The sequence below is a fragment of the Streptococcus oralis genome (assembly GCF_021497885.1).
GTDB lineage: Bacteria > Bacillota > Bacilli > Lactobacillales > Streptococcaceae > Streptococcus > Streptococcus oralis_BQ.
In genome coordinates this window covers 1142676-1256586 of sequence record NZ_CP046523.1, presented here as the reverse complement: position 1 = coordinate 1256586, position 113911 = coordinate 1142676, and the positions used below count along the sequence as shown (strand labels likewise).

At 41.4% G+C, this 113911-nt stretch carries 119 protein-coding genes, 1 tRNA gene, 6 pseudogenes and 3 other annotated features (1 of these 129 running past the window's edge); of the genes and pseudogenes, 109 read left to right on the top strand and 17 right to left on the bottom strand.

All coding sequences use genetic code 11. The annotated features are described in order from the left end of the window. Nucleotides 1-21 precede the first annotated feature (21 nt). Nucleotides 22-93: transfer RNA gene (locus GOM48_RS06405), tRNA-Arg, on the top strand. 86 nt (nt 94-179) lie between these two features. Here the strand turns inward: GOM48_RS06405 and GOM48_RS06400 are convergent. Genes GOM48_RS06400 through GOM48_RS09810 form a run of 4 tightly spaced genes read right to left on the bottom strand, consistent with a single transcriptional unit; the run spans nt 180 to nt 2726 of the window. Continuing rightward, nucleotides 180-1319, bottom strand: a complete 1140-nt coding sequence (locus GOM48_RS06400; RefSeq protein WP_002911106.1) for a site-specific integrase — start codon at nt 1317-1319, stop codon at nt 180-182. Between the two features lies 1 nt (nt 1320). Further along, nucleotides 1321-1509, bottom strand: coding sequence for a DUF3173 domain-containing protein (locus GOM48_RS06395; protein WP_000369785.1), 189 nt, complete (start codon nt 1507-1509; stop codon nt 1321-1323). 11 nt (nt 1510-1520) lie between these two features. Beyond that, nucleotides 1521-2498, bottom strand: coding sequence for a replication initiation factor domain-containing protein (locus GOM48_RS06390; RefSeq protein ID WP_235096486.1), 978 nt, complete (start codon nt 2496-2498; stop codon nt 1521-1523). Nucleotides 2499-2543: 45 nt separating this feature from the next. Beyond that, the gene (locus GOM48_RS09810; RefSeq protein WP_075202639.1) at nt 2544-2726 is read right to left on the bottom strand and encodes a hypothetical protein; all 183 of its coding nucleotides are present in this window, start codon (nt 2724-2726) and stop codon (nt 2544-2546) included. A gap of 206 nt (nt 2727-2932) precedes the next feature. On the opposite strand from GOM48_RS09810, the gene GOM48_RS06385 reads away from it, so the two are divergent. From GOM48_RS06385 to GOM48_RS06370, 4 genes are all read left to right on the top strand, one after another. Further along, nucleotides 2933-3445: a helix-turn-helix domain-containing protein gene (locus GOM48_RS06385; RefSeq protein ID WP_002919839.1), complete on the top strand. Its 513-nt coding sequence runs from the start codon at nt 2933-2935 to the stop codon at nt 3443-3445. A gap of 218 nt (nt 3446-3663) precedes the next feature. Next, entirely contained in the window at nt 3664-4179 is a 516-nt protein-coding gene (locus GOM48_RS06380; protein WP_235096485.1) for a DUF308 domain-containing protein, read from the top strand. A 573-nt stretch (nt 4180-4752) separates the two neighbouring features. After that, the gene (locus GOM48_RS06375; RefSeq protein ID WP_071788307.1) at nt 4753-5169 is read left to right on the top strand and encodes a helix-turn-helix domain-containing protein; all 417 of its coding nucleotides are present in this window, start codon (nt 4753-4755) and stop codon (nt 5167-5169) included. Nucleotides 5170-5383: 214 nt separating this feature from the next. After that, nucleotides 5384-6529, top strand: coding sequence for a low temperature requirement protein A (locus GOM48_RS06370; protein ID WP_235096484.1), 1146 nt, complete (start codon nt 5384-5386; stop codon nt 6527-6529). Between the two features lie 380 nt (nt 6530-6909). On the opposite strand, the gene yidA is transcribed toward GOM48_RS06370, so the two are convergent. Both yidA and GOM48_RS06360 read right to left on the bottom strand, forming a co-directional pair. Further along, the gene (gene yidA / locus GOM48_RS06365) at nt 6910-7716 is read right to left on the bottom strand and encodes a sugar-phosphatase (RefSeq protein WP_235096483.1); all 807 of its coding nucleotides are present in this window, start codon (nt 7714-7716) and stop codon (nt 6910-6912) included. A 9-nt stretch (nt 7717-7725) separates the two neighbouring features. After that, nucleotides 7726-9033, bottom strand: a complete 1308-nt coding sequence (locus tag GOM48_RS06360) for an HD domain-containing protein (RefSeq protein WP_235096482.1) — start codon at nt 9031-9033, stop codon at nt 7726-7728. Between the two features lie 71 nt (nt 9034-9104). Between GOM48_RS06360 and GOM48_RS06355 the strand changes: the two genes are divergently transcribed. Continuing rightward, entirely contained in the window at nt 9105-9482 is a 378-nt protein-coding gene (locus GOM48_RS06355) for a DUF1934 domain-containing protein (RefSeq protein ID WP_235096481.1), read from the top strand. Between the two features lie 24 nt (nt 9483-9506). On the opposite strand, the gene GOM48_RS06350 is transcribed toward GOM48_RS06355, so the two are convergent. Then, nucleotides 9507-10589 carry a DEAD/DEAH box helicase gene (locus GOM48_RS06350; RefSeq protein WP_235096480.1) on the bottom strand — a complete coding sequence of 361 codons (1083 nt, stop codon included), beginning with the start codon at nt 10587-10589 and terminating at the stop codon, nt 9507-9509. After that, on the bottom strand, nt 10586-11563 hold the full coding sequence (locus GOM48_RS06345; protein ID WP_235096479.1) for a Gfo/Idh/MocA family protein: 978 nt from the start codon (nt 11561-11563) through the stop codon (nt 10586-10588). The genes GOM48_RS06350 and GOM48_RS06345 overlap by 4 nt, the downstream gene beginning before the upstream one ends. A 155-nt stretch (nt 11564-11718) precedes the next feature. Between GOM48_RS06345 and GOM48_RS06340 the strand changes: the two genes are divergently transcribed. From GOM48_RS06340 to rpmA, 4 genes are all read left to right on the top strand, one after another. Continuing rightward, nucleotides 11719-12405 carry a YoaK family protein gene (locus tag GOM48_RS06340; protein ID WP_235096478.1) on the top strand — a complete coding sequence of 229 codons (687 nt, stop codon included), beginning with the start codon at nt 11719-11721 and terminating at the stop codon, nt 12403-12405. A 64-nt stretch (nt 12406-12469) separates the two neighbouring features. After that, nucleotides 12470-12557 (top strand) — a sequence feature (ribosomal protein L21 leader region). A 34-nt stretch (nt 12558-12591) separates the two neighbouring features. Further along, on the top strand, nt 12592-12906 hold the full coding sequence (gene rplU, locus GOM48_RS06335) for a 50S ribosomal protein L21 (RefSeq protein WP_000109137.1): 315 nt from the start codon (nt 12592-12594) through the stop codon (nt 12904-12906). A 15-nt stretch (nt 12907-12921) separates the two neighbouring features. Then, a complete protein-coding gene (locus GOM48_RS06330) occupies nt 12922-13266 on the top strand; it encodes a ribosomal-processing cysteine protease Prp (RefSeq protein WP_000613705.1) in 345 nt (114 codons plus the stop codon). A 16-nt stretch (nt 13267-13282) separates the two neighbouring features. Continuing rightward, nucleotides 13283-13576, top strand: coding sequence for a 50S ribosomal protein L27 (gene rpmA, locus GOM48_RS06325; RefSeq protein ID WP_000916509.1), 294 nt, complete (start codon nt 13283-13285; stop codon nt 13574-13576). A gap of 165 nt (nt 13577-13741) precedes the next feature. On the opposite strand, the pseudogene GOM48_RS06320 reads toward rpmA, so the two are convergent. After that, nucleotides 13742-13813, bottom strand: a pseudogene (locus GOM48_RS06320) (AraC family transcriptional regulator); the annotation flags it as partial. On the opposite strand from GOM48_RS06320, the gene GOM48_RS06315 reads away from it, so the two are divergent. The 17 genes from GOM48_RS06315 (at nt 13806) to GOM48_RS06235 (ending at nt 27943) form a co-directional block, all read left to right on the top strand. Further along, nucleotides 13806-14714 (top strand): LysR family transcriptional regulator, encoded by a 909-nt coding sequence (locus tag GOM48_RS06315; RefSeq protein WP_235096477.1) that lies wholly within the window; start codon nt 13806-13808, stop codon nt 14712-14714. The pseudogene GOM48_RS06320 and the gene GOM48_RS06315 sit on opposite strands and share 8 nt — an antisense overlap. Then, nucleotides 14711-15178 carry a signal peptidase II gene (gene lspA / locus GOM48_RS06310; protein WP_235096476.1) on the top strand — a complete coding sequence of 156 codons (468 nt, stop codon included), beginning with the start codon at nt 14711-14713 and terminating at the stop codon, nt 15176-15178. The genes GOM48_RS06315 and lspA overlap by 4 nt, the downstream gene beginning before the upstream one ends. Further along, the gene (locus GOM48_RS06305; protein ID WP_235096475.1) at nt 15162-16061 is read left to right on the top strand and encodes an RluA family pseudouridine synthase; all 900 of its coding nucleotides are present in this window, start codon (nt 15162-15164) and stop codon (nt 16059-16061) included. Before lspA ends, GOM48_RS06305 begins: the two co-directional genes overlap by 17 nt. Nucleotides 16062-16161: 100 nt before the next feature. Next, the gene (gene proB / locus GOM48_RS06300; protein WP_235096474.1) at nt 16162-17271 is read left to right on the top strand and encodes a glutamate 5-kinase; all 1110 of its coding nucleotides are present in this window, start codon (nt 16162-16164) and stop codon (nt 17269-17271) included. Nucleotides 17272-17280: 9 nt separating this feature from the next. Continuing rightward, on the top strand, nt 17281-18543 hold the full coding sequence (locus tag GOM48_RS06295) for a glutamate-5-semialdehyde dehydrogenase (RefSeq protein WP_235096473.1): 1263 nt from the start codon (nt 17281-17283) through the stop codon (nt 18541-18543). 3 nt (nt 18544-18546) lie between these two features. Further along, the gene (gene proC / locus GOM48_RS06290; RefSeq protein WP_235096472.1) at nt 18547-19344 is read left to right on the top strand and encodes a pyrroline-5-carboxylate reductase; all 798 of its coding nucleotides are present in this window, start codon (nt 18547-18549) and stop codon (nt 19342-19344) included. A 121-nt stretch (nt 19345-19465) separates the two neighbouring features. Then, nucleotides 19466-20104 carry a dTMP kinase gene (gene tmk, locus GOM48_RS06285; RefSeq protein ID WP_235096471.1) on the top strand — a complete coding sequence of 213 codons (639 nt, stop codon included), beginning with the start codon at nt 19466-19468 and terminating at the stop codon, nt 20102-20104. Further along, nucleotides 20101-20991, top strand: a complete 891-nt coding sequence (locus GOM48_RS06280; RefSeq protein ID WP_235096470.1) for a DNA polymerase III subunit delta' — start codon at nt 20101-20103, stop codon at nt 20989-20991. Before tmk ends, GOM48_RS06280 begins: the two co-directional genes overlap by 4 nt. Nucleotides 20992-21027: 36 nt before the next feature. Continuing rightward, the gene (gene yabA, locus GOM48_RS06275; protein WP_000358229.1) at nt 21028-21345 is read left to right on the top strand and encodes a DNA replication initiation control protein YabA; all 318 of its coding nucleotides are present in this window, start codon (nt 21028-21030) and stop codon (nt 21343-21345) included. Between the two features lie 2 nt (nt 21346-21347). Then, nucleotides 21348-22226, top strand: a complete 879-nt coding sequence (rsmI, locus tag GOM48_RS06270) for a 16S rRNA (cytidine(1402)-2'-O)-methyltransferase (protein WP_235096469.1) — start codon at nt 21348-21350, stop codon at nt 22224-22226. A 186-nt stretch (nt 22227-22412) separates the two neighbouring features. Beyond that, nucleotides 22413-23747 (top strand): methylenetetrahydrofolate--tRNA-(uracil(54)-C(5))-methyltransferase (FADH(2)-oxidizing) TrmFO, encoded by a 1335-nt coding sequence (gene trmFO, locus GOM48_RS06265; RefSeq protein WP_235096468.1) that lies wholly within the window; start codon nt 22413-22415, stop codon nt 23745-23747. Nucleotides 23748-23830: 83 nt separating this feature from the next. After that, entirely contained in the window at nt 23831-24568 is a 738-nt protein-coding gene (gene pyrH / locus GOM48_RS06260; protein WP_000002989.1) for a UMP kinase, read from the top strand. A gap of 7 nt (nt 24569-24575) precedes the next feature. Then, the gene (frr, locus tag GOM48_RS06255; RefSeq protein WP_001262236.1) at nt 24576-25133 is read left to right on the top strand and encodes a ribosome recycling factor; all 558 of its coding nucleotides are present in this window, start codon (nt 24576-24578) and stop codon (nt 25131-25133) included. Between the two features lie 59 nt (nt 25134-25192). Then, on the top strand, nt 25193-26047 hold the full coding sequence (gene cvfB / locus GOM48_RS06250) for an RNA-binding virulence regulatory protein CvfB (protein WP_125399164.1): 855 nt from the start codon (nt 25193-25195) through the stop codon (nt 26045-26047). Between the two features lie 11 nt (nt 26048-26058). After that, nucleotides 26059-26664, top strand: a complete 606-nt coding sequence (locus GOM48_RS06245) for a GrpB family protein (RefSeq protein WP_235096467.1) — start codon at nt 26059-26061, stop codon at nt 26662-26664. After that, a complete protein-coding gene (locus tag GOM48_RS06240; RefSeq protein WP_001232084.1) occupies nt 26661-26876 on the top strand; it encodes a YozE family protein in 216 nt (71 codons plus the stop codon). The genes GOM48_RS06245 and GOM48_RS06240 overlap by 4 nt, the downstream gene beginning before the upstream one ends. Nucleotides 26877-26956: 80 nt before the next feature. Next, nucleotides 26957-27943: a PhoH family protein gene (locus GOM48_RS06235; RefSeq protein ID WP_235096466.1), complete on the top strand. Its 987-nt coding sequence runs from the start codon at nt 26957-26959 to the stop codon at nt 27941-27943. 62 nt (nt 27944-28005) lie between these two features. On the opposite strand, the gene ald is transcribed toward GOM48_RS06235, so the two are convergent. Then, nucleotides 28006-29118: an alanine dehydrogenase gene (ald, locus tag GOM48_RS06230; protein ID WP_235096465.1), complete on the bottom strand. Its 1113-nt coding sequence runs from the start codon at nt 29116-29118 to the stop codon at nt 28006-28008. A 176-nt stretch (nt 29119-29294) separates the two neighbouring features. Here ald and GOM48_RS06225 point away from each other — a divergent pair, with 176 nt between their 5' ends. The 22 genes from GOM48_RS06225 (at nt 29295) to GOM48_RS06120 (ending at nt 49398) form a co-directional block, all read left to right on the top strand. After that, nucleotides 29295-29864: a GNAT family N-acetyltransferase gene (locus GOM48_RS06225; RefSeq protein ID WP_235096464.1), complete on the top strand. Its 570-nt coding sequence runs from the start codon at nt 29295-29297 to the stop codon at nt 29862-29864. A gap of 66 nt (nt 29865-29930) precedes the next feature. Next, a complete protein-coding gene (locus tag GOM48_RS06220) occupies nt 29931-30581 on the top strand; it encodes a helix-hairpin-helix domain-containing protein (RefSeq protein WP_235096463.1) in 651 nt (216 codons plus the stop codon). Beyond that, nucleotides 30565-32805: a DNA internalization-related competence protein ComEC/Rec2 gene (locus GOM48_RS06215; protein WP_235096462.1), complete on the top strand. Its 2241-nt coding sequence runs from the start codon at nt 30565-30567 to the stop codon at nt 32803-32805. Before GOM48_RS06220 ends, GOM48_RS06215 begins: the two co-directional genes overlap by 17 nt. Before the next feature lie 186 nt (nt 32806-32991). Then, nucleotides 32992-33180: a hypothetical protein gene (locus GOM48_RS06210; RefSeq protein WP_235098753.1), complete on the top strand. Its 189-nt coding sequence runs from the start codon at nt 32992-32994 to the stop codon at nt 33178-33180. Between the two features lie 32 nt (nt 33181-33212). Beyond that, nucleotides 33213-33806 (top strand): ATP-binding cassette domain-containing protein, encoded by a 594-nt coding sequence (locus GOM48_RS06205; RefSeq protein ID WP_235096461.1) that lies wholly within the window; start codon nt 33213-33215, stop codon nt 33804-33806. Beyond that, on the top strand, nt 33803-34987 hold the full coding sequence (locus GOM48_RS06200) for a hypothetical protein (protein ID WP_235096460.1): 1185 nt from the start codon (nt 33803-33805) through the stop codon (nt 34985-34987). The genes GOM48_RS06205 and GOM48_RS06200 overlap by 4 nt, the downstream gene beginning before the upstream one ends. 155 nt (nt 34988-35142) lie before the next feature. After that, nucleotides 35143-35274: a sequence feature (ribosomal protein L20 leader region), on the top strand. Nucleotides 35275-35289: 15 nt separating this feature from the next. Continuing rightward, nucleotides 35290-35820, top strand: a complete 531-nt coding sequence (infC, locus tag GOM48_RS06195) for a translation initiation factor IF-3 (RefSeq protein WP_000848184.1) — start codon at nt 35290-35292, stop codon at nt 35818-35820. Nucleotides 35821-35852: 32 nt separating this feature from the next. Further along, on the top strand, nt 35853-36053 hold the full coding sequence (gene rpmI, locus GOM48_RS06190; protein ID WP_001125942.1) for a 50S ribosomal protein L35: 201 nt from the start codon (nt 35853-35855) through the stop codon (nt 36051-36053). Nucleotides 36054-36104: 51 nt separating this feature from the next. Continuing rightward, complete coding sequence (rplT, locus tag GOM48_RS06185) at nt 36105-36464, top strand: 50S ribosomal protein L20 (RefSeq protein ID WP_000124830.1); 360 nt, start codon at nt 36105-36107, stop codon at nt 36462-36464. A 58-nt stretch (nt 36465-36522) separates the two neighbouring features. Beyond that, complete coding sequence (locus tag GOM48_RS06180; protein ID WP_235096459.1) at nt 36523-36903, top strand: VOC family protein; 381 nt, start codon at nt 36523-36525, stop codon at nt 36901-36903. 246 nt (nt 36904-37149) lie between these two features. Next, entirely contained in the window at nt 37150-37950 is an 801-nt protein-coding gene (locus tag GOM48_RS06175; RefSeq protein WP_235096458.1) for a dihydroorotate dehydrogenase electron transfer subunit, read from the top strand. After that, a complete protein-coding gene (locus tag GOM48_RS06170; protein WP_235098751.1) occupies nt 37913-38899 on the top strand; it encodes a dihydroorotate dehydrogenase in 987 nt (328 codons plus the stop codon). The genes GOM48_RS06175 and GOM48_RS06170 overlap by 38 nt, the downstream gene beginning before the upstream one ends. A 131-nt stretch (nt 38900-39030) precedes the next feature. Next, complete coding sequence (locus tag GOM48_RS06165; protein ID WP_235096457.1) at nt 39031-41055, top strand: glucosaminidase domain-containing protein; 2025 nt, start codon at nt 39031-39033, stop codon at nt 41053-41055. A gap of 84 nt (nt 41056-41139) precedes the next feature. Next, nucleotides 41140-41376 (top strand): DUF2829 domain-containing protein, encoded by a 237-nt coding sequence (locus tag GOM48_RS06160; protein WP_235096456.1) that lies wholly within the window; start codon nt 41140-41142, stop codon nt 41374-41376. Further along, nucleotides 41369-42067, top strand: a complete 699-nt coding sequence (locus tag GOM48_RS06155; protein ID WP_235096455.1) for a 3-oxoacyl-ACP reductase — start codon at nt 41369-41371, stop codon at nt 42065-42067. The genes GOM48_RS06160 and GOM48_RS06155 overlap by 8 nt, the downstream gene beginning before the upstream one ends. Nucleotides 42068-42077: 10 nt before the next feature. Further along, nucleotides 42078-42557, top strand: coding sequence for an NUDIX hydrolase (locus GOM48_RS06150; RefSeq protein ID WP_235096454.1), 480 nt, complete (start codon nt 42078-42080; stop codon nt 42555-42557). Between the two features lie 7 nt (nt 42558-42564). After that, nucleotides 42565-43293 (top strand): GNAT family N-acetyltransferase, encoded by a 729-nt coding sequence (locus GOM48_RS06145; protein ID WP_235096453.1) that lies wholly within the window; start codon nt 42565-42567, stop codon nt 43291-43293. Nucleotides 43294-43334: 41 nt separating this feature from the next. Next, complete coding sequence (locus GOM48_RS06140; protein WP_235096452.1) at nt 43335-44183, top strand: putative PEP-binding protein; 849 nt, start codon at nt 43335-43337, stop codon at nt 44181-44183. Further along, nucleotides 44180-44620 (top strand): ASCH domain-containing protein, encoded by a 441-nt coding sequence (locus GOM48_RS06135; protein WP_235096451.1) that lies wholly within the window; start codon nt 44180-44182, stop codon nt 44618-44620. Before GOM48_RS06140 ends, GOM48_RS06135 begins: the two co-directional genes overlap by 4 nt. Before the next feature lie 120 nt (nt 44621-44740). Next, nucleotides 44741-47287, top strand: coding sequence for a M1 family metallopeptidase (locus tag GOM48_RS06130; protein ID WP_235096450.1), 2547 nt, complete (start codon nt 44741-44743; stop codon nt 47285-47287). A gap of 109 nt (nt 47288-47396) precedes the next feature. Beyond that, nucleotides 47397-48071, top strand: a complete 675-nt coding sequence (ciaR, locus tag GOM48_RS06125) for a two-component system response regulator CiaR (protein WP_061416663.1) — start codon at nt 47397-47399, stop codon at nt 48069-48071. Continuing rightward, on the top strand, nt 48061-49398 hold the full coding sequence (locus GOM48_RS06120) for a sensor histidine kinase (RefSeq protein ID WP_235096449.1): 1338 nt from the start codon (nt 48061-48063) through the stop codon (nt 49396-49398). Before ciaR ends, GOM48_RS06120 begins: the two co-directional genes overlap by 11 nt. A gap of 64 nt (nt 49399-49462) precedes the next feature. Here GOM48_RS06120 and GOM48_RS06115 read toward each other — a convergent pair whose 3' ends face one another. Continuing rightward, nucleotides 49463-49747: a DUF3270 domain-containing protein gene (locus tag GOM48_RS06115; protein ID WP_235096448.1), complete on the bottom strand. Its 285-nt coding sequence runs from the start codon at nt 49745-49747 to the stop codon at nt 49463-49465. Nucleotides 49748-50127: 380 nt separating this feature from the next. On the opposite strand from GOM48_RS06115, the gene GOM48_RS06110 reads away from it, so the two are divergent. The 9 genes from GOM48_RS06110 (at nt 50128) to deoD (ending at nt 58106) form a co-directional block, all read left to right on the top strand. Continuing rightward, on the top strand, nt 50128-51183 hold the full coding sequence (locus GOM48_RS06110; protein ID WP_235096447.1) for an ABC transporter permease: 1056 nt from the start codon (nt 50128-50130) through the stop codon (nt 51181-51183). Between the two features lie 13 nt (nt 51184-51196). Continuing rightward, nucleotides 51197-51877: an ABC transporter ATP-binding protein gene (locus GOM48_RS06105; RefSeq protein ID WP_235096446.1), complete on the top strand. Its 681-nt coding sequence runs from the start codon at nt 51197-51199 to the stop codon at nt 51875-51877. Between the two features lie 124 nt (nt 51878-52001). Next, nucleotides 52002-52931 (top strand): peptidase U32 family protein, encoded by a 930-nt coding sequence (locus GOM48_RS06100; RefSeq protein ID WP_235096445.1) that lies wholly within the window; start codon nt 52002-52004, stop codon nt 52929-52931. A gap of 105 nt (nt 52932-53036) precedes the next feature. Further along, nucleotides 53037-53720: a ribose-5-phosphate isomerase RpiA gene (rpiA, locus tag GOM48_RS06095; protein ID WP_235096444.1), complete on the top strand. Its 684-nt coding sequence runs from the start codon at nt 53037-53039 to the stop codon at nt 53718-53720. 23 nt (nt 53721-53743) lie between these two features. Then, nucleotides 53744-54955: a phosphopentomutase gene (locus GOM48_RS06090; RefSeq protein ID WP_235096443.1), complete on the top strand. Its 1212-nt coding sequence runs from the start codon at nt 53744-53746 to the stop codon at nt 54953-54955. 1 nt (nt 54956) lies between these two features. Beyond that, nucleotides 54957-55514: a DUF1697 domain-containing protein gene (locus GOM48_RS06085; RefSeq protein ID WP_235096442.1), complete on the top strand. Its 558-nt coding sequence runs from the start codon at nt 54957-54959 to the stop codon at nt 55512-55514. Next, on the top strand, nt 55514-56323 hold the full coding sequence (locus tag GOM48_RS06080; RefSeq protein ID WP_235096441.1) for a purine-nucleoside phosphorylase: 810 nt from the start codon (nt 55514-55516) through the stop codon (nt 56321-56323). Before GOM48_RS06085 ends, GOM48_RS06080 begins: the two co-directional genes overlap by 1 nt. Before the next feature lie 4 nt (nt 56324-56327). Continuing rightward, entirely contained in the window at nt 56328-57038 is a 711-nt protein-coding gene (locus tag GOM48_RS06075; protein WP_235096440.1) for a type 1 glutamine amidotransferase, read from the top strand. 357 nt (nt 57039-57395) lie between these two features. Further along, nucleotides 57396-58106, top strand: coding sequence for a purine-nucleoside phosphorylase (deoD, locus tag GOM48_RS06070; RefSeq protein ID WP_235096439.1), 711 nt, complete (start codon nt 57396-57398; stop codon nt 58104-58106). 32 nt (nt 58107-58138) lie between these two features. Here the strand turns inward: deoD and pavA are convergent, their stop codons facing one another. Further along, on the bottom strand, nt 58139-59794 hold the full coding sequence (pavA, locus tag GOM48_RS06065) for an Rqc2 family fibronectin-binding protein PavA (protein WP_235096438.1): 1656 nt from the start codon (nt 59792-59794) through the stop codon (nt 58139-58141). Between the two features lie 104 nt (nt 59795-59898). Between pavA and ybeY the strand changes: the two genes are divergently transcribed. From ybeY to GOM48_RS05910, 31 genes are all read left to right on the top strand, one after another. Further along, complete coding sequence (gene ybeY / locus GOM48_RS06060) at nt 59899-60396, top strand: rRNA maturation RNase YbeY (RefSeq protein ID WP_000275165.1); 498 nt, start codon at nt 59899-59901, stop codon at nt 60394-60396. Beyond that, nucleotides 60377-60772: a diacylglycerol kinase family protein gene (locus GOM48_RS06055; RefSeq protein ID WP_235096437.1), complete on the top strand. Its 396-nt coding sequence runs from the start codon at nt 60377-60379 to the stop codon at nt 60770-60772. The genes ybeY and GOM48_RS06055 overlap by 20 nt, the downstream gene beginning before the upstream one ends. A gap of 16 nt (nt 60773-60788) precedes the next feature. Beyond that, complete coding sequence (gene era, locus GOM48_RS06050) at nt 60789-61688, top strand: GTPase Era (RefSeq protein WP_235096436.1); 900 nt, start codon at nt 60789-60791, stop codon at nt 61686-61688. A gap of 48 nt (nt 61689-61736) precedes the next feature. Continuing rightward, nucleotides 61737-62561, top strand: coding sequence for a DNA-formamidopyrimidine glycosylase (mutM, locus tag GOM48_RS06045; protein WP_235096435.1), 825 nt, complete (start codon nt 61737-61739; stop codon nt 62559-62561). Next, complete coding sequence (gene coaE, locus GOM48_RS06040) at nt 62561-63166, top strand: dephospho-CoA kinase (RefSeq protein ID WP_235096434.1); 606 nt, start codon at nt 62561-62563, stop codon at nt 63164-63166. The genes mutM and coaE overlap by 1 nt, the downstream gene beginning before the upstream one ends. After that, on the top strand, nt 63153-64352 hold the full coding sequence (locus GOM48_RS06035) for a multidrug efflux MFS transporter (protein WP_235096433.1): 1200 nt from the start codon (nt 63153-63155) through the stop codon (nt 64350-64352). Before coaE ends, GOM48_RS06035 begins: the two co-directional genes overlap by 14 nt. Next, nucleotides 64352-64501: a 50S ribosomal protein L33 gene (rpmG, locus tag GOM48_RS06030; protein WP_007519517.1), complete on the top strand. Its 150-nt coding sequence runs from the start codon at nt 64352-64354 to the stop codon at nt 64499-64501. Before GOM48_RS06035 ends, rpmG begins: the two co-directional genes overlap by 1 nt. Before the next feature lie 39 nt (nt 64502-64540). Beyond that, the gene (gene secG, locus GOM48_RS06025) at nt 64541-64774 is read left to right on the top strand and encodes a preprotein translocase subunit SecG (protein ID WP_000282517.1); all 234 of its coding nucleotides are present in this window, start codon (nt 64541-64543) and stop codon (nt 64772-64774) included. 94 nt (nt 64775-64868) lie between these two features. After that, nucleotides 64869-67223 (top strand): ribonuclease R, encoded by a 2355-nt coding sequence (rnr, locus tag GOM48_RS06020; protein WP_235096432.1) that lies wholly within the window; start codon nt 64869-64871, stop codon nt 67221-67223. Then, nucleotides 67186-67653, top strand: a complete 468-nt coding sequence (smpB, locus tag GOM48_RS06015; RefSeq protein ID WP_001051743.1) for an SsrA-binding protein SmpB — start codon at nt 67186-67188, stop codon at nt 67651-67653. Before rnr ends, smpB begins: the two co-directional genes overlap by 38 nt. Before the next feature lie 14 nt (nt 67654-67667). Next, complete coding sequence (gene tehB / locus GOM48_RS06010; protein ID WP_235096431.1) at nt 67668-68528, top strand: SAM-dependent methyltransferase TehB; 861 nt, start codon at nt 67668-67670, stop codon at nt 68526-68528. Nucleotides 68529-68704: 176 nt separating this feature from the next. Continuing rightward, entirely contained in the window at nt 68705-69853 is a 1149-nt protein-coding gene (locus GOM48_RS06005) for a Card1-like endonuclease domain-containing protein (protein WP_235098749.1), read from the top strand. A gap of 74 nt (nt 69854-69927) precedes the next feature. Beyond that, the gene (locus tag GOM48_RS06000) at nt 69928-70884 is read left to right on the top strand and encodes a competence protein CoiA (RefSeq protein WP_084947818.1); all 957 of its coding nucleotides are present in this window, start codon (nt 69928-69930) and stop codon (nt 70882-70884) included. A gap of 18 nt (nt 70885-70902) precedes the next feature. Further along, nucleotides 70903-72705: an oligoendopeptidase F gene (gene pepF / locus GOM48_RS05995; RefSeq protein ID WP_235096430.1), complete on the top strand. Its 1803-nt coding sequence runs from the start codon at nt 70903-70905 to the stop codon at nt 72703-72705. Nucleotide 72706: 1 nt separating this feature from the next. Further along, on the top strand, nt 72707-73420 hold the full coding sequence (locus GOM48_RS05990; protein WP_235096429.1) for an O-methyltransferase: 714 nt from the start codon (nt 72707-72709) through the stop codon (nt 73418-73420). 65 nt (nt 73421-73485) lie between these two features. Next, a complete protein-coding gene (gene prsA, locus GOM48_RS05985; RefSeq protein ID WP_235096428.1) occupies nt 73486-74427 on the top strand; it encodes a peptidylprolyl isomerase PrsA in 942 nt (313 codons plus the stop codon). 188 nt (nt 74428-74615) lie between these two features. Then, nucleotides 74616-75839, top strand: coding sequence for a cell division peptidoglycan polymerase FtsW (ftsW, locus tag GOM48_RS05980; protein ID WP_061416713.1), 1224 nt, complete (start codon nt 74616-74618; stop codon nt 75837-75839). 23 nt (nt 75840-75862) lie between these two features. Further along, entirely contained in the window at nt 75863-78559 is a 2697-nt protein-coding gene (ppc, locus tag GOM48_RS05975; RefSeq protein ID WP_235096427.1) for a phosphoenolpyruvate carboxylase, read from the top strand. 101 nt (nt 78560-78660) lie between these two features. Beyond that, nucleotides 78661-78877, top strand: a binding site (T-box leader). 118 nt (nt 78878-78995) lie between these two features. Beyond that, nucleotides 78996-79991: a tryptophan ABC transporter substrate-binding protein gene (gene trpX, locus GOM48_RS05970; RefSeq protein WP_173258517.1), complete on the top strand. Its 996-nt coding sequence runs from the start codon at nt 78996-78998 to the stop codon at nt 79989-79991. A 69-nt stretch (nt 79992-80060) separates the two neighbouring features. Then, on the top strand, nt 80061-80927 hold the full coding sequence (locus tag GOM48_RS05965) for an ABC transporter permease (protein WP_235096426.1): 867 nt from the start codon (nt 80061-80063) through the stop codon (nt 80925-80927). Further along, on the top strand, nt 80924-81682 hold the full coding sequence (locus GOM48_RS05960; protein WP_235096425.1) for an ABC transporter ATP-binding protein: 759 nt from the start codon (nt 80924-80926) through the stop codon (nt 81680-81682). Before GOM48_RS05965 ends, GOM48_RS05960 begins: the two co-directional genes overlap by 4 nt. Before the next feature lie 164 nt (nt 81683-81846). Beyond that, nucleotides 81847-82278: a hypothetical protein gene (locus tag GOM48_RS05955; protein WP_235096424.1), complete on the top strand. Its 432-nt coding sequence runs from the start codon at nt 81847-81849 to the stop codon at nt 82276-82278. A gap of 181 nt (nt 82279-82459) precedes the next feature. Then, a complete protein-coding gene (gene dnaG, locus GOM48_RS05950) occupies nt 82460-84220 on the top strand; it encodes a DNA primase (protein WP_235096423.1) in 1761 nt (586 codons plus the stop codon). A gap of 2 nt (nt 84221-84222) precedes the next feature. Continuing rightward, nucleotides 84223-85332, top strand: a complete 1110-nt coding sequence (gene rpoD, locus GOM48_RS05945) for an RNA polymerase sigma factor RpoD (RefSeq protein WP_000201892.1) — start codon at nt 84223-84225, stop codon at nt 85330-85332. Nucleotides 85333-85346: 14 nt separating this feature from the next. Beyond that, entirely contained in the window at nt 85347-85676 is a 330-nt protein-coding gene (locus GOM48_RS05940; RefSeq protein ID WP_033585983.1) for a metal-sulfur cluster assembly factor, read from the top strand. 113 nt (nt 85677-85789) lie between these two features. Then, on the top strand, nt 85790-86833 hold the full coding sequence (locus GOM48_RS05935) for a glycosyltransferase family 4 protein (RefSeq protein WP_235096422.1): 1044 nt from the start codon (nt 85790-85792) through the stop codon (nt 86831-86833). 8 nt (nt 86834-86841) lie between these two features. Further along, nucleotides 86842-88158, top strand: coding sequence for a glycosyltransferase family 4 protein (locus tag GOM48_RS05930; protein ID WP_235096421.1), 1317 nt, complete (start codon nt 86842-86844; stop codon nt 88156-88158). A 22-nt stretch (nt 88159-88180) separates the two neighbouring features. Continuing rightward, entirely contained in the window at nt 88181-88372 is a 192-nt protein-coding gene (locus GOM48_RS05925) for a PspC domain-containing protein (RefSeq protein ID WP_001074503.1), read from the top strand. Between the two features lie 43 nt (nt 88373-88415). After that, complete coding sequence (locus tag GOM48_RS05920) at nt 88416-88550, top strand: DUF4044 domain-containing protein (protein ID WP_000863854.1); 135 nt, start codon at nt 88416-88418, stop codon at nt 88548-88550. 70 nt (nt 88551-88620) lie between these two features. Next, nucleotides 88621-89931, top strand: a complete 1311-nt coding sequence (gene obgE, locus GOM48_RS05915) for a GTPase ObgE (protein WP_235096420.1) — start codon at nt 88621-88623, stop codon at nt 89929-89931. A gap of 9 nt (nt 89932-89940) precedes the next feature. Next, a complete protein-coding gene (locus GOM48_RS05910) occupies nt 89941-90114 on the top strand; it encodes a hypothetical protein (RefSeq protein ID WP_000502572.1) in 174 nt (57 codons plus the stop codon). Between the two features lie 55 nt (nt 90115-90169). Here GOM48_RS05910 and GOM48_RS05905 read toward each other — a convergent pair whose 3' ends face one another. Together GOM48_RS05905 and GOM48_RS05900 are read right to left on the bottom strand one after the other, a co-directional pair. Beyond that, entirely contained in the window at nt 90170-90640 is a 471-nt protein-coding gene (locus GOM48_RS05905) for an arginine repressor (RefSeq protein WP_235096419.1), read from the bottom strand. 16 nt (nt 90641-90656) lie between these two features. Beyond that, the gene (locus GOM48_RS05900; protein WP_235096418.1) at nt 90657-92930 is read right to left on the bottom strand and encodes a Xaa-Pro dipeptidyl-peptidase; all 2274 of its coding nucleotides are present in this window, start codon (nt 92928-92930) and stop codon (nt 90657-90659) included. 166 nt (nt 92931-93096) lie between these two features. On the opposite strand from GOM48_RS05900, the gene GOM48_RS05895 reads away from it, so the two are divergent. The 10 genes and pseudogenes from GOM48_RS05895 (at nt 93097) to GOM48_RS05845 (ending at nt 102993) form a co-directional block, all read left to right on the top strand. Next, nucleotides 93097-96198 (top strand): DNA polymerase III subunit alpha, encoded by a 3102-nt coding sequence (locus GOM48_RS05895; RefSeq protein WP_235096417.1) that lies wholly within the window; start codon nt 93097-93099, stop codon nt 96196-96198. Between the two features lie 80 nt (nt 96199-96278). Beyond that, complete coding sequence (pfkA, locus tag GOM48_RS05890) at nt 96279-97286, top strand: 6-phosphofructokinase (RefSeq protein ID WP_000820881.1); 1008 nt, start codon at nt 96279-96281, stop codon at nt 97284-97286. A gap of 66 nt (nt 97287-97352) precedes the next feature. Further along, nucleotides 97353-98859: pseudogene (pyk, locus tag GOM48_RS05885) on the top strand (pyruvate kinase). 161 nt (nt 98860-99020) lie between these two features. Next, on the top strand, nt 99021-99176 hold the full coding sequence (locus GOM48_RS05880) for a hypothetical protein (protein WP_235096416.1): 156 nt from the start codon (nt 99021-99023) through the stop codon (nt 99174-99176). Beyond that, nucleotides 99148-99660: a hypothetical protein gene (locus GOM48_RS05875; RefSeq protein WP_235096415.1), complete on the top strand. Its 513-nt coding sequence runs from the start codon at nt 99148-99150 to the stop codon at nt 99658-99660. The genes GOM48_RS05880 and GOM48_RS05875 overlap by 29 nt, the downstream gene beginning before the upstream one ends. Further along, nucleotides 99641-100119: pseudogene (locus GOM48_RS05870) on the top strand (hypothetical protein). The gene GOM48_RS05875 and the pseudogene GOM48_RS05870 overlap by 20 nt, the downstream one beginning before the upstream one ends. An 11-nt stretch (nt 100120-100130) precedes the next feature. Further along, nucleotides 100131-100280, top strand: coding sequence for a hypothetical protein (locus GOM48_RS05860; protein WP_235096413.1), 150 nt, complete (start codon nt 100131-100133; stop codon nt 100278-100280). A 15-nt stretch (nt 100281-100295) separates the two neighbouring features. Next, nucleotides 100296-100847: pseudogene (locus GOM48_RS05855) on the top strand (GNAT family N-acetyltransferase). After that, nucleotides 100840-102117 (top strand): CBS-HotDog domain-containing transcription factor SpxR, encoded by a 1278-nt coding sequence (gene spxR / locus GOM48_RS05850; RefSeq protein ID WP_084947851.1) that lies wholly within the window; start codon nt 100840-100842, stop codon nt 102115-102117. Before GOM48_RS05855 ends, spxR begins: the two are co-directional and overlap by 8 nt. Nucleotides 102118-102132: 15 nt before the next feature. Further along, nucleotides 102133-102993, top strand: a complete 861-nt coding sequence (locus GOM48_RS05845) for a methionyl aminopeptidase (protein ID WP_235096412.1) — start codon at nt 102133-102135, stop codon at nt 102991-102993. 80 nt (nt 102994-103073) lie between these two features. Here GOM48_RS05845 and GOM48_RS05840 read toward each other — a convergent pair. Further along, nucleotides 103074-103211: pseudogene (locus GOM48_RS05840) on the bottom strand (transposase); the annotation flags it as partial. Between the two features lie 143 nt (nt 103212-103354). Between GOM48_RS05840 and ccdA2 (GOM48_RS05835) the strand changes: the two are divergent. The 7 genes from ccdA2 (GOM48_RS05835) (at nt 103355) to GOM48_RS05805 (ending at nt 109517) form a co-directional block, all read left to right on the top strand. Continuing rightward, the gene (gene ccdA2, locus GOM48_RS05835; RefSeq protein ID WP_235096411.1) at nt 103355-104065 is read left to right on the top strand and encodes a thiol-disulfide oxidoreductase-associated membrane protein CcdA2; all 711 of its coding nucleotides are present in this window, start codon (nt 103355-103357) and stop codon (nt 104063-104065) included. Between the two features lie 13 nt (nt 104066-104078). Continuing rightward, nucleotides 104079-104642, top strand: a complete 564-nt coding sequence (locus GOM48_RS05830; RefSeq protein WP_235096410.1) for a redoxin family protein — start codon at nt 104079-104081, stop codon at nt 104640-104642. 9 nt (nt 104643-104651) lie between these two features. Then, on the top strand, nt 104652-105764 hold the full coding sequence (gene msrB / locus GOM48_RS05825; protein WP_235096409.1) for a peptide-methionine (R)-S-oxide reductase MsrB: 1113 nt from the start codon (nt 104652-104654) through the stop codon (nt 105762-105764). Nucleotides 105765-105834: 70 nt separating this feature from the next. Further along, complete coding sequence (locus tag GOM48_RS05820) at nt 105835-106572, top strand: response regulator transcription factor (protein WP_045616861.1); 738 nt, start codon at nt 105835-105837, stop codon at nt 106570-106572. After that, nucleotides 106569-108260, top strand: a complete 1692-nt coding sequence (locus GOM48_RS05815; protein ID WP_235096408.1) for a sensor histidine kinase — start codon at nt 106569-106571, stop codon at nt 108258-108260. The genes GOM48_RS05820 and GOM48_RS05815 overlap by 4 nt, the downstream gene beginning before the upstream one ends. Nucleotides 108261-108370: 110 nt before the next feature. Beyond that, nucleotides 108371-108934, top strand: coding sequence for a TIGR01440 family protein (locus GOM48_RS05810; RefSeq protein WP_235096407.1), 564 nt, complete (start codon nt 108371-108373; stop codon nt 108932-108934). 55 nt (nt 108935-108989) lie between these two features. Then, nucleotides 108990-109517, top strand: a complete 528-nt coding sequence (locus GOM48_RS05805; RefSeq protein WP_000426563.1) for an AAA family ATPase — start codon at nt 108990-108992, stop codon at nt 109515-109517. A 367-nt stretch (nt 109518-109884) separates the two neighbouring features. Here the strand turns inward: GOM48_RS05805 and GOM48_RS05800 are convergent. Then, a pseudogene (locus GOM48_RS05800) lies at nt 109885-110118 on the bottom strand (IS5/IS1182 family transposase); the annotation flags it as partial. Between the two features lie 220 nt (nt 110119-110338). Between GOM48_RS05800 and ccdA2 (GOM48_RS05795) the strand changes: the two are divergent. Together ccdA2 (GOM48_RS05795) and sdbB are read left to right on the top strand one after the other, a co-directional pair. Beyond that, complete coding sequence (ccdA2, locus tag GOM48_RS05795; RefSeq protein WP_235096406.1) at nt 110339-111046, top strand: thiol-disulfide oxidoreductase-associated membrane protein CcdA2; 708 nt, start codon at nt 110339-110341, stop codon at nt 111044-111046. Nucleotides 111047-111058: 12 nt separating this feature from the next. Then, nucleotides 111059-111604 carry a thiol-disulfide oxidoreductase-associated lipoprotein SdbB gene (sdbB, locus tag GOM48_RS05790; protein WP_084867144.1) on the top strand — a complete coding sequence of 182 codons (546 nt, stop codon included), beginning with the start codon at nt 111059-111061 and terminating at the stop codon, nt 111602-111604. 33 nt (nt 111605-111637) lie between these two features. On the opposite strand, the gene pbp3 is transcribed toward sdbB, so the two are convergent. Beyond that, nucleotides 111638-112882 carry a D-alanyl-D-alanine carboxypeptidase PBP3 gene (gene pbp3, locus GOM48_RS05785; RefSeq protein WP_235096405.1) on the bottom strand — a complete coding sequence of 415 codons (1245 nt, stop codon included), beginning with the start codon at nt 112880-112882 and terminating at the stop codon, nt 111638-111640. A gap of 104 nt (nt 112883-112986) precedes the next feature. On the opposite strand from pbp3, the gene GOM48_RS05780 reads away from it, so the two are divergent. Next, a protein-coding gene (locus GOM48_RS05780; RefSeq protein ID WP_235096404.1) for an AI-2E family transporter crosses the window boundary here: on the top strand, nt 112987-113911 show its 5' portion. 191 nt of this gene lie beyond the right edge of the window; only the first 925 of its 1116 coding nucleotides appear in the window; its start codon is at nt 112987-112989; its stop codon lies beyond the right edge, outside the window.

Here is a 113911-nt window from a genome sequence, read left to right as displayed (position 1 = left end):
ATCCAGCAGGGTTTTTCTCTAGCTCCCTTAGTTCAATGGATATAACAACTCCCTCCTAAGGAGTAGTTGCAGGTTCGATTCCTGCAGGGGGCATCTAAATCAACAGGAAAAAGCCTTGATTTATAAGGCTTTTTTGCTTGTCTATAACTGATTTGCCCCATCATTTGCCCCACATTTTTTTATGAGCAATCTTTCCAAACATCTCTAATTTGATTAAATTCTTCAAAAATTTTCTCTTCTAAAGTGTGTCCATATACTTCTACTAACATTGAAATATCTCTATGCCCTAGAATTTTTGCAATAACTCCAAGGTCAAATCCTTTGTGCCAGAGGTAGCTTCCATAGGTATGACGTGCTCCTTTTGTCGTGATAATTGGATAAATATCTAATTCATTTAAAAGAACACTCAAAGCTTTATTGACACTTGCAATATCTGGTACCAAGTGAATATATCCATAATGCTGAAAAATCATTTTATACCTATTCTTGATTCCTAGCTCTTTATTAGCCTTCTCCTGTTCAATTTTTAGGACTTGTAATATCTTAATACATTCTTCGTCTATCGGTACCATCCGAATAGACGTTTTATTTTTTGGAGGGACAAATTTATGAGAAAGGGTATTAAACCTCCTATATGTTTTTAGCAGTCCTCTGTCAAAGTCAACTTCATTCCAAGTTAACGCTATTAACTCTCCAAACCTCATGCCTGTTTTTAATAGAAAATAGACAATATAAGGAACAATTGAACGTTGGTAATCAAATTTTCTCTTTACTGCTAAAAGTAAATCCAGATAGTCCTTTTCTGTATGTAAATATTTCTCTTCTGTCATCTGTTGTTCTTTGGATGAAAATAACTCGACATGTTGTGTAAAATCATCTATTAGAACTTTGTCTGCAATTGCCATTTGGATGCTCTGATGAATCCCAGTATTCAATCTACCAAGAAAATTTCTACCAACTGTTTGTCCATACTTATTCATAATTCTTTGGTATTCACTCGCACGAATTTGAGTGACTTTTTTATTTCCAAATAATCTTTCAATTGTGTTTTTACGGAGAAGATATTTTTTCTTTGTCTCTTCCGACCTACTACTCGGTAGAATTTTTAGTTCAAGCCATTCTTGATACAGATCTACAAGAGAAATATCTCTAGAAATTCTTTTTCCTAAACGAAGTTCTTGCAGAATCGGTTCAGCTTCTGACTCTGCAAGTTTTTTTGTTTTAAAACCGCTATTATGAACAACAGTTTTCCCTTCGCTACGAATTTCATAGGTCCATAAATTACTATCTCCTCGCTTTCGATAACGAACACTTGCCATATTACGCCACCTCAGTTCCTAGAATCTCATTTACAACACTTTTTGGAACAACCATCAAACGTTTGCGATTATAAAATGTATAGCCTCGTGAGACAAGTAATTCTCTTGCCTGATGAATGATATCATTCGCCGTATGAGGGCGATAGCCCATTTCAATTAATTCTTTGTTACTAATTAAATTATTGTCCATAGTTATCCTCCTTATTTATTTTCTAAATTCAGAAACTCGCCTACAAGTAGTTGTAATTCTGCATTTAATTTAGGGAGATTCTGTATTAATACTTCTTTTAATTCTTCCGCAAATTGGTTCGTTTCTTCTCTCAATAGTTTGCGGACTCTTGTTTTTTTCTTTTTGATGCTGTCTGATTTTAAATTTGGAAAAGCCAATGATAACAGTTCAGGATTGTTGAGAAAGATAATTGTAAATGCTCTTTGCTCCACTCGAATATGTTCTAGCTTATAAAATCCGAAATTATCAAGTCGATTCATAACATCTTGGACCATCTCCTCACCAATCGCTTTGGTTCTAAGTTGGAATTCCAGTCTCCACCAAAACGGATTTACAGCCAAATCTAGCTTCTCATCGCGCTTGTGAGCAATGATTTCTTTATTCTTATCATATAACCTAACTTGTACATTACTACCGCTAGAACCCCAATATTTCGTCTCTAATTCACCCCCTCTACCATAGAAGACCTTATGGGTAACACCACCTTTAATATGTTGCAAATTAACGATTTCAGGCCTATTGAAAATGTCAAATGCCAAATCAAAACGAGACAAACGTACTGTCAATGAATTCAATCTAGCAAAGTACATTAATTGCCTCCATACTTTCATTCCATCAAATTCTTTTAAAGTATTAGGATTGAAATCAATTCGAATCAATTGTTCACCTCCATAAGTGGATAATTGAAAAAATATAATATTGATAGAATCATACTCATTAAAAACTTTAGCTAAAGTAAAGACATCATCTCGAACATTATCATATATTTCAAATGAATCAACTCTTGTACTTATTGCCTGTTTCAGATTTTTGAAAATCCGTCTTAGGGAATCAGTATCTGTATCCCAGATAACCGTTAGTCTATCAATACTGACATCTAACCTCTGTACTAATTCTCCTATTTCACATCGTTCTTGAATGCTTCTTAAATCTTGTATAGAAACCAACAAAATTGTCCCCCTTTCTTTTAGATTTTTTAGTCCTCAGAAACACCGTCAAATCAACGTTTGCTCGTTCCGTCGTTCTTTGGACGTTGTCCTAAGTGTCCCTTTTTGCTGGCTGTTAGAATAGCCAGCTTTTGCTTGGCTAGAAATTGTCTGGACGGCACTCTGCAGGACTTCGCCTGACTTCCCGTCAGGCTCGTCCCTTGTCCTTGTCCACACAATTTCTAGCTCCAAAGCTTCGAATAGTCATAAGTCATAGTCTCTTCCTCAACTTCCTCCTCACTCACTATCCTAAACTTACGAACCATTTTGTATCATTTATAACTTATAAATAAGTTATAAATATATTTTATAAAAAATATTTGGGGCAGTCAACTAAAAACTTGATTTGTAAGTTTATAGGTGATAAAATAAGTTAAAAATAAAAATAGGAGTTTCCCATGACCTTTATTATTCAAAATTTTGGACCCAATTTGGCACGCCTACGCATAGAAAAAGGAGTAAGTCAAACTCAACTAGCTGAAGATTTAGGAATTGGTAAACAGTCCATCTCTGATTATGAAAAACAAAAAAGCTATCCTACCTTTGCAAATTTGGATAAGATAGCAGAATATTTTAATGCAACTCCAACCCAACTATTTGGAACTAGTAAAGAGATTGAGTTAGAAAAGAGTGTTCTTGAATCTAATGAATACTCTGATAAAGTAAGTGAGATTTTAAAAGCTGTCAAATACATCGAAGATTTTCTAGAAACTGATGGACAGTACTTAGAGGATTTACTTTACTTAACAAGAGGCAACCAACTATACACAGAAGATGGAGATGAGTTGTATATTGATCCAACTTCTCAGAAAAGAACACTTCATAACCAATATGAACCTGGTTTTATTGTAGCAAGGGATAAATCTCCACTAGAACTCTTAATTGAAAATAAGGAATTGTTTGATAAATAGAAAAAGCGAGGATAACCTCGCTTCAGATTGAAGTTAAAATCTTTAGAAGACACTTTTATAAGGACTTTGTCTTCAATCTGTGAAAAGGAGCGAAAACACCTTTTCTTTTTGCGATCCAGACTGAAACTTCCAAGTTGTCTATTTATTTTATTGACATTTTTTATAAAAAGAGGTACAATAACTTTAATATCAAACTATACTATATCGGAGGTATTGAAATGAAATTTTCTAATCGTTTACTGCTATTCCTTGCAGGAGTTGTTTTTGCCCTTTTAGGACTTTTCCTATTTACAAACCCAGTAGCTAATCTTGTTGCTTACAGCTGGTGGATTGCATTTGGTTTACTGGTTTCTTCTATAGCAGCTATTTTAGGCTATTTCTCTGCACCAAAAGAGCTTCGCTCACCTGTTTATCTTTTCCAAGGGTTTGTTAGTCTTCTCTTAGCTCTTTACCTCGTTGCTTATGGCTTTGTGACCCTGCCGGTCGTCATTCCGACCATTGTAGGAATTTGGTTAATTGTAGAAGCCATTATTGCCTTCATTAAAGGCATTCGTCTAGGATTGATTTTCCCTATTATTGGTAGCAATATCACGTGGGTAGCCTTGCTTGCATTTTTACTAGGTCTAGTGATTCTGTTCAATCCAGTGGCTACAAGTGTCTTTGTCGTTTATGTCAATGCCTTTGCATTTTTAGTTACTGGCTTCACCTACATTATTGAGGCCTTTCGTAAATAGTCTAGTTGCTATTTCTATCGCATTCAAAAAAGCTGGGAAATCATATTCTCAGCTTTTTCGTCTCTTTAACTATCACTTTTTCGCATTCCATTCTGCGTAGAATTGCTCCAAGTATTCTTCCAAAAAGTGATGGCATAGTGCTCTAGCATTCGATAAGTTGCAATAATAACCGGTCGAGAACGGGGCATCGACTCAATCATACCGAAAATAAAAGAGCGAATGTTATCTGCAAAAAGAAAGCTTAGATTCTTTGCGATTTCAACAAAAAAAGCACTGTTTGTACTGACCCCAAAAAGTTAGACAAGTAATTTAAGTGAAGGATTTAGTTCTGTATTTCACAGGACTAATGTAAGTGGCTCATTTGGACTATCCTCCTGTTTTGTTTTGTCACTTACAGTATAGTCCTTTTAGGCTTTTCTTGTATTTTGAGTTTAACTAGCACCACGGGTATTATTTTTCCTTTTACTTACCAGATAGAAGTTAAAACTTAATTGAAAAGAACCATTTAATTTAACTAATGAGAGAAATTTTCGAAAAAAAATTAACAGACTGAAGAGACTGAGGTAATTAGGAATCGGTAAACAGTCCATCTCTGATTACGAAAAACAAAAAAGCTATCCTACCTTTGCAAATTTGGATAAGATAGCAGAATATTTTAATGCAACTCCAACCCAACTCTTTGGAACGAGTAAAGAGATTGAGTTAGAAAAGAGTGTTCTTGAATCTAATGAATACTCTGATAAAGTAAGTGAAATCTTAAAAGCTGTCAAATACATCGAGCATTTCCTACATACTGATGGACAGTACTTAGAGGATTTACTTTACCTAACAAGAGGCAACCAACTATACACAGAAGATGGAAAAGAGTTGTATATTGATCCAACTTCTCAGAAAAGAACACTTCATACCCAATATGAACCTGGTTTTATTGAAGCAAGAGATAAATCTCCACTAGAGCTCTTAATTGAAAATAAGGAGCTATTAGATTAAATAAAAAAAGCGAGGATATCCTCGCTTTTCTATTGTAAAATCTTATTCTTCATTATCAATCATCAAACACTCTGCCTGTGAGTTGGTACATGAGGTAAATGTGCTCCAAGGTTTTGACAATTCGCGTCACATGAAGTTATTTAAGCATCTCCTTTTCTCTCATTACCATTTTCTGTTATAATAAATTGTACTTCTAGAATAGAAAGGACTTAAGATGACAACTCTTATTAAACATAAACGTGTAGAATTTTCAGAACTTTTTTATGACCTAGTTTTTGTTTTTGCAATTTCAAAAGTAACTACTTTAATCGACCATCTTCATAACGGTATTTTGACTTGGAATTCTTTCCTTGATTTTTTCATTGCTATTTTCTTTCTCATCGATTCCTGGATGATTCAAACCGATTATACCAATCGCTATGGAAAGAACTCTTTATTTAACATAGTAATCATGTTTATCAAAATGGGACTTTTACTCTTTATAGCCAATATGATTGGACCTGATTGGCAACAATATTTTCATTATCTCTGTTGGGCTATTGGTACATTAACCCTTACCTTATTTTTTCAATATTTGGTTGAATTTTTTAGAAAATCAACCGATAATGTTCATAGGGAAAGTATCAAAGGTTTTCTATGGATAACAGGTCTACGAAGTTTAGAAATCTATCTAGCAGCTCTTCTTCCTATTTACATTGGAGTCTATATCCTTTATGCTAGTATTCTGCTAACATTTATTATGCCAAGTATCTTGCTTAATAAAGATAAGCATTACCAGGTAAATCTCCCCCATTTAATCGAGCGCATCTCCCTTCTTGTCATTATTACGTTTGGAGAGATGATTACGAATCTAGCTAACTTCTTTACAATCGAGAATTTCTCGATTTATTCGGTTCTTTATTTCATTATTATGATTTCTCTGTTCTTGTTTTATTTTGGTCAATTCGACCATGCTATTGATGAAAAATCTAATCAAAAGGGACTATTTCTAATTTACAGTCACTATCCTATTTTCATTGGACTTATGATGCTGACTGTATCGATGAGTTTTCTTCAGAATCCTGAAGCTAATCGTCTCTTTGCAACCAGCTTCTCTTATATCGGATTTGGCCTCTTTCAAGCTGCTGTCCTAGTAAATGGGCCCTATAACAAACACTATCTTCGCTATTCGAAAAGTTACTACTGTGTCCAAGCGACACTCTATCTGGCTGCCTTGATTCTCTCTTTAATCTTTGCTTCTAATCCTATAATAGTAGTGAGTATAACAACCATTTTAGCTCTAGCTATAGCCATTCATTTTATTTATTTTTATGTGACACAGAATAAAAAATATTCCAAATCTAACTGGGGGTTCTTTTAATGAGTTTATAACATAAAAAAGCTTTGGGAACCAAGGCTTTATATGATATCAATCACCGACCACGAAAATGTTTAGCTTACAGAACTGCTAGTGAAGCTCTAGAGGATGAGTTCGAGTAAATGTTGCACTTATTCTTGCAATTTATCATTTACTTGATGCACGAACTCGATATTTTTTTCGTTAATTTGTTTTTGCCCCACTTTTGCCCCATTTTTAAATCCTGACATTGAAAATACCTAAAAGTATTTCCCTAAAATCAGCTATATTTCAACATTTTTGTTTATTTTCAATATGAAAAGTTCTTACAAATTCATGCAGGGGGCAATATGAATAGTGTAAAAAACCGCTCTGCTGAGCGGTTTTCGTCTATTCTTGCCTTTTTACAGTACCCACGTACGGATAGCATGGGCTACGCCAGATTCATCATTTGTTTTGGTGATGTATTTGGCGATTTTTTTGAGTTCTGGATTTCCATTTTCCATAACAACGGGATTTCCAACGACTTCCAGCATGGCGCGGTCATTTTCTTCGTCCCCGATCGCCATGGTTTCGTCTTTGGTCAATCCGAGTTTTTCAGCTAGGTGAGTAATAGCTGAACCCTTGTCTACATTCTTTTTAAGGAGTTCGAGATAGAAAGGAGCAGATTTGTTGATGGAGTAGCATTCGTAAAATTCTGCTGGTATCTTTTCAATCGCAGCATCGAGAATCTCTGGTTCATCGATGAACATACATTTGACGATTTCCTTGTCAGCCATTTCTTCAGGAGTGCGGTAGAAGATGGGCATGCTGACGAGGGTTGATTCATGCACTGTGTATTTTCCGATATTGCGATTGGCAGTGTAGATACCATTTTTGGTAATAGCGTGCATGTGGACACCGAGCTTGCGACTGAGGAATTCCATATCTAGATAATCCTCATAGGTCAAGGATTCGCTGATAATCTCATGCCCAGTAGCAGTTTCTTGGACAAGGGCACCGTTGAAGGTCACGACATAGTCACCTTGGTCTCTCAACTGCAAGTCGTCCAGAAGTTTGGCAACACCTGCGATAGGGCGGCCCGTTGCAATCACGACTTTGACACCAGCTTTTTTGGCATCTTGGATGGCAGAAAAGACTTGAGGAGTGATTTCCTTTTTACTGTTAACCAGGGTACCATCGATATCAACGGCGATTAGTTTAATACTCATAAATTTCCTCTATTCGTTCTTATTTGGGGTAAAATGATCGTTCTCAATCAAGTGTAAAAATTGCTGGGTGATACTTGCGAAGATGCTGTTTTGGTCCAACATTTCTTTAGGGAAATAAAAACGATTATCTCCGTGGCGGCTGCCAGCAAGGGATTGGACGATAGGGGACAGGCTAGAGAGTTCTGCCAGTTCACCATTTTTTTGTAGAATCTCAATCTGTGTCCGTGGATTTTCAGATTCGGGACGATAGATATCATAAGGGAGGTCAAAGTTCTTATGAATAGCAGTATAGTAGTCTGGATCAAAACCGATTTCTTCAACTAGTTGTCTCATGGTTGCGAGTTGGTCTTGATCTTCTTCTGAAAAGGTAATGGATTTAAAGACCTTGCGGTTGACAAAACGTTGCGACAAGTCGGCTAGTATCTTGTCAGGACTGGTCATCCAGAGTTGGAAGTAGGTATTCATCACGCCATCATCAAGTGCTAGATAGTCAGACAAGGTCACATTTTTTTCAAAGAAGGGCAGGAGATGTGGAGAAGTTCGTGCAAAGAAGTCCTTGTCTTTAGGATAGAGTTCCTTAGCGCGCTTGAGGAGATTTTGTAGGAGAACTTCCATGGCCCGTGTTGCTGGGTGGAAATAAACCTGCATGTACATCTGATAGCGACTGAGCACGTAGTCTTCGATGGCATGCATGCCATTGCGCTGAAAGGCGATGCCATTTTCGACAGGACGAATGACTCGGAGGATGCGAGTCAAGTCAAATTCCCCATAAGATGCTCCTGTAAAATAGGAGTCGCGCAAGAGATAGTCCATACGATCCGCATCAATCTGACTGGAAATGAGCTGTACGACCTGCTTATTAGGGTAGGTATGGTCGATGACACTAGCCACCTTTTCAGGAAAGTCTGGCGCTACTTGTAGCAGGACTTGGTGAATCTCTGTTTCAGGACTTTGGATGATTTCCTGGGTGATGGCCTCATGATCTGTATCAAAGAGATGTTCAAAAGTATGGGAGTAGGCACCATGCCCAAGGTCATGAAGGAGCGCAGCGGTCATGGTCAAGAGAGACTCAGCAGGATCCCATTCTTCAGGATATTTTTCTTCAAAAATCTCCGTGATACGACGAGCAATCTCATAGACCCCCAAACAGTGAGAAAAGCGACTGTGCTCGCCACCATGGAAGGTATAGCTGGAAGTTCCTAGCTGTTTGATACGACGCAGACGTTGAAATTCTTTGGTATTGATCAAGTCATAGATGACTTGATTATTGACATGGATATAATTGTGAACTGGGTCACGGAATACTTTTTCGTTCATATGACCATTATAGCAAAAAGCTAGAGTTTTTGGTAAAATAGTAGGACAAGAGAGAAGAAAGAGGACTTGATGTGAAGATTCGGATGCGAAATACGATTCAGTTTGATGAACAGTTGGAAGTCATTGACCAGCTTTATGACGTGGAAGAGAGTGAAAAGGGCGATTATAGCTATCTGCTTTTCTACAATGAGGAAAAGGAAAAAGTGGTTCTCAAGTTTCATGGTCAAGAACTGGTGATGACCCGCTTCTCGAGTCCCAAAACCATCATGCGTTTTCTCAAGGATAGTGATAGTTTAGCCTACATTCCGACTCCAATGGGCATGCAGGAGTTTATCATCCAAACGAGTCGTTATCAAGTGGATGGGCAAAAGATCGAGCTCGCCTATCAACTGCAAAACCAAGAGGGACACCCCTTTGCCAGCTATCAATTAGAAATTACTTGGGGATAAGAAAAAGGTTGGCGGAAGCCAACCTTATTTGATATAGAGTTCTTGATTTTTTAGGATGATTTCACTAACACTTGCGAATTTCTTGAGTTTTTTAAGTTCTTCAGGATGGGTGACGAGAGTGATCACATAACCTTCTTTACCCATGCGACCTGTACGGCCAGCGCGGTGAGTGTAAGTTTCCATATCTCTAGGAACATCAAAGTTTACGACACATTCTAGGCTATCAATGTCAATCCCTCGAGCCAGAAGGTCAGTTGCAAGGAGCAGGGTTAGCTGCTTGTCTTTAAACTTTTCTAAAATAACTTTTCGAAATTTAACATTGACATCACTAGCGAGGGAGACAGCCAAGACATCCCGATACTGTAATTTTTCTTCTGCACTTCCAAGATCTGATAGGCTATTGAAGAAAACTAGTCCGCGGAAATCCTCTACATGAGCCAGTTTTCGTAGCATATCCACTCGGTGACGTTGGTCTACCTGCATGTAGAAATGTTGAATGTTGTCCAGCTTTTGATCAGAGAGATCAATAGTGCGCGTGTTTGGTGCAATCTTTTCTTGGTCAAACTTGGTCGTCGCACTCATGTAGATGAGTTGGTGGTCACGAGGTGCGTAGTGGGTGATTTTCTCAACAAAGTGAATCTGAGAATCATCTAGCAATTGGTCGAATTCATCCAGAATGATGGTTTCCACATTCATCATCTTGATTTTTTTCAATTTAATCAACTCAAAGATACGGCCAGGGGTTCCAATCAGAATTTCTGGTCCTTTTTTGAGGCGTTCAATCTGGCGTTTCTGACTTGAACCTGATAGGAAGAGCTGAGCAGTCAAGCCGATAGCTTCTGCCCATGTTTTACATACGTCAAAAATCTGTCCAGCTAGTTCTGTATTTGGTGCTAGGATCAAGAGTTGTTGGGCTTTTTTCTTTTTCAGTCTAAGTAGACTTGGGAGTAAGTAAGCGAGGGTCTTACCAGTTCCTGTTGGGCTTACTCCCAGGAGGTTTTCTCCTGCAAGAATGGGCTCAAATAGTTGAGTTTGAATGGGGGTGAATTCTTGGAAACCGAGCTGGTCACTCAATTCCTGCCATTCAGTGGGTAGTTTGGTTTTCATTTTTCTGCCTCAAATCTAATGCCAGCAGTCTGGCGCATAGTATATAGTAGCTCATGGATAGAGCTTGCATCATCCAGCCAAGTCTGGTAGAGCTTCTGGTCTGGTTGCTGGATCATGTGTGCAAATGCAGCAACTTCCTCAGTCATCGTATGAGGAACTTGTTGGATAGGGAGCTGAACTTGATTTCCTCGGTGATCGGTAAAAATAGCTGAGTGGATATGTTCAATTGTGTTGAGGGTCAAGGTTCCATCCACTGTGTAAATCTCGCAAGGGAGATTGGAAGTGATGTTTTTCCCAGCTTTGATATGAACTTGAAAGTTAGGGTAGAAGAGAATACCGTCTCCATTTAGGTCAATGCTATTGTTAAGCTGTTGAGCTTGATAGGTTGCGGTCTTAGCTTTTCCAAAGAGGCGAATAGCAGCATAGAGAGGATAAATCCCCAAATCCATAAGGGCTCCACCGGCAAAACGATCTGAAAAGACATTTGGCGTCTGCCCAGCCAACAAGTTCGGCATCTTGGAAGAATACTTGGCATAGTTGAAATCGGCTCCCAACACTTGCTTGTCTGCTAAAAAGTTTTTGATAGTAGTAAAAGCTTCCTCGTGGTAATTACGAGCAGCTTCAAAGATAAAACAGTAATTTTTCTCAGCTGTCTGTCTCAAATCCAGCCATTCTTTTGGTTGAGTGACAGCTGGCTTTTCAAGAATGACGTACTTACCAGCAGACAAGGCAGCCTTGGCTTGAACAAAATGCAAGGAGTTTGGACTGGCGATATAGACTACATCAAAGGAAGACTTAAAGAAGTCTTCTAATTGATCAAAGAGTTGGATATCCTGATACTGAGAAGCAAAGGTTGCAGCAGTTTCTAGTTTTCTAGAATAGACTGCAACCAGCTGGTATTCTCCACTAGCATGGGCTGCTTCTATGAAATGATGGGTAATAGCACCTGTTCCGATAACACCTAATTTAAGCATAAATACTCCTTTTCCGACTTCAAATCCTTCCTTCATTATAACATAGAAAAGAAGGACTATCCAACAGATGGTAAAAATTTTCAAATGGACTACGCATTTCTTGGAGAAAGTGGTACAATATTTAGATAAGTAGATGAAATGAGAAGGGGGAGAAAATGAGATTATTACCAATAAGAAAAATATCACGTCAGTCTAAGAGACTAGCGCTTTTTTTGACTTTTTGTGCAGGATATGTAGATGCCTATACCTTTATCGTGCGAGGAAATACCCTTGTTGCTGGACAAACTGGGAATGTCGTCTTTCTTTCTGTAGGACTCATTCAACAAAATGTATCGGATGCAAGTGCTAAAGTAATGACCCTGCTTTTCTTTATGATGGGTGTCTTTTTTCTGACATTGTATAAGGAAAAACTACGAATTGTTAAAAAGCCGATTTTGTCCTTGATTCCACTTGCAGCCCTGTCCCTAATTATAGGATTTGTGCCGCAAACGGTTGACAATATCTATCTCGTGCCGCCATTGGCCTTTTGTATGGGACTGGTGACAACTGCTTTTGGAGAAGTGTCAGGTATTGCCTATAATAATGCTTTTATGACAGGGAATATTAAACGTACCATGTTGGCTTTTGGAGATTATTTCCGGACCAAGCATACGCCTTTTCTAAGAGAAGGCTTGATTTTTGTTAGCTTACTTAGCAGTTTTGTCTTCGGAGTTGTTTTTTCAGCTTATTTGACGATTTACTATCAGGAGAAGACAATTTTAGGTGTTCCCCTGATGATGAGCATCTTTTACATCAGTATGCTTTTTGCTTCTTGGAGGAAAAAAGGGAAAGAAAAAGCTTAAATTTGATTGATTTTACTTGTAAGAAAAAAGAAGATATGCTATACTTGAAGAGTTGACTATGCACAATCCTGTGCAACCGCACGAACATCGTTGCTCACTCTGTGAGACAGAAGTGGTTCGTCCCACGATGCTAGGCGAGTCTTCACAAAAACACGGGGAAACCCTAAAAATCATAGGAGGTGCATAATGAGCACATACGCAATTATCAAAACTGGCGGAAAACAAGTTAAAGTTGAAGTTGGTCAAGCAATCTACGTTGAAAAATTGAACGTTGAAGCTGGTCAAGAAGTTACTTTTAACGAAGTTGTTCTTGTTGGTGGTGAAAACACTGTTGTCGGAACTCCACTTGTTGCTGGAGCTACTGTAGTTGGAACTGTTGAAAAACAAGGAAAACAAAAGAAAGTTGTTACTTACAAGTACAAACCTAAAAAAGGTAGCCACCGCAAACAAGGTCACCGTCAACCATATACAAAAGTTGTCATCAACGCGATCAACGCTTAATTTTAAGGAGAACACATGATACAAGCAGTCTTTGAGAGAGCCGAAGATGGCGAGCTGAGGAGTGCGGAAATTACTGGACACGCCGAGAGTGGCGAATACGGCTTAGATGTCGTGTGTGCATCGGTTTCTACGCTTGCCATTAACTTTGTCAATTCCATTGAGAAATTTGCAGGCTATGAACCAATCTTAGAATTAAACGAAGATGAAGGTGGCTATCTAAAGGTTGAAATACCAGCGGATCTTCCTTCGCACCAGAGAGAAATGACCCAGTTATTCTTTGAATCATTTTTCTTAGGTATGGCAAACTTATCGGAGAACTCTTCTGAGTTCGTCCAAACCAGAGTTATCACAGAAAACTAACACGGAGGAAAACATTATGTTAAAAATGACTCTTAACAACTTGCAACTTTTCGCCCACAAAAAAGGTGGAGGTTCTACATCAAACGGACGTGATTCACAAGCGAAACGTCTTGGAGCTAAAGCAGCTGACGGACAAACTGTAACAGGTGGATCAATCCTTTACCGTCAACGTGGTACGCACATCTATCCAGGTGTAAACGTTGGACGTGGTGGAGACGATACTTTGTTCGCTAAAGTTGAAGGCGTAGTACGCTTTGAACGTAAAGGTCGCGATAAAAAACAAGTTTCTGTTTACCCAATCGCAAAATAAAAAGGTTCAATGAATCTTTTTATCCCGAGCCTTAAAATGAAAAGGCGAGGGAGCTAGAAGTAGCATAAAATAAGGCTTTCCGAGTTTTCGGAGAGCCTATTTTTTTGTTATGATATCCATAATTCTTTGTTACTAGTGTAGATGAATTTTATGAGCGACATTATTTTTCCTAGGTGGAAAACTTCTAAAATATGGTATAATGAACAGATAGAGAAGTTGGGGGTAAAAGATGAACATTCAACAATTACGCTATGTTGTGGCTATTGCCAATAGTGGTACTTTCCGTGAAGCTGCAGAAAAGATGTATGTTAGTCAGCCAAGTCTATCTATTTCTGTGCGCGATTTGGAAAAAGAGTTAGGCTTTAAAATTTTCCGTCGGACGAGTTCGGGAACATTTTTGACCCGCCGTGGTATGGAATTTTATGAGAAGGCGCAAGAATTGGTCAAAGGCTTTGATGTTTTTCAAAATCAGTATGCCAATCCTGAGGAAGAAAAGGATGAATTTTCCATTGCCAGTCAGCACTATGACTTCTTGCCACCAACGATTACGGCCTTCTCAGAACGTTATCCTGACTACAAAAACTTCCGTATTTTTGAATCAACTACTGTTCAAATCTTAGACGAAGTAGCCCAAGGACATAGTGAGATTGGGATTATCTACCTCAACAACCAAAATAAAAAGGGCATCATGCAACGGGTTGAAAAGCTTGGTTTAGAAGTTATTGAACTAATTCCTTTCCAGACTCACATTTATCTTCGTGAAGGGCATCCTTTAGCACAGAAAGAGGAATTGGTCATGGAGGACCTAGCTGATTTACCAACAGTTCGTTTCACCCAGGAAAAGGATGAGTACCTTTACTATTCAGAAAACTTTGTCGACACCAGCGCGAGCTCCCAGATGTTCAATGTGACCGACCGTGCTACTTTGAATGGTATTTTGGAGCGAACGGATTCCTATGCGACAGGTTCAGGATTTTTAGATAGTGACAGTGTTAATGGAATCACAGTCATTCGTCTCAAGGACAATCTAGATAACCGCATGGTCTATGTCAAACGTGAGGAAGTGGAGCTTAGTCAAGCTGGGAATCTTTTCGTTGAGGTCATGCAAGAATATTTTGATCAAAAGAGGAAATCATGAAAAAAAGAGGAATAGTGGCAGTCATTATACTGCTTTTGATTGGGCTGGATCAGTGGGTTAAAGCCTATGTTGTCCAGCAGATTCCACTGGGTGAAGTGCGTTCGTGGATACCCAATCTCGTTAGCTTGACCTATCTGCAAAATAGAGGGGCAGCCTTCTCCATGTTGCAAGATCAGCAGTGGTTATTTGCTGTTATTACACTGGTCGTCATGGTAGGTGCCATTTGGTATCTACATAAACACATGGAGGATTCTCTCTGGATGGTTTTTGGACTGACTTTGATAATCGCGGGAGGTCTGGGCAACTTTATTGACAGAATGAGTCAAGGTTTTGTGGTGGATATGTTTCACCTAGACTTTATCAACTTTGCGATTTTCAATGTTGCCGACAGCTATTTAACAGTTGGTGTGATTGTTTTATTGATTGCAATGCTTAAAGAGGAAGTAAATGGAAATAAAAATTGAAACTGGTGGACAACGTCTAGACAAGACTCTATCGGATCTAACAGAATTGTCACGTAGTCTCGCGAATGAACAAATCAAGGCTGGACAAGTTTTGGTTAATGGGCAAGTAAAAAAAGCTAAATACACTGTCCAAGAGGGCGATATCGTCACCTACCATGTGCCAGAACCAGAGGTTTTAGAGTATGTGGCTGAGAATCTGCCACTCGAGATCATCTACCAAGATGAGGATGTAGCCGTTGTTAACAAACCTCAGGGAATGGTGGTGCATCCGAGTGCTGGTCATACTAGCGGAACCTTGGTCAATGCCCTCATGTACCATATCAAAGACTTGTCAGGTATCAATGGGGTTCTCCGACCGGGTATCGTTCACCGCATTGACAAGGACACATCTGGACTTCTCATGATTGCAAAAAATGATGAGGCCCACTTAGCACTTGCCCAAGAACTCAAGGATAAAAAGTCTCTCCGCAAATACTGGGCGATTGTTCATGGCAATCTTCCCAATGATCGTGGTGTCATTGAAGCGCCGATTGGTCGGAGCGAGAAAGACCGTAAGAAACAGGCTGTGACTGCTAAAGGAAAGCCTGCCGTAACACGTTTTCACGTCTTGGAACGTTTTGGTGATTATAGTTTAGTGGAGTTGCAACTGGAAACAGGGCGTACCCACCAAATCCGTGTTCATATGGCTTATATTGGCCATCCAGTCGCTGGGGATGAGGTCTATGGTCCTCGCAAGACCTTGAAAGGACATGGACAATTTCTCCATGCTAAAACCCTAGGATTTACCCATCCGAGAACAGGTGAAACCTTGGAATTCACAGCAGATATTCCAGAGATTTTTAAAGAAACGCTGGAAAGATTGCGTAAAACTGAGAATAGATAAAAGAGTTGAGATGCTTGTCTCAACCTTTTTTATTTCAAGTCTTTTCTATTTTAAAGCATTCATGTTATAATGGATAAATATGAAGAATCGGAGTGAGAATATGAAGTACAAACGAATCGTCTTTAAGGTAGGGACATCTTCCTTAACAAATGAAGACGGGAGTTTATCAAGAAGTAAAGTAAAGGCCATTACCCAACAATTAGCTATGTTGCATGAAGCTGGGCATGAGTTGATTTTGGTTTCTTCTGGGGCAGTAGCGGCTGGCTTTGGAGCTTTGGGTTTTAAAAAACGTCCGACCAAGATTGCAGATAAGCAGGCTTCGGCTGCAGTAGGACAAGGTTTGCTTCTAGAAGAATACACGACAAATCTCCTCATGCGCCAAATCGTCTCTGCGCAAATCTTGCTGACACAGGATGATTTTGTAGATAAACGTCGTTATAAGAACGCCCACCAGGCTTTGTCTGTATTGCTTCATCGTGGTGCCATTCCTATCATCAACGAGAATGACAGTGTCGTTATTGATGAGCTCAAGGTTGGGGACAATGATACTCTGAGTGCTCAGGTAGCGGCTATGGTGCAGGCAGATCTCTTAGTTCTCTTGACGGATGTAGACGGTCTCTATACTGGAAATCCCAACTCAGATCCAAGAGCCAAACGTCTTGAGAAAATCGAGACCATCAATCGTGAGATTATTGATATGGCTGGTGGAGCAGGTTCGTCTAATGGTACAGGTGGGATGTTGACTAAGATCAAAGCAGCTACGATCGCGACGGAGTCGGGTGTGCCAGTCTATATCTGCTCGTCCATGAAATCAGATGCCTTGATTGAGGCGGCGGACGAGACCAAGGATGGTTCCTTCTTTGTTGCGCAAGAAAAGGGCCTTCGTACTCAGAAACAGTGGCTAGCCTTCTATGCTCCAAGTCAAGGAACGATTTGGGTAGATGGTGGAGCTGCAGAAGCACTTTCAAAAAACGGAAAAAGTCTCCTTTTATCAGGTGTGGTAGAAGTGGAAGGGAACTTCTCTTATCATGATATTGTTACAGTAGCAGATAAAGAAACAGGTCAATCTCTTGGAAAGGGACGTGTCCAATTTGGTGTCTCAGCCCTAGAAGATATGCTCCGTTCTCAAAAAGCTAAGGGAGTCTTGATTCACCGTGATGACTGGATTTCCATCACTCCTGAAATCCAGCTGCTCTTTACAGAATTTTAGAGGTGAACGATGGTAAGTACACAAGAACAATTTGAACAAGTACAGGCTGTTAAGAAGTCAATCAACACTGCTAGTGAAACAGTGAAAAACCAAGCCTTGCTAGCTATGGCTGATCACTTATTGGCTGCAACTGAGGAGATTTTAGAGGCCAATGCCCTTGATATGGCAGCAGCCAAGGGGAAAATCTCAGATGTCATGCTGGATCGGCTTTATTTGGATGCAGGACGTATAGAAGCAATGGCAAGGGGGATTCGTGAAGTGGTTGCTTTACCAGATCCCATCGGTGAAGTCCTAGAGACAAGTCATCTTGAAAATGGCTTGCTTATTACCAAGAAACGTGTAGCTATGGGTGTTATTGGTATTATCTATGAAAGCCGTCCAAATGTGACGTCTGACGCGGCTGCCTTGGCTCTCAAGAGTGGAAATGCAGTTGTTCTTCGTAGTGGTAAGGATGCCTATCAAACAGCTCATGCCATTGTCACAGCCTTAAAGAAGGGCTTGGAGACGACTACCATTCATCCAGATGTGATTCAACTAGTAGAAGATACCAGCCGAGAAAGTAGCTATGCCATGATGAAGGCTAAGGGTTATCTAGACCTTCTCATACCTCGTGGAGGAGCTGGTTTGATCAATGCTGTTGTTGAAAATGCTATCGTGCCTGTTATTGAGACAGGAACTGGGATTGTCCATGTCTATGTGGACAAGGATGCCGATGAAGACAAGGCTCTGTCTATCATCAACAATGCTAAAACCAGTCGTCCTTCTGTCTGCAATGCTATGGAGGTTTTGCTGGTTCATGAAGACAAGGCAGCAGGTTTCCTTCCTCGCTTGGAGCATCTTCTGGTTGCAGATAGAAAAGAAGCTGGGTTGGAACCGATTCAATTCCGCCTAGATAGCAAAGCAAGTCAGTTTCTTTCAGGTCAAGCAGCCGAGGCCCAAGACTTTGACACCGAGTTTTTAGACTATATCTTAGCAGTTAAGGTTGTGAGCAGTTTAGAAGAAGCAGTCGCGCATATTGAAGCCCATAGTACCCATCATTCGGACGCCATTGTGACAGAAAATGCTGAAGCTGCGGCTTACTTTACAGACCAAGTGGACTCTGCAGCGGTCTATGTCAATGCCTCAACTCGTTTCACTGATGGTGGACAATTTGGTCTTGGATGTGAAATGGGGATTTCTACTCAGAAACTGCACGCGCGTGGGCCAATGGGTTTGAAAGAGTTGACCAGCTACAAGTATGTGGTTACTGGTGACGGACAGATAAGGGAGTAAGAGATGAAGATTGGATTTATCGGTTTGGGAAATATGGGTGCTAGTTTGGCCAAGGCTGTCTTGCAGGCCAAGACGGGCCAACAGATTCTCCTTGCCAATCGTAGTCAAGCAAAAGTAGATGCTTTCATCGCCAACTTCGGCGGCCAGGCCTCCAGTAATGAAGAAATTTTTGCAGAAGCAGATGTGATTTTCCTAGGAGTAAAGCCAACCCAGTTTTCTGAACTGCTGGCTCAATACCAGACTGTTCTTGAAAAAAGAGAAAGTCTTCTTTTGATTTCCATGGCAGCTGGATTGACCTTGGAAAAACTGGCTAGACTTCTTCCGAGTCAACACCGAATCATTCGTATCATGCCCAATACTCCGGTGGCTATCGGGCAAGGAGTGATTAGTTATGCCATGTCAGCAAACTGTCGTACTGAGGACAGTGAACTCTTTTGTCAATTATTAGCAAATGCGGGTCTCTTAGTTGAGCTGGGGGATGGCTTAATCGATGCAGCGACAGGTCTCGCAGGTTGTGGACCAGCTTTTGTCTATCTCTTTATCGAGGCTTTGGCAGATGCGGGTGTACAGACTGGATTGCCAAGAGAAAGGGCCTTGAAAATGGCAGCCCAAACAGTAGTCGGCGCAGGACAAATGGTTCTCGAAAGTCAGCAACATCCTGGAGTCTTGAAAGACCAAGTTTGTAGCCCAGGAGGTTCGACTATCGCTGGTGTAGCAAGTCTGGAAGAACATGCCTTTAGAGGCACAGTCATGGACGCAGTTCATCAAGCCTATAAACGAACACAAGAACTAGGTAAATGAGAGGTTGGATGACTCCCCAACCTCTTTTATGGTCGATTGAATGGAGAAGACACAAAAAGATTGTCACAAAAACCTATTTTTTTGATAGAATAGAAGGTAGAAAAAAAGAAATGAGTTAGACATGTCAAAAGGATTTTTAGTCTCTCTTGAGGGACCAGAGGGAGCAGGAAAGACCAGTGTTTTAGAGGCTTTACTCCCCATTTTAGAGGAAAAAGGAGTAGAGGTGCTGACGACCCGTGAACCTGGCGGAGTCTTGATTGGGGAGAAGATTCGTCAAGTGATTTTGGATCCAAGTCATACTCAGATGGATCCTAAAACAGAGCTCCTTCTCTATATCGCTAGTCGCAGACAGCACTTGGTGGAAAAAGTTCTGCCTGCTCTTGAAGCTGGTAAGTTGGTCATTATGGACCGCTTTATCGATAGTTCCGTTGCTTATCAGGGATTTGGTCGTGGCTTGGATATTGAAGCCATTGATTGGCTCAATCACTTTGCAACAGATGGTCTCAAACCCGATTTGACACTCTATTTTGACATCGAGGTGGAAGAAGGACTGGCTCGCATTGCTGCTAATAGCAATCGTGAGGTCAATCGTTTGGACTTGGAAGGTTTGGACTTGCACAAAAAAGTCCGTCAAGGCTACCTTTCTCTTCTGGAAAAAGAAGGAAATCGTATTGCCAAGATTGATGCCAGTCTCCCTTTGGAGGAGGTTGTGGAAACTACCAAGGCTATCTTGTTTGAGAGAATGGGATTGGCAAAATGAAACAAGATCAACTAAAGGCTTGGCAACCAGACCAGTTTGACCGCTTTGTCCGTATCCTAGAACAAGGGCAGCTCAATCACGCCTACCTTTTTTCAGGTTTCTTTGGAAGTTTGGAAATGGCGCAATTTTTAGCTAAGAGCCTCTTTTGTAGGGATAAGGTAGGTGTTTTACCGTGTGAGAAATGCCGAAACTGCAAGCTGATTGAGCAGGAAGAATTTCCCGATGTTACTTTAATCAAGCCAGTCAATCAGGTCATCAAGACAGAACGGATTCGGGAATTGGTGGGTCAGTTTTCCCAAGCAGGGATTGAAAGTCAGCAACAGGTTTTTATTATCGAGCAGGCGGAGAAAATGCATCCCAACGCGGCTAATTCTCTGCTCAAGGTCATCGAAGAACCTCAGAGTGAAGTTTACATTTTCTTCTTGACCAGCGATGAGGAAAAGATATTACCGACTATCCGTAGTCGGACACAGATTTTCCACTTTAAAAAGCAAGAAGAAAAACTCATCCATCAATTAGAACAAGCAGGTCTGGTCAAGAAAAAAGCAACTTTCTTAGCCCAGTTTTGTCAATCACGAGCTGAAGCTGAAAAGTTGGCAAATCAGGCAAGTTTTTGGACCTTGGTGGATGAGAGTGAACGCTTGCTGACTTGGTTATTAGCTAAGAAAAAAGAAAGTTATCTTCAAGTTGCTAAATTAGCCAACTTGGCAGATGACAAGGAAAAACAGGATCAGGTTTTGCGAATCCTCGAAGTGCTATGTGGACAGGATCTTCTCCAAGCAAGAATAAGAGTGGTTCTGCAAGATTTGCTAGAAGCTAGAAAAATGTGGCAAGCCAATGTCAGCTTTCAAAACGCCATGGAATATCTGGTCTTGAAAGAAATATAAACTCAAAGAAGGATTAAGAAAGGAAAGGGCTGGTTTATGGACAAAAAAGAATTATTTGACGCGCTAGACGATTTTTCCCAACAATTACTGGTGACCTTGGCCGATGTGGAAGCCATCAAGAAAAATCTCAAGAGCCTGGTAGAGGAAAATACAGCTCTTCGCTTGGAAAATAGTAAGTTGCGAGAACGCTTGGGCGAGGTGGAAGCAGATACACCCGTTAAGGCCAAGCATGTTCGTGAAAGCGTCCGTCGGATCTATAAAGATGGTTTTCACGTATGTAATGATTTTTACGGCCAACGCCGAGAACAGGACGAGGAATGTATGTTCTGTGACGAGTTGTTGTACAGGGAGTAGGCATGCAGATTCAAAAAAGTTTTAAGGGGCAGTCTCCCTATGGCAAGCTTTACCTAGTAGCAACACCGATTGGCAATCTAGATGATATGACTTTTCGTGCCATCCAGACCTTGAAAGAGGTGGATTGGATTGCTGCTGAGGACACGCGCAATACAGGGCTTTTGCTCAAGCATTTTGACATTTCGACCAAGCAGATTAGTTTTCATGAGCACAATGCCAAGGAAAAAATTCCTGATTTGATTGATTTTCTGAAGGCGGGACAAAGTATTGCTCAGGTCTCTGATGCGGGTCTGCCTAGTATTTCGGATCCTGGGCATGATTTGGTCAAGGCAGCCATCGAGGAAGAGATTGCAGTTGTCACAGTTCCAGGTGCCAGCGCAGGGATTTCTGCCTTGATTGCCAGCGGCCTAGCACCACAACCACATATCTTTTACGGTTTCTTACCGAGAAAATCAGGCCAGCAAAAGCATTTTTTTCAAGCCAAAAAAGACTATCCTGAAACTCAGATTTTCTATGAATCGCCCCATCGTGTAGCGGATACATTGGAAAACATTCTAGAAGTCTACGGTGACCGCTCGGTTGTCTTGGTTAGAGAATTGACCAAGATTTATGAAGAATACCAACGTGGAAAGATTTCAGAGCTAGTAGAAAGTATTGCTGAAACGCCACTCAAGGGCGAATGCCTTCTCATCGTCGAAGGTGCCAGTCAGGATGTGGAGGAAAAGGACGAGGAGGACTTGTTTTCAGAAATCCAATCTCGTATCCAAGAAGGCATGAAGAAAAATCAAGCTATCAAGGAAGTAGCGAAGATTTACCAGTGGAATAAAAGCCAGCTTTACGCTGCCTACCACGACTGGGAAGAAAATCAAGAAAATGACTAAACAGGGAAGTTTGCCTTCTTCCCTTTTTTTGTTATACTAGTAGAAGAAAATTTAGAAAGATTTGTGGGAGTGAAAAAGTCCGAGGGACTTTTTCAACCTGAGCCAAGAAATTCGAAAGCGAAGAAAGTTCGGGGAACTTTTTCAATGTGAATCTTATCTTCACACTCCCAAAGAGGTATTAGTGTCGTGTCTCAATCTTATATCAATGTTATCGGAGCAGGTTTAGCAGGTTCTGAAGCAGCCTACCAAATCGCAGAACGTGGTGTTCCAGTTAAACTCTATGAAATGCGTGGTGTAAAGCCTACACCCCAGCACAAAACAGACAATTTTGCAGAGTTGGTTTGTTCCAATTCCTTACGTGGGGATGCTTTGACCAATGCTGTCGGTCTTCTCAAGGAAGAAATGCGTCGCTTGGGTTCTGTCATATTGGAATCTGCTGAAGCTACACGTGTTCCTGCAGGCGGTGCCCTTGCGGTGGACCGTGATGGTTTCTCTCAAATGGTGACTGAAAAAGTGGCCAATCATCCCTTGATTGAAGTGGTTCGTGATGAAATTACAGAATTGCCGACGGATGTTATTACGGTTGTCGCTACTGGTCCTTTGACCAGCGATGCCCTAGCTGAGAAGATTCATGCCCTTAATGATGGGGATGGATTCTATTTCTATGACGCGGCGGCGCCTATTATCGATGTCAATACTATCGATATGAGCAAGGTCTATCTCAAGTCTCGTTATGACAAGGGAGAGGCGGCCTACCTCAATGCTCCAATGACCAAGCAAGAGTTTATGGATTTCCATGAGGCCTTGGTCAATGCGGAAGAAGCACCACTTAATTCTTTTGAAAAAGAAAAGTACTTTGAAGGATGTATGCCAATCGAAGTCATGGCTAAACGTGGCATTAAAACCATGCTTTATGGTCCGATGAAGCCAGTCGGTTTGGAGTATCCAGACGACTACACAGGACCTCGCGATGGGGAGTTCAAAACACCGTATGCTGTTGTCCAGCTTCGTCAGGATAATGCGGCTGGTAGCCTCTACAATATCGTCGGTTTCCAAACTCACCTCAAATGGGGAGAACAAAAGCGTGTCTTCCAAATGATTCCGGGTCTTGAAAATGCTGAGTTTGTTCGTTATGGTGTCATGCACCGCAATTCTTACATGGATTCACCAAATCTTCTTGAGCAAACCTATCGTTCTAAGAAACAGCCCAACCTCTTCTTTGCTGGTCAAATGACGGGTGTGGAAGGCTATGTTGAGTCAGCAGCTTCAGGCTTGGTTGCAGGTATTAACGCGGCTCGTCTTTTTAAGGGAGAAGGAGAAGCTATCTTCCCAGAGACAACAGCGATTGGAAGTCTGGCTCATTACATCACCCATGCTGACAGCAAGCATTTCCAACCGATGAACGTCAATTTCGGGATTATCAAGGAGTTAGAAGGCGAGCGTATCCGTGATAAGAAGGCTCGTTATGAAAAAATTGCAGAGCGTGCCCTTACCGACTTAGAGGAGTTTTTAACGGTCTAATTTTTTTGAAAGAATTGCTCATGGTACTATAAAAATCTAAGAAATTGTGATAAAATAGGTAGGATAAAAAAAGGAGAGTAAAAATGGCTAACCCCAAGTATAAACGTATTTTAATCAAGTTATCAGGTGAGGCTCTTGCAGGTGAACGTGGCGTAGGGATTGATATCCAAACAGTTCAAAAAATCGCAAAAGAGATTCAAGAAGTTCATAGCTTAGGTATCGAAATTGCCCTTGTAATTGGTGGAGGAAATCTCTGGCGTGGAGAACCTGCTGCAGAAGCAGGAATGGACCGCGTTCAGGCAGATTACACTGGAATGCTTGGGACCGTTATGAATGCTCTTGTAATGGCAGATTCATTGCAACAAGTCGGTGTCGATACGCGTGTACAAACAGCCATTGCTATGCAACAAGTGGCAGAACCTTACGTACGTGGACGTGCCCTTCGCCACCTTGAAAAAGGCCGTATTGTTATCTTTGGTGCTGGAATTGGTTCACCTTACTTCTCAACAGATACAACAGCAGCCCTTCGTGCAGCTGAAATCGAAGCGGATGCCATTCTTATGGCTAAAAATGGCGTAGACGGTGTTTACAATGCCGATCCTAAGAAAGACAAGACTGCCGTTAAGTTTGAAGAATTGACCCACCGTGACGTTATCAACAAAGGTCTTCGTATCATGGACTCAACAGCTTCAACCCTCTCTATGGACAACGACATTGACTTGGTGGTCTTCAACATGAACCAACCAGGCAACATCAAACGTGTCGTATTTGGTGAAAATATCGGAACAACAGTATCAAATAATATCGAAGAAAAGGAATAAGAAAATTATGGCTAATGCAATTGTAGAAAAAGCTAAAGAGAGAATGACCCAGTCTCACCAATCACTTGCTCGTGAATTTGGTGGTATCCGCGCCGGTCGTGCCAACGCAAGCTTACTAGACCGTATCCACGTAGAATACTATGGAGTAGAAACTCCTCTTAACCAAATTGCTTCTATCACTATTCCAGAAGCTCGTGTTTTGTTGGTAACGCCATTCGACAAGTCTTCATTGAAAGACATCGAACGTGCCTTGAACGCTTCTGATCTTGGTATCACACCAGCTAACGACGGTTCTGTGATCCGCTTGGTTATCCCAGCTCTTACAGAAGAAACTCGTCGTGACCTTGCCAAAGAAGTGAAGAAGGTCGGTGAAAATGCTAAAGTGGCTGTACGTAATATCCGTCGTGATGCTATGGATGAAGCTAAGAAACAAGAAAAAGCAAAAGAAATCACTGAAGACGAATTGAAGACTCTTGAAAAAGATATTCAAAAAGTAACAGACGATGCTGTCAAACACATCGACGATATGACTGCCAATAAAGAAAAAGAACTTTTGGAAGTCTAAAAATAAACAGAAAAACTCAGTTGGCATTGCTGGCTGAGTTTTATTCGAAAGAAGGAAATATGAATACAAATCTTGCAAGTTTTATCGTTGGACTCATCATCGATGAAAATGACCGTTTTTACTTTGTGCAAAAGGATGGTCAGACCTATGCTCTTGCTAAGGAAGAAGGTCAACATACAGTAGGGGATACGGTCAAAGGTTTTGCCTATACAGATATGAAGCAAAAACTACGTCTGACAACCTTAGAAGTGACTGCCACTCAGGACCAATTTGGTTGGGGAACCGTAACAGAAGTTCGTAAAGACCTAGGTGTCTTTGTGGATACAGGCTTGCCTGATAAGGAAGTTGTGGTATCGCTAGATATTCTCCCTGAACTTAAGGAACTCTGGCCTAAGAAGGGTGACAAACTCTACATCCGTCTTGAAGTGGATAAGAAAGACCGAATCTGGGGACTCTTGGCTTATCAGGAAGATTTCCAGCGTTTAGCTCGTCCTGCCTACAACAACATGCAGAACCAAAACTGGCCAGCCATTGTTTATCGTCTCAAGCTGTCAGGAACCTTTGTCTATCTGCCAGAGAATAACATGCTTGGTTTTATTCATCCTAGTGAGCGTTACGCAGAGCCGCGTTTGGGACAAGTATTAGATGCGCGTGTCATTGGTTTCCGCGAGGTTGACCGCACTCTGAACCTCTCTCTCAAACCTCGTTCATTTGAAATGTTGGAGAATGATGCCCAGATGATTTTGACTTACTTGGAAAGCAATGGCGGTTTCATGACCTTGAATGATAAGTCTTCTCCAGAGGACATCAAGGCAACCTTTGGCATTTCTAAAGGTCAGTTCAAGAAAGCACTCGGTGGCTTGATGAAGGCTGGCAAAATCAAGCAAGACCAGTTTGGGACAGAGTTGATTTAAACCTTATAGACATGATAAAGAAACTTGAAGAAATGAGTTTAGAGGAACTCTGGCAACTTTTTCCTATTTTTCTAGTAGAGCACAAGTCAGAGTGGAAAGACTGGTATGAATTTGAAAAAACAAGTCTGAAAAAAATATTGGGTGCCAATGTTATTCAAAGAATAGAGCATATCGGTAGCACTGCTATCCCTAATATTTGGGCCAAAAATATCGTCGATATTCTGCTAGAAGTAGGTAGAAAAGAGGATTTAGCAAGAGTTAGGGATTTATTGGTGAAGAATGGTTGGCTACTGATGTCGGAGAGTCCTAACAGGATTTCGCTAAATAAAGGATATACAGAGCAGGGATTTGCTGAGAAAGTTTATCATTTACATTTGCGAATGACGGGAGATCATGACGAGATTTATTTTAGAGATTATCTCTGCCAGCATCCAGATATTGCCCAAGCGTATCAGGAATTAAAACTAAGTTTATGGAAAAAATTTGAACACAATCGAGACGCCTATACAGATGCGAAAACGGATTTTATAAACCACTACGTTTCAGAGGCTAAGTCCAGTAATTTTCAAGAATCAGAAAAGTGTCATCAAAAAACTCTTGATAGGAGAAAGAATTGAGAAAATCATTTTACACTTGGCTCATGACTGAGCGCAATCCTAAAAGTAATAGTCCCAAAGCCATTTTGGCAGACCTCGCTTTTGAGGAGTCAGCCTTCCCAAAACACACGGATGATTTTGATGAGGTGAGTCGCTTTTTGGAGGAGCATGCCAGTTTCTCTTTTAACCTAGGAGATTTTGATGCCATCTGGCAAGAATACTTAGAACACTAGAGACAATGAGATGAGGCTAGTATTTTATTGTTCTCTTTGCTATAATAAAAAGAAATAAACGGATTAGAGAGGTTCTTTATTTGAAGGAACATTCAATAGACATTCAACTGAGTCATCCAGATGACCTGTTTCATCTTTTTGGATCCAATGAGCGCCATCTTCGTTTAATGGAAGAAGAGCTCGATGTGGTGATTCATGCCCGTACGGAGATTGTCCAGGTTTTGGGAGAAGAGACTGCCTGTGAGGAAGCCCGTCAGGTTATCCAAGCCTTGATGGTTTTGGTTAATCGAGGAATGACGGTTGGCACGCCAGATGTGGTGACTGCGATTAGCATGGTCAAAAACGATGAAATCGACAAGTTTGTCGCCCTTTACGAAGAAGAAATCATCAAGGACAATACTGGGAAACCGATTCGTGTCAAAACCTTGGGTCAAAAACTTTATGTGGACAGTGTCAAACAGCATGATGTGACCTTTGGAATCGGACCTGCAGGGACAGGGAAGACTTTTCTTGCAGTGACTTTGGCAGTGACTGCCCTCAAACGTGGGCAAGTCAAGCGGATTATCCTTACTCGTCCAGCAGTGGAAGCAGGCGAGAGTCTTGGATTTCTTCCAGGTGATCTCAAGGAGAAGGTAGATCCTTACCTTCGACCTGTTTACGATGCCTTGTATCAGATTCTCGGAAAAGACCAGACGACTCGTCTCATGGAGCGTGAAATTATCGAAATCGCGCCCCTTGCCTACATGCGTGGACGGACCTTGGATGATGCCTTTGTCATTCTCGATGAAGCACAAAATACGACCATCATGCAGATGAAGATGTTCTTGACTCGTTTAGGATTTAATTCTAAGATGATTGTCAATGGAGATATCAGTCAGATTGACCTGCCACGTAATGTTAAGTCCGGTTTGATTGATGCCCAAGAAAAGCTCAAGAACATTCACCAGATCGACTTTGTTCATTTTTCAGCCAAGGATGTGGTTCGCCATCCAGTTGTCGCTCAAATTATCCGAGCCTATGAACCAGCTCCAGTTAAAAATGAAAAGAAGGACCAAGAAACAGAATAGCAAAAAAGAGCAGTTCAATTTGAACTGCTCTTTATCGTATCTGTGTTAATTAGTTAATGTTTTTAGACAAGTTCATCAATCGAAGTGTGATCCTTATCTAGCCCTTGGGCAACTGGAAGACTGGTCAAGTAGCCTTGGTAAGTTGTCACTCCTTCGCGTAAGCCTTGATCTTCAGTGATTGCCTTCTTAAAACCTTTTCCTGCTAAGGCTTCAATGTAAGGAAGAGTGACGTTGGTTAGGGCAATGGTCGAAGTACGGGCAACCGCACCAGGGATATTGGCAACGGCATAGTGGAGAACACCGTGTTTTTCATAGACTGGTTCATCGTGCGTTGTCACACGGTCAGCTGTTTCGATAACACCACCTTGGTCAACAGCAACGTCAACGATGACAGAGCCTGGACGCATTTGTTTGACCATCTCATCTGTCACCAGTTTTGGTGCCTTGGCACCAGGGATGAGAACTGCACCAATCACCACATCAGCATCTCTCACACTTGCTTCGATGTTGAAAGAATTTGACATAAGAGTTTGAATTTGGTTTCCAAAGACTTCTTCTAGAACTGAGAGACGCTTCGCACTGATATCTAAAATAGTCACTTGAGCACCGAGTCCCAAGGCGATGCGAGCAGCATGTGTACCAACGACACCGCCACCGATGATGGTTACTTTTCCTTTTGGAACACCCGGTACACCACCAAGTAGGACACCAGAGCCGCCAGCTTGTTTGGTGAGGAAGTGAGCACCGATTTGAACTGCCATACGACCGGCAACCTCACTCATTGGAACGAGGAGTGGTAGGTGACCTAGGGAGTCACGGACAGTCTCATAGGCAATTCCTGTTGTTTTTGCTGCTAGCATGGCATCTGCTAACTCTGGAGCAGCAGCCATGTGCAAGTAGGTGAAGAGGAGCAAATCGTCGCGCAAGTAACCATATTCAGAAGCTAATGGCTCTTTCACTTTCACGACCAACTCAGCTGCCCAAGCTTCAGCAGCAGTAGCGACAATCTCAGCACCTTGCTTTTGATAGTCAGCATCAGTAAAGCCTGAACCAAGACCAGCATTTGTTTCGATGAGGACGCGGTGACCACGGCTAACTAAGCTATAAACACCAGCAGGTGTGAGGGCAACACGGTTTTCATTGTTCTTAATTTCTTTTGGGATTCCGATTAACATAGAGATAACCTACCTTTCAATTGACGGTCTTGTTTTGGTTGTCACATTCCAGTTCATAAATCAAAAATGTGATGGTTTTATTGTATATGAAACCGCTTCAAAAATCAAGAAAAACTTGTCATCCAAATTTATTTATGCTAGACTAGTGAGAATCAAGCTCTAATGGAGGAAAAAGTATGGAATCAATATTTGTGAAATTTGCCCAGTATCCATCTATAGAAACGGAACGTTTATTGCTCCGACCTGTAACCTTGGATGATGCGAAAGCTATGTTTGAGTATGCCTCAGATAGAGAAAATACACGCTACACTTTTCCAACAAATCAAAGCTTAGAAGAAACCAAGAACAACATCGCTCAGTTTTACTTGGCCAGTCCCTTGGGACGGTGGGGAATCGAACTAAAAGATAACGGCCAGTTTATCGGAACCATTGATTTGCACAAGATTGACCCCATTCTCAAAAAAGCAGCTATTGGTTACATTATCAACCAAAAGTATTGGAATCAAGGATTGACGACAGAAGCCAATCGTGCCGTGATTGAGCTGGCTTTTGAGAAGATTGGAATGAATAAGTTGACCGCTCTTCATGATAAGGACAATCCTGCATCTGGAAGAGTCATGGAGAAATCAGGTATGCGTTTTTCACATGAAGAACCCTATGCTAGAATGGATAATAAAGAACCAGGGAGAATTGTCACAAGAGTTCATTATGTCTTGACCAAGGAAGACTATTTTGCAAATAAGTGAGCAGTTGAAAAGATTTTTCAGCTGTTTTTTTCTTCCTCTTACGAATAATTTAAGAGAGGAGAAAAAATGGAAGCAATTATCGAGAAAATCAAAGAGTATAAAATCATTGTTATCTGTGCTGGTTTGGGTTTGGCCCTCGGCGGATTTTTCCTACTAAAGCCAACTTCACAAACACCCGTCAAAGAAACAAATTTGCAGACTGAAGTCGCAGCTGTTTCAAAGGATTCATCGTCTGAAAAGGAAGTCAAGAAGGAAGAAAAGGAAGAATCTCCTGAGCAAGATTTAATCACAGTAGATGTCAAAGGTGCTGTCAAATCACCAGGGATTTATGACTTGCCTCTTGGCAGTCGAGTTCACGATGCCGTTCAGAAGGCAGGTGGATTGACAGAGGAGGCAGATAGCAAGTCGCTCAATCTAGCTCAGAAAGTCAGTGACGAGGCTCTTGTCTATGTTCCAACTAAGGGAGAAGAAGCAGCTAGTCAGCAGGCCGCCTCTGGAACGTCTTCTTCTACAAGTAAAGATAAGAAAGTCAACCTCAATAAGGCCAGTCTGGAAGAACTCAAACAGGTCAAAGGATTGGGCAGAAAAAGAGCTCAGGATATTATTGACCATCGTGAGGCAAATGGCAAGTTCAAGTCAGTAGATGAACTCAAGAAAGTATCTGGCATTGGCACAAAGACCATAGAAAAGCTAAAAGATTATGTCACAGTGGACTAAAAACTTCCCTATTCCTCTAATCTATCTGAGCTTTCTGTTGCTCTGGCTTTACTATGCCATTTTTGGAGCGTCCTATCTCGCACTGCTAGGTTTTGTTTTTTTACTTGTCTGTCTCTTTTTACAATTTCCTTGGAAATCTGCTGGAAAAGTTCTAGCGATTTGTGGAGTTTTTGGATTTTGGTTTCTGTTTCAAACTTGGCAACAGACACAAGCGAGTCAAGACTTGGTTGGCTATGTTGAAAAGGTGAGGATTTTACCAGATACCATCAAAGTCAATGGAGATAGTCTGTCCTTTCGTGGCAAGGCTGACGGCCGTACATTCCAAGTTTACTATAAACTTCAGTCCGAAGAAGAGAAAGAGCAATTTCAAGCCTTAACAGCCCTTCATGACTTGGAACTAGAAGGGAAGCTTTCAGAGCCAGAAGGTCAGAGGAATTTTGGTGGATTTGACTACCAAGCCTATCTGAAAACTCAAGGGATTTACCAGACACTGACTATCAAGAGCATCCAGTCACTTAAAAAGGTTAGCAGTTGGGATATAGGTGAAAATTTATCAAGTTTACGTCGAAAGGCTGTAGTTTGGATCAAGACGCACTTTCCAGACCCTATGCGCAACTATATGACAGGTCTTCTGTTAGGACATCTGGATACGGACTTTGAGGAGATGAATGAACTTTATTCTAGTCTAGGAATTATCCATCTCTTTGCCTTGTCGGGTATGCAGGTGGGCTTCTTTATGGATGCCTTTAAGAAACTTCTCTTACGATTGGGCTTGACCCAAGAAAAGTTGAAGTGGCTGACCTATCCTTTTTCCCTTATCTATGCAGGTCTGACAGGATTTTCAGCTTCGGTCATTCGCAGTCTCTTGCAAAAGTTACTGGCCCAACATGGTCTTAAGGGTTTGGATAATTTTGCCTTGACGGTCCTTGTCCTCTTTATCATCATGCCTAACTTTTTCTTGACAGCTGGAGGGGTCTTGTCCTGCGCCTACGCTTTTATCTTGACCATGACTAGCAAAGAAGGGGAGGGGCTCAAGGCTGTTGCAAGAGAAAGTCTGGTCATTTCCTTGGGAATATTGCCTATTCTATCCTTCTATTTTGCAGAATTTCAGCCTTGGTCTATCCTTTTGACCTTTGTCTTTTCCTTTCTGTTTGATGTGGTCTTCTTGCCGCTTTTGTCCATCTTATTCATTCTGTCTTTTGTTTACCCAGTCACTCAGTTTAACATTGTCTTTGAGTGGTTGGAGAACATCATTCGCTTGGTATCGCAGCTGGCAAGCAGGCCTCTGGTCTTTGGTCAACCCAATGCATGGCTTTTGATTCTTCTCTTAGTTTCATTAGCCTTGGTATATGACATGAGAAAAAACATCAAAAGACTAGCAGGATTCAGTCTCTTTATTGTGGGTCTCTTTTTCTTGACCAAGTATCCACTGGAAAATGAAATTACCATGCTGGATGTAGGGCAAGGGGAAAGTATTTTCCTACGGGATGTAACAGGTAAAACCATTCTCATAGATGTGGGAGGCAAGGCAGAATCTGATAAGAAAATCGAAAAATGGCAAGAAAAGGCGACGACCAGCAATGCCCAGCGAACCGTGATTCCTTATCTTAAAAGTCGTGGGGTAGCCAAGATTGATCAGTTGATTTTGACCAACACAGACAAGGAACATGTTGGTGATTTGCTAGAGGTGACCAATGCTTTCCATGTCGGGGAAATTTTAGTATCAAAAGGAAGTCTGACACAGAAGGAATTTGTAGCAGAACTAGAAGCAAGCCAAACCAAGGTGCGCAGTGTGACAGCAGGGGAGAACTTGCCAATTTTTGGAAGTCAGTTAGAAGTCCTATCTCCAAGGCAGATTGGAGATGGAAGTCATAGTGATTCCCTCCTTCTTTATGGGAAACTCTTGGATAAGCACTTTCTCTTCAGTGGAAACTTGAAAGAGAAGGGAGAGAAGGATCTTTTAAAGCAATATCCTGACTTAGAGGTGGATGTCTTGAAAGTCGGTCAACATGGTTCTAAAACCTCATCAAATCCAGCTTTTCTAGAAAAACTCAACCCAGAGATTTCTCTCATATCAGTTGGAAAGAACAATCGTGCGAAACTCCCCCATCAGGAAACCTTGACTCGACTAGAGACCATCAAGAGTAAGATTTACCGCACTGACCAGAACGGAGCTATTCGCTTTAAAGGATGGAATAGTTGGCAAATCGAAAGTGTTCGTTAGGAAGAAAAATGTTATATATTAGTAAAATAAACTAAAAATCTGTTGCATAATACTGAGAAAAACGATATAATGAAAGTGCTTTCAATAGTAATGATATAAATGCAATGTAAACATGAAAAATCAGCAAAAGTCGTTTTATTAGCTAGTTTGTTATCTATTGGTCTTTTTCAGTCCAGTGTATCTGCTGTGACAGTCACTAAGAGTTATCGGTATGATTGGAATACTGTTTGGAAGTATAGTACCAACTATCACAACCATCAATATATTTGGATTCCGTCATGGTCTCGTTATGACAGCTACGATGAATATAAAGTTGGTACTGGCTGGAATTACGATCGTTATGAGGTCATAAACTACTATACTTACGGATATTAATAGTTAAACGTTTAGAAGAAGGAGGGCTGGATATGATAACTCTTACTCATGTTACCTTAAAAACGCGACAAGTCATCTTGCAAGATGTGGATTTCATCTTTAAAAAGGGTAGGATTTATGGCCTTCTTGCTATCAATGGCTCGGGAAAGACGACACTATTCCGAGCTATGAGCAAGCTGCTTCCCCTTAGTAGTGGACATATCGCAGCTCCTCCTTCTTTGTTTTATTATGAGAGCGTTGAATGGCTGGATGGAAACTTAAGTGGGATGGACTACCTTCGTCTTATCAAAAACATCTGGAAGTCAGAACTGAACTTGATGGATGAAATTAATTACTGGGAAATGTCTGACTATATCAGCCTTCCTATCCGAAAGTATTCCTTAGGGATGAAGCAACGCTTGGTGATTGCCATGTATTTCCTCAGTCAGGCGAAATGCTGGCTCATGGATGAGATTACAAATGGTTTAGACGAGTACTATCGACAGAAGTTTTTTGATAGGCTGGCACAAATCGATAGAAAAGAACAGCTGGTTCTTTTGAGTTCCCACTACAAAGAGGAGTTAATGGAGATTTGCGATAGCATCGTAACCATTCATCAGGGGCAGATAGAAGAGGTTCCGTTATGAAAGATATTAGCCTATTTTTGTTAAAGAAAGTTTTCAAAAGTCGTTTAAACTGGATTATCTTACTTTTATTTGCATCTGTACTCGGTGTTACCTTTTATTTAAATAGTCAGACTGCAAACTCACACAGCTTGGAGAGCGAGTTGGAAACCCGTCTTGTAAAACAAGAGAGAATCATCAATGAAAATGAAGTGAAACTCTCCCAAATCTCTGACACCAGCTCGGAGGAATACCAGAGTGTTAAAAGAAATTTAGACATACAAAAAAATCTTTTGACTCAAAAGAAAGAAATTCTGGCTTTGTTAAAAGAAGGACGCTGGAAAGAAGCCTACTATTTGCAGTGGCAAGATGAGGAAAAGAGTTATGAAATTGTATCGAAGGAATCGACTTCTGGCTCTGACTTTAAAATGGCGGTTGACCTCCAACGAAAGATTTACCAAGCCCTGTATCCCTTAAACATAAAAGCACATACTTTGGAGTTTCCAACCCACGGGATTGATCAGATTGTCTGGATTTTAGAGGCTATCATCCCAACCTTGTTTGTGATTGGTATTATTTTTATGCTAACACAACTGTTCGCAGAAAGATATCAAAATAATCTGGACACAGCTCAGTTATACCCTTTTTCAAAAGTGACATTTTCCATGTCCTCTCTGGGAGTTGGGGTGAGCTATGTAACCGTGCTGTTTATCGGAATTTGTGGCTTTTCTTTTCTAGTGGGAAGTCTGATAAGTGGTTTTGGACGGTTAGATTATCCATACCCGATTTATAGCTTAACGAATCAAGAGGTAACTATTGGAAAAATACAAGATGTGTTATTTCCTAGCTTGCTCTTAACTTTCTTAGCCTTTATCGTCATTGTGGAAGTCGTCTACTTGATTGCTTACTTTTTCAAGCAAAAAATGCCTGTCCTCTTTCTTTCCCTCATTGGGATTGTTGGCTTATTGTTTGGTATTCAAACGATCCAGCCTCTTCAGAGTATTGCACATCTGATTCCCTTTACTTACTTGCGTTCAGTGGAGATTTTGTCTGGAAGATTACCTAAACAAATTGATAATATCAATCTGAATTGGAGCATGGGGATGATCTTACTTCCTCGCCTGATTATTCTTTTGTTAGTGGGGATTCTATTTATCGAAAGATGGGGAAGTTCACAGAAAAAAGAATTTTTTAATAGATCCTAGCTTTCCTATAGGGAAAATAAGTAAAAACTAACATAGAGAGGGAACCAACTAGGTTCTCTCTTTTTGATGCGGACATCAAGAAGAAAACAGAAAGTTTTTGAAAAAATGACTTTTTATCTTGACAAGGGATAGAAAACTTGGTATCATATAAAAGTTGAGAAAAGCAGAAGTGAGAGCTTCTCGCCTTGTGACATCAAGTTGCCTGGCCCTACGGATGAAAAGTTTCTAAGAAACGCTATCATAACGTGCGGGCTTGTATCATTACGAGTCCGCTCTTGTTTTTCTCTAATAATAAAAAAGAGGTGAAAACCATAGCAAAGCAAGACTTATTCATCAATGATGAAATTCGTGTACGTGAAGTTCGCTTGATCGGTCTTGAGGGAGAACAGCTAGGCATCAAGCCACTCAGCGAAGCGCAAGCATTGGCTGATAGTGCAAATGTTGACTTAGTATTGATTCAACCCCAAGCAAAACCACCTGTTGCTAAAATTATGGACTACGGTAAGTTCAAATTTGAGTATCAGAAAAAGCAAAAAGAACAACGTAAAAAACAAAGTGTTGTTACTGTGAAAGAAGTTCGTCTGAGTCCAACTATTGACAAGGGAGACTTTGACACAAAACTTCGCAATGCACGTAAATTCCTTGAAAAAGGAAATAAAGTTAAGGTATCTATCCGCTTTAAGGGTCGTATGATTACCCATAAAGAGATTGGTGCAAAAGTTTTAGCCGAGTTTGCTGAAGCAACACAAGATATTGCGATCATCGAACAACGAGCTAAGATGGATGGACGCCAAATGTTCATGCAGTTGGCGCCAGCAACTGACAAAAAATAATTGTCAGAAAGTTAAATAAAGGAGAAAAAATCATGCCAAAACAAAAAACACACCGCGCATCAGCTAAACGTTTCAAACGTACAGGTTCTGGTGGACTTAAACGTTTCCGTGCTTACACTTCTCACCGTTTCCACGGAAAAACTAAGAAACAACGTCGTCATCTTCGTAAAGCATCTATGGTGCATTCAGGAGATTTCAAACGTATCAAAGCAATGCTTACTCGCTTGAAATAATAGCCTAACAGTAAGTAAACAATTCTAGGAAATATTTGGAGGAAATAAAACATGGCACGTGTTAAAGGTGGCGTTGTATCACGCAAACGTCGTAAACGTATTCTTAAATTAGCAAAAGGTTACTATGGAGCTAAACACATCTTGTTCCGTACTGCAAAAGAACAAGTAATGAACTCTTACTACTATGCATACCGTGACCGTCGTCAGAAAAAACGTGACTTCCGTAAATTGTGGATCACTCGTATCAATGCGGCAGCTCGTTTGAACGGACTTTCATACTCACAATTGATGCATGGCTTGAAATTGGCTGAAATCGAAGTTAACCGTAAAATGCTTGCTGACTTGGCTGTTAACGATGCAGCAGCTTTCACAGCTCTTGCAGATGCAGCTAAAGCAAAACTTGGTAAATAATAATTGATAAGACTGGAACAGAATTGTCCCAGTCTTTTTAGAAATAAAGGAGAAAGCTATGGCTTCAAAAATGCTACACACCTGCTTGCGAGTAGAAAACCTTGAAAAATCAATCGCCTTTTATCAAGACGCTTTTGGTTTTAAAGAATTGCGTCGCAAGGATTTTCCAGATTATGCCTTCACCATTGTCTATCTAGGACTTGATGGTGATGACTACGAGTTGGAGTTGACCTATAACTATGATCACGGTCCTTACGTGGTAGGAGATGGTTTTGCCCATATCGCCCTTAGCACACCTGACCTTGAGGCACTTCATCAAGAACATAGCGTCAAAGGCTATGAAGTTACAGAGCCCAAAGGTCTACCAGGAAACCCACCAAACTATTACTTTGTCAAGGATCCTGATGGCTACAAGGTTGAAGTGATTCGTGAAAAATAACCCAGTAAGGTCAAGTAGAATGTTCGTTTTCTACTTGACTTTTTTTCTTTGAAAGAGTATACTAATACAAATTTAACCTTTAAGGGGAGTCCAGAGAGACTCACAAGGTGTCAGATAAAAGGGATAGGCGACTCTCTGTGGCGACTTTTTAAGTGTGCGCATGAGTTCTGTCCATACTCAACTGAGGCCTTGCATTAGCAAGGTCTTTTCTTTATCTGGTCCCCTTAAATTTAAGGAGGAAAAGTCATGAATCCCACATGTAAGAAACGTTTGGGTGCCATTCGTTTGGAAACCATGAAGGTGGTCGCACAAGAGGAAATTGCGCCAGCAATCTTTGAATTAGTCCTAGAAGGGGATATGGTTGAAGCCATGCGAGCAGGCCAATTTCTCCATCTGCGCGTGCCTGATGATGCCCATCTCTTGCGCCGTCCTATTTCAATTTCGTCTATTGACAAGGCAAACAAGCAGTGTCATCTCATTTATCGGATTGAGGGGGCTGGGACAGCTATTTTTTCAACATTAAGTCAGGGAGATACTCTTGATGTGATGGGGCCTCAGGGAAATGGATTTGACTTGTCTGCTTTAGACAATCAGAGCCAAGTTCTCCTCGTTGGTGGTGGGATTGGTGTTCCACCCTTGCTCGAGGTAGCCAAGGAATTGCATGCGCGTGGGGTGAAAGTAGTAACTGTTCTCGGTTTTGCTAATAAGGATGCTGTTATCCTAGAAAAGGAATTGTCCCAATATGGTCAGGTCTTTGTAACGACAGATGATGGTTCGTATGGTATTAAGGGAAATGTTTCTGTTGTTATCAATGATTTAGATAGTCAATTTGATGCTGTTTACTCATGTGGGGCGCTTGGAATGATGAAGTATATCAATCAAAGATTTTATGACCACCCAAGAGCTTATCTATCTCTAGAATCTCGTATGGCTTGTGGGATGGGAGCTTGCTATGCCTGCGTCCTAAAAGTGCCAGATAGTGAGACCGTCAGCCAACGCGTCTGTGAAGATGGCCCTGTTTTCCGCACAGGAACAGTTGTATTATAAGGAGAAAGTCATGACTACAAATCGTTTACAAGTTTCTCTACCAGGCTTGGATTTGAAGAATCCCATCATACCAGCATCTGGCTGTTTTGGTTTTGGTCAGGAGTATGCCAAGTACTATGATTTAGACCTTTTAGGCTCTATTATGATCAAGGCGACGACACTTGAACCCCGTTTTGGCAATCCTACTCCCAGGGTTGCAGAGACCCCTGCTGGTATGCTCAATGCAATCGGCTTGCAAAATCCAGGTTTAGAAGCTGTTTTAGCTGAAAAGTTGCCTTGGCTGGAAAGAGAGTATCCTACGCTTCCTATCATCGCAAATGTTGCAGGCTTTTCAAAACAAGAGTATGCTTCCGTTTCTCAGGGAATTTCCAAGGCAACTAATGTAAAAGCTATTGAGCTCAATATCTCTTGTCCTAATGTGGATCACGGCAATCATGGACTTTTGATTGGGCAAGATCCTGATCTAGCTTATGAAGTGGTAAAAGCGGCTGTGGAAGCTTCCCATGTGCCAGTTTATGTTAAGTTAACCCCTAGTGTGACGGATGTTGTCACCATAGCCAAAGCCGCAGAAGATGCAGGAGCAAGTGGCTTAACCATGATCAATACCCTTGTCGGTATGCGATTTGACCTCAAAACCAGAAAACCAATCCTAGTCAATGGAACAGGTGGAATGTCTGGACCAGCAGTCTTTCCAGTAGCCCTCAAACTCATTCGCCAAGTCGCCCAAACAACCGACCTTCCCATCATTGGAATGGGAGGAGTGGATTCTGCTGAAGCAGCGATAGAAATGTATCTAGCTGGTGCCTCTGCCATCGGAGTTGGAACAGCCAATTTTACCAACCCTTATGCTTGTCCTGATATCATCGAACATCTGCCAAAAGTCATGGACAAATATGGCATTAGCAGTTTGGAAAATCTCCGTCGAGAAGTTAAAGACAATCTGAGATAAACTAGACCTTCCTTATCGTCAACAAGACATAGAATCTTCATCAATTTGTAATATTTCCTTTAGTTAACTATGTTACAATAGGGTTTATAAAATAGTAATAGTGTAGATAGTTTTCTACTGAGGAGAATAAAATGAAGAAGATACTACTTGCAAGTACTGTCGTTCTTTCTATGGCAGGATTTGCAAAGACATCTGTACATGCTGAAGAATCTCAGGTTACGAAAAAAACTCAGACTACAGATGTAGTCGAGAAAAAAGAGGAAGCTGCTCCCAAGAAAGAAGTTCCTAAAGTCGAGGCGAAGAAAGAGCCGGTTGTAAAAGGGGAAAATTCTTCTAAAGATGACTCATCCAAAAAGGAAAAAAAAGAGGAAGTTATCAAGGAAGGTTGGAAAAAAGAGCAAGAAAACTGGCGTTTTTATGAAAATAACCAGCCTGTCGTAAACTGGAAAAAAATTAGTGGCACTTGGTATTACTTTGATAAAAATGGCATTATGCTCAGTAATACTATAGTTGATGATTACCTTGTCAAAGGTAATGGCGCAATGGCAGAAAACGCTTGGGTGAAAATATCTGACAAGTGGTACTATGCCACAGCTTCAGGCAAGATTTCTCGTAATAAGTGGGAGAAGATTGAAGGCAGCTGGTATTACTTTGATCAAGATGGTGTCATGCTTAGCCGTACTATCTACAATGACTACCTCTTCCAAGGCAGTGGTGCCATGGCGGAAAACGCTTGGGTAAAAATATCTGACAAGTGGTACTATGCCACAGCTTCAGGCAAGATTTCTCGCAACAAATGGGAAAAGATTGAGGGCGTCTGGTATTACTTTGATAAAGAAGGTGTCATGCTTAGTCGCACCATCTATAATGACTATCTCTTCCAAGGTAGTGGTGCCATGGCAGAAAACGATTGGGTGAAAATATCTGACAAGTGGTACTATGCAACAGCTTCAGGCAAGATTTCCCGCAATAAATGGGAAAAAATCAAAGGAATATGGTACTATTTTAATAGCGATGGTGTGATGGCAAGTAGCCAGTGGAAAAGTGACTACTATCTGAAAGATAGTGGCGCTATGGCGGAAAAAGAGTGGATTTTTGATAAATCCTACAATAGCTGGTTCTACTTGAAATCAGGTGGGGCCTACGCTTCCCGTGAATGGATTGGATCATACTACCTTAAATCTGGTGGCTATATGGCCAAAAATGAATGGATTTTTGACAAAGATTACGATGCTTGGTACTATCTAAAAGATGATGGTCGATATGTAACAGGTACTTTTACGATCAAAGGTAAAGAGTATTCCTTCCAAAATAATGGGAAGTGGATCTCAGAGGCAAAATATTACAAAGTGAAACCGATTACTGCTTATGTTTATAGCGCTTCTGGTGAAAGATTGAGTTATGTATCACAGGGAACTATCGTCTCACTTGGAGATGCACAATCTAAAAAAGATAGTCAAATACCAGTCAATATTTCTGGTTTATCCGGCTTCATGAATAAAAGTGATTTAGTAGCTATTGATAAGGACAGTGAATTTGTCCCTCATTATACAAGTGATGGCAAGTATTTTTACCATGAGTTGTCACCTTATGTGAGTCTCCGTGTTGCGCCACATAGCTCAGCTATGACTATTGGTAAGAAATATTATTCAACTGATGGAATTCATTTTGATGGCTTTACCATTGAAAACCCCTTCCTCTTTAGAAATTTGACTAAACCAAGTAATTACAGCGCAGCTGAATTGGATAAAGTTTATTCTTTGATGAATATTCGGGATAGTCGTCTCGCTGGTAAGGGTGCTATTTTTAAGGAAGCTGAGAAACGCTATGGTGTGAATGCTCTTTACTTAATGGCTCATAGTGCACTTGAGAGTGCTTGGGGACGGAGCCAGATTGCCAAGGATAAGAATAACTTCTTTGGAATTGCAGCTTATGATTCGAGCCCATATACCTCGGCCAAAAAATTTGATGATGTGGATAAGGGGATCCTCGGCGCGGCTAAGTGGATTCGTGAAAATTACATTGACTATGGACGGGACCATCTTGGAAACAAGGCTTCTGGTATGAATGTACGCTATGCTTCTGACCCATACTGGGGAGAGAAAATTGCCAGTATCATGATGACTATCAATAGCAAACTTGGTGGGAAAGACTAGGGAAGAACAAAATCGGGAACCATGATAGATTGGTTGTCGATTTTTTGTTATAATAAAATCAAACAGACAACAAAGGAGAGCATCATGACATTTGAAGAAATCCTGCCTGGGTTAAAGGTTAAGAAAAAATATGTACGAACTGGTTGGGGAGGGGCTGAAAACTATGTGCAACTTTTTGACACCATCGAGCAGAATGGAGTTGCACTTGAAGTGACGCCTTATTTCCTAATCAACGTGTCTGGAGAAGGGGAAGGTTTTTCCATGTGGAGTCCGACACCTTGTGATGTTTTGGCGACGGATTGGGTAGAAGTGCATGACTAGACGTGTATTGATTACGGGAGTGAGTTCAGGGATTGGTCTGGCTCAAGCTCGACTCTTTTTAGAGAATGGCTATCAAGTTTATGGAGTTGACCAAGGCGAAAATCCACTTTTACAGGGTGATTTCCACTTTTTACAGAGAGATTTGACTTTGGACTTGGAGCCGATTTTTGACTGGTGCCCTCAGGTGGATGTTTTGTGTAATACGGCCGGTGTATTGGATGATTACAAACCACTTTTGGAGCAAACAGCTCAGGAAATTCAAGAGATTTTTGAAATCAACTACATAATTCCTGTTGAGTTAACTCGACATTATTTGACACAAATGCTGGAAAGTAAAAAAGGGATCATCATCAATATGTGTTCGATTGCTTCGAGTCTGGCTGGCGGAGGTGGACACGCTTATACTTCTTCCAAACATGCCTTGGCTGGCTTCACCAAGCAGTTGGCTCTAGACTATGCTGAAGCTGGGATTCAGGTATTTGGCATCGCACCTGGCGCTGTCAAGACTGGAATGACTGCTGCGGACTTTGAGCCAGGTGGGTTGGCTGACTGGGTGGCTAGTGAAACGCCAATCAAGCGCTGGATTGAGCCAGAGGAAGTAGCAGAGATTAGTCTTTTCTTAGCAAGTGGAAAAGCGAGCGCCATGCAAGGGCAAATCCTCACGATTGATGGTGGTTGGTCTTTGAAGTAGGAGGAGTTGGATGGAAATCAAAAATCACTTTGGAGTCTATGGTATTTGCTTTGAAAATGAGAAGCTTCTCTGCATTGAAAAAACGAGAGGCCCTTATCAACATCGTTATGATCTACCGGGTGGTAGTCAGCAACTTGGTGAAGGACTGACGAAAACTCTGATTAGAGAAGTTTTGGAAGAGACAGGATATAAGCTTAAGGATTACGCTAATCCTAGGATTTATGATGTGCTGGTTCAAGAAGATGGGCAAGACTTTGCAGTACATCATATCATGGCCTTTTATGATATAGTCCTCGATTTTGAACACTCTCAAAATTCAATTCCTAATGAAGTTCTTGATGGAAGTAATGATTCAGCAAATGCACTTTGGGTGAATTTGGAAGAAATTACTACAGAAAATGCATCGCCATTAGTTTTGAAGGTTAAGTCTGAATTATCAGGATTTCCAGAATTAGATATGACAAGCTATAGAAATTGGAAGGTGAAGTAGGGGGATAATGGAACTATTTAAAACATGGAAGAAAAATATGGTTCTATATGGTCTTAAATCTCAAATCGGATCTGTCTACCGAAATAGTGATAGGACAACGAGCTTTTATGATGTTGGGAATTTTCTATACCTAGCAGGGGAGTTGGATTCCAGATTTTGGGAAGATTTTGTTAGGAAATACGGTTTAGATTATAAGATTATTATTTCAGAAAATACTAATTGGCAAGATTTTCTGCATCGGAAAGTGGGGCTAAATTCTTTTACTCGCTATTCTTTTAAAGATAAGGCAAATTTTCAAGTTGAATTTCTAAATGATCTAGTTACTCATTTAGAGGAAGGTTACAATATTGTGCCCATTGATAATCATGTTTATAACTGCTTTTCTGAGGAAGAATGGTCACAAGATTTACAGGGGGATTTTGAGTCCTACCAGGATTTTGCTTTAAAAGGTGGATTTGGCTTTGTGATTCTTAAAAATAATGAACTGATTGCTGGGATTTCCTCAGGCTTAGTTTACCGTGGAGCAGTTGAAGTGGAAGTTGCAACTAGACCAAACGAACAAGGAAATGGATTTGCTAAAAAGCTTGGTGCTGCAATGATTCTAGAGAGTTTAAATAGAGATATGTTTCCACTTTGGGATGCTCATAACAAGGCTTCCAAAAAAGTAGCAGAATTTTTAGGATATGAGTTAGTTGAACCTTATGAAGCTTTTGAACTAGAGGAAAGTTTCATATAATGATATTTGATATTGTATCTTTTAAGACGAGGTGAATGGCTATGAAAAAACAGCTAGCCCTTAGTGGCGAGAAAATCGCTGAAAAAGTTTACCCACAACTATTTCACCATGTTGGTATGATTCGTGGGGAATACTTGTTGAGAGAGCTCAATCAAAACATCCTGTTACCAAGTTGTCAGCAATTTATAAAAGATTATCTAGACACCGTTTGCTCCTTGTACTCTGGTGAAGAGGTGTGGTATCGTTTTTCAGAATTAACGAATACAGAAGCTAATTGTCTAAAGGGGACTAAAGAGTATTTTGATGAAAATCATCCCTTGTTTGGATATAGAGGAACTAGGCGTTTATTGGCGTGTCCGGATGAATTTCAGGCTGAGGCACATGTCGTTACAGAAGTTTATCAAACAAATCCCAATCTGTCTGTTATTTTTCCTTTTGTCAATGATGCCGACCAGTTAAAACAAGCTATTACAGCATTGCGTCAGCATGGTTTTACTGGGAAAATCGGCACAATGATTGAATTACCGTCAGCTTATTTTGACTTGGACAGAATAATAGAAACGGGTATTTCAAAGATTATAGTTGGAATGAATGATTTGACTTCTTTTGTTTTTGCGACTGTGAGAAATAGTCAATGGCATGATATGGAAAGTCCAATTATGTTAGATATGCTAAGACAGATGCAGGATAAAGCAATGATAAAAAAGATTGACTTTGCTGTAGCAGGCTATCTGAATGCTTCTTTCATACAAAAAATGAATCAGATGGGTATCAAGTGTATTATCCACTACAGTTCTATTCCAGAGATTTTTAATTTAGAGATTGACCATCCAGACCACCTCAAACGTGTAAAAGAAGTAAGTAAAAAATTACAAAGGAGCAAACTATGACACCGCAAGAAATGTGGAATATTTACAAGAAAATCAATCCCTCTATCGGAGATGAGATAGATGCCTGGGCTTTTGGAGTGGAAGCCGATACCTTGGCAGATTTGGTTTTAAAAGGCGAAAAGACAGCAACCGCCTCAGCCTACGATCTCTACGCACTAGAAGACGAACCTCTTCCACAAGAAGGGACCTTCGATGTCATTTTAGATAGTCAAAATCAGGCTATCTGCATTGTCGAAATTACCAAGGTTTCCGTTCAGCCCTTTCATCAAGTTTCTGCTGACCATGCCTACAAGGAAGGGGAGGGGGATAAATCTTTAGCCTATTGGCGCCAGGTTCATGAGGACTTTTTCACCGAGTGGATGAGGGAAGCCGGACTGACTTTTACCCCTGACAGCAAGGTTGTTTTGGAAGAATTTCGCAAGGTCTACCCACTCTAGACTGCAGAAGGAAGAAAGTTTTGGAAATTACCGTCCAATCCTTTTTTCTAAAGCAAAACATGATATAATAAGTTTGTTTGAAGAAGAGTAAAACTCTTAAACTTAGAATAGGAGAAAACTATGCAAGCAGTTGAACATTTTATTACGCAATTTGTTCCTGAACATTATGATTTATTTTTAGACTTGAGTCGTGAGACCAAGACCTTTTCTGGGAAGGTGACCATTACTGGTCAAGCACAGAGTGACCGTATTTCCCTTCACCAAAAAGACTTGGAAATCACTTCTGTAGAAGTTGCGGGTCAAGCTCGTCCATTTACAGTTGACCATGACAATGAAGCCCTTCATATCGAATTGGCTGAGGCTGGTCAAGTTGAATTGGTCATTGCTTTTTCAGGAAAAATTACAGACAACATGACAGGGATTTACCCTTCTTACTACACAGTTGATGGTATCAAGAAGGAAGTCTTGTCTACTCAGTTTGAAAGCCATTTTGCGCGTGAAGCCTTCCCATGTGTGGACGAGCCTGAAGCCAAGGCTACTTTTGACCTCGCTCTTCGTTTTGATCAAGCAGAAGGTGAAGTGGCCTTGTCAAACATGCCAGAAATTGATGTGGAAAACCGTAAGGAAACAGGCATCTGGAAGTTTGAAACAACACCTCGCATGTCTTCTTACTTGTTGGCCTTTGTAGCAGGTGATTTGCAAGGTGTGACCGCTAAAACTAAAAATGGTACCCTCGTAGGTGTCTACTCAACCAAAGCCCACCCACTATCTAACCTTGATTTCTCATTAGACATCGCTGTTCGCTCAATCGAGTTTTACGAAGATTACTACGGAGTTAAGTATCCAATCCCTCAATCACTTCACATCGCCCTTCCTGACTTCTCAGCTGGTGCCATGGAAAACTGGGGTCTTGTGACCTACCGTGAAGTTTACTTGGTTGTGGATGAGAACTCAACCTTTGCTAGCCGTCAACAAGTAGCTCTTGTGGTGGCGCATGAGTTGGCTCACCAATGGTTTGGAAACCTCGTGACTATGAAATGGTGGGATGACCTCTGGCTCAATGAAAGCTTCGCTAACATGATGGAATACGTCTGTGTGGATGCCATCGAGCCAAGTTGGAATATCTTTGAAGACTTCCAAACAGGTGGTGTTCCAGCGGCGCTTAAACGTGACGCGACGGATGGCGTGCAGTCTGTTCACGTCGAAGTCAAACACCCAGATGAAATCAATACCCTCTTTGATGGCGCTATCGTCTATGCCAAAGGAAGCCGTCTCATGCACATGCTTCGTCGTTGGCTAGGTGATGCGGATTTCGCTAAAGGATTGCATGCCTACTTTGAAAAACACCAGTACAGCAATACCATCGGTCGTGACCTTTGGAATGCCCTTGGTCAAGCATCAGGACGTGATGTTGCAGCCTTCATGGATTCTTGGTTGGAACAGCCTGGTTATCCAGTTCTCACTGTCAAAGTTGAAAATGATGTCTTGAAGATTTCACAAAAACAATTCTTCATCGGTGAACACGAAGACAAGAACCGTCTCTGGGTGGTGCCACTCAACAGCAACTGGAAAGGCCTACCAGATACTCTTGAAACTGAAAGCATCGAAATCCCTGGCTATGCCGCTCTTCTTGCTGAAAATAAAACAGCTCTTCGTCTTAACACCGAAAATACTGCCCACTACATCACAGACTATCAAGGAGACTTGTTAGAAGCTGTTCTTGCTGAGCTAGAGTCACTTGATAACACAAGTAAACTGCAAATCGTTCAAGAACGTCGTCTGCTTGCTGAAGCAGGGCACATTTCTTATGCAGACTTGCTCCCAGTCCTTGATAAACTTGCTAAGGAAGAGTCTTACCTTGTGGTTTCAGCTATTTCTCAAGTGATTGCTGCCCTTGAACGCTTTATCGATGAAGGTACAGAAGCTGAGAAAGCCTTTAATAGTCTGGTTGCTAAATTGGCTCGTCATAACTATGACCGTCTTGGTTTTGAAGCTAAAGAAGGGGAATCAGATGAGGATGAATTGGTTCGTCAGTTGGCCGTTTCTATGATGATTCGCTCAAATGATGCAGAAGCTAGTCAAGTCGCTAGCCAAATCTTTGTAGCTCACAAGGAAAATCTTGTAGGACTTCCAGCAGCCATCCGTGCTCAAGTTCTCATCAATGAAATGAAACACCATGAGACCAAGGACTTGGTCGCAACTTATCTTGACCTCTACACTCATGCCACAGATGCTGTCTTCAAACGTCAGTTGGCAGGAGCTCTTGCATACAGTACAGATGCTGACAATATCCAAACCTTGATTAGCTCATGGAAAGATAAATTTGTGGTGAAACCACAAGACTTGTCTGCTTGGTATTACCAGTTCCTAGATCATCAAACAACTCAAGAAACTGTTTGGGTATGGGCGCGTGAAAACTGGGCTTGGATCAAGGCAGCACTCGGTGGGGATATGAGCTTTGATAGCTTTGTTATCCTTCCTGCTCATGTATTTAAGACAGAGCAACGCTTGGCAGAGTACAAGGAATTCTTTGAGCCACAACTCTCTGACCTTGCGCTTAGTCGTAACATCCGTATGGGAATTAAGGAAATCGCAGCGCGTGTCGACTTGATTAAGCGAGAGAAAGCAGCAGTAGAAGCTGTTGTAGCCCAATATGCTAAAGCTTAATTCGTTCAAAATGTAAACAAAAACTCAACTTTCTATCTGAAAACAAGAGAGAGTTGAGTTTTTTTTAAGGCAATTTTGGTATAATAATCATAACAAGGAGGAGTTTTTGATGATAAAAATCTTATTAGTAGAAGATGACCTGGGCCTGTCAAACTCAGTATTTGACTTTTTAGATGATTTTGCAGATGTCATGCAGGTTTTTGATGGAGAAGAAGGTCTCTACGAAGCTGAAAGTGGCGTTTATGACTTGATTTTGCTTGACCTGATGTTGCCTGAAAAAAATGGTTTTCAAGTCTTGAAAGAGTTGCGAGAAAAAGGGATCTCAACACCAGTCCTTATCATGACTGCTAAGGAAAGTTTGGATGACAAGGGACATGGTTTTGAGTTGGGAGCGGATGACTACCTCACCAAGCCTTTCTACCTAGAAGAACTCAAAATGCGGATTCAAGCCCTTCTCAAACGTTCAGGCAAGTTTAACGAAAACACCTTGACCTATGGGGATATTGTCGTCAACCTTTCAACGAATGAAGTGAAAGTGGAAGATACTCCTGTGGAACTGCTCGGAAAAGAGTTTGAGTTATTGGTTTACTTCCTTCAAAATCAAAATGTTATTCTTCCCAAGACACAAATTTTTGACCGTCTATGGGGATTTGATAGCGATACGACTATTTCCGTTGTAGAAGTATATGTCTCAAAAGTTCGTAAGAAATTGAAGGGGACAGCCTTTGCTGAAAACCTTCAAACCTTGCGTAGTGTCGGGTATATTTTAAAAGATGTTCAATAAACTAAAAAAAACATGGTATGCGGATGATTTCAGTTATTTTATTCGAAACTTTGGAGTGTTCACCCTGATCTTCTCTGCTATGACCTTGATTATCCTTCAGGTCATGCACTCGAGTCTCTACACTTCTGTAGATGAAAAACTCCAAGCCCTTAGTAGTAGTCCCCAAGCGGTTATCCAGTTAGCCCTGAATAGGGCAACTGAAGAGGTCAAGGACATCCAACCCGCAACCGCGGATGCCAGCAAGGCTGAAATCAAACCCAATGTCAGTTCCAATACGGAAGTCTTGCTCTTTGACAAGGATTTTAACCAACTCTTACTGGGCAATCGTTTTTTAGGCTTGGATAAGATCAAACTGGACAAGAAAGAGTTGAATCACATTCGGCAAATCCAAGTTGTCAATAGCTACGGTCAGGAAGAAACCTACCGGATGATCTTGATGGAAACCAATTCTTCCTCCGTATCAAGCAATGTCAAATATGCGGCAGTCTTGATCAATACCAGCCAGCTTGAGCAAATCAGCCAAAACCACGAGCATTTAATTGTTGTAGTGATGGCTAGTTTCTGGCTTCTGTCTTTAATTGCCAGTGTTTACCTAGCACGTGTCAGTGTCAAACCCTTGCTGGAAAGCATGCAAAAGCAGAAGTCCTTTGTTGAAAATGCGAGTCACGAACTGAGAACACCTTTGGCCGTTTTACAAAATCGTTTAGAGAATCTCTTTCGAAAACCAGAGGCAACGATTATGGAATCCAGCGAAAGCATCGCTTCGAGTCTTGAAGAAGTTCGCAACATGCGCTTCCTTACAACTAATCTTCTCAACCTTGCACGTCGAGATGATGGAATCAAGCCAGAAATAGCAGAAGTATCACCACAGTTCTTTAAGACGACCTTTGCTAACTATGAGTTGATTGCTTCTGAAAATGATCGAGTTTTTGACTATGAAAATCGGATTTATCGTCCCTTCATGACCGATCAGTTGCTCCTAAAACAGCTCATGACCATCTTATTTGATAATGCTATCAAGTATACCGAAGAAGATGGGAAAATTGAGTTTGTGGTTTATGCTACAGATCGCCACCTCTATCTAACAGTAACAGATAATGGTATTGGAATCTCAGCTCCTGACAAGAAGAAAATTTTTGACCGCTTTTACCGTGTAGACAAGGCGAGAACCCGTCAGAAGGGTGGCTTTGGTCTAGGACTATCTTTGGCTAAGCAGATCGTAGATGCCTTACGAGGAACGATTAGCGTCAAAGATAACAAACCTAGAGGAACAATTTTTGAAGTTAAGATCGCTATTCAATCTCCTCCAAAACGTAAGAATAAATAAAAAAGACAGTTTTATAACTGTCTTTTTCGATAACTAGAAAAAAGGCTGGTAGTAGTACCAACCTTTATTTTAAAATTTTTTGTTTAATAATCTTTCTTTGGAGTTGTAAAAGTGCGAAGCTTGTCCCCATAGCAGCGATAAATGATAAAGCTGTATTCAATTTTAAGGCTAAAAAGATAAAGCTAAAAAGCACCATAAAAATACAAAAACAAGCAATATTTACAAAAAATAAAATCTCTTTTAGGTTAGAGCCGATAGGGGCTTCTGGTGTATAATCTTGATAAAGCGGAGTTTGTTTTGATTCGGGGGCTTGTTCAAACTCATAAGCTTCTAGTTTTCTTGCGGGCATGATTCTCTCCTTAACAGTACCTAACTATTTTATCATTTTTTATGCAGAGAATTGTTACAGAATGGTTACAAAAGTGCTAAAGTCTCTTATCAACTTCAAAGTCGCTCTTCTTGACACTTACTAGGGAAAGTGATAGCATGGATGTTACACTTGAAACAGATGGCCTAACCTTCTCTATTATAAATATACTGAGTAAGGAAGGGATAACTTATATAAATTGATAGCAAGCAAGTGCTTTTCCTAAGATAATTTGTTGAGTTGCTACCGTGATTCTTTGTAAAAGAGGTAGGAGTTGTTTTGAATGGATGATAAGACAGAGATGCTGTCTATTGGACTGGGTGGCCTTTTGCTACCTCTGGGAAACGTTAAAGGAGATAAGCATGTATCTTGCTATCAAAGAAATATTACGAAACAAACTTCGATATAGTTTGATTCTCACTACCATTTTTCTTATCGCTTTCATGGTCTTTTTTATGACCAGTTTGGCTCTTGGTCTTGTACGTAACAACCGAGCCGCTATTGATAACTGGCAAGCGACGGGTGTGGTTTTATCTGACTACGCAAATGATAATTTGACAGCATCTTTTATTCCTGAAAAGGACTACAAGGAGAAGAGTTCTGAAGATGCGGCTCCCCTGGGCTATATGTTCGCTGTGACCAATCTAGTCGATGGTAGTGAAAAGGTCAATGTTTCCATTTTTGCTCAAGACTGGGATTCTTTTATCTCTCCTAGTTTGACGGAGGGTCGTTACCCTGACGGGGATGATGAGGTTGTCGTAGATCAGTCTTTTGAGAACTATGGGATGAAGCTAGGTGATGCCATTCAGCTCAATGGAAGCGAGGCAAGCTACAAGATTGTAGGCCTGACTCAAGGAAATAAGTTTTTCACAGAGCCTGTTGTCTTTACGAGTCTGACAACTTATTGGACCTTACAAGGAACCTTGAAAGCCAATCGTTCCATCTCTGCTTTGGTATTGAAAAATGATATAGAAGTGGCTGGCGATGGACTGAAACAGATTTCTATTCCAAAAATGATATCGAAAATTCCTGGTTACACACCTCAGGTTAATGTATTTTCAGGGATGATTCTCGCTATGATTGTCATCTCAGGCTTGATTGTAGGTATTTTTGTTTATATCATTACCATCCAAAAACTAGGACTTTATGGAATAATGCGGGCTCAGGGTATACAGATCAAAACCATTATTTGGTCTCTTTTCTGTCAAATCTTCCTCCTAGCTGGTATGGGGATTGCTTTAGCCTTACTGGCAATCGGAGGAGTGATTTTAGTCTTACCAGCTACCTTCTTTTTCTATCCAAGTTGGATAGCCTACTCTGTCCTAAGTTTGGTAATTTCCTTGATGGCCCTTCTAGGTGGTGTCATTTCACTTCCACGCTTGCTAAAGGTGGACCCGATTACTGCGATTGCAGAATGATAAGGAGAATAGTATGACAACATTGATAGAAATGAATCAAGTGACAAAAACTTACGGGGAAGGAAAGATGAAAGTCGTAGCCCTGCATGAGACGAATTTTCAGCTAAATGCGGGAGAGTTCGTAGCTATCGTTGGGCCCTCTGGCTCTGGAAAGACGACCTTTCTAACAACTCTAGGACAACTACAGGAAGCATCGAGTGGAAAGATTCTAGTCAAAGGGAAGGAAACAGGCAGTTTGACGGAGAAGGAAAAAACAGACCTCCGTTTTAGAGAGTTTGGCTTCATTCTTCAGGCTTCAAACTTAATTCCATTTCTAACGGTCAAGGAACAGCTGGATTTGATTGACAGACTAGATAAGGGAAAAAATAGTAAAAGTGACCGAAAAGAGCTGTTTGACTTGTTGGATTTGGAAAAAGTACAAGATCAGTATCCCAATGCTCTATCGGGTGGCGAACGTCAGCGTGCCGCGATTGCTAGAGCGCTCTATAACAATCCGAGCATCGTTCTTGCAGATGAGCCGACAGCTAGTCTGGATACCCAGCGTGCCTACCAAGTAACGGAGATGCTGGCTGCCATTGCCCATGAACAAGGAAGAGGAGTTGTTATGATTACGCATGATACCCGTCTTCTTGATAAGGTTGACCGTATTTATGTCATGAATGATGGCCATCTAGTTGAAGAAACACATGCATAAAATAGAGTGAATGGTACAAGTTACTGTTCACTTTTTGATTGAAAGCTTTAAAAATGGCTTTGACTTTTTATAAAACTCCTAGTATTCATAGCTGATTTTTGAGAAATGTGGTATAATTTTTCTTATGGAAAAGATTATCATTACAGCAACTGCTGAAAGTATTGAACAAGTTGAACAGTTACTCGAAGCTGGCGTAGATCGTATCTATGTTGGTGAGAAAGATTTTGGCCTTCGTCTGCCAACAACCTTTAGTTATGAAGACTTACGCACCATCGCTAATATTGTTCATGAGGCTGGTAAAGAGTTGATTGTCGCGGTTAATGCCCTCATGCACCAAGATATGATGGATCGTATCAAGCCTTTCCTAGACTTCTTGGAAGAAATCAAGACAGACTATATTACTGTTGGGGACGCAGGTGTCTTTTACGTGGTCAACCGTGATGGCTACTCCTTTAAAACCATCTACGATGCTTCAACTATGGTGACAAGTAGCCGTCAGATTAACTTCTGGGGTCAAAAGGCTGGCGCATCTGAGGCTGTCTTGGCCCGTGAAATTCCATCTGCTGAACTTTTCAAGATGCCCGAGATTTTGGAAATTCCTGCTGAAGTGTTGGTTTACGGAGCTAGTGTCATTCACCATTCTAAACGTCCGCTCTTACAAAACTACTATAACTTTACGCATATTGATGATGAAAAGACGCGTAAACGTGACCTCTTCTTGGCAGAGCCGAGTGACCCAGAAAGCCATTATTCCATCTTTGAAGACAATCATGGTACCCACATCTTTGCCAACAACGACCTTGATTTGATGACCAAATTGACAGAACTGGTCGAGCATGGTTTTACTCATTGGAAGCTAGAAGGTCTCTACACCCCAGGTCAAAATTTTGTAGAAATTGCTAAACTCTTTATTCAAGCGCGTGGCTTGATCCAAGAGGGGAATTTCAGCCATGACCAAGCCTTCTTGTTAGATGAGGAAGTGCGCAAGTTACACCCTAAAAACCGTTTCCTCGACACAGGATTCTATGATTACGATCCTGATATGGTTAAATAGGACACCAAAACCCGAAATAAAAATGTTCGGGTTTTTCAAGTGTATTCATGAAATAAAAACGGATACATGTTATAATAAAAGTAGCTCTTTATTGGAGGTATTTAAGTGGAGAATCTGAAAAAGATGGCAGGTATCAAGGCTGCTGAGTTTGTCAAGGATGGTATGGTAGTCGGACTTGGAACTGGCTCTACTGCCTATTATTTCGTAGAGGAAGTAGGTCGTCGTATAAAGGAAGAAGGTTTGCAAATTACTGCTGTAACGACTTCTAGTGTGACCAGTAAACAGGCTGAAGGTCTTAACATCCCGCTCAAGTCGATTGATCAAGTAGACTTTGTTGATGTGACAGTTGACGGGGCGGATGAAGTAGATAGCCAGTTTAATGGGATCAAAGGTGGTGGGGGTGCCCTTCTCATGGAGAAGGTTGTAGCGACACCATCGAAAGAATATATTTGGGTGGTGGATGAAAGCAAACTGGTAGAAAAACTAGGTGCTTTTAAATTGCCTGTAGAAGTGGTTCAGTATGGTGCAGAACAGGTCTTTCGTCGGTTTGAACGAGTTGGCTACAAACCAAGTTTCCGTGAAAAAGACGGTCAACGTTTTGTGACCGATATGCAGAACTTTATCATTGACCTAGCCTTGGATGTCATTGAAGATCCAATTGCCTTCGGACAAGAATTGGACCATGTCGTCGGTGTCGTAGAGCATGGCTTGTTCAACCAAATGGTGGATAAGGTCATCGTAGCGGGACGAGATGGTGTTCAGATTTTAACTTCAAGAAAAGCAAGATAACTAAAATAATAAGGAGACAGACTATGTCAAAATTTAATCGGATTCACTTGGTGGTACTGGATTCTGTGGGAATCGGTGCTGCACCAGATGCCAATAACTTTGTCAATGCAGGGGTTCCAGATGGAGCTTCTGACACACTGGGACACATTTCAAAAACAGTTGGTTTGAATGTGCCAAACATGGCTAAAATTGGTTTAGGAAATATTCCTCGCGAAACGCCTCTAAAGACTGTACCAGCTGAAAGCAATCCAACAGGATATGCAACAAAATTGGAAGAAGTATCTCTTGGTAAGGATACCATGACTGGGCACTGGGAAATCATGGGACTCAACATTACCGAGCCTTTCGATACTTTTTGGAACGGATTCCCAGAAGAAATCCTGACAAAAATCGAAGAATTTTCAGGGCGCAAGGTCATTCGTGAAGCCAACAAACCTTACTCAGGAACTGCTGTTATCGATGATTTTGGACCACGTCAGATGGAAACTGGAGAGTTGATTATCTATACTTCAGCTGACCCTGTTTTACAAATTGCTGCCCACGAAGACATCATTCCTTTGGATGAATTGTACCGTATCTGTGAATACGCTCGTTCGATTACCCTTGAGCGCCCTGCCCTTCTAGGTCGTATCATTGCCCGTCCTTATGTGGGTGAGCCAGGCAACTTCACTCGTACAGCCAACCGTCGTGACTTGGCCGTTTCTCCATTTGCCCCAACTGTTTTGGATAAATTGAATGAGGCTGGCATCGATACGTACGCTGTTGGTAAAATCAACGATATCTTTAACGGCGCTGGTATCAACCATGACATGGGCCACAACAAGTCAAACAGCCATGGAATTGATACACTATTGAAGACCATGGGACTTGCTGAGTTTGAAAAAGGATTCTCCTTCACAAACTTGGTGGACTTTGATGCCCTTTATGGACACCGCCGCAATGCTCATGGTTACCGTGATTGCTTGCATGAGTTTGATGAACGCTTGCCTGAAATTATCGCAGCTATGAGAGAGGATGACCTTCTCTTGATTACTGCTGACCATGGAAATGACCCAACCTATGCAGGAACAGACCACACTCGTGAATACATTCCACTTTTGGCCTACAGCCCTGCCTTTAAAGGAAATGGTGTCATTCCAGTTGGGCATTTTGCAGATATCTCAGCAACAGTTGCGGATAACTTTGGTGTTGAAACTGCCATGATTGGGGAAAGTTTCTTAGATAAATTGGTATAAGATGACACGCTATGCTTTACTGGTTAGGGGCATAAATGTCGGTGGGAAGAATAAGGTTGTTATGGCGCAACTTCGTCAAGAATTGACAGAGTTGGGACTGGAAAAAGTTGATACCTACATCAACAGTGGCAATATTTTCTTTACTTCGACAGATGCCAAAGCCCAATTGGTGGAAAAGTTAGAGGCTTTCTTTGAAGTCCATTATCCATTTATTCAGAGCTTTTCTTTACTGAGTCTTGAGGACTTTGAAGCAGAACTTGAAAATCTGCCTGAATGGTGGACCAAAGATTTGGCTCGAAAAGATGTCCTCTTTTATACAGAAGGCTTGGATGTGGATCAAGTCATTGAGAAAGTTGAAAGTTTGGAACTGAAAGATGAAGTGGTTCATTTTGGAAGACTTGGGATTTTCTGGGGGAAATTCTCTGAAAAATCCTACTATGCAACTGCCTATCACAAGTACTTGCTCAAGATGCCTTTCTATCGCAACATCACCATTCGCAACGCAAAAACCTTTGACAAAATCGGTCAAATGCTAAAAAATAATAAAGGAGACACATAATGACATTTTTAGATAAGATCAAGGAAACAGCTGCTTTCCTGAAAGACAAGGGAATACTAGCGCCTGAGTTCGGTCTAATCCTTGGATCAGGACTTGGAGAATTGGCAGAGGAAATCGAAAGTCCAGTTGTAGTAGACTATGCAGACATTCCAAACTGGGGCCGCTCAACAGTAGTCGGACACGCTGGGAAATTGGTATATGGTGAACTTTCAGGCCGTAAGGTCTTGGCTCTTCAAGGTCGTTTTCATTTCTACGAAGGCAATCCTCTTGAGGTCGTGACTTTCCCAGTTCGTGTGATGAAAGTCCTCGGTTGTGAAGGTGTCATTGTAACCAATGCGGCTGGTGGTATTGGATATGGTCCTGGTACCTTGATGGCTATCTCAGACCATATCAACATGACGGGGCAAAACCCATTGATGGGTGAAAACTTGGATGACTTTGGTCCACGTTTCCCAGATATGTCTAAAGCCTACACACCAGAATACCGTGCAACTGCCCATGAAGTGGCTAAAAAACTTGGTATCAAGCTTGATGAAGGTGTCTATATCGGTGTAACCGGTCCGACTTATGAAACACCTGCAGAGATTCGAGCCTATAAGACATTGGGAGCAGATGCAGTTGGTATGTCCACTGTTCCTGAAGTTATTGTGGCCGCTCACTCAGGCTTGAAAGTTCTCGGTATTTCATGTATTACTAACCATGCTGCAGGTTTCCAAGAAGAACTCAACCACGAAGAAGTTGTGGAAGTGACTGAACGTGTCAAAGACGACTTTAAAGGCTTGCTTAAAGCTATTATTGCTGAATTGTAATGTCATGAGAGTTCACTTTATTTTACATGAGACATTTGAGGTTCCAGGCGCATATCTAAAATGGGCTATAGAACGAGGTCATCAAATTACATCAACAAAGGTTTATGAAAAAGAATCTCTTCCTGAAACAATTGACGGAATTGATTTTCTGATTGTCATGGGTGGTCCTCAATCACCTGATGAGGATAGAGAAAACTTCCCATACTATGACCCTAAGGCTGAGCTTGCTTTTATGAAAGAAGCGATTGCTGCAGATATTTATATTGTTGGTGTCTGTCTTGGTGCGCAGCTCCTATCTGTTGCCTATGGTGCGAAGTATGAACATAGTCCAGAGCGCGAGATCGGCGTTTATCCTGTGACATTGACGATGCAAGGTCTAACAGATCCTCATGTCAGCTTGTTCGGAAAAACTTTAGAAACCGGCCACTGGCATGGTGATATGCCAGGGCTGACAGAGGATGCTGTTGTTCTTGCGACGAGTCAAGGTTGTCCACGTCAGATTATTCGCTTCAGTCCGAAACATTATGCCTTTCAGGCTCATTTGGAATTTGATCCAGACGCAATAGAATTATTGATTGCTGCGGATGGTGAGGAGAAATTAAGAGAGCAAAGTGAAAAGTTGCCTTTTGTTCAAACGCCAGAAGAATTACGTGGAAACAATTATTCTGAAATGAATGCAAAACTGTACGCATTTTTAGATTCATTGGTAAACTAGGAATTACAGAAAGGCAGAGTATCTGAGTTATAGTCAAACTCGGGCTAACTGTTCTGCGAAATATTTAAATTTAAAATCAAGAAAGGATGGGTAAACCGTATTTACTGAACTGAATACGGGCGGAGAACTGTGTAAAAAAGATAAACTGTCTAGCATCTGCGATGCTTCGTCAGTTTCCCATTTTTACTTTGTTCTCTGTCGCTATCCTAAATATAAAAAAAGAAAGGTAGAGTAAGGTGTTCTGATTTGAACACGAGCGGAAAACTCGGAAAATAGATAATCTGACTGAGAAATCAGGATTTCTCGTCAGATTCCTAATTTTCAGTCGTTTTCTTGTCGCTCTTTGTATCATAAATTATGTCTATCCATATTGCTGCTCAGCAGGGTGAAATTGCTGATAAAATTCTTCTTCCTGGGGATCCTCTTCGTGCGAAATTTATTGCGGAGAATTTCCTTGAAGATGCTGTTTGTTTTAATGAAGTGCGTAACATGTTTGGTTACACTGGTACTTACAAGGGTCACCGTGTATCTGTTATGGGAACTGGGATGGGAATGCCATCTATTTCGATTTATGCGCGTGAGTTGATTGTGGACTACGGTGTGAAGAAATTAATCCGAGTGGGAACTGCTGGTTCTTTGAATGATGATGTCCATGTCCGTGAATTGGTTTTGGCGCAAGCAGCTGCAACCAACTCAAACATCATCCGCAACGACTGGCCACAGTATGATTTTCCACAAATCGCTAGTTTTGATTTGCTAGACAAGGCCTACCATATCGCCAAAGAACTTGGTATGACCACCCACGTTGGGAACGTCTTGTCATCTGATGTCTTTTACTCAAACTACTTTGAAAAGAACATCGAGCTTGGTAAATGGGGGGTTAAGGCTGTGGAAATGGAAGCAGCAGCTCTTTACTACTTGGCTGCCCAACACCACGTTGATGCACTTGCTATCATGACCATTTCTGATAGTTTGGTCAATCCAGATGAAGACACCACTGCAGAAGAACGTCAAAACACCTTCACTGATATGATGAAGGTTGGTTTGGAAACCTTGATTGCAGAGTAAAATGTAAAAGAAAATCCTGATTTCAATTAAAATCAGGATTTTTTCATAGATGCGATTTTTTCTGGGTCTGGTGTAACGCGGAGGGTCTTTTGTCCTGTGTAGGTTACAAAGCCAGGTTTGCCACCAGTTGGTTTATTGAGTTTTTTAACTTCAATCATATCCACTTGTACGAGATTTGACAAGCGCCCTTTGGAGAAATAGGCAGCCAGTTCCGCCGCATCTGTCTTGACTTCGTCAGAAGGATTGAGATTTCCTGAGATGACGACATGACTTCCAGGAATGTCCTTGGCATGGAACCAAAGTTCCTCCTTGCGGGCCATTTTAAAGGTCAATTCCTCATTTTGCAGGTTGTTTCGTCCGACATAGATAATGGTTTTGCCATCGCTCGCCAGATACTGTTCTGGTTTTTTGCGTTTCTGGATTTTTTCACGTTGGCGTCTTCTAATGAAGCCTGTTTGGATCAATTCTTCACGGATTTCAGCAATTTCCTCCAGTCCAGCTTGGTTGAGAACCGTTTCGACGCTTTCTAGATAAAGAATGGTTGCCTTGGTTTCTTCGATCAGCTCAGTCAAGTATTTGACAGCTTCTTTGAGTTTCTGGTAACGTTTAAAATAGCGTTGAGCATTCTGGCTGGGTGTTAGGGCCTTATCAAGCGCAATGGTGATAGGTTGATTGGTGTAGTAGTTGTCCAAGGTAACCTGATCTTGGTCATTAGGCACTTGGTGGAGGAAGGTTGTCAATAATTCCCCTTTTTGGCGAAATTCCTCAGCATTGTCTGTTGCCAGTAACTCTTTTTCTTGTTTTTTAAGCTTATGTCGATTTTTCTGAAGTTCATTTTCAACACGTCGAATCAGTTCACTGGCTTGCTGTTTGACGCGGTCCCGTTCAGCCTTGTCCTTATAGTAGGTGTCCAGCAAATCAGAAAGACTGGTAAAAGGCTCTCCCACCTGATTTACAAAAGGAACTGGACTGAAAGAAGTCTCTGTCAGGAAAGGCTTGGTTTCTTGACAGAAAAAGTTACGGAAAGTGGACAGTTTATCATGAACCAATAGACTTTCCAGTTCGTTTGCCGTATCACGACCTAAACCTTGAAAGAGGCTTTGAAGATTTTTTGCTGTTAGTTCTTGTGTCTGCAGGATTTCAAAGAGCTTTTCATCCTTGACAGTAAAAGGATTGAGAGACTCGGTGGTTGGTGGAGCGATATAGGTCGATCCTGGAAGTAAGGTGCGGTAGCTATTTTGCGAAAAGCCGACGTGTTTGATGACTTCGAGGATTTTATGGCTACTTTTATCGACGAGGAGAATATTGCTGTGTTTCCCCATGATTTCGATAATCAAGGTAGCCTGGATATGATCTCCAATTTCGTTTTTATTGGAAACCGTGATTTCCACAATACGGTCATTTTCGATTTGCTCAATTGACTCAATCAGAGCACCCTGCAAATACTTTCTCAAAACCATGATAAAAGTCGAAGGTTGGGCTGGATTTTCAAAAGTCGTTTGGGTCAGCTGGATGCGTCCAAAAACGGGATGAGCAGAAAGGAGCAGGCGATGGCTTTGGCGATTGCTGCGGATTTGCAAGATCAACTCTTGTTCAAAAGGTTGATTGATTTTCTGGATGCGACCATTGACTAACTCGCTTCTCAATTCCTCAACCATGTGATGTAAAAAAAATCCGTCAAATGACATCGTTCTCTCCTTGTGATTGTATTCCATAGTATTATATCAAAAAGGTAGAATAAAATCATGGAAATGTGGTATAATAAAGCCAAGTAAAGAGAATCGAGAAGTACATGTATATTGAAATGGTAGATGAAACTGGTCAAGTTTCACAAGAAATCTTGCACCAAACCCAAGAAATTTTGGAATTTGCAGCCCAAAAAATAGGAAAAGAAGACAAGGAGATGGCAGTCACTTTTGTGACCAATGAGCGTAGCCACGAACTCAACCTCGAGTACCGTGATACGGATCGTCCGACAGATGTCATCAGCCTTGAGTATAAGCCAGAGTTGGACATTGCCTTTGACGAAGAGGATTTGCTTGAAAATCCTGAATTGGCAGAGATGATGTCTGAGTTTGATGCTTATATTGGGGAACTGTTCATCTCTATCGATAAAGCGCATGAGCAGGCTGAGGAATACGGTCACAGCTTTGAGCGTGAAATGGGCTTCTTGGCAGTACACGGCTTTTTACACATTAACGGCTACGATCACTACACTCCGGAAGAAGAAGCGGAGATGTTCGGTTTACAAGAAGAAATTTTGACAGCCTATGGACTCACAAGACAATAAACGAAAATGGAAAAATCGTGACCTGGTATCTAGTTTAGAATTTGCTCTTACAGGAATTCTGACTGCTTTCAAGGAAGAACGCAATATGCGAAAACATGCAGTGACGGCTCTAGTAGTTATCTTTGCAGGTTTTGTTTTTCAGGTGTCACGCATTGAATGGCTCTTTCTCCTGATGAGCATTTTCTTGGTAGTAGCCTTTGAGATTATGAACTCTGCTATTGAAAATGTGGTGGATCTAGCCAGTCACTATCACTTTTCTATGTTGGCAAAGAAAGCCAAGGACATGGCAGCAGGTGCCGTGCTTGTGGTCTCTCTTTTTGCTGCAGTGACAGGTGCATTTATCTTTCTCCCACGCATTTGGGATATACTATTTTAAACAATAAGAGGAAATTATGACATTTAAATCAGGCTTTGTAGCCATTTTAGGGCGTCCCAATGTTGGGAAGTCAACATTTTTAAATCACGTCATGGGGCAAAAGATTGCCATTATGAGTGACAAGGCGCAAACAACGCGCAATAAAATCATGGGGATTTACACCACGGATAAGGAACAAATCGTCTTTATCGATACACCGGGGATTCACAAGCCTAAGACGGCTCTTGGAGATTTCATGGTGGAATCTGCCTACAGCACCCTTCGTGAAGTAGATACTGTTCTATTCATGGTGCCAGCTGATGAGCCTCGTGGTAAGGGTGACGACATGATTATTGAGCGTCTGAAAGCTGCCAAGGTTCCTGTGATTCTGGTGGTGAACAAGATTGACAAGGTCCATCCAGACCAGCTTTTGTCTCAGATTGATGACTTACGTAACCAGATGGACTTTAAGGAAATTGTTCCTATCTCAGCCCTTCAGGGAAATAACGTTTCTCGTCTAATCGATATTTTGAGTGAAAATCTAGAGGAAGGTTTCCAGTATTTCCCATCTGATCAAATCACAGACCACCCTGAGCGTTTCTTGGTTTCAGAAATGATCCGTGAGAAGGTTCTTCATTTGACACGTGAAGAGATTCCACACTCAGTTGCCGTAGTGGTTGACTCTATGAAACGGGATGAAGAGACAGACAAGGTTCACATCCGTGCAACCATCATGGTGGAGCGAGATAGCCAAAAAGGCATTATCATCGGAAAAGGTGGTGCAATGCTCAAGAAAATTGGTAGCCTGGCCCGTCGTGATATCGAACTGATGCTAGGAGATAAGGTATTCCTAGAAACATGGGTCAAGGTCAAGAAAAACTGGCGTGATAAAAAGCTAGATTTGGCTGATTTTGGCTATAATGAGAAAGAATACTAAGTAGAGGTGGGCTCATGCCTGCTTCTTGTTTTTACAGAAGGAGGAACGATGCCTGAATTACCTGAGGTTGAAACGGTTCGTCGTGGCTTAGAAAAATTGATTTTGGGAAAGAAGATTTCTAGCCTAGAGATTCGTTATCCCAAGATGATTAAGACGGATTTGGAAGAGTTTCAAAAGGAATTGCCTGGTCAGATTATCGAGTCAATGGGACGCCGTGGGAAATATCTACTTTTTAACCTGACAGATAAGGTCTTGATTTCCCATCTGCGGATGGAGGGCAAGTATTTTTACTGTCCAGATCAGGTTCCTGAACGCAAGCATGCCCATGTTTTCATTCGGTTTGAAGATGGAGGTACGCTTGTTTATGAGGATGTGCGCAAGTTTGGTACTATGGAACTGCTGGCGCCCGACATTTTGGAAGCCTACTTTGTTTCTAAAAAACTAGGCCCTGAACCAAGAGAGCAGGACTTTGATTTGCAGGATTTTCAAGTCGCTCTAGCCAAGTCTAAAAAGCCTATCAAATCCCATCTCCTAGACCAGACCCTGGTAGCTGGCCTTGGCAATATCTATGTGGATGAGGTCCTCTGGCGAGCACAGGTCCATCCAGCTCGATCTTCTCAGAGTTTAACAGCAGAAGAAGCGTCAGCTATTCATGACCAGACCATTGCTGTTTTGGGACAGGCTGTTGAAAAAGGTGGTTCGACTATTCGAACCTATACCAATGCCTTTGGGGAAGACGGAACTATGCAGGATTTTCATCAGGTCTATGACAAGGCTGGCCAAGAATGTGCAAGCTGTGGGACAGTGATTGAGAAAATCCAGCTCGGTGGACGAGGAACTCATTTTTGTCCTCAGTGTCAAAGGAGGGACTGATGGGAAAAATCATCGGAATCACAGGAGGAATTGCCTCAGGTAAGTCAACTGTGACAAATTTCCTAAGAGAGCAAGGCTTTCAAGTAGTGGATGCTGACGCAGTCGTCCACCAGCTACAAAAACCTGGTGGTCGTCTTTATCAGCTCTTAGTTCAGCACTTTGGGCAGAAAATCATCCTTGAAAATGGAGAACTCAATCGCCCTCTCCTAGCTAGTCTCATCTTCTCAAATCCTGAGGAGCGGGAATGGTCTAAACAAACCCAAGGAGAGATTATTCGTGAGGAATTGGCTGCTTTAAGAGACCAGTTGGTTCAGACAGAAGCGATGTTTTTCATGGATATTCCCCTGCTATTTGAACAGGACTACAGTGCTTGGTTTGATGAAACGTGGCTGGTTTATGTGGACCGTGATATCCAATTAGAACGTTTCATGAAACGGGATCATCTTTCTAAGGAAGTAGCGGAGTCGCGTCTGGCAGCCCAGTGGTCTTTAGAAGAAAAGAAAAAACTAGCGAGCTATATATTGGATAATAATGGCAGCCGTGATCAGCTTGTGAGTCAAGTAGTGAGGTTACTTGAAGGAGGCGATAGCTGTGCAAGAGATTAGTTGGAAAGAGAATCTTCGTGTCGCCTGGTTCGGTAGTTTTCTAACGGGAGCCAGTATTTCCTTGGTCGTCCCTTTTATGCCTATCTTTGTAGAGCAGTTGGGAATTGAAGGGGACCAAGTTGCTTTTTATGCTGGATTAGCCATCTCAGTTTCGGCAGTTTCAGCAGCTTTGATTTCTCCTATCTGGGGTATTCTTGCTGACAAGTACGGTCGAAAACCCATGATGATTCGAGCCGGGCTTGCTATGACCATCACCATGGGAGGTTTGGCCTTCGTACCGAATATCTATTGGCTACTCTTTCTGCGCTTGCTTAATGGTGTATTTACAGGTTTTGTCCCCAATGCAACGGCCTTGATTGCTAGTCAAGTACCTAAAGATAAGTCAGGAGCGGCTCTGGGGACTCTATCAACAGGTGTTGTTGCAGGAACACTGACGGGTCCTTTTGTTGGAGGCTTTATTGCTGAAATTTTTGGTATTCGCAATGTCTTTTTATTGGTGGGTGCTTTCCTATTTTTAGCTGCAATCCTAACCATTTTCTTCATCAAGGAAGATTTTCAACCAGTAGCTAAGGAGAAAGCAATACCAACAAAGGAATTGCTCGGTTCAATCAAGCACTCTCATCTTTTGATTAGTTTATTTTTAACTACCTTTGTCATACAATTTTCGGCTCAATCCATTGGACCCATTCTGGCTCTCTATGTTCGGGACTTAGGGCAGACTGAAAATCTCCTCTTTGTATCTGGTTTGATCGTATCCAGCATGGGATTTTCTAGCATGATGAGTGCTGGAGTGATGGGAAAACTAGGAGATAAGGTAGGAAATCATAGACTTTTAGTTGCAGCGCAGATTTATTCAGTCATCATTTACCTTCTTTGTGCCCATGCAACCAGCCCCATTCAACTTGGCTTGTATCGTTTTCTCTTTGGTTTGGGAACGGGTGCTCTGATACCGGGGGTCAATGCTCTTCTCAGCAAAATGACTCCAAAATCAGGTATTTCAAGAATTTTTGCCTTTAACCAAGTCTTTTTCTACCTTGGGGGTGTTGTTGGTCCCATGACTGGTTCAGCAGTAGCAGGGCAATTCGGCTACCACTCTGTTTTTTATGCGACAGCAGCCTGTGTGGCTCTTAGTTGTTTATACAACTTAGTTCAATTTAGATCATTATTAAAAGTAAAGGAAATCTAGTGCGAGTAAAAATCAATCTCAAATGCTCTTCTTGTGGTAGCATGAATTATCTAACCAGTAAGAACTCCAAAACCCATCCAGACAAGATTGAAGTTTTAAAGTATTGTCCCAAGGAAAGAAAAGTAACCCTACATCTTGAATCTAAGTAGAATTTATGGTAAAATAATAGGGATTTTAAGGAGTTTGATATGTATAACCTATTATTAACCATTTTATTAGTATTATCTGTTGTGATTGTGATTGCGATTTTCATGCAACCAACTAAGAACCAATCCAGCAATGTATTTGATGCCAGCTCAGGTGATTTGTTTGAACGTAGTAAAGCGCGTGGTTTTGAAGCTGTGATGCAACGTTTGACAGGTATTTTAGTCTTTTTCTGGCTAGCCATTGCCTTAGCATTGACGGTATTATCAAGTAGATAAGAAATGGGCGAGACTAGGTCTTAGCCTATTTTTATTTTTAATGACACTTCTAAAGTTATCAGTCAAAAAAATTATAAAAATCTAGAAAGAAAACATGAAAGATAAAATTAAAGAATATTTGCAAGAGAAGGGGCGAGTGACGGTAAATGACCTAGCTCAGGCTCTCGGAAAGGATGGGTCCAAGGATTTCCGTGAGTTGATTAAAACCCTGTCTCTGATGGAAAGAAAGCACCAGATTCGTTTTGAAGATGATGGTAGCCTTGCCTTGGACCAGAAGAAGAAACATGAAATCACCCTCAAAGGGATTTTTCATGCCCATAAAAATGGCTTTGGTTTTGTCAGTCTAGAAGGGGAAGAGGACGATCTTTTTGTAGGAAAAAACGACGTCAACTATGCCATTGATGGTGATACCGTTGAGGTGGTCATCAAGAAAGTTGCTGATAGAAATAAAGGAACAGCTGCAGAAGCCAAAATTATTGATATCCTAGAGCATAGTCTGACAACCGTTGTCGGTCAAATCGTTCTGGATCAGGAAAAGCCCAAGTATGCTGGTTATATCCGTTCGAAAAACCAGAAAATCAGCCAACCAATCTATGTGAAGAAACCAGCTATCAAGTTGGAAGGGACAGAGGTTCTTAAGGTCTTTATCGACAAATACCCAAGTAAGAAACATGATTTCTTTGTCGCTAGTGTGCTGGACGTGGTGGGACACTCGACTGATGCTGGGATTGACGTTCTTGAAGTCTTGGAATCCATGGATATTGTCTCAGAATTTCCAGAAGCTGTTCTCAAGGAGGCAGAAAGTGTGCCAGATGCTCCATCAGAGAAGGATATGGAAGGCCGTCTGGACCTGAGAGATGAAATCACCTTTACCATTGATGGTGCGGATGCCAAGGACTTAGACGATGCAGTACACATTAAGCCTTTGAAAAATGGCAATCTAGAGCTCGGAGTTCACATCGCGGATGTTTCCTACTATGTAACCGAGGGCTCTGCCCTTGACAAGGAAGCTCTTAACCGCGCGACTTCTGTCTACGTGACAGACCGTGTGGTGCCAATGCTTCCAGAGCGTTTGTCAAATGGCATCTGCTCGCTCAATCCTCAAGTAGATCGCTTGACCCAGTCTGCTATTATGGAAATTGATAAACATGGTCGTGTGGTTAATTACACCATTACCCAAACAGTTATCAAGACTAGTTTCCGTATGACCTATAGCTCTGTTAATGACATCCTGGCTGGCGATGAGGAAAAGAGACAGGAATTCAAGAAAATTGTTCCTAGTATCGAGCTCATGGCCAAGCTTCATGAAACTCTAGAAAATATGCGAGAGAAACGTGGTGCTCTTAATTTTGATACCAGTGAAGCTAAGATTTTAGTGGATAAAAAAGGCAAGCCTGTGGATATCGTCCTTCGTCAGCGTGGTGTTGCCGAGCGGATGATCGAGTCCTTCATGTTGATTGCCAATGAAACGGTTGCCGAGCACTTTAGCAAGCTGGATCTACCTTTTATCTATCGGATTCACGAGGAGCCCAAGGCTGAAAAAGTTCAGAAGTTTATTGATTATGCTTCGAGCTTTGGTTTGCGAATTTATGGAACTGCCAGTGAGATTAGCCAGGAGGCCCTCCAAGACATCATGCGTACTGTTGAGGGAGAACCCTATGCGGATGTATTGTCAATGATGCTTCTGCGTTCTATGCAACAAGCTCGCTATTCGGAGCATAATCACGGTCACTATGGACTAGCAGCTGACTATTACACTCACTTTACCAGTCCGATTCGCCGTTATCCTGACCTCCTTGTTCACCATATGATTCGCGACTATGGGCGTTCTATGGAAATAGCCGAGCATTTTGAACAAGTGATTCCAGAGATTGCAACCCAGTCTTCCAACCGTGAACGTCGTGCCATCGAGGCAGAGCGTGAAGTCGAAGCCATGAAAAAAGCTGAGTACATGGAAGAATACGTGGGAGAAGAGTACGATGCAGTTGTATCCAGCATTGTCAAGTTCGGTCTCTTTGTTGAATTACCAAATACAGTCGAAGGCTTGATTCACATTACCAATTTGCCTGAGTTTTATCATTTTAACGAGCGTGATTTGACTCTTCGTGGGGAAAAATCAGGCACAACCTTCCGTGTAGGACAGCAGATTCGCATTCGAGTTGAAAGAGCGGATAAGATGACTGGAGAGATTGATTTCTCCTTCATTCCAAGCGAATTTGATGTCATTGAAAAAGGCTTGAAACAAGCTGGTCGCAAAGAAAGAGGTCGTGGTTCAAGTCGTCGTTCGGATAAGAAGGAAGACAAGAGAAAATCAGGGCGTTCAAATGATAAGCATAAGCATTCACAAAAAGATAAAAAGAAAAAAGGCAAGAAACCTTTTTACAAAGAAGTAGCAAAGAAAGGAGTCAAGCATGGCAAAGGGCGAGGGAAAGGTCGTCGCACAAAATAAAAAGGCGCACCACGACTATACAATCGTAGATACGCTAGAGGCAGGAATGGTCCTGACTGGAACTGAAATCAAGAGCGTTCGAGCTGCTCGAATCAATCTCAAGGACGGCTTTGCCCAAGTAAAAAATGGGGAAGTCTGGCTGAGCAATGTTCATATCGCCCCTTACGAAGAGGGGAATATCTGGAATCAGGAACCAGAACGACGTCGTAAACTCCTGCTCCATAAGAAGCAAATTCAAAAATTGGAACAAGAGACCAAAGGGACAGGGATGACTCTTGTTCCCCTCAAAGTCTATCTCAAAGATGGTTATGCTAAACTCCTTTTAGGACTTGCTAAAGGGAAACATGACTATGACAAACGGGAGTCGATCAAGCGACGTGAACAAAACCGCGACATCGCGCGTGTGATGAAAGCTGTGAACCAGCGATAAGAAGAGGAATAATAATGGAAAAACTAATTGCCTATAAACGGATGCCCTTATGGAATAAACAGACCATGCCAGAAATTGTCCAGCAGAAACACAATACCAAGGTCGGGACTTGGGGAAAAATCACTGTCTTGAAGGGGACACTCAAGTTTATTGAGTTGACTGAAGATGGTGAGGTTCTAGCTGAGCACCTCTTTGAGGCAGGAGCAGACAATCCCATGGCGCAACCGCAAGTCTGGCACCGAGTAGAGGCTGCAACAGATGATGTAGAGTGGTACCTGGAGTTTTATTGTAGGCCCGAGGATTACTTTTCTAAGAAGTACCAGACCAATCCAGTCCATTCAGAGGTCCTAGAGGCTGTGCAGACGGTGAAACCAGGAAGAGCCTTGGATTTGGGTTGTGGTCAAGGCCGTAATTCTCTCTTTCTCGCACAGAATGGTTTTGATGTGACAGCTGTGGATCAAAATGAATTGTCCCTTGAAATCTTGCAAAGCATCGTAGAGCAAGAGGATCTAGACATGCCTGTCGGACTATACGATATTAATTCAGCCAGCATTGGGCAAGCCTATGATTTCATCGTATCGACAGTTGTTCTGATGTTCCTACAAGCGGACCGCATTCCAGCTATTATCCAAAATATGCAGGAGCACACCACAGTCGGTGGTTACAATCTTATCGTCTGTGCCATGGATACGGAGGATTATCCTTGCTCAGTCAACTTCCCATTCACCTTTAAAGAAGGGGAGTTGGCGGACTACTACAAGGATTGGGAATTGGTCAAGTATAATGAAAATCCAGGACATCTGCACCGTCGTGATGAAAATGGCAATCGCATTCAACTACGCTTTGCGACTATGTTAGCCAAAAAAATCAAGTAAATCAAACCTATCCAAGCGAATAGAAACCACTTTGCAAGATTTCTATTCGATTTGTTTGCGTTGGTTGATTGGGGCGAACAGAATTTTATGCTATACTAGAAGTAGGAAATCTGAGCAGTAGAGCTGTATTGCTGTCACTCTCAGCGCAAGCAGTTGTAGATGATGGAGGTGATCCAATGGCGAGTCTTTTGGTGGAATTGTATGATCGGCATGTATTGGAAAAGAATGTCTACCAAGCCTTTGTCAGTGACTGTGACGAGATTCTCTTTCTATCTTTGACGAAAATAAGTAATAACGATAAACTTTCACTGCGCCATTTTATCTTGGATGAGGTTCCCCATATCCAACGAGTGACCTTTCGTCAACTATCCTTAGAACAGATGTCTGATCAGTTAGATTATTGTCTAGCAGGCTATGACCAAGTTGTCCTTGATGTATTTGGCGGAGATTCACTACTAGCCTTATCCCTCTATCAATACGGCTTGGATCGCCACCTTCCCATCGTTGCCATGGATGTCGAGCGGGGCAAACAATACAAGTGGACAGCTAGTCAGTTGGAAAAAGAAGACTTGGACATTCCAACCCTAAGCATCCAACAGTTGATAGCCTTGCGTGGTGGAAAAATGCTCAAATCCAAACGCCCTATCCACTCAGCTCAGCAAATTGCTGCCATCAAAAAATTAGCCAGCTCAGCTATTGCCAATCCCGCACGCTGGTATCAAGTAACCCAATTTTTTTCTCTAGCTAAGACCAATGACCTTCATGCTGAGACCGAAAAAATACTGGATAACAACGGCAAGTATTATCACTATCCAGAATCCCTGATCCCCTTACTAGTAGAAGCGGGGATGCTTCGTATTGAAAGCGAGGACAAGGAGTGTGTAAGCTACAGCTTTCCAAGTCAAGAAGCTCAAGTCTTTTGTCGCAACAAAGGGCATATTTTAGAGGTGTATCTCTATCTCTTGGCGCTCGAATCTCAGCTGTTTGATGAGTGCATGATAGGTGCTGAGATTGATTGGAATGGCATCTTTCCAGAGGCAGACAATGTTCAAAACGAGATTGATGTCATTCTGAGAAAGGGACGCTCGATTACCTTTATCTCTTGCAAGATGACAGATTTATCAGTTGAAGCCATCAATGAGCTAGAAGTCTATGCCAATCATTTCGCTGGAGAGAGTTGCCTCAAGTTGATTGTCTGTACGGGGAAAATCAATCCGGTTTATGCCAATCGCTGTCAGGAATACGGCGTGCTGGTCATTAGAAGTGAGCAGATTTCCAATCTCATTCCCATGCTAAAAAAATACTCTAAGAGATTTAAAAGGTAAAAAAACAATATGAAAGGCTGGAATTCCAGTCTTTTTTATTTTTTTTTCGAATAAATGAGAAAAGGAGGTAGACCATGTTTGTAGCCAGAGATGTCAAGGGAAAATTGGTGAATGCCCTCGAAAAAGATGTGACCAAGCAAGCTTATACTTGTCCAAGCTGTGGTGGTGGACTACGATTACGACAAGGACAGAGTATTCGAACGCATTTTGCCCATGAAAGGTTAAGAGATTGTATCGCTATTTTTGAAAATGAAAGTCCAGAACACTTGGGCAACAAAGAGGCCCTTTATCACTGGGCCAAGAAGGACAATCAAGTCTCCTTAGAGTATAGTCTACCCGAGATTCAGCAGATAGCGGATGTTCTCGTCAATGAGAAACTAGCTCTGGAGGTTCAGTGCAGTCCCTTGTCTCAAAAGCTTTTAGGCGGTAGAAGCCAAGGATACCGCAGTCAGGGCTACCAAGTTATCTGGCTACTGGGAGAAAAACTCTGGTTAAAAGAGCGACTTACACAACTGCAAAGGGGATTTCTCTATTTTAGTCAAAATATGGGTTTCTATGTTTGGGAACTGGATCTCAAAAAGCAAGTTCTGAGACTAAAATACCTTTTACATCAGGACCTACGTGGCAAGCTTCATTTTCAGGTCAAGGAATTTCCCTTTGGCCAAGGAAATCTCTTGGAAATTCTAAGATTTCCTTATCAGAAACAAAAACTGCCTCGTTTTGAAGTTGTACAAGATTCCACTATCTGTCACTACATTCGCCAGCAGTTGTACTACCAAACACCTTACTGGATGAAGAAACAGGAGGAAGCCTATCATCAAGGAGACAATCTATTAAACCGTCAACTAGGCGACTGGTATCCCCAGGTCAGACCGATAGCATCAGGTGATTTTTTACAGATTGAAACGGATTTGACTAGCTATTATAGAAATTTTCAGACTTACTATCAAAAAAATCCGAAAAATAATCGCCAAAAGCTCTATCCACCAGCCTTTTATCACTTATATTTCTCAAAAAATGTGGTAAAATAGAAAGGATGGAGGAATCTTATGGTATTACAACGACATGAAATAAATGAAAAAGATACATGGGATCTTTCGACAATCTACCCAACAGATCAGGCTTGGGAAGAAGCCTTGAAAGATTTAACTGAAAAAGTACAAACAGCAGCCCAGTATGAGGGGCATCTCTTGGACAGCGCAGACAGTTTGCTTGAGATTACAGAATTCTCACTTGACTTGGAACGCCAAGTTGAAAAGCTTTATGTCTACGCGCATATGAAAAATGACCAGGACACGCGTGAAGCCAAGTATCAAGAGTACTATGCCAAGGCTATGACCCTGTACAGTCAGTTAGAACAAGCCTTTTCATTCTATGAACCTGAGTTTATGGAGATTAGCGAAGAGCAGTATGCGGCCTTCCTAGAAGCTCAACCAAAACTCCAAGTTTACAAGCACTTTTTTGACAAGCTCTTGCAAAAGAAAGACCATGTTCTTTCGCAACGTGAGGAAGAATTGCTTGCTGGCGCAGGAGAAATCTTTGGCGCTGCTAGTGAAACCTTCGCTATTTTGGACAATGCGGATATTAGCTTCCCATATGTCCTTGATGACGAAGGCAATGAAGTGCAACTCTCACACGGTACTTACATCCGTTTGATGGAGTCTAAAAACCGTGAAGTGCGTCGTGGAGCCTATGAAGCCCTCTATGCGACTTATGAGCAATTCCAACACACTTATGCTAAGACTTTGCAGACAAATGTTAAGGTGCAAAACTACCGTGCCAAAGTTCGCAACTATAAGAGTGCTCGTCATGCAGCCCTCGCAGCAAACTTTGTTCCAGAAAGTGTCTATGACAATCTAGTAGCAGCAGTTCGCAAGCATTTGCCACTCTTGCATCGATACCTAGAACTTCGTTCTAAAATCTTGGGTATTTCTGATCTCAAGATGTACGATGTCTACACACCACTTTCGTCAGTAGATTATAGCTTTACCTACGAAGAAGCCTTGAAAAAGGCAGAAGAAGCTTTGGCAGTTTTAGGTGACGACTACTTGAGCCGTGTCAAACGTGCTTTCGGAGAGCGCTGGATTGATGTCTATGAAAATCAAGGCAAGCGTTCTGGTGCCTACTCTGGTGGTTCTTATGATACCAATGCCTTTATGCTTCTCAATTGGCAGGACAATCTAGACAATCTCTTTACCCTTGTCCATGAAACAGGTCACAGTATGCATTCTAGCTATACTCGTGAAACCCAACCTTATGTTTACGGAGATTACTCCATTTTCTTGGCTGAGATTGCCTCAACCACAAACGAAAATATCTTGACAGAGAAATTATTGGAGGAAGTGGAAGACGATGCAACTCGCTTTGCTATTCTCAATAACTTCCTAGATGGTTTCCGTGGAACAGTCTTCCGTCAAACTCAATTCGCTGAGTTTGAACATGCCATCCACCAAGCAGACCAAAATGGAGAAGTCTTGACAAGTGATTTCCTCAATAAACTCTACGCTGACTTGAACCAAGAGTACTATGGACTCAGCAAGGAAGACAATCCTCAGATCCAATACGAGTGGGCGCGCATTCCACATTTCTACTATAACTACTATGTTTATCAATATTCAACTGGTTTTGCAGCTGCTTCAGCCTTGGCTGAAAAGATTGTCCATGGTAGTCAAGAAGACCGTGACCGCTATATCGACTATCTCAAAGCAGGCAAGTCAGACTATCCACTCAATGTCATGAAAAAAGCGGGTGTTGATATGGAGAAGGAAGACTACCTCAACGACGCCTTTGCAGTCTTTGAACGTCGCTTGAACGAGTTTGAAGCCCTAGTTGAAAAATTGGGACTAGCTTAAGATGGTAGAGTCCTATAGTAAAAATGCCAATCACAATATGCGACGTCCCGTCGTCAAGGAAGAAATCGTAGAGTTTATGCGTCAACGTCAAAAGCAGGTGACAGGTTCCTTGAAAGAATTGGAGATCTTCGCTCGCAAGGAAAATATTCCCATCATTCCTCATGAAACAGTTGCTTATTTCCGTTTTCTCATGGAAACCATGCAGCCCAAGAACATTTTGGAGATTGGAACGGCAATTGGTTTTTCTGCCCTCCTGATGGCGGAACATGCGCCAACTGCTAAGATTACAACGATTGACCGTAATCCTGAGATGATCGGCTTTGCCAAGGAAAACTTTGCTCAGTTTGACAGTCGTAAGCAAATCACTCTCATAGAGGGAGATGCAGTCGATGTCCTATCAACCTTGACAGAAACCTATGATTTTGTCTTTATGGATTCGGCCAAGTCCAAGTATATCGTCTTTCTGCCTGAAATCCTTAAACATTTGGAAGTCGGTGGAGTGGTGGTCTTGGATGATATTTTCCAAGGGGGCGATGTTGCCAAGGATATCATGGAAGTCCGCCGGGGTCAACGCACCATTTATAAAGGTTTGCAAAGACTTTTTGACGCAACTTTAGACAATCTAGGTCTAACAGCGACTCTAGTTCCACTTGGGGACGGCATTCTCATGCTGAGAAAAAATGTAGCAGATGTGCAGCTTCCTGAGAGTGAATGATTTTTAGAAAAATTTAAGACAATTTAGTAAAATAGAGAAGGTAACTTACCATAAAAGGAGTAAACATGAAGAAAAAACTATTGGCAGGAGCCATTACCTTATTATCTGTAGCGACTTTGGCTGCTTGTTCAAAAAGTTCTGAAGGAGCTGACCTCATCAGCATGAAGGGTGATGTCGTCACTGAACACCAATTTTATGAACAAGTCAAAAATAACCCAACTGCGCAACAAGTTTTGCTTAATATGGCCATTGAAAAAGTTTTTGAAAAACAATATGGTTCAGAAGTGACTGACAAAGAGGTGGATGATGCTGTTGCTGAAGAGCAGAAGAAATACGGTGACAGTTATCAAAATGTTCTTTCACGTGCGGGTATGACTCCTGAGACTCGTAAAGCTCAAATTCGCACAAGTAAGTTGGTCGAATTGGCAGTTAAGAAAGCTGCTGAGAGCGAGTTAACAGACGAAGCTTACCAAAAAGCTTTTGAGTCTTATACACCAGATGTGACAGCTCAGATCATCCGTATGGATAATGAAGACAAGGCCAAAGAAGTGCTTGAAAAAGCAAAAGCAGCAGGAGCTGATTTTGCTCAGTTGGCAAAAGACAACTCAAATGATGACAAGACAAAAGAAAATGGTGGCGAAATCACTTTTGACTCTGCTTCAACAGAACTTCCAGAACAAGTCAAGAAGGCGGCCTTTGCCTTGGATGTGAATGGTGTCTCTGATGTTATCACAGCGACTGGAACACAAGCCTACAGTACCCAATACTACATTATTAAGCTAACCAAGAAAACAGAAAAATCATCAAACCTAGATGATTACAAAGAAAAATTAAAAACAGTCATTTTGACGCAGAAACAAAACGATTCATCTTTCGTTCAGAGCGTTATCGGAAAAGAATTCCAAGCTGCAAATATTAAAGTGAAAGATCCTGTTTTCCAAAATATCTTTGCCCAATACGTTGGTGGTGCAGACTCAAACTCAAGCAGTAGCTCATCAGCAGAATAAAAAAGAAAATACAAACTTTGTCTTGAAGTTTGTATTTTTTGTGATCAGTTTCGGCAAAATAGCAAAATTCGAAGGATTGGAGGATAAGAGTTTTTTTCTTTCTGAAAAAATGGTATAATAGCAATCAAAACTAGAAAATAAAACGGAATTAGGAACAGTTTTCTCTGTTTCTATTAGATTGGTGACATATGAAAATTAGTAAAAGGCACCTATTGAACTATTCCATTTTGATTCCTTACCTCCTTTTATCGATTTTGGGTCTAATTGTTGTTTACTCAACGACGAGTGCTACCTTGATCCAAGAAGGGAAAAGTGCTCTTCAGTTAGCTCGGAACCAAGGAATGTTTTGGGTAGTTAGTTTGGTTTTGATTGCCTTAATTTATAAACTGAAACTTGGTTTTTTAAGAAATGAACGCTTGATTTTTATCGTTATGTTTGTAGAGATGATTCTCCTAGCTTTGGCTCGGCTAATTGGAACCCCAGTCAATGGTGCCTACGGTTGGATTTCTGTAGGACCTGTAACGATTCAGCCTGCAGAGTATCTTAAGATTATCATTATTTGGTACCTAGCCCATCGATTCTCAAAACAGCAAGATGAGATAGCTGTTTACGACTTCCAAGTCTTGACTCAGAATCAGTGGTTACCTCGAGCTTTTAATGACTGGCGTTTCGTTTTACTAGTTTTGATTGGTAGTTTGGGAATTTTCCCTGACTTGGGGAATGCGACCATTCTGGTCTTGGTGTCGCTGCTTATGTACACTGTCAGTGGAATTGCCTATCGTTGGTTCTCGACTATACTGACTCTCTTAGCAGGAAGTTCCATTTTAGTCTTGTCTGTCATTCGTCTTGTTGGGGTTGAAAAGTTCTCTCAAATTCCTGTATTTGGTTACGTTGCTAAACGTTTTAGTGCCTTCTTTAATCCCTTTAATGACTTGGCGGGTGCAGGACACCAGCTCGCAAATTCCTACTATGCAATGGTAAATGGTGGCTGGTTTGGACTTGGATTAGGAAATTCCATTGAGAAACGTGGTTATTTGCCAGAAGCACATACGGATTTCGTCTTTTCAATCGTCATCGAGGAATTTGGATTTGTAGGAGCGGGTATGATTTTGGCACTTCTCTTCTTCTTGATTTTGAGAATTATCTTAGTCGGTATTCGAGCTAAGGATCCCTTTAACTCGATGGTTGCTATCGGTGTCGGAGGGATGATCCTTGTTCAGGTCTTTGTCAATATCGGTGGAATTTCCGGTTTGATTCCTTCTACAGGGGTAACCTTCCCCTTCCTTTCACAAGGGGGGAATAGTCTTCTGGTCTTATCTGTAGCCATTGCCTTTGTATTAAATATCGATGCCAGCGAAAAACGTGCCAAACTTATCAGAGAATTCGAAGGTCAGACTTCTGTTACTCTATAAGGATTGAATGGAAAGGAAAGTTTATGTCACTTCAAAAATTAGAAAACTATAGCAATAAAGCCGTCGTCCAAGAGGAAGTCTTGATTTTGACAGAGCTATTAGAAGACATCACAAAAAATATGCTTGCGCCTGAGACCTTTGATAAAATCATGCAGTTGAAGGATTTGTCTACAAGCGAAAACTATCAAGGACTCAATAAATTGGTGACCAGCCTTTCAAACGAGGAAATGATCTATATTTCTCGCTATTTCTCAATCCTTCCACTCTTGATCAATATCTCTGAAGATGTGGATTTGGCTTATGAGATCAATCACCAAAATAATGTGGACCAAGACTATCTAGGAAAACTGTCAACAACCATTAAGATGGTGGCTGAAAAAGAAAACGCGGCTGCAATTTTGGAGCAGCTGAATGTAGTTCCAGTTTTGACGGCCCATCCAACGCAAGTACAACGTAAGAGTATGCTGGATTTAACCAATCACATCCATACACTCTTACGGAAGTACCGTGATGTCAAACTAGGCTTGATCAACAAAGAAAAATGGCACACAGATCTTCGTCGTTATATTGAGATTATCATGCAAACGGACATGATTCGCGAGAAGAAATTGAAGGTAACCAACGAAATCACTAACGTGATGGAGTACTATCAAAGTTCTTTCTTGAATGCTGTTCCACGTTTGACGGCTGAGTATAAGAAACTAGCTAAGGAACAAGGTATCGAGCTCCAACATCCAAAACCGATTACCATGGGGATGTGGATTGGAGGAGACCGTGATGGAAATCCTTTCGTAACTGCTGAAACCCTCAACAAATCAGCCTTGACTCAGTGTGAAGTCATCATGAACTACTATGATGAGAAGATTTATAACCTCTATCGTGAATTCTCACTTTCAACCAGTATTGTGAATGTTAGTGACAAGGTTCGTGAGATGGCGCTCAAGTCTCAAGATAATTCCATTTATCGTGAAAAAGAACTCTATCGTCGTGCCCTCTTTGACATCCAAGCTAAGATGCAGGCAACCAAGACCTATCTTATCGAAGACAAGGATGTTCATCCAAGATATGCCACTGCAGATGAATTCTACCAAGACTTGTTAGCCATCCGAGATTCTCTATTAGAGAACAAAGGTGAGTACCTGATTTCAGGAGAATTTGTCGAGTTGATGCAGGCGGTTGAAATCTTTGGCTTCTATCTTGCCTCTATCGACATGCGCCAAGATTCTAGTGTCCACGAAGCTTGTGTCGCAGAATTGTTAGCATCCGCAGGTATCAACGACCATTATAGTGACCTTTCTGAAGACGAAAAATGCGCCCTTCTCTTAAAAGAGTTGGAAGAAGATCCTCGTATCCTCTCAGCCACTCATGCTGAAAAGTCAGAACTACTTGAGAAAGAACTATCTATCTTTAAAGCCGCTCGCAAGTTGAAGGATAAATTAGGTGAAAACGTCATCCGTCAAACCATCATCTCTCATGCAACCAGCGTGTCTGATATGCTAGAACTAGCCATTATGCTTAAGGAAGTCGGCTTGGTGGATGACCAAAAAGCCCGCGTTCAGATTGTTCCTCTCTTTGAAACGATCGAGGACTTGGATCACTCAGAAGAAACCATGAGAAGATATTTCTCTCTTCCTTTGGCTAAAAAATGGATTGCTTCAAAAGATAACTATCAGGAAATCATGCTTGGCTACTCTGATAGTAACAAGGACGGTGGTTACCTGTCATCATGTTGGACTCTATATAAAGCTCAACAGCAACTGACTGCTATCGGTGACGAATTTGGCGTTAAGGTTACTTTCTTCCACGGTCGTGGTGGTACCGTGGGCCGTGGTGGTGGCCCAACTTATGAAGCTATCACATCCCAACCACTCAAGTCTATCAAAGACCGCATCCGTCTGACTGAGCAGGGAGAAGTGATTGGAAACAAATACGGTAACAAAGACGCTGCTTATTATAACCTTGAGATGTTGGTTTCTGCAGCCATTAACCGTATGATTACCAAGAAGAAGAGTGATACTAACACATCAAATCGTTATGAAGCTATCATGGACCAAGTAGTGGACCGCAGCTACGATATCTACCGTGATTTGGTCTTTGGAAATGAACATTTCTATGACTATTTCTTTGAGTCTAGTCCGATTAAGGCTATTTCAAGCTTCAATATCGGTTCGCGTCCAGCAGCTCGTAAGACCATCACTGAAATCGGTGGTTTGCGCGCCATCCCTTGGGTCTTCTCATGGTCACAAAGCCGTGTCATGTTCCCTGGATGGTATGGCGTGGGTTCAAGCTTCAAAGAATTTATTGATCAAGATCCTGATAATATTGAGATCCTTCGTGATATGTACCAAAACTGGCCTTTCTTCCAATCTCTGCTTTCCAATGTAGACATGGTCTTGTCTAAGTCTAATATGAACATTGCCTTCGAATATGCCAAGCTCTGTGAAGATGAAGAAGTGCAGGCTATCTACTACACTATTTTAGATGAATGGCAGTTGACTAAGGACGTCATTTTAGCTATCGAAGGTTATGACGAACTCTTGGCAGAAAACTCTTACCTAAAAGACAGTCTAAACTATCGTATGCCTTACTTTAATATCCTGAACTACATCCAGTTGGAGTTGATCAAACGTCAACGTCGCGGCGAATTGTCAGCTGACGAAGAAAAACTGATCCATACAACCATTAACGGAATTGCAACAGGTTTGCGTAATTCAGGTTGATATTTTCTAAACTTCCTCTTTTTCTAGGGGAAGGGGAAGTTTTTGAATAGTTTAAAAAATTCTAAAAATAAGCTTGACAAGTAGTTGAAAAATGATATAATTTAAACATTCAGAAAGTAATCATGCTCATTTTTTAGAGAATCTGTGGTTGGTGGAAACAGATAAATGAAAGTGATGAAAATTGGGCTGAATGTACTTAAGAATTTGAAATCATAAAAATTCGGTGAGCACACCTTACAGTGCAACTCGTTATTGCGAGAAAGAGCGATAGGGATATTCCCTATAATTGAGGTGGCACCGCGCATCGACGTCCTCACACAAGTTTTTTGTGTGAGGACTTTTTCTATGGGGAGGAAAGATATTGGAATTTAAACGATGGCATCGCTTGATGATGTGATTTAAAAAGTTAAGGTAAAAGAATTAAGGAGAAAGAAAAATGAAAAATAAACGTTTGATTGGAATTGTCGCTGGATTAGCAGTATTGGTGGTGGCTAGTTTGATCTATTCATCTATGAACAAGCCAGCAGCTAAGGTGGAGCAAAAGGTTGCTAAGGTTGGTGTCCTTCAGTTTGTTAGCCACCCATCTTTAGACTTGATATATCAGGGGATTCAAGATGGACTAGCTGAAGAAGGTTATAAGGACGACCAAGTAAAAATAGACTTTATGAACTCTGAAGGTGATCAGAGCAAGGTTGCAACCATGAGTAAACAATTGGTAGCAAATGGAAATGACGTTGTTGTTGGGATTGCGACACCAGCTGCTCAAGGACTCGCTAGTGCTACAAAAGATCTACCTGTTATCATGGCTGCTATTACAGACCCAATCGGTGCTAACTTGGTCAAAGATTTGAAAAAACCAGGTGGCAACATCACAGGGGTGTCAGATCATAACCCAGCTGAACAACAAGTAGAGTTGATAAAAACTCTCACACCAAATGTCAAAACAATCGGAGCTCTTTACTCAAGTAGCGAAGATAACTCAAAAACACAGGTGGAAGAATTCAAGGCTTATGCTGAAAAAGCAGGTTTGACAGTCGAAACATTTGCTGTTCCTTCGACTAACGAAATTGCTTCAACAGTTAATGTCATGACAAGCAAGGTCGATGCGATTTGGGTTCCAATTGACAACACCATCGCATCAGCATTCTCAACAGTTGTTTCAAGCAACCAAACAGCTAAAAAGCCAATCTACCCAAGTGCCACTGCCATGGTAGAAGCAGGTGGATTAGCATCTGTAGTAGTTGACCAACACGATCTTGGAGTGGCTACTGGTAAAATGATTGCCAAAGTTTTGAAAGGTGAAAAACCAGCTGATACGCCAGTTAATGTCTTCTCAACTGGTAAGTCAGTGATTAACAAAAAACTAGCGCAGGAACTTGGTATCACCATTCCTGAGTCTGTTCTAAAAGAAGCAGGACAAGTGATTGAATAAAGATAAAGGAGGAGTTGGGGACATCTCCTCCCATTTTTACTAAAGAAAGAAAGAAATGAGTGAAAGATTATGATAGTATCCATTATTTCACAGGGGATGGTCTGGGCGATTCTAGGTTTGGGAATCTTTATGACTTTCCGAATTTTGAATTTCCCTGATATGACTACTGAAGGCTCTTTTCCTCTAGGGGGAGCAGTAGCTGTAACCTTGATAACACAGGGAATCAATCCATTTTTAGCAACCCTAGCCGCAGTAGGAGCGGGATGTCTAGCTGGTATGGCGACAGGTCTCTTATATACCAAAGGAAAAATTCCAACTCTCTTATCAGGGATTCTGGTCATGACTTCTTGCCATTCCATCATGCTCATGATTATGGGGCGTGCTAATCTGGGGCTTCTTGGAACCAAGCAAATTCAGGATGTCTTGCCTTTTGATTCAGACCTTAACCAACTCTTGACTGGATTAATCTTTGTAGCTCTTGTTATTGGCCTTATGCTCTTTTTCCTAGATACCAAACTAGGTCAGGCATACATCGCTACAGGTGACAATCCTGATATGGCTCGTAGCTTTGGTATCAATACGGGACGTATGGAACTCATGGGCTTGGTTCTCTCAAATGGGATTATAGCGCTTGCAGGAGCCTTAATTGCTCAACAAGAAGGATACGCAGATGTGTCTCGAGGAATTGGAGTAATCGTCGTAGGGCTTGCCAGCTTGATTATTGGTGAGGTTTTGTTTAAGAGTTTGACTCTGGCAGAGCGCCTCATGACCATCGTCGTTGGCTCTATCGCTTATCAGTTCCTCGTTTGGGGAGTAATTGCTCTTGGGTTTAATACAAGTTATCTTCGTTTGTACAGCGCCTTGATTTTGGCAGCTTGTCTCATGATTCCAACCTTCAAAAGCAAATACCTGAAAGGAGTCAAGTTTAGCAAATGACAGCAATTGTAGAATTAAAAAATGCTACCAAAGTCATCACGAATGGCTTTGACGAGGAAAAAATCATTCTGAATGATGTTTCTCTTGAAATTTTCGAACATGATTTCATTACCATACTAGGTGGAAATGGAGCAGGGAAGTCAACGCTTTTTAACACTATTGCAGGTACCTTACCTTTAACAAGTGGAAGTATCCGTATCATGGGGGAGGATGTGACACATTTTTCACCTGAAAAGCGGGCCAAGTACTTGTCTCGTGTCTTTCAGGATCCTAAGATGGGTACGGCTCCTCGTATGACGGTAGCGGAAAATCTCTTGATTGCCAAGTTTCGTGGTGAGAAGAGAGGACTCCTTCCCAGAAGGCTATTAAGTCACCGGGAGGAGTTTCAGGCTACCATTGAAAAAGTGGGAAATGGTCTTGAAAAGCATCTAGATACTCCGATTGAGTTTCTATCAGGTGGACAACGTCAGGCCTTGAGTCTCTTGATGGCAACCTTGAAGCGACCAGAGTTGCTCTTGTTGGATGAACACACAGCAGCTCTTGACCCAAAAACAAGTGTGGCCTTGATGGAACTAACAGATGACTTTGTCAGCAAGGATCATCTGACAGCCTTGATGATTACCCACCATATGGAAGATGCACTGAAGTATGGAAACCGTCTGATTGTCATGAAGGAAGGTCGTATTATCCAAGACCTCAATAAAGAAGAAAAAGCTAAGATGAAAATTTCCGATTACTATCAACTTTTTGAGTAGATAATTTTTAAATCAAGCATCCTTAAAAACTTAGAAGTAGGCTTTTGCTTCTAAGTTTTTTGGTGAATTTTAAATATTACTGTTTTTTCCTATTCATCAGTTTTACTTTGGAGTATAATCAGTATAAGAATCTTAAACATTGATAAAAGTAAGGAGATAAAAATATGGCTTACACACAAGAAGATTTTCAAGAATGGATTTTTCAAATTGGATTTAAGATGGACTATTTTACTAGGGAGTTTGCTGAGGAACAAGGCCTTCATTTAGACTATAGCATGCAGTCTTTGGATGATTTGGAGGCTTGGATCTTGGCTCACTACGATGACCACCATGCTTTGATAGCAGACCGAAAGATGTTGGATTATTTGACTGTTTATATCGGTGAGACCTTCCGTAAGCACCTAGGAGGTAAATGGTTTATTGACCTTAAAAATAAAAAGAACGCCTATTATTCTATGCCTGTATTGACCGACCCATCGTATAGAGGAGAAGTTTATATAGCACCTATGACTTTTGCAACGGCTTGTATTAGTAGAAAAGATGGTCAGTATATTAGCAGAATATTGAAAAATAATCTCGAAGATCAAGTGAAATAGGATTTTATTTCTTTTGTTTTTCTTTCAAATATTAGAATGATTTGCTCAGAAGATTCAGTTTTTCATGATAGTTGTAAACTTATGAAATAGTCTCATGTAAAGCGTATGAAATGGTTTACTTTTTTTCAGAAATAAGTTATACTAGTTAACGTAAAACTATGATAAGATGGAGGTATTGTGTATGGTTGACAAGCAAGTCATTGAAGAAATCAAAAACAATGCCAACATTGTGGAAGTCATAGGAGATGTGATTTCTTTACAAAAGGCTGGACGGAACTATTTAGGGCTCTGTCCTTTTCATGGTGAGAAGACCCCCTCTTTCAACGTTGTGGAAGACAAGCAGTTTTATCACTGTTTTGGTTGTGGTCGTTCAGGAGATGTTTTTAAGTTCATCGAAGAATACCAAGGCGTGTCCTTCATGGAAGCCGTTCAGCTCTTAGGGGAGCGCGTCGGTATTCAACTAGCCATGCCTGTCCAGTCTCGTCCTCAACAGGTTTCGCCTCATCAAGCTTTATATGATATGCATGAAGAAGCTGCCCGTTTTTACCATGCCATCCTCATGACGACCAAGATGGGAGAAGAAGCAAGGGCTTATCTCTACAAACGCGGATTGACAGATGATGTTCTGAAGCACTTTCAGATTGGGCTAGCTCCAGCAGAGAGAACCTATCTCTATCAACGTTTGGCTGACAAGTTTGAGGAAAAGGATTTATTGGATTCTGGCTTGTTTTATCTGTCAGATGGTAATCAGTTTTATGATACCTTTTTCGGACGGATCATCTTTCCTTTGACCAATGACAAGGGGCAGGTTATTGCCTTTTCAGGTCGTATCTGGCAGGAAACTGATAGTCAGACTGCCAAGTACAAAAATAGTCGCTCGACTGCAATTTTTAACAAGAGTTACGAATTGTATCATTTGGACAAGGCAAAAAAGGGAACAGGTAAGATTACAGAGCTCTATCTGATGGAAGGCTTCATGGATGTGATTGCAGCCTACCGTGCTGGTATAGAAAATGCTGTGGCTTCTATGGGGACAGCCTTAAGTAAGGAGCATGTTGACCACCTCAAACGCTTTACCAAAAAAATTGTTCTCAGCTATGATGGCGACAAGGCAGGACAGGCAGCAACAGCCAAGGCTCTAGAGGAGTTAAAAGACTTCTCAGTTGAGGTTGTTCGAGTACCTGATGCCATGGACCCAGATGAGTATTTGCAAAAGAATTCTGCTGAAGACCTAGCTTATCTCTTAACAAAGACTCGGATCAGTCCTATAGAGTTCTATATACACCAGCTCAAGCCAGAAAATAGTGACAACTTGCAGGCACAAATCGAATTTATTGAAAAGATTGCGCCCCTAATCGCTAAAGAAAAGTCTATCACTGCCCAGAATTCTTATATCCACATTCTGGCGGATAATCTACCTTCTTTTGATTACCAGCAGGTAGAACAGATAGTAAATGAAAGTCGGATTGTTCAGAGGCAGGAAAGAGTCAAAGAGGAGCAACCTCCAGCAGCGATTAGTTTACCTGTAACGCGGCAACTGACAGCAGTCATGAGAGCAGAGGCTCATCTCCTTTATAGGATGGCTGAGAATCCAGTTGTTTTGAATGACTATCGATTAAGAGAAGATTTTTTCTTTGATACCCCAGAATTTCAGATTCTTTACGAATTATTAAGTGAGCAGGGAGAAATCGGCTCAGAGGAGCTTTCTCATCAGACGCCTGAGGTTGAAAATGCTTGGTACCACGTGCTTAGCTTGGATTTGCCAGTTGAGATGTCGCCTCAAGAGCTAGCGGAAGTCGAAGCGACTCGAAACCGTGCCCTCCTTAGCAAGGACAACTTAAGAATTAAAAAGAAAGTGCAGGAAGCTAGTCATGTAGGAGATACAGACACAGCCTTGGAAGAATTGCAACGATTGATTTCCCAAAAGAGAAGAATGGAGTAATAATGGCAACAAAACAAAAAGAAGTAACCACATTTGATGTGCAAGTAGCAGACTTTATCCGTAACCACAAAAAAACAGGAACAGCAACAGACGACGAAATCAATTCAAGTCTGGTTATTCCTTTTACTTTGGATGCAGACGGCATTGAAGACCTTTTGCAACGGATTCAGGATGCTGGAATTTCTATCACAGATAATGAAGGAAATCCAAGTGCGCGTGTTCTTAGTGCAGAAGAAGAACCAGAACTCAGTGATGAGGACTTGATTGGCTCAACTTCTGCCAAGGTTAATGACCCAGTCCGTATGTATTTGAAGGAAATCGGGGTCGTTCCTCTCTTGACCAACGAAGAGGAAAAAGAATTGGCCCTAGCAGTTGAGGCTGGTGATATTGAAGCCAAACAACGTCTTGCAGAAGCCAACCTTCGTTTGGTGGTTTCGATTGCTAAGCGCTACGTAGGGCGTGGCATGCAGTTTCTGGATTTGATCCAAGAAGGAAACATGGGCTTGATGAAGGCCGTTGACAAGTTTGATTACTCTAAAGGATTTAAGTTTTCAACTTACGCAACTTGGTGGATTCGTCAGGCAATCACTCGTGCCATCGCTGACCAGGCCCGCACTATTCGTATCCCTGTTCACATGGTTGAAACGATTAACAAGCTTGTCCGTGAACAGCGAAATCTCCTTCAAGAATTGGGGCAAGATCCAACTCCTGAACAAATCGCTGAGCGTATGGATATGACACCTGATAAGGTGCGTGAAATCCTAAAAATCGCCCAAGAGCCAGTATCGCTTGAAACACCGATTGGTGAAGAGGACGATAGTCATCTTGGGGACTTTATTGAAGACGAAGTGATTGAAAATCCAGTGGACTACACAACTCGTATCGTCTTGCGTGAGCAGTTGGATGAGGTTTTGGATACTCTTACAGATCGTGAAGAGAACGTTCTGCGCCTTCGTTTCGGACTAGATGATGGTAAAATGCGTACTCTTGAAGATGTTGGGAAAGTCTTTAACGTGACTCGTGAGCGTATCCGTCAGATCGAGGCCAAGGCTTTGAGAAAACTACGTCAACCAAGTCGCAGCAAACCGCTTCGTGATTTTATTGAAGATTAAGAGTGAGGATGAACATGGCTTATACAGAAGAGCAAATTGAGGCTATTAAAACACGTATTTTAAACGCCTTGGAAGAAGTAATCGACCCTGAGTTGGGAATTGATATTGTCAATTTGGGTTTGATTTATGAAATTCGTTTTGATGGTGAAACAGGTCACACTGAAATTGATATGACCTTGACAACTATGGGCTGCCCATTGGCTGACCTTTTGACAGACCAGATACACGATGCGATGACAGATGTGCCCGAGGTAACCAACACCGAGGTCAAATTGGTCTGGTATCCAGCTTGGACAGTTGAAAAAATGAGCCGATACGCACGTATCGCCCTAGGAATTAAATAAAGACTAAGAAAAATGTGAGAGACGATTGGAAAATGAGGAAATCTCCTTCTTTTTCCTTTGGTCTCTTCTTTCTTTTGCTGATTTTCTGGAAATAAAATGGTATAATGAATGGTATGGAAAACGAAAAATTGCGTATCAATATGCTAAGTTCAAGTGAAAAAGTAGCTGGTCAAGGAGTATCAGGCGCCTACCGTGAGTTGGTACGCCTCCTACATCGAGATGCCAAAGACCAGTTGATTGTTACGGAGAATCTTCCTGTAGAGGCAGATGTAACTCACTTTCATACCATTGATTTCCCCTATTATTTATCTACTTTCCAAAAGAAACGCTCGGGGAGAAAAATTGGCTATGTTCATTTTTTGCCTGATACGCTTGAGGGGAGTTTGAAAATTCCATTTTTCTTAAAGGGAATTATCAAACGCTATGTTTTTTCCTTTTACAACCGAATGGAACACTTGGTGGTGGTCAATCCCATGTTTATCGAGGATTTGGTGGCAGCTGGTATTCCACGTGAAAAAGTAACTTATATTCCTAACTTTGTAAATAAGGAAAAATGGCATCCATTGCCAGCTGACCAAGTAGCACAACTTCGTCAGGAAATGGATTTAGCTGAAGATCAGTTTGTTGTTATCGGTGCAGGTCAGGTTCAGAAACGTAAAGGAATTGATGACTTTATCCGCCTTGCGGAGGAATTGCCAGAAATTACTTTTATCTGGGCTGGAGGTTTTTCATTTGGCGGGATGACAGATGGTTATGAACGCTATAAAAAAATCATGGATAATCCACCTAAAAATCTAATTTTCCCAGGTATTGTTCCTCCAGAGCGAATGCGGGAGCTCTATGCTATGGCGGATCTGTTCTTGCTACCAAGTTACAACGAATTATTCCCTATGACCATCTTAGAGGCGGCAAGTTGCGAGGCGCCGATTATGTTAAGGGATTTGGACTTGTATAAGGTCATCCTTGAAGGGAATTATCGTGCTACAAGTGATGTTTCTGAGATGAGAGAAGCAATCCTAGAATACAAGAATGACCAGGAAGCCTTAAAAGACTTGAAAGAAAAAGCTCGCGAGATCTCCAAAGAGTACTCTGAGGAGCATTTGTTGGAAATCTGGTTAAAATTTTATCGGGAACAGGCTGCTTTGGGCAAAAAGTGAGGTAATTTATGCGAATTGGTTTATTTACTGACACCTATTTCCCTCAGGTTTCCGGGGTTGCGACTAGTATTCGGACTTTGAAAACTGAGCTTGAAAAGCAGGGGCATGCAGTTTTTATCTTTACAACGACTGATAAAGACGTGAACCGATACGAGGATTGGCAAATTATTCGAATTCCGAGTGTCCCTTTCTTTGCATTTAAGGATCGACGATTTGCCTACCGAGGTTTTACAAAGGCGCTTGAAATTGCCAAGCAGTATCAACTCGATATCATTCATACCCAGACTGAATTTTCACTTGGTTTGTTAGGGATTTGGATTGCGAGAGAATTGAAAATTCCAGTTATTCATACCTACCATACCCAGTATGAAGACTATGTGCATTACATTGCTAAGGGCATGCTGATTCGGCCAAGTATGGTAAAATATCTGGTACGGGGCTTCCTTCACGATGTGGATGGAGTGATTTGTCCTAGTGAAATTGTGCGGGACCTTCTATCTAAGTACAAAGTCAAGGTTGAAAAGCGTGTTATCCCTACTGGTATCGAGTTAGCTAAATTTGAACGCCCTGAGATCAAAGAGGAAAACTTGAAAGAACTTCGTTCGAAGTTAGGCATTCAGGAAGGCGAGAAAATGCTGCTGAGCCTTTCGCGTATTTCTTATGAGAAGAATATCCAAGCAGTTCTAAATGCCTTCGCTGAGGTATTGAAAGAAGAAGACAAGGTGAAGTTGGTTGTTGCTGGAGACGGACCTTATCTGGATAGCCTGAAAGAACAAGCAGGGAAATTGCAGATCCAAGATCATGTGATTTTTACTGGTATGATTGCTCCAAGCGAGACAGCCTTGTACTATAAGGCTGCAGATTTCTTCATCTCTGCCTCTACGAGTGAAACTCAGGGCTTAACTTATCTAGAGAGTTTAGCCAGTGGAACGCCTGTCATTGCTCATGGCAATCCTTATCTTGATAACCTGATCAGTGATAAAATGTTTGGAACCCTCTATTATGGAGAACAGGAGTTAGCAGGGGCTATTTTGGAGGCCTTGATTGCCACTCCGGATATGAATGAGCAGAAGTTGGCGGATAAGTTGTATGAGATTTCGGCTGAGAATTTTGGGAAACGAGTTCATGAGTTTTATCTCGATGCGATGATTTCAAATAAATTTGAGCAGGAACTACGTGGAGATGAACCTATGACACAGCGATTCTTAAAAACTATTTTGTACCTACCTCAGCAGGCTGTTTCAGCTCCGGTTAAGGAGTCTAAACGAATATTAAAGGCTTCTAAAGAGCAATTGTCTAGCATCCGAGATTACTGGAGAGATTAGTAAAAATATAGGAGAATAAAATATGGCAAAAAAATTTATGAGAAGTGGTAGAGATCAAAAAATTGGAGGCGTTTGCGCAGGTGTAGCCCACTATTTTGATATTGACCCTACCATTGTACGTGTGATTTGGGGCGTTCTTGCCTTTTGTTATGGGGCAGGGGTACTTGCTTACTTGATTTTATGGGTAATTGCACCTGTTTCTAGCGAATATTAAAAGAGAATCAGAATAGAACAAAGAGAAATAAAAAGGAGTCCAGATGGCTTTTGGAGATAATGGAAAACGTAAAAAAACAATGTTTGAAAAAGTAACGCTTTTTGTCGTGCTAATTATGTTGTTTGTAACCCTTGCTGGTATCTTTGCGACAGCACTTGGAGCTTTTAGCAGATTCTAAGCAAGTTGCTAAGATAGAAACAATAACTAATGACTGGATTTTCCAGTCCTTTTTAAAGTGAGAAGAAAATATGAGTATGTTTTTAGATACAGCCAAGATCAAGGTCAAGGCTGGTAATGGTGGCGATGGTATGGTTGCCTTTCGCCGTGAAAAGTATGTCCCGAATGGCGGTCCTTGGGGTGGCGATGGCGGACGTGGTGGTAACGTTGTTTTCGTTGTAGACGAAGGCTTGCGTACCTTGATGGATTTTCGCTATAACCGTCATTTCAAGGCTGAATCCGGTGAAAAAGGGATGACTAAAGGAATGCATGGACGTGGTGCAGAAGATCTTCGTGTTCGCGTGCCACAGGGGACTACTGTACGTGATGCAGAAACAGGTAAAGTCATTACAGACTTGATTGCACATGGTCAAGAATTTATCGTGGCTCATGGCGGTCGAGGTGGTCGAGGAAACATCCGTTTTGCGACACCAAAAAATCCTGCACCTGAAATCTCTGAGAATGGAGAACCAGGTCAAGAACGTGAGTTGCAACTGGAATTAAAAATCTTGGCGGATGTCGGCTTGGTCGGTTTCCCATCTGTTGGAAAGTCCACTCTGCTTAGTGTCATTACTTCAGCGAAACCAAAAATCGGCGCCTACCACTTTACGACAATTGTGCCAAATCTAGGTATGGTCCGTACCCAGTCAGGTGAATCTTTTGCAGTAGCAGATCTTCCAGGTTTGATTGAAGGGGCCAGTCAAGGTGTTGGTCTTGGAACCCAGTTTCTCCGTCATATCGAACGCACACGAGTTATCCTCCATGTCATCGATATGTCTGCTAGCGAAGGACGTGATCCTTACGAGGATTACCTTGCTATCAATAAAGAGCTGGAATCCTATAACCTTCGTCTCATGGAGCGTCCGCAGATTATCGTAGCCAACAAGATGGATATGCCTGAAAGCCAGGAAAATCTTAAAGTCTTCAAGGAAAAATTGGCAGCAAATTACGACGAGTTTGAGGAACTTCCAGCCATCTTCCCTATTTCTGGATTGACCAAGCAAGGGTTGGCGCCCCTTTTGGATGCGACAGCTGAATTGTTGGATAAGACTCCTGAGTTCTTGCTCTATGATGAGTCTGATATGGAAGAAGAAGCTTATTATGGCTTTGATGAGGAAGAAAAAGCCTTTGAAATTAGTCGTGATGATGATGCGACATGGGTACTTTCTGGTGAAAAACTCATGAAACTCTTTAACATGACCAACTTTGATCGTGATGAGTCTGTCATGAAGTTTGCTCGTCAGTTACGTGGTATGGGGGTTGACGAAGCCCTTCGTGCGCGTGGAGCCAAGGATGGAGACTTGGTCCGAATCGGTAAATTTGAGTTTGAATTTGTAGACTAGGAGATTGATATGGGAGATAAACCGATATCATTCCGAGATGCAGATGGAAATTTTGTTTCTGCAGCAGATGTATGGAATGAAAAGAAACTAGAAGAATTGTTTAATCGTCTTAATCCCAAACGTGCTCTTAGATTGGCACGAGAAAAAAAAGACAATGAGAAGGCTGATAAAGAAGAAAAATAGCCTATCAACATTGATAAAACAGAACCCCGTGATCGTATTTATCACGGGGGATTTTTTAGTCATTGAAGAAAAATGGTGGCGCAAATTTTTTAAGAATTTCAAAGCATGTCTGTGCTTCTTCAACATTTTCACAGATAAGAAGGCAGACATCATCACCACACACGGTGGCAATGATTTGTTTAAAATTGAGAGCATCGAGAACAGCTCCAAACGATTGGGCAAGGCCTGGCAAGGTTTTGAGGACAACCTGATGCTGGACAGGGCGTAGCATGACCAAGCCATCTTCCATATAGTTTTCCAAGCGTTTTTCCCACTTGGAGATGGAACCAGTATTTAAGACATAGTAAGAATGATCTGCTTCGCGAACCTTTGATAGATTCATGGTTTTGATATCGCGTGAGAGAGTGGCCTGTGTGGCTTGGATGTCGTTTTCAGCTAGTAAAGCTTGCAACTCTGCCTGTGTATGAATCTTATTTTTAGCTACAAGTGCACGGATGAGTTGGTGTCTATGTTCAGATTTATTCATATGAGGCTGGCTCCTTTTATGAGGGGATGGTGATAGAAGACTGTGTTAAATCAATAGTTAAGTGGTAGTCTGTATTATCTCGAATTGTAATTTCAAAGTCGGTTGTATAGAGAACAAGGCGAAGTGTGTCATCTTTTTTCAGCTTGTAAATCGTAGGTTGTAGGGCAAATTGGATTTCCATCCATTCATCTGCAGTAATATCCTCTACTAACAGTAAGTCATTTCTATTTTGTAAATTAAGGTATCCTTTGGTGATGACACGTTGGGCGCTTGGAGTAAATGGCAGTTCGCAGAGATTTTCTAACATGTGGTAGCGACCGTTGTCAATGGTTCTAGCACTTAAAACAGCTGGATAAGGCTGTAGATATTTCTTTTGTCCAAGTTCCAGCAGTTGAGCAGATAATAAACCCTTGTTTGTACTTGATTTGACACGAAGTTTCAGCTCCACTCGACCATTTAAGTGAATGTCTTGAGTTACTGGAAGGTCAATGGTGATTTGATTGGCTTTTCCTTGGTAAAGTTCTGTGTTGAAAGTCTGGTAAGTCTTGCCATAACGGTCAAAATCATTTTGATCATACTGGTTTTGAATCACTTTTTCCTCAGTTCCAAGAGAGAAGGTATGCAGTTCATCCTGCTTGCCAAAGTCACCAAGCCCCTGCCATGTTTGCGGTACAGTATTGTCTTGCCAGATGACAGTAGGAAGTTGATAGTCTGTTGTAAGTCCTAACAATTTCTTGCTTAAGAGGGCATTCATGGATTCGCGGAAGTCAATTGACTGCCAGTTATTCATATAAACATGAGCCCCATGATGGAAAAAGAGGTGCTTGCGAATATTGTCAGGAAGAGCATGAAACATCTGGTAAACATGAAGTGGTTTGACGTTCCAATCCTGGGAACCATGCGTAAAGACGACCTCAGCTTGAACCTTGTGAGCATTGAGCAGATAGTTGCGGTCATGCCAAAATTGATTGTAGTCACCAGTCTTGCGATCAAGAAGCCCTTTTACCTTTTCTAAGTCTGCCTGATGAGCTTCATTACCACGGATATAGTCACCAGCTAGGAGATTGCGGGAGTAGGTCAATTCAGCAAGTGAGTCAAAATCCTCACCTGGATAACCACCAGGGCTGGTCACAAGACCATTTTCCCGATAGTAGTTATACCAAGAGGAAATTCCTGCTTCTGCGATGATGACTTCTAAGCCATTAACACCAGTGGTCGCAAGACCATTAGACATGGTCCCTAGATAAGAAATTCCTGTTGTTGCGACTTTTCCGCTTGACCAGTCAGCCTTGATTTGACGTTTGCGTGTGTGATCCGTGAAAGCACGGCAACGGCCATTAAGCCAGTCAATCACATTTTTATATGCTTCAATCTGCTGGTAGTCCCCATTGGTCATGAGACCTTGGGAATCCTTGGTTCCAACACCCGATACATAGAGATTGGCAAATCCTCTTGGGAGGAAGTAATCGTTGAGAGTGTAAGAACTATTGATGTGAGTTAGCTTTTCTTCAGACTCAGGAACGAGTTCGGCTTGACCATGAGGCTCGACAAAATCAATCTCAGGCTCCTCAAGTTCAATAATGTGGGCAGGTTTGACCTCAAGCTCACCTTCCATTTTGTAGAGAGCTTTGTCACTGGCTTTGTCGTTGGTCCCTTGGTGATAAGGGCTGGCGGTCATAACCGCAGGAATCTGTCCATTATAGAGAGGGCGAATAATGCTGACCTTGACTAAGTCAGGGAGACCGTCTTTATCAGTATCCACACGACTCTCAACATACACGACTTCACGAATGACATCGTGACTAGAGAAGGTTGCCAAGCTCTTACCGTTAAAGTAGTGGTAGTGATTGTCTTCTGAAATGAGTCCGTCACTAACAAGTTGGTCGATGAGCGTATTTCCCTTTTTGGTTCGAGTGTTGAGCAAATGGTAGAGATTTTCAATCAAATCTCCATAAATAATAGGAAAACCAGTTTTTTTACGGAATTGTTCGGCGTCTTCAAAGTCAACAAGATAGCTAAATCCTAAAAGTTGAAAAACTACTGTGTAGAAAATCTCTACAGTTAACTCACGGTCTGACTGGAAAAAGGTTACTAAATCTGTTTCTTTATCCGCAGCCAAAGTCGACAAGGCATAATCCGTGTTAGAATAAGTGAAAAAATTCCAGCGGACAAATTGTTCAAGTTGTTTTTTTGATGCTTGTTCTGGTGCCAGCTTCAAACCAAGCTGGGATAACTCGCGCAAAACTTGCGAATGAGAAACAGGAAGGTAGCTGAATTGATTAAAACGCATGGGGCTCTCCTTTGAAAATATTCTAAATTTAGTATATCAAAAATAAGGTAAAAAAGATATTGTTGACCTGCGATGAAGTTACTTTAAAAGGAATGGTCTTCTACCTTTTCATTCTAGTTTTTAAAATGGTATAATAGTACTATATCTAAAGCAAGGAGGAGATGGAATGATTGCACAACTCGATACCAAGACTGTTTACAGTTTTATGGAAAGTGTGGTTTCGATTGAGAAATATGTACAAATGGCTAAAGAATACGGCTATTCTCACCTTGCTATCATGGATGTGGATAATCTCTATGGAGCCTATCATTTTCTAGAAGTGACTCGTAAGCATGGCATTCGACCTTTAGTCGGTCTAGAAATGACTTTAGTCAAAGATGAGGAGAATCTCTCTCTACGTTTTCTAGCCCTATCCACTAAAGGCTACCAAGAGTTGATGAAGTTATCCACTTTAAAAATGACTGGACGGAAAAATTGGTCTGACTTCACCTCCCACCTCGAAGATGTGGCCATTATTGTTCCCTATTTTAATGGGGTCGAACAGCTGGATTTGGGGCATGATTATTTTATCGGTATCAGTCCAGATACTCCTCAAGAAGTCTTTACTAGACCCATTCTTCCACTCTATCAGGTCAACTCTTTTGAAAAAGAAGATAATCAAGTTTTACAAATCTTGTCAGCAGTCAAGGACAATGTCAGTCTGAGAGAAGTGGATGTAAATTCACAACAGGGGATTTTTTTACCTGCCTCAGACTTGGAAGCACGTTTTATGAATCGCTTCCCTCAGGCGCTTGCCAATCTCCAGGATTTGATAGAAAATGTAAGCTATCAAATCGACCCAAGTTTAAAACTCCCTCGCTTTAATCCTGAAAGACCAGCGGTCGAAGAACTTAGAGAGAGAGCTGAGCAAGGCTTGAGTGACAAGGGGCTAACCTCAGCTATCTATCATGAGCGACTGAATGAGGAATTGGCTGTGATTCATGATATGGGCTTTGACGATTATTTCCTTGTAGTTTGGGATTTGCTCCGTTTTGGACGCTCCCAAGGCTACTATATGGGAATGGGGCGTGGTTCTGCTGTTGGTAGTCTGGTGGCTTACTCACTGGATATTACAGGAATTGATCCGGTTGAAAAGAACTTGATTTTCGAACGCTTTTTAAATCGTGAGCGCTACACCATGCCTGATATTGATATTGACATTCCTGACCTATATAGACCAGAGTTCATTCGTTATGTTCGTGATCGCTATGGTAGTCAACATGTGGCGCAGATTGTCACTTATTCGACCTTTGGAGCAAAACAGGCAATTCGTGATGTTTTCAAACGCTATGGTGTTCCAGAGTACGAATTAACAAATATTACGAAAAAAATCAGTTTCCGAGATACGTTAACGACAGCCTATGAAAAGAATTTACAGTTTAGGCAGGTCATCAATAGTAAGATTGAATATCAAAAAGCTTTTGAGATTGCTCGAAAGATTGAAGGGTATCCTCGTCAGACCTCTATCCATGCAGCTGGGGTCGTTATGAGTGACCAGGACCTGACGGACTATATCCCGCTCAAATACGGTGAGGATATGCTGATCACCCAGTATGATGCTCATGGTGTCGAAGCTAATGGCCTTTTAAAAATGGATTTCCTAGGTCTGCGTAACCTAACTTTTGTCCAAAAAATGCAGGAATTATTGGCTGAGTCAGAGGGTGTTCATCTGAAAATCGAAGAGATTGATTTGGAAGACAAAGAAACTCTGGCCCTCTTTGCTACTGGAAATACCAAGGGTATTTTCCAATTTGAACAACCTGGAGCCATTCGACTCTTGAAACGAGTTCAGCCGCAAGTATTTGAGGAGGTAGTTGCAACGACCTCGCTCAACAGACCAGGGGCAAGCGATTATATTGATAACTTTGTCGCTCGTAAGCACGGCAAAGAAAAGGTGACGGTGCTGGATCCTGCCTTGGAAGACATCCTTTCATCAACCTACGGTATCATGCTCTATCAAGAGCAAGTCATGCAGGTGGCCCAGCGCTTTGGAGGTTTCAGCCTTGGCAAAGCCGATATCCTCAGACGAGCCATGGGTAAGAAAAATGCTAAAGAGATGCATTTGATGAAGGAAGATTTTATCACAGGAGCTATGAAACTTGGGCATACAGAAGAAAAGGCCAACCAAGTTTTTGCAGTGATGGAAAAGTTTGCAGGCTATGGATTTAATAGATCTCACGCCTATGCCTACTCAGCCCTGGCTTTCCAGCTTGCTTATTTCAAGACGCACTATCCTGCTATTTTCTTCCAAGTCATGTTGAATTATTCTAGCAGTGATTACATTGTAGATGCATTGCAGATGGGCTTTGAAGTAGCGCCTTTAGCAATCAACAGTATTCCCTATCATGATAAGATTGCCCAGAAGAAAATCTATCTTGGTCTAAAAGCCATTAAGGGACTACTGAGAGATTTGTCTTACTGGATCATCGAAAATCGTCCCTTCTCAAGCATTGAAGATTTCGTCACACGTCTTCCTAAGAATTACAAGAAACTATCGCTTTTGACTCCTTTGGTTGAATTGGGGCTTTTTGATGAATTTGACAAGAACCGCCAGAAAATCTTAGTGAACCTACCTAACTTATTTGTTTTTGTTGAGGAGTTGGGTGGTCTCTTTGCAGATGCAAGCTATAGCTGGACTGAGACGGATGATTTTACTGAAGCAGAGAAATTTTACAAGGAGCAGGAACTAATCGGGGTTGGTATCAGTGCCCATCCTCTCCAAACTCTTGCCAAACAAGCCCTATATCCGACGACGCCAATCACTAATCTAACCGAGGGAGCTCAAGCCACTCTCCTAGTTGAAGTTCAAAAGATTAAAGTGATTCGAACCAAGAAAGGCGAGAGTATGGCCTTTCTACAGGTTCATGATAGTAAGTCTCGGATGGATGTAACTGTATTTTCAGACCAATATAGAAAATTTGCTTCCATTTTATCCGAAGGGAAATTTTACTATATCAATGGTAAAGTTCAATCTCGAGATGGTCGTCTGCAAATGATTGCACAAGATTTGAAAGAAGCAGTCGCTGAACGATTCTGGATTCAAGTTAAAAATCATGAATACGATAAAGAAATTTCAAATATCCTAGACCAGTATAAAGGCCCTATTCCTGTTATTATCAGGTATGTAGAGGAAGAAAAAACAATTGTTTCCTCCTGTCATTTTGTAAAAAAAGACCCTGCTTTACAGGAAAAATTAGAGGGAATTGCTATGAAAACGATTTATCGCTAAAAATACGAAAAATAGAAGAATTTTCAAATGAAATGTGGTATAATCAATAAGAATGTTAAAAGAAAAAGGAGCAAAACCAAATGAAACGTATTGCTGTTTTGACTAGCGGTGGAGACGCCCCTGGTATGAACGCTGCCATCCGTGCAGTAGTTCGTCAAGCAATCTCAGAAGGAATGGAAGTCTTTGGTATCTATGATGGATACGCAGGGATGGTTGCCGGTGAAATCTATCCACTTGATGCTGCTTCAGTTGGAGACATCATTTCACGTGGTGGTACTTTCCTTCACTCTGCTCGTTACCCTGAGTTTGCACAACTTGAAGGTCAACTTAAAGGGATTGAGCAGTTGAAAAAACACGGGATCGAAGGTGTTGTTGTAATCGGTGGTGACGGTTCTTATCACGGAGCTATGCGCTTGACTGAGCATGGATTCCCAGCTATCGGTCTGCCTGGCACAATTGATAATGACATCGTAGGTACTGATTTCACAATTGGATTTGATACTGCAGTTACGACTGCAATGGATGCGATTGATAAGATTCGCGATACTTCATCAAGCCACCGTCGTACTTTCGTTGTTGAAGTAATGGGACGTAACGCTGGTGATATCGCTCTTTGGGCTGGTATCGCAACTGGTGCTGATGAAATTATCATCCCTGAAGAAGGCTTCAAGATGGAAGATATCGTAGCTAGTATCAAAGCTGGTTATGAGCACGGTAAAAAACACAACATTATCGTTTTGGCAGAAGGTGTTATGTCAGCAGCTGAATTTGGTCAAAAACTAAAAGAAGCAGGAGACACTAGTGACCTTCGTGTAACAGAACTTGGTCACATCCAACGTGGTGGATCACCAACTGCGCGTGACCGTGTATTGGCATCACGCATGGGGGCACACGCTGTTAAACTCCTTAAACAAGGAATCGGTGGTGTCGCTGTTGGTATCCGTAACGAAAAAATGGTTGAGAATCCAATCCTTGGTACAGCAGAAGAAGGAGCTTTGTTTAGCTTAACAGCTGATGGTAAGATCGTTGTTAACAACCCTCATAAAGCTGATCTTGAACTTTCTGATTTGAACAAGAGCTTGTCCTAATCAACTTTCATTAATTTGGTAACATGACCATAAAAGGTCGAATTATATAAAGGAGTCACAAAAATCATGAACAAACGTGTAAAAATCGTTGCAACTTTAGGTCCTGCGGTTGAAATCCGTGGTGGTAAAAAATTCGGTGAAGACGGATACTGGGGTGAAAAACTTGACGTTGAAGCTTCAGCTCAAAATATTGCTAAATTGATTGAAGCAGGAGCAAACACTTTCCGTTTCAACTTCTCACACGGTGACCACCAAGAACAAGGTGAGCGTATGGCAACTGTTAAACTTGCTGAAAAACTTGCAGGTAAAAAAGTTGGTTTCCTTCTTGATACTAAAGGACCAGAAATCCGTACTGAATTGTTCGAAGGTGAAGCTAAAGAGTACTCATACAAAACTGGTGAAAAAATCCGTGTTGCAACTAAACAAGGAATCAAATCAACTCGTGAAGTGATTGCTTTGAACGTTGCTGGTGCTCTTGACATCTATGATGACGTTGAAGTTGGTCGCCAAGTATTGGTTGACGATGGTAAACTTGGTCTTCGCGTTGTAGAAAAAGACGATGCAACTCGTGAATTTGTAGTTGAAGTGGAAAATGACGGTGTTATCGCTAAACAAAAAGGTGTAAACATCCCTAACACTAAAATTCCTTTCCCAGCTCTTGCTGAACGTGATAACGATGATATCCGCTTTGGTCTTGAACAAGGTATTAACTTCATCGCGATTTCATTCGTACGTACTGCAAAAGACGTTAACGAAGTTCGTGCAATCTGTGAAGAAACTGGTAACGGTCACGTTCAATTGTTCGCTAAAATCGAAAACCAACAAGGTATTGACAACTTGGATGAAATCATTGAAGCTGCTGACGGTATCATGATCGCCCGTGGTGACATGGGTATTGAAGTACCATTCGAAATGGTTCCAGTTTACCAAAAAATGATTATTACAAAAGTAAATGCAGCTGGTAAAGTCGCTATCACAGCAACAAACATGCTTGAAACTATGACTGAAAAACCACGTGCAACTCGTTCAGAGGTATCAGATGTGTTTAACGCTGTTATCGACGGAACCGACGCTACAATGCTTTCAGGTGAGTCTGCAAATGGTAAATATCCACTTGAGTCTGTTCGTACAATGGCAACAATTGACAAGAATGCTCAAACTCTTTTAAAAGAATACGGTCGCTTGTCATCTGTTAACTTGTCACGTAATTCTAAGACTGAGGTTATGGCTTCAGCTGTTAAGGATGCGACAATCTATGAATATCAAGTTGGTGGTTACTCTTACTAAGACAGGTCACACTGCTCGTTTGATTTCTAAATACCGTCCAGATGCTGATATCTTGGCAATCACTTTCGATGAATTGACTCAGCGTGGTTTGATGCTTAACTGGGGAGTTATTTCCAGTAACCACTGATCGCCCATCAAACACTGATGATATGTTTGATCTCGCTGAAAGAATTGCAGTTGAGCAAGGTTTGGTAGAATCTGGTGATGATATTGTTATCGTTGCAGGGTGGCCACTTGGCGAAGCTGTTCGTGAACAAACACAATGCGTATCCGTACAGTACGTTAATCTAACATTAAAACCTATCATTTCAGGCTGAAAAAGCTTGAGTGATAGGTCGTTTTTTAATCAAAATAGAGATGGTATTTAGTAAATAGGAATGGAAAAAACTGAAAATTATGATATAATAGAACGAAAGACCTTTTTAGTAAATTTTGAAAGAGTATAACATGAGAAAAATTGTCATCAATGGTGGACGTCCATTGCAAGGTGAGATCACCATTAGTGGTGCTAAAAATAGTGTTGTAGCGCTTATTCCAGCTATTATCTTATCAGATGATATTGTCACTTTAGATTGTGTTCCAGATATTTCAGGACGTTGCTAGTCTTGTCGAAATTATGGAGATTATGGGGGCGACTGTTAAGCGTTATGAGGATGTTTTGGAGATTGATCCAAGAGGTGTTCAAACATTCCGATGCCTTATGGCAAGATTAATAGCTTGCGTGCTTTCTTATTATTTCTACGGAAGTCTTTTAGGTCGCTTTGGTGAAGCTACAGTTGGACTTCCTGGTGGATGTGATTTGGGGCCTCGTCCGATTGACCTTCACTTAAAAGCCTTTGAAGCCATGGGTGCTAAGGTCAGCTATGAGGGAGATAATATGAATTTATCTGCTCAAGGTAAGGGACTTCATGGCGCAAGTATTTACATGGATACCGTCAGCGTTGGAGCAACGATTAACACCATGATTGCTGCGGTTAAAGCTAAGGGACGCACTGTCATTGAAAATGCGGCTCGTGAACCGGAAATTATCGATGTTGCCACCCTTTTGAACAACATGGGGGGCCCATATTCGTGGTGCAGGGACTGATATTATCATTATTGATGGTGTCGAGAAACTTCATGGGACTCGTCACCAAGTAATTCCAGACCGTATCGAAGCTGGAACCTATATTTCACTGGCTGCAGCGGTAGGAAAAGGAATTCGCATTAACAACGTTCTCTATGAACACTTAGAAGGCTTTATCGCCAAACTAGAGGAAATGGGCGTTCGTATGACGGTCTCAGAAGACAGTATCTTCGTTGAAGAACAGTCCGATTTGAAGGCTATCAATATCAAAACAGCTCCTATCCAGGGTTCGCAACCGATTTGCAACAGCCTATAACTCCGCTATTACTGACTGCTCAAGGTCGTGGAACCATTATTGATACGATCTATGAAAAACGTGTTAACCATGTTTTTGAATTAGCAAAAATGGATGCGGATATTACGACTACAAATGATCACATTATCTACAATGGTGGTCGTAAGTACACGGGGCAAGTGTAAAAGCTACAGACTTGCGAGCTGGTGCTGCACTTGTCATCGCTGGCTTGATGGCTCAAGGCCAGACTGAAATTACGAATATTGAGTTTATCCTTCGTGGCTACTCAGATATTATTGAAAAATTGCGTAGTCTTGGAGCAGATATTACACTCGTTGAAGACTAAGCCGTTGAGGTGATTATGAATATTTGGACCAAATTAGCAATGTTTTCTTTTTTGAAACGGAGCGCTTGTATTTGCGTCCTTTCTTTTTTAGTGACAGTCAAGCGTTTTTCGAGATTGCTTCAAACCCTGAGAATTTGCAGTTTATTTTTCCCAGTCAAGCAAATTTGGAAGAAAGTCAGTACGCACTTGCTAACTATTTTATGAAGAATCCTCTGGGTGTTTGGGCAATTTGTCTTCAAGGAAATCAGGAAATGATTGGCTCTATTAAATTTGAAAAAAATCGATGAAATCAAAAAAGAAGCAGAAATTGGTTATTTCTTAAAAAAGGATTCTTGGTCACAAGGTTATATGACAGAAGTAGTTACCAAACTATGTCAGCTTTCATTTGAAGAATTTGGTTTAAAACAATTATCCATCATCACTCATCTGGAGAATCAAGCTAGTCAAAAAGTAGCCTTAAAATCGGGTTTTAGCCTCGTCCGACAGTTTAAGGGAAGCGATCGCTATACACGAAAAATGAGGGACTATCTTGAATTTCGATACATAAAAGGAGAATTCAATGAGTAAACACCAGGAAATTTTGTCCTATCTGGAAGAGTTGCCAATTGGGAAGAGAGTTAGTGTTCGCAGTATTTCCAATCACCTAGGTGTTAGTGACGGAACAGCCTACCGAGCTATTAAAGAAGCTGAAAATCGTGGTATCGTTGAAACTCGGCCACGTAGTGGAACTATACGGGTCAAGTCCCAAAAAGTGGCTATTGAGCGGCTAACCTATGCTGAAATTGCTGAAGTCACCTCCTCTGAAGTTCTAGCTGGTCAGGAAGGGTTAGAGAGAGAGTTTAGTAAATTTTCTATTGGAGCCATGACTGAGCAGAATATCTTGTCCTATCTGAATGATGGTGGTTTGTTAATCGTCGGAGACCGTACTCGTATTCAACTTTTAGCTTTGGAAAATGAAAATGCGGTTCTCGTGACGGGTGGTTTTCATGTGCACGAGGATGTACTAGCTCTTGCCAATAAAAAGGGTATTCCTGTCCTGAGAAGTAAGCATGATACTTTTACAGTAGCGACCATGATCAACAGAGCTCTCTCAAATGTTCAAATCAAAACCGATATTCTGACAGTTGAAAAGCTCTATCGTCCTAGCCATGAGTATGGTTTTTTGAGAGAAACAGACACAGTGAAAGATTATCTAGACTTGGTACGCAAGAATCGAAGTAGTCGTTTCCCAGTCATCAATCAGCATCAAGTGGTTGTGGGAGTTGTTACCATGCGTGATGCAGGGGATAAATCCCCTAGCACGACGATTGATAAGGTGATGACGCGCAGCATTTTCGTGACAGGATTAGCGACCAATATTGCCAATGTCAGTCAACGGATGATAGCAGAAGACTTTGAGATGGTCCCAGTCGTGAGAAGCAATCAAACTTTGCTCGGAGTTGTAACGAGACGAGATGTCATGGATAAGATGAGTCGCTCTCAGGTTTCGGCTTTGCCGACTTTTTCAGAGCAAATCGGACAAAAGTTGTCTTATCATCACGACGAAGTTGTGATTACAGTTGAGCCCTTTATGCTTGAGAAAAACGGAGTTTTGGCAAATGGTGTTCTTGCTGAAATTTTAACCCACATGACACAGGATTTGGTGGCAAATAGCAGACGCAATCTCATCATCGAGCAGATGCTAATTTACTTCTTGCAAGCTGTTCAGATAGATGATACTTTGCGGATTCAGGCACGCATTATTCACCACACGAGACGCTCAGCCATTATTGATTATGATATTTATCATGGTCATCAAATTGTATCAAAAGCAAATGTTACAGTTAAAATCAATTAGAATCTAGGAGAAAAAATGATAACTTTAAAATCAGCACGTGAAATCGAAGCCATGGACAAGGCTGGTGATTTCCTAGCAAGTATCCATATCGGCTTACGTGATTTGATTAAGCCAGGCGTGGATATGTGGGAAGTTGAAGAGTATGTTCGTCGACGTTGTAAAGAGGAAAATTTCCTTCCTCTACAGATTGGCGTGGATGGGGCAGTCATGGATTACCCCTATGCCACTTGTTGCTCTCTCAACGACGAAGTAGCTCACGCTTTTCCACGTCATTACATTTTGAAAGATGGCGATTTACTCAAGGTTGACATGGTTCTAGGCGGTCCGATTTCCAAATCAGACCTCAATGTATCTAAACTCAACTTCAATAATGTTGAGCAAATGAAAAAATACACCCAAAATTATACTGGTGGTTTAGCTGACTCATGTTGGGCTTATGCGGTTGGTACACCGTCTGAAGAAGTGAAAAACCTGATGGACGTGACCAAGGAAGCTATGTATAAAGGGATTGAGCAAGCAGTTGTCGGCAATCGTATCGGTGATATCGGTGCAGCAATTCAGGAATATGCTGAAAGTCGCGGTTATGGTGTCGTTCGTGATTTGGTTGGTCATGGTGTTGGTCCAACTATGCACGAAGAACCAATGGTTCCTAACTACGGTATAGCAGGTCGTGGACTCCGTCTCCGTGAAGGAATGGTCTTGACCATTGAACCCATGATCAATACTGGTGACTGGGAAATTGATACAGATATGAAGACTGGCTGGGCTCATAAGACTATAGATGGCGGCCTATCTTGCCAATATGAACACCAGTTCGTGATTACCAAAGATGGACCTGTTATCTTGACCAGTCAAGGTGAAGAAGGAACGTATTAAAAACGAAGGGAGCTCGTACCGCCCCCAAAAAGTTAGACAGAAAAATCAGCTCTTTGTCAACTGTAGTGGGTTGAAGTCAGCTAAGATCGAGAAAGGACGAATTTCGTCCTTTCTTTTTTGATGTTGAGAGCGATGAAAATTCTTTTTTTGAAGTTTTCAAAGTTTCGAAAACCAAAGGCATTTCGTTTGATGAGTTTAATGAGATTGTTAGTAGCTTTTCATTATAGATCTTATGGGACTTTTTTGTAGAAGGTTTCTAAATAAACTGATTAAATTCCTATTTTTCCCTATCATTGTCCCTGTTTTTTCTGGAGTTTTGGGGCTATAATAGTCCTATCAAATCAAAGAATGGAGGAAGGCAATGGACAATGTAATCTTTTTTATCAGTGTTTTTCTTGCTGGAATTCTTTCCTTCTTTTCTCCTTGTATCTTACCCTTGTTACCTGTCTATGCAGGGGTCTTGTTGGATGACAAAGATGGTGCTCAGGCTCCTAGCGAAAAATTTTCAATCTCACTTGTTAGTTTATTGCGAACTCTGGCCTTTATAGCAGGAATTTCCTTTGTCTTTATCTTACTGGGTTATGGAGCTGGTTTTTTAGGCAATTTGCTGTATGCTTCTTGGTTTCAGTATGTGACGGGTGCGGTTATCATTCTCTTGGGCTTGCATCAGATGGAAGTCTTACATTTGCAGGGGCTCTACAAGGAAAGAAGACTACAATTAAAGAGACAGGGTCAAAACGCTAACGGCTATAGTCAGGCATTTTTACTGGGGTTGACCTTTAGTTTTGCTTGGACGCCATGTGTGGGGCCAGTTCTGGGGTCTGTTTTAGCCTTGGCGGCTTCAGGTGGTTCAGGAGCTTGGCAGGGAGCTGGTCTCATGTTGGTTTACACGCTGGGTTTGGCGCTACCATTTTTGGTTCTAGCTCTCGCCTCCAGCTATGTTTTGAAACATTTTCGAAAACTCCACCCTTATCTCGGAACCCTCAAAAAAGTGGGTGGTTTCCTCATTATCGTGATGGGAATCTTGGTGCTTTTGGGAAATGCTTCCATTTTGACTACATTATTTGAATAGAGAGGAAAAAGAAATGAAAAAATGGCAAACATGTATTCTTGGAGTAGGCTCAATCTGTTGTTTGGCAGCCTGTTCGGCTAAAAACATGTCAGACGAGTCTACTATGAAGGAGCAAACCAAAACAGAACAAGTCAGTTCGCAAACTGCGACTAAAGGTCAGGCGGTTGCTGATTTTGAACTGATGGGAGTAGATGGCAAGACCTATCGTTTGTCTGATTACAAGGGCAAGAAAGTCTATCTCAAATTCTGGGCTTCTTGGTGTTCTATCTGTCTAGCCAGTCTTCCAGATACCGATGAAATCGCTAAGGATGCTGGTGATGACTATGTAGTTTTGACAGTGGTCTCTCCTGGTCACAAGGGGGAGCAATCTGAAGCGGACTTTAAGAATTGGTATAAGGGCTTGGATTATAAAAATTTCCCAGTTCTAATTGATCCATCAGGTAAACTCTTGGAAAGTTATGGTGTCCGTTCTTATCCGACTCAAGCCTTTATAGACAAGGAAGGCAAGCTGGTCAAAACGCAACCAGGTTTTATGGATAAGGATATGATTTTAAAAGAATTGAAAGAAATGGGGTAGAGAAAGGCTATGAATGATAAAGTAAAACTTTTTGTCTTGGCAGGGGTCATTCTTCTAGCCATAACCGGTTTCTATTTTCTATTAATGCGAAATGCAGGGCAGACAGATAGCTCGCAAATTGAGAAAGCATCAGTTAGCCAAGGAGGAAAAACAGTGAAAAAAACAGAAGTGAGCAAAGACGCAGACTTGCACGAAATTTATCTAGCTGGAGGTTGTTTCTGGGGAGTGGAGGAATACTTCTCACGCGTTCCCGGAGTGACAGATGCCGTTTCAGGCTATGCAAACGGTAGAGGGGAAACAACCAAGTACGAATTGATTAACCAAACAGGACATGCGGAAACCGTCCATGTCACTTACGACGCCAATCAAATTTCCCTCAAGGAAATCCTGCTTCATTACTTCCGCATTATCAATCCAACCAGCAAAAATAAACAAGGAAATGATGTGGGTACCCAGTATCGTACTGGCGTTTATTACACAGATGACAAGGATTTGGAAGTAATCAACCAAGTCTTTGATGAGGTGGCTAAGAAATACGACCAACCTCTGGCAGTTGAAAAGGAAAACTTGAAGAATTTTGTGGTGGCGGAGGATTATCACCAAGACTACCTCAAGAAAAATCCAAATGGCTATTGTCATATCAATGTCAATCAGGCTGCCTACCCCGTCATCGATGCCAGCAAATATCCTAAACCAAGTGATGAGGAATTGAAAAAGACCTTGTCGCCTGAGGAGTATGCAGTTACCCAGAAAAATCAAACAGAACGAGCTTTTTCAAACCGCTACTGGGATAAATTTGAATCTGGTATCTATGTGGATGTGGCAACTGGCGAACCCCTCTTTTCATCAAAGGACAAGTTTGAGTCTGGTTGTGGCTGGCCTAGTTTCACCCAACCAATTAGTCCAGATGTTGTCACTTACAAGGAAGATAAGTCTTACAATATGACGCGCATGGAAGTGAGAAGTCGAGTTGGAGATTCTCACCTTGGCCATGTCTTTACAGATGGGCCTCAGGACAAGGGTGGCTTGCGCTACTGTATCAATAGTCTTTCTATCCGATTTATTCCCAAAGACCAAATGGAAGAAAAAGGCTATGCCTATTTACTAGATTATGTCGATTAAGAAGTCTTTCCTAAGCAGTTAGTGGAGAATTTTGCTATACTGATACTAGTAAGTGGTAAAGGAGCAGAGCATGACCTACACAATCTTAATCGTAGAAGATGAGTATCTGGTAAGACAAGGCTTGACCAAGCTGGTCAATGTAGCAGCCTACGATATGGAAATCATCGGTCAGGCTGAAAATGGAAGACAGGCTTGGGATTTGATTCAAAAGCAGGTGCCAGATATCATTTTAACCGATATCAATATGCCTCAGCTGAATGGCATCCAGTTGGCTAGTCTGGTACGAGAAACCTATCCTCAGGTGCATTTGGTTTTTTTGACAGGTTACGATGATTTTGATTATGCCTTGTCTGCTGTCAAACTCGGTGTAGATGACTACCTGCTCAAGCCCTTTTCGCGTCAGGATATTGAGGAAATGTTGGGGAAAATCAAGCAAAAACTAGACAAGGAAGAAAAAGAAGAGCAGTTACAAGATTTACTGACCGATAAGTTTGAGGGAAACCTGGCTCAGAAGATTCAGTCTCATCTGGCTGACAGTCAATTTAGTTTAAAGAGCTTGGCCAGTGAATTGGGCTTTAGTCCGACTTATCTGAGCTCCTTGATTAAGAAAGAGTTGGGGCTGCCTTTTCAGGATTACCTGGTGAGAGAGCGTGTCAAACAAGCCAAGCTCTTGCTTTTGACCACAGATTTAAAGATTTATGAGATAGCCGAAAAGGTTGGTTTTGAGGATATGAACTACTTTACCCAACGTTTTAAACAGATTGCAGGTGTGACACCTCGTCAGTTTAAGAAGGGAGAAGGTCGATGAAGCGTTCTTCTCTTTTAGTCAGAATGGTTATTTCCATCTTTCTGGTCTTTCTCATTCTACTAGCTGTGGTTGGGACTTTCTATTATCAATCTAGTTCATCAGCTATTGAGGCTACTATCGAGGGTAATAGCCAAACGACCATTAGCCAAACTAGCCACTTTATTCAGTCTTATATCAAAAAATTAGAAACCACCTCTACCAGTTTGACCCAGCAGAAGGATGTCTTAGCCTATGCTGAGAATCCTAACCAAGACCAAGTCAAGGGAATCCGAGATCTGTTTTTGACGATCTTAAAGGCAGACCAGGACTTGAAAACGGTGGTACTGGTCACCAAATCCGGTCAGGTTATTTCTACAGATGATAGTGTGCAGATGAAAACTTCCTCAGATATGATGGCTGAGGATTGGTACCAAAAGGCTATTCATCAGGGAGCTAAGCCAGTTTTGACACCAGCTCGTAAATCAGACAGTCAGTGGGTCATTTCTGTCACTCAGGAACTTGTCGATACAAAGGGAGCCAATCTTGGCGTACTTCGATTGGATATTTCCTATGAAACTCTGGAAGCCTATCTCAACCAACTCCAGTTGGGCCAGCAGGGCTTTGCCTTTATCATCAATGAAAACCATGAATTTGTCTACCATCCTAAACGTACTGTCTATAGCTCAGCAAGTGAAATGGAGGCCATGAAACCCTACATTGAAACGGGGCAGGGCTATACGCTGGATCACCAATCCTACGTCAGTCAGGAACAGATTGCAGGAACTGATTGGACGGTTATAGGCGTGTCTTCGTTGGAGAAGTTAGATCAGGTTCGGAGTCAACTCATGTGGACCTTGCTTGGTGCTAGTGCCTTATCTCTTCTTGCCTGTCTCTGCTTGGTGTGGTTCAGTCTCAAACGCTGGATTGCCCCTTTGAAGGATTTGAGAGAGACCATGCTGAAAATTGCTTCTGGTACACAAAATCTGCGTGCTAAGGAAGCTGGTGCCTATGAATTAAGAGAAGTGACTCGCCAGTTTAATGCCATGTTGGATCAGATTGATCAGCTGATGGCAGCTATTCGCAGGCAGGAAGAAGCGACTCGACAGTATGAACTTCAAGCCTTGTCAAGCCAGATTAACCCCCATTTCCTCTACAATACTTTGGACACTATCATCTGGATGGCTGAATTTCAGGATAGTCAGCGAGTGGTTCAGGTGACCAAGTCCTTGGCAACTTATTTCCGCTTGGCGCTTAATCAAGGAAAGGATTTGATTTCTCTTTCTGATGAAATCAATCATGTCCGCCAGTATCTCTTTATCCAGAAGCAGCGCTACGGAGATAAGCTGGAGTATGAGATTGATGAAGATCCTGACTTTGATAATTTAGTCTTGCCCAAGCTGGTGTTACAACCTCTTGTAGAAAATGCCCTTTATCACGGCATCAAGGAGAAAGATGGACAGGGACATATTAAAGTTTCCGTCCAGAAAAAGGATTCAGGACTAATCATCCGCATTGAGGATGATGGTGTTGGTTTCCAAAATCCTGAGGATAGCAGTCAAAGTCAGCTCAAACGTGGGGGAGTTGGCCTACAAAATGTCAACCAACGACTCAAACTTCATTTTGGAGACAATTACCAGATGAAGATCAATTCTGCACCCGAAAAAGGGACGATAGTTGAAATATACATAAATAGAATAGTATCAAGTTAGCTCCCAGTCAATTCTGGGAGTTTTACTATTAAAAATCAGATTGTTCAGTTCGCCTTGATAAAATCATTAAAAAAAGATATGATAGTAGGAGAATAATGAGGTTAAGAGTGATGGACAAAAGTAAAATTAAAACAGAAACACAGCAGGTAATTGAGAATGTTTTGGAAAAGATAGGATTGCGTGAAGGAAGCCTCTTTGTCCTAGGTCTATCCTCTAGCGAAGTTTTAGGTGGCCATATTGGCAAGGAATCCAGCCAAGAAATTGGGGAAATCATTGTGAAGACCATCCTAGATATCCTAGAAGAAAAAGGAATTCATCTAGCTGTTCAAGGTTGTGAGCATGTCAATCGTGCCCTCGTTGTTGAACGCCAGGTGGCAGAGCAGTTTGGTCTGGAAATCGTCAGTGTACTACCTACTCTTCATGCGGGAGGTTCGGGTCAGTTGGCGGCCTTCAAGTTTATGCAGGACCCTGTTGAAGTGGAGTTCATTAAGGCTCATGCTGGATTGGATATCGGAGATACCGCAATTGGCATGCATGTCAAGCATGTGCAGGTTCCGATTCGACCGGTACTACGTGAGATTGGGCACGCCCATGTAACGGCTTTAGCTAGCCGTCCAAAACTCATCGGTGGTGCGCGTGCGCAGTATCCTGAAGACTTCATAAGAAAGTCATAAGTGGGCTGAAAGTTATCGTAAGTTAGAGATATTTCAAGTATGTAGAGGTAAAAGGTTGGAAAATTGTGTTTATATTGTTTCAGGTCCCCCAGGCGTTGGAAAGAGCACTGTCAGCAAAGAGTTGGCCTATTCTTTTGACAAAAGTGCAGTGATAGAGGGGGATATGATTTACTTAATGATTAAAGGAGGTCTCGTAGCTCCTTGGGAGGATGATGGATTTTTCATGGATTTATTCTGGGATAATATCATCAGTCTGACCAATAATTTCTTGGATCGTGGCATTACTGTCGTGATAGAGTATGTCATATTTGAAGAGCAACTGAAGAAAATTGCAGCCTTCTTAAAAGAAAAACGGATTAAGCTAAAATATTGTGTCCTAATGGCTCAAGAAGAAACCTTGAAAGATAGGGATTCTTCTCGAAAAGAAATTGAGAGAACAGGCGATTTATCAATCCAAGCAAGAAATGAGTTTCTAGCTAAAAATAGTGAGAAACATCATTTTCTATTCACGGATGATTTAGATGTCAAGGAAACGGTAAACATCATTAAAACTTCAAATCAATTTTTAATTTCTGAACAGTAAAAGACAGGGAGAGTAAGGGTATAGAAACCAAGACTCTCTCTGTTTTTTTGTTGAATTCTTGTGCAAAGTACTCCAAACAAGACCATCTTTTACAAGAAGAAGGGATGCTATCTGATGGAAAATTGCCAAAAGTAGAAAAAAGCAACTTAGAGAAGATTTTTCGTTATAGAAATCAGTAAACAAAGCTGGATTTAGCTGTTCTAGGTCTGCCTTTTTGTGCTATACTTAAGATATGCATAGAAAAACAGTGATTGATTTTAGGGCTTTGGGTGAGAGATACACCTTTACCCAGCCAATCAAAGAGTTAAAAACGAGAGATTTATCAGAAGTGGCGGACTTGCTGGCATAGGTGGAAATCTACCAAGAGCATGGAACGGATACCGTAGAAACATTGGATGAGAGGGATTTTAACCAGCATAACAGGGTCTAAACTAGGACGACCTTTATCTTCAGAATAAGTATCTGCGACTAAGTCATAGATGGAGGAAAAATCGATCATCTGCTCAACCTGACGAGGAAAATGGGCTTGCGGAACGAGTTCAACTAGCGCGTAAAAACCAACTTGATTGCGGTTATATTCGAGATTTTCTTTGTGAAACATAGGGAACACCTGACAACTTTTCTTACCTCTATTATACGACTTTACACAAAGAAAAGCCCTTAGAAATTTGTAGTCTAAGGACTTTGTCTTCAATCTGAAAGGAGCTTAGCTCCTTTTTTTGTGTCAAATTTAGTCAAAATAAACAAGCGTAGCAGACTTCTTACAAATTTATTCTTTTGTAGTAAAATAGGATTAGAATTTTGAGAAAGTAGGTAATTCGTTGGAGTCGATTATATTTTTAGTATCCGTTTTTTTAGCAGGTATCCTGTCCTTCTTTTCACCCTGCATCTTTCCTTTGCTACCTGTCTATGCTGGTATTTTACTGGATGATCAGGGAAATTCGAAAAGCTTTCGCTTTTTTGGAAGAGACGTTGCATGGTCGGGCTTAATTCGAACCTTGTGCTTTATTGCAGGAATCTCCCTCATTTTCTTTATTTTAGGATTTGGAGCTGGATTCCTAGGGCACATGCTCTATGCAGACTGGTTTCGTTATGCTATGGGCATAGTCATTATTCTTTTAGGACTTCACCAGATGGAAATCTTGCATTTCAATAAACTGGAAGTTCAAAAGACAGTCACCTTCAAACAATCAAAGTCTAATCACTATCTGTCAGCCTTTTTGCTTGGGATAACCTTTAGTTTTGGTTGGACCCCTTGTATCGGCCCCGTTTTAAGTTCGGTCTTGGCTCTTGCAGCTTCTGGAGGGAATGGTGCTTGGCAAGGAGCCTTACTAACCTTAGTGTACACATTGGGAATGGCCCTTCCTTTCCTTGTTCTGGCCTTGGCTTCGGGATGGATCATGCCCTATTTTAGCAAATTAAAACCCCATATGATCCTACTAAAGAAAATCGGGGGAGCCTTGATTATTTTGATGGGATTATTATTAATGCTCGGGCAGTTAAATGCCTTGTCAGGAATTCTTGGATAAAAGGAGAAAAAGATGAAAAAAGTTATTTTTGCTGGATTGAGCCTCATGTCTCTATTCTTGTTGATTGCCTGTGGTGAAAAAGAAACCAAACAAACGGAAAATCCCAAACAGTCTACTGTACAGCAAATCGCGGTCGGTAAGGATGCGCCAGACTTCACCTTGCAGTCTATGGATGGCAAAGAAGTCAAGTTATCAGATTATAAAGGGAAAAAAGTCTATTTAAAATTCTGGGCTTCTTGGTGTGGACCTTGTCGAAAGAGTATGCCTGAGTTGATGGAATTAGCTGCAAAACAAGATCGAGATTTTGAAATCCTAAGTGTTGTCGCACCAGGGCTACAAGGTGAAAAAACAGTTGAAGAGTTTCCAAAATGGTACCAAGAACAAGGATACAAGGATATACCAGTTCTATACGATACGCAAGCAACTACTTTTCAAGCCTACCAAATTCGTAGTATTCCAACGGAATACTTGATTGACAGTCAAGGAAAAATCGGAAAAATCCAATTTGGTGCTATTAGCAATGCTGATGCAGAAGCAGCATTTAAAGAAATGAAATAAAATAAAGAAAAAATCGCGATTGTTCGCGATTTTTTATAGTTTTTCATTGATAAAGCGGATAAATTGATTCCACCAAACCTTCAAAAAGAAGGCTTTTTCTACTTTCTTTTCAGAAACCATTTCAAAAGATGGTTTGTCGGAAGTGAGATAGCCTTGGCCGATCAAATCCTGATCATCATAGGTTAGGGTACCGACAACCTTGCCTTCTTCCAGTGGAGCTATTTCTGATGTTGATTTTGGTGTGAATTGGAGAGCAGGTGTAGTACCGCTTCCGATGCGTTGGACGATGGAAATGTCTGACTTAGCAACGGCTGCAACGCTATCTTCTTTCCCGTCAAGAACTGTCACTTTACTATCTTTGTATGCTTCACCTTTCTGGACGACAGTTTTTAAGGCAAAGTTTGCAGAAATATAATCTAAAAGTGCAGAAGTTGCGGTAAAACGTGCATAAGGGTTGGTATCTTGTTGATCTGCATTTAAAACAACCGTAATGATACGCATCCCTTTCTCAACAGTTGTTCCAACGAAAGAAGCACCAGCTTTGTCAGTAGTACCTGTCTTTAGTCCATCAATACCACCACGATAAGCAGGCATCCCTTCCAACATATAGTTAGTAGAGTGAATTTCCATACCAGCAAATGTTGATGAAGATTTCTTGGTTATTTCTAAAACTTGAGGGTAATCTCTGATGAGGTTTCGAGCGATGATTGCAACATCGTAAGCACTTAGTTTGTTTTCCTCATCCTTTTTAGAACCAGGATAGATATTATTTCCAAGTGTTTCGTTATTAAGTCCAGTAGTATTGACAATAGTAGCATCTTGGATGCCCCATTCAAGAAGTTTCGCCCTCATCTTGTCAACGAAGTCTTTCTCTGAACCAGCAATTTTTTCAGCAAGAGCAATGGCTGCACTATTGGCACTTGATACTAGAGTTGCTTCCAATAATTGTTCCACTGTATACTTGCGCGCTTCCATAGGAACATTACTAGCCTCAGAATTGGTTGTAAGTTGGTATGGATAGTCAGAGATATCAACTGGGGTAGATAGGCTAATTGTACCTTGCTCCAAGGCTTCATAGACTAGGTAGACAGTGAGAATCTTGGTGATAGAGGCAATTTCAACAGCTTGAGTAGCATCTTTTTCGTAGAGAATTTTCCCAGTGTTTGCTTCAACAGCGATGGCATGCTTGGCAGCAACATCAAAATCTTGCGCAGATACAGTAGGAATGGCTGTGCCAAAAATGATAAGAGTTAGTAAGGATAAAATTATTTTCTTCATAGTAGTTTTATTCTATCACAAAGCGAAAAAATATTCTCGTTTTTATAGTAAAGCCATCTTATCTTTTTGAAGAATTATGGTAAAATAGAAAGAAGGAGGCGCCTATGTTCCGTAGAAACAAGTTATTTTTTTGGACAGCTGAAATTTTACTATTAACTCTTATTTTCTACCTTTGGAGAGAGATGGGAGCGATTGTCACACCTTTTGTGATGGTAGCTAATACCATTATGATTCCATTTTTGCTCGGAGGATTTTTCTATTACCTGACAAATCCCATCGTAACATTTCTAGAAAAGAAATGTAATGTCAATCGTTTGATAGGTGTGCTCATCACTCTTTGTGCCTTGATTGGTACAATAGTAGTAGGGGTAGTCTACTTGCTACCGATTTTGATCAATCAGTTGACAAGTTTGATTATTTCTAGCCAGAATATCTATAGCCGCTTGCAAGATTTGATATATGATTTATCAATGAATCCAATCTTTCAAAATATTGATATTCAAAAAACTATTCAACAGTTGAATTTATCTTACGTTGATATTTTACAAAATATTCTCAACAGTGTGAGCAATAGTTTAGGCAGCGTTCTTTCAGCCTTGTTTAGTACTGTTTTGATTCTCATTATGACACCAGTCTTTTTGATTTATTTCTTGCTTGATGGTCATAAATTCCTTCCGATGTTGGAACGAACAGTCCTAAAACATGATAAATTAAACTTCTCCAGTCTCTTGAAGAATTTGAACGCCACTGTCGCACGTTATATCAGTGGAATTGCGATTGATGCTGTTATTATCGGATGTTTGGCCTATATTGGATACAGTACGATAGGGTTGAAATATGCTCTAGTCTTTGCTATTTTTTCTGGTTTGGCAAATCTTATTCCCTATGTTGGACCAAGTATCGGTCTGATTCCCATGATTATTGCTAATGTCTTTACTGATCCACACAGAGTCCTCATTGCAGTAATTTATATGCTGATTATTCAACAAATTGATGGGAATATCCTTTATCCTCGTATCGTTGGAGGGG

What these genes read in the sequence shown, in the direction of transcription:
- GOM48_RS06400 (WP_002911106.1), bottom strand. Translation starts at nt 1,319, where the DNA reads ATGGCAAGTGTTCGTTATCGAAAGCGAGGAGATAGTAATTTATGGACC.
- GOM48_RS06395 (WP_000369785.1), bottom strand. Translation starts at nt 1,509, where the DNA reads ATGGACAATAATTTAATTAGTAACAAAGAATTAATTGAAATGGGCTAT.
- GOM48_RS06385 (WP_002919839.1), top strand. Translation starts at nt 2,933, where the DNA reads ATGACCTTTATTATTCAAAATTTTGGACCCAATTTGGCACGCCTACGC.
- GOM48_RS06380 (WP_235096485.1), top strand. Translation starts at nt 3,664, where the DNA reads ATGAAATTTTCTAATCGTTTACTGCTATTCCTTGCAGGAGTTGTTTTT.
- GOM48_RS06370 (WP_235096484.1), top strand. Translation starts at nt 5,384, where the DNA reads ATGACAACTCTTATTAAACATAAACGTGTAGAATTTTCAGAACTTTTT.
- yidA (WP_235096483.1), bottom strand. Translation starts at nt 7,716, where the DNA reads ATGAGTATTAAACTAATCGCCGTTGATATCGATGGTACCCTGGTTAAC.
- GOM48_RS06360 (WP_235096482.1), bottom strand. Translation starts at nt 9,033, where the DNA reads ATGAACGAAAAAGTATTCCGTGACCCAGTTCACAATTATATCCATGTC.
- GOM48_RS06350 (WP_235096480.1), bottom strand. Translation starts at nt 10,589, where the DNA reads ATGAAAACCAAACTACCCACTGAATGGCAGGAATTGAGTGACCAGCTC.
- GOM48_RS06345 (WP_235096479.1), bottom strand. Translation starts at nt 11,563, where the DNA reads ATGCTTAAATTAGGTGTTATCGGAACAGGTGCTATTACCCATCATTTC.
- GOM48_RS06340 (WP_235096478.1), top strand. Translation starts at nt 11,719, where the DNA reads ATGAGATTATTACCAATAAGAAAAATATCACGTCAGTCTAAGAGACTA.
- rplU (WP_000109137.1), top strand. Translation starts at nt 12,592, where the DNA reads ATGAGCACATACGCAATTATCAAAACTGGCGGAAAACAAGTTAAAGTT.
- GOM48_RS06330 (WP_000613705.1), top strand. Translation starts at nt 12,922, where the DNA reads ATGATACAAGCAGTCTTTGAGAGAGCCGAAGATGGCGAGCTGAGGAGT.
- rpmA (WP_000916509.1), top strand. Translation starts at nt 13,283, where the DNA reads ATGTTAAAAATGACTCTTAACAACTTGCAACTTTTCGCCCACAAAAAA.
- GOM48_RS06315 (WP_235096477.1), top strand. Translation starts at nt 13,806, where the DNA reads ATGAACATTCAACAATTACGCTATGTTGTGGCTATTGCCAATAGTGGT.
- lspA (WP_235096476.1), top strand. Translation starts at nt 14,711, where the DNA reads ATGAAAAAAAGAGGAATAGTGGCAGTCATTATACTGCTTTTGATTGGG.
- GOM48_RS06305 (WP_235096475.1), top strand. Translation starts at nt 15,162, where the DNA reads ATGGAAATAAAAATTGAAACTGGTGGACAACGTCTAGACAAGACTCTA.
- proB (WP_235096474.1), top strand. Translation starts at nt 16,162, where the DNA reads ATGAAGTACAAACGAATCGTCTTTAAGGTAGGGACATCTTCCTTAACA.
- GOM48_RS06295 (WP_235096473.1), top strand. Translation starts at nt 17,281, where the DNA reads ATGGTAAGTACACAAGAACAATTTGAACAAGTACAGGCTGTTAAGAAG.
- proC (WP_235096472.1), top strand. Translation starts at nt 18,547, where the DNA reads ATGAAGATTGGATTTATCGGTTTGGGAAATATGGGTGCTAGTTTGGCC.
- tmk (WP_235096471.1), top strand. Translation starts at nt 19,466, where the DNA reads ATGTCAAAAGGATTTTTAGTCTCTCTTGAGGGACCAGAGGGAGCAGGA.
- GOM48_RS06280 (WP_235096470.1), top strand. Translation starts at nt 20,101, where the DNA reads ATGAAACAAGATCAACTAAAGGCTTGGCAACCAGACCAGTTTGACCGC.
- yabA (WP_000358229.1), top strand. Translation starts at nt 21,028, where the DNA reads ATGGACAAAAAAGAATTATTTGACGCGCTAGACGATTTTTCCCAACAA.
- rsmI (WP_235096469.1), top strand. Translation starts at nt 21,348, where the DNA reads ATGCAGATTCAAAAAAGTTTTAAGGGGCAGTCTCCCTATGGCAAGCTT.
- pyrH (WP_000002989.1), top strand. Translation starts at nt 23,831, where the DNA reads ATGGCTAACCCCAAGTATAAACGTATTTTAATCAAGTTATCAGGTGAG.
- frr (WP_001262236.1), top strand. Translation starts at nt 24,576, where the DNA reads ATGGCTAATGCAATTGTAGAAAAAGCTAAAGAGAGAATGACCCAGTCT.
- cvfB (WP_125399164.1), top strand. Translation starts at nt 25,193, where the DNA reads ATGAATACAAATCTTGCAAGTTTTATCGTTGGACTCATCATCGATGAA.
- GOM48_RS06245 (WP_235096467.1), top strand. Translation starts at nt 26,059, where the DNA reads ATGATAAAGAAACTTGAAGAAATGAGTTTAGAGGAACTCTGGCAACTT.
- ald (WP_235096465.1), bottom strand. Translation starts at nt 29,118, where the DNA reads ATGTTAATCGGAATCCCAAAAGAAATTAAGAACAATGAAAACCGTGTT.
- GOM48_RS06225 (WP_235096464.1), top strand. Translation starts at nt 29,295, where the DNA reads ATGGAATCAATATTTGTGAAATTTGCCCAGTATCCATCTATAGAAACG.
- GOM48_RS06220 (WP_235096463.1), top strand. Translation starts at nt 29,931, where the DNA reads ATGGAAGCAATTATCGAGAAAATCAAAGAGTATAAAATCATTGTTATC.
- GOM48_RS06215 (WP_235096462.1), top strand. Translation starts at nt 30,565, where the DNA reads ATGTCACAGTGGACTAAAAACTTCCCTATTCCTCTAATCTATCTGAGC.
- GOM48_RS06205 (WP_235096461.1), top strand. Translation starts at nt 33,213, where the DNA reads ATGATAACTCTTACTCATGTTACCTTAAAAACGCGACAAGTCATCTTG.
- GOM48_RS06200 (WP_235096460.1), top strand. Translation starts at nt 33,803, where the DNA reads ATGAAAGATATTAGCCTATTTTTGTTAAAGAAAGTTTTCAAAAGTCGT.
- rpmI (WP_001125942.1), top strand. Translation starts at nt 35,853, where the DNA reads ATGCCAAAACAAAAAACACACCGCGCATCAGCTAAACGTTTCAAACGT.
- rplT (WP_000124830.1), top strand. Translation starts at nt 36,105, where the DNA reads ATGGCACGTGTTAAAGGTGGCGTTGTATCACGCAAACGTCGTAAACGT.
- GOM48_RS06180 (WP_235096459.1), top strand. Translation starts at nt 36,523, where the DNA reads ATGGCTTCAAAAATGCTACACACCTGCTTGCGAGTAGAAAACCTTGAA.
- GOM48_RS06175 (WP_235096458.1), top strand. Translation starts at nt 37,150, where the DNA reads ATGAATCCCACATGTAAGAAACGTTTGGGTGCCATTCGTTTGGAAACC.
- GOM48_RS06170 (WP_235098751.1), top strand. Translation starts at nt 37,913, where the DNA reads ATGGCCCTGTTTTCCGCACAGGAACAGTTGTATTATAAGGAGAAAGTC.
- GOM48_RS06165 (WP_235096457.1), top strand. Translation starts at nt 39,031, where the DNA reads ATGAAGAAGATACTACTTGCAAGTACTGTCGTTCTTTCTATGGCAGGA.
- GOM48_RS06160 (WP_235096456.1), top strand. Translation starts at nt 41,140, where the DNA reads ATGACATTTGAAGAAATCCTGCCTGGGTTAAAGGTTAAGAAAAAATAT.
- GOM48_RS06155 (WP_235096455.1), top strand. Translation starts at nt 41,369, where the DNA reads ATGACTAGACGTGTATTGATTACGGGAGTGAGTTCAGGGATTGGTCTG.
- GOM48_RS06150 (WP_235096454.1), top strand. Translation starts at nt 42,078, where the DNA reads ATGGAAATCAAAAATCACTTTGGAGTCTATGGTATTTGCTTTGAAAAT.
- GOM48_RS06145 (WP_235096453.1), top strand. Translation starts at nt 42,565, where the DNA reads ATGGAACTATTTAAAACATGGAAGAAAAATATGGTTCTATATGGTCTT.
- GOM48_RS06140 (WP_235096452.1), top strand. Translation starts at nt 43,335, where the DNA reads ATGAAAAAACAGCTAGCCCTTAGTGGCGAGAAAATCGCTGAAAAAGTT.
- GOM48_RS06135 (WP_235096451.1), top strand. Translation starts at nt 44,180, where the DNA reads ATGACACCGCAAGAAATGTGGAATATTTACAAGAAAATCAATCCCTCT.
- GOM48_RS06130 (WP_235096450.1), top strand. Translation starts at nt 44,741, where the DNA reads ATGCAAGCAGTTGAACATTTTATTACGCAATTTGTTCCTGAACATTAT.
- ciaR (WP_061416663.1), top strand. Translation starts at nt 47,397, where the DNA reads ATGATAAAAATCTTATTAGTAGAAGATGACCTGGGCCTGTCAAACTCA.
- GOM48_RS06120 (WP_235096449.1), top strand. Translation starts at nt 48,061, where the DNA reads ATGTTCAATAAACTAAAAAAAACATGGTATGCGGATGATTTCAGTTAT.
- GOM48_RS06115 (WP_235096448.1), bottom strand. Translation starts at nt 49,747, where the DNA reads ATGCCCGCAAGAAAACTAGAAGCTTATGAGTTTGAACAAGCCCCCGAA.
- GOM48_RS06110 (WP_235096447.1), top strand. Translation starts at nt 50,128, where the DNA reads ATGTATCTTGCTATCAAAGAAATATTACGAAACAAACTTCGATATAGT.
- GOM48_RS06105 (WP_235096446.1), top strand. Translation starts at nt 51,197, where the DNA reads ATGACAACATTGATAGAAATGAATCAAGTGACAAAAACTTACGGGGAA.
- GOM48_RS06100 (WP_235096445.1), top strand. Translation starts at nt 52,002, where the DNA reads ATGGAAAAGATTATCATTACAGCAACTGCTGAAAGTATTGAACAAGTT.
- GOM48_RS06090 (WP_235096443.1), top strand. Translation starts at nt 53,744, where the DNA reads ATGTCAAAATTTAATCGGATTCACTTGGTGGTACTGGATTCTGTGGGA.
- GOM48_RS06085 (WP_235096442.1), top strand. Translation starts at nt 54,957, where the DNA reads ATGACACGCTATGCTTTACTGGTTAGGGGCATAAATGTCGGTGGGAAG.
- GOM48_RS06080 (WP_235096441.1), top strand. Translation starts at nt 55,514, where the DNA reads ATGACATTTTTAGATAAGATCAAGGAAACAGCTGCTTTCCTGAAAGAC.
- GOM48_RS06075 (WP_235096440.1), top strand. Translation starts at nt 56,328, where the DNA reads ATGAGAGTTCACTTTATTTTACATGAGACATTTGAGGTTCCAGGCGCA.
- deoD (WP_235096439.1), top strand. Translation starts at nt 57,396, where the DNA reads ATGTCTATCCATATTGCTGCTCAGCAGGGTGAAATTGCTGATAAAATT.
- pavA (WP_235096438.1), bottom strand. Translation starts at nt 59,794, where the DNA reads ATGTCATTTGACGGATTTTTTTTACATCACATGGTTGAGGAATTGAGA.
- ybeY (WP_000275165.1), top strand. Translation starts at nt 59,899, where the DNA reads ATGTATATTGAAATGGTAGATGAAACTGGTCAAGTTTCACAAGAAATC.
- GOM48_RS06055 (WP_235096437.1), top strand. Translation starts at nt 60,377, where the DNA reads ATGGACTCACAAGACAATAAACGAAAATGGAAAAATCGTGACCTGGTA.
- era (WP_235096436.1), top strand. Translation starts at nt 60,789, where the DNA reads ATGACATTTAAATCAGGCTTTGTAGCCATTTTAGGGCGTCCCAATGTT.
- mutM (WP_235096435.1), top strand. Translation starts at nt 61,737, where the DNA reads ATGCCTGAATTACCTGAGGTTGAAACGGTTCGTCGTGGCTTAGAAAAA.
- coaE (WP_235096434.1), top strand. Translation starts at nt 62,561, where the DNA reads ATGGGAAAAATCATCGGAATCACAGGAGGAATTGCCTCAGGTAAGTCA.
- secG (WP_000282517.1), top strand. Translation starts at nt 64,541, where the DNA reads ATGTATAACCTATTATTAACCATTTTATTAGTATTATCTGTTGTGATT.
- rnr (WP_235096432.1), top strand. Translation starts at nt 64,869, where the DNA reads ATGAAAGATAAAATTAAAGAATATTTGCAAGAGAAGGGGCGAGTGACG.
- smpB (WP_001051743.1), top strand. Translation starts at nt 67,186, where the DNA reads ATGGCAAAGGGCGAGGGAAAGGTCGTCGCACAAAATAAAAAGGCGCAC.
- tehB (WP_235096431.1), top strand. Translation starts at nt 67,668, where the DNA reads ATGGAAAAACTAATTGCCTATAAACGGATGCCCTTATGGAATAAACAG.
- GOM48_RS06005 (WP_235098749.1), top strand. Translation starts at nt 68,705, where the DNA reads ATGGCGAGTCTTTTGGTGGAATTGTATGATCGGCATGTATTGGAAAAG.
- GOM48_RS06000 (WP_084947818.1), top strand. Translation starts at nt 69,928, where the DNA reads ATGTTTGTAGCCAGAGATGTCAAGGGAAAATTGGTGAATGCCCTCGAA.
- pepF (WP_235096430.1), top strand. Translation starts at nt 70,903, where the DNA reads ATGGTATTACAACGACATGAAATAAATGAAAAAGATACATGGGATCTT.
- GOM48_RS05990 (WP_235096429.1), top strand. Translation starts at nt 72,707, where the DNA reads ATGGTAGAGTCCTATAGTAAAAATGCCAATCACAATATGCGACGTCCC.
- prsA (WP_235096428.1), top strand. Translation starts at nt 73,486, where the DNA reads ATGAAGAAAAAACTATTGGCAGGAGCCATTACCTTATTATCTGTAGCG.
- ftsW (WP_061416713.1), top strand. Translation starts at nt 74,616, where the DNA reads ATGAAAATTAGTAAAAGGCACCTATTGAACTATTCCATTTTGATTCCT.
- ppc (WP_235096427.1), top strand. Translation starts at nt 75,863, where the DNA reads ATGTCACTTCAAAAATTAGAAAACTATAGCAATAAAGCCGTCGTCCAA.
- trpX (WP_173258517.1), top strand. Translation starts at nt 78,996, where the DNA reads ATGAAAAATAAACGTTTGATTGGAATTGTCGCTGGATTAGCAGTATTG.
- GOM48_RS05965 (WP_235096426.1), top strand. Translation starts at nt 80,061, where the DNA reads ATGATAGTATCCATTATTTCACAGGGGATGGTCTGGGCGATTCTAGGT.
- GOM48_RS05960 (WP_235096425.1), top strand. Translation starts at nt 80,924, where the DNA reads ATGACAGCAATTGTAGAATTAAAAAATGCTACCAAAGTCATCACGAAT.
- GOM48_RS05955 (WP_235096424.1), top strand. Translation starts at nt 81,847, where the DNA reads ATGGCTTACACACAAGAAGATTTTCAAGAATGGATTTTTCAAATTGGA.
- dnaG (WP_235096423.1), top strand. Translation starts at nt 82,460, where the DNA reads ATGGTTGACAAGCAAGTCATTGAAGAAATCAAAAACAATGCCAACATT.
- rpoD (WP_000201892.1), top strand. Translation starts at nt 84,223, where the DNA reads ATGGCAACAAAACAAAAAGAAGTAACCACATTTGATGTGCAAGTAGCA.
- GOM48_RS05940 (WP_033585983.1), top strand. Translation starts at nt 85,347, where the DNA reads ATGGCTTATACAGAAGAGCAAATTGAGGCTATTAAAACACGTATTTTA.
- GOM48_RS05935 (WP_235096422.1), top strand. Translation starts at nt 85,790, where the DNA reads ATGGAAAACGAAAAATTGCGTATCAATATGCTAAGTTCAAGTGAAAAA.
- GOM48_RS05930 (WP_235096421.1), top strand. Translation starts at nt 86,842, where the DNA reads ATGCGAATTGGTTTATTTACTGACACCTATTTCCCTCAGGTTTCCGGG.
- GOM48_RS05925 (WP_001074503.1), top strand. Translation starts at nt 88,181, where the DNA reads ATGGCAAAAAAATTTATGAGAAGTGGTAGAGATCAAAAAATTGGAGGC.
- GOM48_RS05920 (WP_000863854.1), top strand. Translation starts at nt 88,416, where the DNA reads ATGGCTTTTGGAGATAATGGAAAACGTAAAAAAACAATGTTTGAAAAA.
- obgE (WP_235096420.1), top strand. Translation starts at nt 88,621, where the DNA reads ATGAGTATGTTTTTAGATACAGCCAAGATCAAGGTCAAGGCTGGTAAT.
- GOM48_RS05910 (WP_000502572.1), top strand. Translation starts at nt 89,941, where the DNA reads ATGGGAGATAAACCGATATCATTCCGAGATGCAGATGGAAATTTTGTT.
- GOM48_RS05905 (WP_235096419.1), bottom strand. Translation starts at nt 90,640, where the DNA reads ATGAATAAATCTGAACATAGACACCAACTCATCCGTGCACTTGTAGCT.
- GOM48_RS05900 (WP_235096418.1), bottom strand. Translation starts at nt 92,930, where the DNA reads ATGCGTTTTAATCAATTCAGCTACCTTCCTGTTTCTCATTCGCAAGTT.
- GOM48_RS05895 (WP_235096417.1), top strand. Translation starts at nt 93,097, where the DNA reads ATGATTGCACAACTCGATACCAAGACTGTTTACAGTTTTATGGAAAGT.
- pfkA (WP_000820881.1), top strand. Translation starts at nt 96,279, where the DNA reads ATGAAACGTATTGCTGTTTTGACTAGCGGTGGAGACGCCCCTGGTATG.
- GOM48_RS05880 (WP_235096416.1), top strand. Translation starts at nt 99,021, where the DNA reads ATGAGAAAAATTGTCATCAATGGTGGACGTCCATTGCAAGGTGAGATC.
- spxR (WP_084947851.1), top strand. Translation starts at nt 100,840, where the DNA reads ATGAGTAAACACCAGGAAATTTTGTCCTATCTGGAAGAGTTGCCAATT.
- GOM48_RS05845 (WP_235096412.1), top strand. Translation starts at nt 102,133, where the DNA reads ATGATAACTTTAAAATCAGCACGTGAAATCGAAGCCATGGACAAGGCT.
- ccdA2 (WP_235096411.1), top strand. Translation starts at nt 103,355, where the DNA reads ATGGACAATGTAATCTTTTTTATCAGTGTTTTTCTTGCTGGAATTCTT.
- GOM48_RS05830 (WP_235096410.1), top strand. Translation starts at nt 104,079, where the DNA reads ATGAAAAAATGGCAAACATGTATTCTTGGAGTAGGCTCAATCTGTTGT.
- msrB (WP_235096409.1), top strand. Translation starts at nt 104,652, where the DNA reads ATGAATGATAAAGTAAAACTTTTTGTCTTGGCAGGGGTCATTCTTCTA.
- GOM48_RS05820 (WP_045616861.1), top strand. Translation starts at nt 105,835, where the DNA reads ATGACCTACACAATCTTAATCGTAGAAGATGAGTATCTGGTAAGACAA.
- GOM48_RS05815 (WP_235096408.1), top strand. Translation starts at nt 106,569, where the DNA reads ATGAAGCGTTCTTCTCTTTTAGTCAGAATGGTTATTTCCATCTTTCTG.
- GOM48_RS05810 (WP_235096407.1), top strand. Translation starts at nt 108,371, where the DNA reads ATGGACAAAAGTAAAATTAAAACAGAAACACAGCAGGTAATTGAGAAT.
- sdbB (WP_084867144.1), top strand. Translation starts at nt 111,059, where the DNA reads ATGAAAAAAGTTATTTTTGCTGGATTGAGCCTCATGTCTCTATTCTTG.
- pbp3 (WP_235096405.1), bottom strand. Translation starts at nt 112,882, where the DNA reads ATGAAGAAAATAATTTTATCCTTACTAACTCTTATCATTTTTGGCACA.